At 62.0% G+C, this 97,340-nt stretch carries 96 protein-coding genes, 3 tRNA genes and 3 rRNA genes; 55 read left to right on the forward strand and 47 right to left on the reverse strand.

Going from position 1 to position 97,340, the window contains the following annotated elements; all coding sequences use genetic code 11:
- Window positions 1–207 precede the first annotated feature (207 nt).
- Window positions 208–564 (forward strand): hypothetical protein, encoded by a 357-nt coding sequence (locus KBY99_RS11265; RefSeq protein ID WP_106632617.1) that lies wholly within the window; start codon window positions 208–210, stop codon window positions 562–564.
- Between the two features lie 59 nt (window positions 565–623).
- Window positions 624–1,049 carry a hypothetical protein gene (locus tag KBY99_RS11270; RefSeq protein WP_254999125.1) on the forward strand — a complete coding sequence of 142 codons (426 nt, stop codon included), beginning with the start codon at window positions 624–626 and terminating at the stop codon, window positions 1,047–1,049.
- Here KBY99_RS11270 and KBY99_RS11275 read toward each other — a convergent pair.
- Entirely contained in the window at window positions 1,028–1,996 is a 969-nt protein-coding gene (locus KBY99_RS11275) for an aspartoacylase (RefSeq protein WP_254999126.1), read from the reverse strand. The genes KBY99_RS11270 and KBY99_RS11275 overlap by 22 nt on opposite strands.
- A 71-nt stretch (window positions 1,997–2,067) precedes the next feature.
- Here KBY99_RS11275 and KBY99_RS11280 point away from each other — a divergent pair, with 71 nt between their 5' ends.
- The 4 genes from KBY99_RS11280 (at window position 2,068) to KBY99_RS11295 (ending at window position 5,968) form a co-directional block, all read left to right on the forward strand.
- Window positions 2,068–3,021, forward strand: a complete 954-nt coding sequence (locus tag KBY99_RS11280) for a glutathione S-transferase C-terminal domain-containing protein (RefSeq protein WP_254999127.1) — start codon at window positions 2,068–2,070, stop codon at window positions 3,019–3,021.
- Window positions 3,018–3,659 carry a DUF2301 domain-containing membrane protein gene (locus tag KBY99_RS11285; RefSeq protein ID WP_254999128.1) on the forward strand — a complete coding sequence of 214 codons (642 nt, stop codon included), beginning with the start codon at window positions 3,018–3,020 and terminating at the stop codon, window positions 3,657–3,659. The genes KBY99_RS11280 and KBY99_RS11285 overlap by 4 nt, the downstream gene beginning before the upstream one ends.
- A complete protein-coding gene (locus KBY99_RS11290; RefSeq protein ID WP_254929683.1) occupies window positions 3,656–5,545 on the forward strand; it encodes an ABC-F family ATP-binding cassette domain-containing protein in 1,890 nt (629 codons plus the stop codon). Before KBY99_RS11285 ends, KBY99_RS11290 begins: the two co-directional genes overlap by 4 nt.
- Window positions 5,546–5,749: 204 nt before the next feature.
- Window positions 5,750–5,968: a CP12 domain-containing protein gene (locus tag KBY99_RS11295; protein WP_106632635.1), complete on the forward strand. Its 219-nt coding sequence runs from the start codon at window positions 5,750–5,752 to the stop codon at window positions 5,966–5,968.
- A gap of 5 nt (window positions 5,969–5,973) precedes the next feature.
- Here the strand turns inward: KBY99_RS11295 and obgE are convergent, their stop codons facing one another.
- On the reverse strand, window positions 5,974–6,984 hold the full coding sequence (obgE, locus tag KBY99_RS11300; RefSeq protein ID WP_254999129.1) for a GTPase ObgE: 1,011 nt from the start codon (window positions 6,982–6,984) through the stop codon (window positions 5,974–5,976).
- A 38-nt stretch (window positions 6,985–7,022) separates the two neighbouring features.
- Here obgE and KBY99_RS11305 point away from each other — a divergent pair, with 38 nt between their 5' ends.
- Window positions 7,023–8,249, forward strand: coding sequence for an ABC transporter ATP-binding protein (locus KBY99_RS11305; RefSeq protein WP_254999130.1), 1,227 nt, complete (start codon window positions 7,023–7,025; stop codon window positions 8,247–8,249).
- Here KBY99_RS11305 and KBY99_RS11310 read toward each other — a convergent pair.
- The 5 genes from KBY99_RS11310 to KBY99_RS11330 all read right to left on the reverse strand — a co-directional run bounded on the left by KBY99_RS11310 (window position 8,237) and on the right by KBY99_RS11330 (window position 14,041).
- Complete coding sequence (locus tag KBY99_RS11310) at window positions 8,237–10,678, reverse strand: endonuclease MutS2 (protein ID WP_254999132.1); 2,442 nt, start codon at window positions 10,676–10,678, stop codon at window positions 8,237–8,239. The two genes, KBY99_RS11305 and KBY99_RS11310, sit on opposite strands and share 13 nt — an antisense overlap.
- The gene (locus tag KBY99_RS11315; RefSeq protein ID WP_254999133.1) at window positions 10,675–11,064 is read right to left on the reverse strand and encodes a VOC family protein; all 390 of its coding nucleotides are present in this window, start codon (window positions 11,062–11,064) and stop codon (window positions 10,675–10,677) included. Before KBY99_RS11315 ends, KBY99_RS11310 begins: the two co-directional genes overlap by 4 nt.
- Window positions 11,065–11,084: 20 nt before the next feature.
- The gene (locus KBY99_RS11320; protein ID WP_254999134.1) at window positions 11,085–11,981 is read right to left on the reverse strand and encodes a hypothetical protein; all 897 of its coding nucleotides are present in this window, start codon (window positions 11,979–11,981) and stop codon (window positions 11,085–11,087) included.
- Between the two features lie 64 nt (window positions 11,982–12,045).
- Window positions 12,046–13,047, reverse strand: coding sequence for a porphobilinogen synthase (gene hemB / locus KBY99_RS11325; RefSeq protein WP_254999135.1), 1,002 nt, complete (start codon window positions 13,045–13,047; stop codon window positions 12,046–12,048).
- Window positions 13,048–13,072: 25 nt separating this feature from the next.
- Window positions 13,073–14,041: a DnaJ C-terminal domain-containing protein gene (locus KBY99_RS11330; RefSeq protein ID WP_254999136.1), complete on the reverse strand. Its 969-nt coding sequence runs from the start codon at window positions 14,039–14,041 to the stop codon at window positions 13,073–13,075.
- A 171-nt stretch (window positions 14,042–14,212) separates the two neighbouring features.
- Here KBY99_RS11330 and KBY99_RS11335 point away from each other — a divergent pair, with 171 nt between their 5' ends.
- The 3 genes from KBY99_RS11335 (at window position 14,213) to KBY99_RS11350 (ending at window position 16,891) form a co-directional block, all read left to right on the forward strand.
- Window positions 14,213–14,665: a hypothetical protein gene (locus KBY99_RS11335; protein ID WP_254999139.1), complete on the forward strand. Its 453-nt coding sequence runs from the start codon at window positions 14,213–14,215 to the stop codon at window positions 14,663–14,665.
- A gap of 103 nt (window positions 14,666–14,768) precedes the next feature.
- The gene (locus tag KBY99_RS11340; protein WP_254999141.1) at window positions 14,769–15,053 is read left to right on the forward strand and encodes a hypothetical protein; all 285 of its coding nucleotides are present in this window, start codon (window positions 14,769–14,771) and stop codon (window positions 15,051–15,053) included.
- Window positions 15,054–15,724: 671 nt separating this feature from the next.
- Entirely contained in the window at window positions 15,725–16,891 is a 1,167-nt protein-coding gene (locus KBY99_RS11350; RefSeq protein ID WP_254999142.1) for a class I SAM-dependent RNA methyltransferase, read from the forward strand.
- Here KBY99_RS11350 and KBY99_RS11355 read toward each other — a convergent pair.
- A complete protein-coding gene (locus tag KBY99_RS11355) occupies window positions 16,888–17,274 on the reverse strand; it encodes a phage holin family protein (RefSeq protein ID WP_254999143.1) in 387 nt (128 codons plus the stop codon). The genes KBY99_RS11350 and KBY99_RS11355 overlap by 4 nt on opposite strands.
- On the reverse strand, window positions 17,271–17,693 hold the full coding sequence (locus KBY99_RS11360; RefSeq protein ID WP_254999144.1) for a glycine zipper domain-containing protein: 423 nt from the start codon (window positions 17,691–17,693) through the stop codon (window positions 17,271–17,273). Before KBY99_RS11360 ends, KBY99_RS11355 begins: the two co-directional genes overlap by 4 nt.
- A gap of 117 nt (window positions 17,694–17,810) precedes the next feature.
- On the opposite strand from KBY99_RS11360, the gene smc reads away from it, so the two are divergent.
- On the forward strand, window positions 17,811–21,431 hold the full coding sequence (gene smc / locus KBY99_RS11365) for a chromosome segregation protein SMC (RefSeq protein ID WP_254999146.1): 3,621 nt from the start codon (window positions 17,811–17,813) through the stop codon (window positions 21,429–21,431).
- A 68-nt stretch (window positions 21,432–21,499) separates the two neighbouring features.
- On the forward strand, window positions 21,500–22,579 hold the full coding sequence (locus KBY99_RS11370) for a PRC-barrel domain-containing protein (protein WP_254999148.1): 1,080 nt from the start codon (window positions 21,500–21,502) through the stop codon (window positions 22,577–22,579).
- Window positions 22,580–22,610: 31 nt separating this feature from the next.
- Here KBY99_RS11370 and msrB read toward each other — a convergent pair whose 3' ends face one another.
- From msrB to KBY99_RS11385, 3 genes are all read right to left on the reverse strand, one after another.
- On the reverse strand, window positions 22,611–23,054 hold the full coding sequence (msrB, locus tag KBY99_RS11375) for a peptide-methionine (R)-S-oxide reductase MsrB (RefSeq protein ID WP_254937699.1): 444 nt from the start codon (window positions 23,052–23,054) through the stop codon (window positions 22,611–22,613).
- Window positions 23,055–23,090: 36 nt separating this feature from the next.
- A complete protein-coding gene (locus KBY99_RS11380; protein ID WP_254999221.1) occupies window positions 23,091–24,386 on the reverse strand; it encodes a glycosyl transferase in 1,296 nt (431 codons plus the stop codon).
- Window positions 24,387–24,402: 16 nt separating this feature from the next.
- Window positions 24,403–24,484, reverse strand: a tRNA-Leu gene (locus KBY99_RS11385).
- A 130-nt stretch (window positions 24,485–24,614) separates the two neighbouring features.
- Here KBY99_RS11385 and accC point away from each other — a divergent pair.
- Window positions 24,615–25,973: an acetyl-CoA carboxylase biotin carboxylase subunit gene (gene accC / locus KBY99_RS11390; protein WP_254999149.1), complete on the forward strand. Its 1,359-nt coding sequence runs from the start codon at window positions 24,615–24,617 to the stop codon at window positions 25,971–25,973.
- A gap of 13 nt (window positions 25,974–25,986) precedes the next feature.
- Here the strand turns inward: accC and KBY99_RS11395 are convergent, their stop codons facing one another.
- Entirely contained in the window at window positions 25,987–26,331 is a 345-nt protein-coding gene (locus tag KBY99_RS11395) for a YggT family protein (protein WP_106632599.1), read from the reverse strand.
- Between the two features lie 90 nt (window positions 26,332–26,421).
- Between KBY99_RS11395 and psbX the strand changes: the two genes are divergently transcribed.
- The 4 genes from psbX to KBY99_RS11415 all read left to right on the forward strand — a co-directional run bounded on the left by psbX (window position 26,422) and on the right by KBY99_RS11415 (window position 28,592).
- Complete coding sequence (psbX, locus tag KBY99_RS11400; protein ID WP_106632598.1) at window positions 26,422–26,544, forward strand: photosystem II reaction center X protein; 123 nt, start codon at window positions 26,422–26,424, stop codon at window positions 26,542–26,544.
- Between the two features lie 85 nt (window positions 26,545–26,629).
- Window positions 26,630–27,526, forward strand: coding sequence for a Ycf66 family protein (locus tag KBY99_RS11405; RefSeq protein ID WP_254999151.1), 897 nt, complete (start codon window positions 26,630–26,632; stop codon window positions 27,524–27,526).
- Between the two features lie 35 nt (window positions 27,527–27,561).
- Entirely contained in the window at window positions 27,562–28,107 is a 546-nt protein-coding gene (locus KBY99_RS11410; RefSeq protein WP_254999152.1) for a Tol biopolymer transporter periplasmic protein, read from the forward strand.
- The gene (locus KBY99_RS11415; protein ID WP_254960445.1) at window positions 28,104–28,592 is read left to right on the forward strand and encodes a TolB family protein; all 489 of its coding nucleotides are present in this window, start codon (window positions 28,104–28,106) and stop codon (window positions 28,590–28,592) included. Before KBY99_RS11410 ends, KBY99_RS11415 begins: the two co-directional genes overlap by 4 nt.
- A gap of 12 nt (window positions 28,593–28,604) precedes the next feature.
- On the opposite strand, the gene KBY99_RS11420 is transcribed toward KBY99_RS11415, so the two are convergent.
- The 3 genes from KBY99_RS11420 to KBY99_RS11430 are packed head-to-tail and all read right to left on the reverse strand — an operon-like array spanning window position 28,605 to window position 31,209.
- A complete protein-coding gene (locus KBY99_RS11420) occupies window positions 28,605–28,817 on the reverse strand; it encodes a chlorophyll a/b-binding protein (protein WP_254999153.1) in 213 nt (70 codons plus the stop codon).
- A 16-nt stretch (window positions 28,818–28,833) separates the two neighbouring features.
- Complete coding sequence (locus KBY99_RS11425) at window positions 28,834–30,828, reverse strand: ABC transporter ATP-binding protein/permease (protein ID WP_254999154.1); 1,995 nt, start codon at window positions 30,826–30,828, stop codon at window positions 28,834–28,836.
- Between the two features lie 39 nt (window positions 30,829–30,867).
- On the reverse strand, window positions 30,868–31,209 hold the full coding sequence (locus KBY99_RS11430; protein WP_254999155.1) for a histidine triad nucleotide-binding protein: 342 nt from the start codon (window positions 31,207–31,209) through the stop codon (window positions 30,868–30,870).
- 56 nt (window positions 31,210–31,265) lie between these two features.
- Here KBY99_RS11430 and KBY99_RS11435 point away from each other — a divergent pair, with 56 nt between their 5' ends.
- Window positions 31,266–32,849 (forward strand): YifB family Mg chelatase-like AAA ATPase, encoded by a 1,584-nt coding sequence (locus KBY99_RS11435; protein ID WP_254999156.1) that lies wholly within the window; start codon window positions 31,266–31,268, stop codon window positions 32,847–32,849.
- Between the two features lie 22 nt (window positions 32,850–32,871).
- Here KBY99_RS11435 and rpsU read toward each other — a convergent pair whose 3' ends face one another.
- The 4 genes from rpsU to def all read right to left on the reverse strand — a co-directional run bounded on the left by rpsU (window position 32,872) and on the right by def (window position 34,607).
- Complete coding sequence (gene rpsU, locus KBY99_RS11440; RefSeq protein WP_010304532.1) at window positions 32,872–33,042, reverse strand: 30S ribosomal protein S21; 171 nt, start codon at window positions 33,040–33,042, stop codon at window positions 32,872–32,874.
- A 77-nt stretch (window positions 33,043–33,119) separates the two neighbouring features.
- Window positions 33,120–33,722, reverse strand: a complete 603-nt coding sequence (locus KBY99_RS11445; RefSeq protein WP_254999158.1) for a DUF3747 domain-containing protein — start codon at window positions 33,720–33,722, stop codon at window positions 33,120–33,122.
- A 90-nt stretch (window positions 33,723–33,812) separates the two neighbouring features.
- Window positions 33,813–34,010, reverse strand: coding sequence for a hypothetical protein (locus tag KBY99_RS11450; RefSeq protein WP_254941524.1), 198 nt, complete (start codon window positions 34,008–34,010; stop codon window positions 33,813–33,815).
- Between the two features lie 12 nt (window positions 34,011–34,022).
- Entirely contained in the window at window positions 34,023–34,607 is a 585-nt protein-coding gene (gene def / locus KBY99_RS11455; RefSeq protein ID WP_254999160.1) for a peptide deformylase, read from the reverse strand.
- An 88-nt stretch (window positions 34,608–34,695) separates the two neighbouring features.
- On the opposite strand from def, the gene KBY99_RS11460 reads away from it, so the two are divergent.
- Window positions 34,696–36,654 carry a prolyl oligopeptidase family serine peptidase gene (locus tag KBY99_RS11460; RefSeq protein ID WP_254999162.1) on the forward strand — a complete coding sequence of 653 codons (1,959 nt, stop codon included), beginning with the start codon at window positions 34,696–34,698 and terminating at the stop codon, window positions 36,652–36,654.
- Between the two features lie 8 nt (window positions 36,655–36,662).
- Window positions 36,663–38,021, forward strand: a complete 1,359-nt coding sequence (locus KBY99_RS11465) for a sodium/glutamate symporter (protein WP_254999163.1) — start codon at window positions 36,663–36,665, stop codon at window positions 38,019–38,021.
- Here KBY99_RS11465 and KBY99_RS11470 read toward each other — a convergent pair.
- Genes KBY99_RS11470 through KBY99_RS11490 form a run of 5 tightly spaced genes read right to left on the reverse strand, consistent with a single transcriptional unit; the run spans window position 38,003 to window position 41,117 of the window.
- Window positions 38,003–38,659 (reverse strand): class II aldolase/adducin family protein, encoded by a 657-nt coding sequence (locus KBY99_RS11470; RefSeq protein ID WP_254999164.1) that lies wholly within the window; start codon window positions 38,657–38,659, stop codon window positions 38,003–38,005. The two genes, KBY99_RS11465 and KBY99_RS11470, sit on opposite strands and share 19 nt — an antisense overlap.
- Window positions 38,652–39,752, reverse strand: a complete 1,101-nt coding sequence (mtnA, locus tag KBY99_RS11475) for an S-methyl-5-thioribose-1-phosphate isomerase (protein ID WP_254999165.1) — start codon at window positions 39,750–39,752, stop codon at window positions 38,652–38,654. Before mtnA ends, KBY99_RS11470 begins: the two co-directional genes overlap by 8 nt.
- A 50-nt stretch (window positions 39,753–39,802) precedes the next feature.
- On the reverse strand, window positions 39,803–40,186 hold the full coding sequence (locus KBY99_RS11480) for a HEPN domain-containing protein (RefSeq protein ID WP_254999166.1): 384 nt from the start codon (window positions 40,184–40,186) through the stop codon (window positions 39,803–39,805).
- Window positions 40,179–40,523, reverse strand: a complete 345-nt coding sequence (locus KBY99_RS11485) for a nucleotidyltransferase domain-containing protein (protein ID WP_254999167.1) — start codon at window positions 40,521–40,523, stop codon at window positions 40,179–40,181. Before KBY99_RS11485 ends, KBY99_RS11480 begins: the two co-directional genes overlap by 8 nt.
- Before the next feature lie 48 nt (window positions 40,524–40,571).
- Window positions 40,572–41,117: a DUF1543 domain-containing protein gene (locus KBY99_RS11490; protein WP_254999168.1), complete on the reverse strand. Its 546-nt coding sequence runs from the start codon at window positions 41,115–41,117 to the stop codon at window positions 40,572–40,574.
- Window positions 41,118–41,216: 99 nt separating this feature from the next.
- On the opposite strand from KBY99_RS11490, the gene KBY99_RS11495 reads away from it, so the two are divergent.
- The gene (locus KBY99_RS11495) at window positions 41,217–41,591 is read left to right on the forward strand and encodes a hypothetical protein (RefSeq protein WP_254999169.1); all 375 of its coding nucleotides are present in this window, start codon (window positions 41,217–41,219) and stop codon (window positions 41,589–41,591) included.
- 7 nt (window positions 41,592–41,598) lie between these two features.
- Here the strand turns inward: KBY99_RS11495 and KBY99_RS11500 are convergent, their stop codons facing one another.
- From KBY99_RS11500 to KBY99_RS11520, 5 genes are read right to left on the reverse strand one after another with little or no spacing between them, the layout of a single operon-like run.
- The gene (locus KBY99_RS11500) at window positions 41,599–42,909 is read right to left on the reverse strand and encodes a SufS family cysteine desulfurase (RefSeq protein WP_254999171.1); all 1,311 of its coding nucleotides are present in this window, start codon (window positions 42,907–42,909) and stop codon (window positions 41,599–41,601) included.
- Window positions 42,906–44,018 carry a SufD family Fe-S cluster assembly protein gene (locus KBY99_RS11505; protein WP_254999172.1) on the reverse strand — a complete coding sequence of 371 codons (1,113 nt, stop codon included), beginning with the start codon at window positions 44,016–44,018 and terminating at the stop codon, window positions 42,906–42,908. Before KBY99_RS11505 ends, KBY99_RS11500 begins: the two co-directional genes overlap by 4 nt.
- Window positions 44,018–44,821, reverse strand: coding sequence for a Fe-S cluster assembly ATPase SufC (sufC, locus tag KBY99_RS11510; protein WP_254999174.1), 804 nt, complete (start codon window positions 44,819–44,821; stop codon window positions 44,018–44,020). Before sufC ends, KBY99_RS11505 begins: the two co-directional genes overlap by 1 nt.
- A gap of 57 nt (window positions 44,822–44,878) precedes the next feature.
- Window positions 44,879–46,318, reverse strand: coding sequence for a Fe-S cluster assembly protein SufB (gene sufB / locus KBY99_RS11515; protein ID WP_254999175.1), 1,440 nt, complete (start codon window positions 46,316–46,318; stop codon window positions 44,879–44,881).
- Between the two features lie 14 nt (window positions 46,319–46,332).
- On the reverse strand, window positions 46,333–46,719 hold the full coding sequence (locus KBY99_RS11520) for a ferredoxin-thioredoxin reductase catalytic domain-containing protein (protein ID WP_254937721.1): 387 nt from the start codon (window positions 46,717–46,719) through the stop codon (window positions 46,333–46,335).
- Window positions 46,720–46,929: 210 nt separating this feature from the next.
- Between KBY99_RS11520 and sufR the strand changes: the two genes are divergently transcribed.
- The 15 genes from sufR to KBY99_RS11595 all read left to right on the forward strand — a co-directional run bounded on the left by sufR (window position 46,930) and on the right by KBY99_RS11595 (window position 62,742).
- Window positions 46,930–47,601, forward strand: coding sequence for an iron-sulfur cluster biosynthesis transcriptional regulator SufR (sufR, locus tag KBY99_RS11525; RefSeq protein ID WP_254999176.1), 672 nt, complete (start codon window positions 46,930–46,932; stop codon window positions 47,599–47,601).
- A 394-nt stretch (window positions 47,602–47,995) separates the two neighbouring features.
- The gene (locus KBY99_RS11530) at window positions 47,996–48,613 is read left to right on the forward strand and encodes a phycobiliprotein lyase (RefSeq protein ID WP_409996566.1); all 618 of its coding nucleotides are present in this window, start codon (window positions 47,996–47,998) and stop codon (window positions 48,611–48,613) included.
- A gap of 91 nt (window positions 48,614–48,704) precedes the next feature.
- Window positions 48,705–49,466 (forward strand): phycobilisome rod-core linker polypeptide, encoded by a 762-nt coding sequence (locus tag KBY99_RS11535; protein ID WP_254999177.1) that lies wholly within the window; start codon window positions 48,705–48,707, stop codon window positions 49,464–49,466.
- Between the two features lie 185 nt (window positions 49,467–49,651).
- Window positions 49,652–50,695, forward strand: a complete 1,044-nt coding sequence (locus KBY99_RS11540; RefSeq protein WP_254942734.1) for a DUF4912 domain-containing protein — start codon at window positions 49,652–49,654, stop codon at window positions 50,693–50,695.
- An 8-nt stretch (window positions 50,696–50,703) separates the two neighbouring features.
- Window positions 50,704–50,886: a hypothetical protein gene (locus KBY99_RS11545; RefSeq protein WP_254942744.1), complete on the forward strand. Its 183-nt coding sequence runs from the start codon at window positions 50,704–50,706 to the stop codon at window positions 50,884–50,886.
- Between the two features lie 57 nt (window positions 50,887–50,943).
- A complete protein-coding gene (locus KBY99_RS11550; RefSeq protein WP_254999179.1) occupies window positions 50,944–52,317 on the forward strand; it encodes a phospholipase D-like domain-containing protein in 1,374 nt (457 codons plus the stop codon).
- Between the two features lie 480 nt (window positions 52,318–52,797).
- On the forward strand, window positions 52,798–54,153 hold the full coding sequence (locus KBY99_RS11555; RefSeq protein ID WP_254999181.1) for a glycoside hydrolase family 130 protein: 1,356 nt from the start codon (window positions 52,798–52,800) through the stop codon (window positions 54,151–54,153).
- On the forward strand, window positions 54,150–56,420 hold the full coding sequence (locus tag KBY99_RS11560) for a glycosyltransferase family 4 protein (RefSeq protein ID WP_254942439.1): 2,271 nt from the start codon (window positions 54,150–54,152) through the stop codon (window positions 56,418–56,420). Before KBY99_RS11555 ends, KBY99_RS11560 begins: the two co-directional genes overlap by 4 nt.
- Complete coding sequence (locus KBY99_RS11565; RefSeq protein ID WP_254999183.1) at window positions 56,417–57,529, forward strand: Gfo/Idh/MocA family protein; 1,113 nt, start codon at window positions 56,417–56,419, stop codon at window positions 57,527–57,529. Before KBY99_RS11560 ends, KBY99_RS11565 begins: the two co-directional genes overlap by 4 nt.
- Window positions 57,526–58,620 carry a glycoside hydrolase family 130 protein gene (locus tag KBY99_RS11570; protein WP_254999184.1) on the forward strand — a complete coding sequence of 365 codons (1,095 nt, stop codon included), beginning with the start codon at window positions 57,526–57,528 and terminating at the stop codon, window positions 58,618–58,620. Before KBY99_RS11565 ends, KBY99_RS11570 begins: the two co-directional genes overlap by 4 nt.
- 495 nt (window positions 58,621–59,115) lie before the next feature.
- Window positions 59,116–60,099 (forward strand): GGDEF domain-containing protein, encoded by a 984-nt coding sequence (locus KBY99_RS11575; RefSeq protein ID WP_254999224.1) that lies wholly within the window; start codon window positions 59,116–59,118, stop codon window positions 60,097–60,099.
- A gap of 247 nt (window positions 60,100–60,346) precedes the next feature.
- Entirely contained in the window at window positions 60,347–60,742 is a 396-nt protein-coding gene (locus tag KBY99_RS11580) for a hypothetical protein (RefSeq protein ID WP_254999185.1), read from the forward strand.
- An 86-nt stretch (window positions 60,743–60,828) separates the two neighbouring features.
- Complete coding sequence (locus KBY99_RS11585) at window positions 60,829–61,071, forward strand: hypothetical protein (RefSeq protein ID WP_315857990.1); 243 nt, start codon at window positions 60,829–60,831, stop codon at window positions 61,069–61,071.
- Window positions 61,072–61,079: 8 nt separating this feature from the next.
- Window positions 61,080–62,294: an FAD-dependent monooxygenase gene (locus tag KBY99_RS11590; protein WP_254999187.1), complete on the forward strand. Its 1,215-nt coding sequence runs from the start codon at window positions 61,080–61,082 to the stop codon at window positions 62,292–62,294.
- Between the two features lie 22 nt (window positions 62,295–62,316).
- Window positions 62,317–62,742, forward strand: a complete 426-nt coding sequence (locus KBY99_RS11595; RefSeq protein WP_254999189.1) for a hypothetical protein — start codon at window positions 62,317–62,319, stop codon at window positions 62,740–62,742.
- Here the strand turns inward: KBY99_RS11595 and KBY99_RS11600 are convergent.
- Window positions 62,725–63,054, reverse strand: a complete 330-nt coding sequence (locus tag KBY99_RS11600; protein WP_254999191.1) for a hypothetical protein — start codon at window positions 63,052–63,054, stop codon at window positions 62,725–62,727. The two genes, KBY99_RS11595 and KBY99_RS11600, sit on opposite strands and share 18 nt — an antisense overlap.
- Window positions 63,055–63,237: 183 nt before the next feature.
- Between KBY99_RS11600 and KBY99_RS11605 the strand changes: the two genes are divergently transcribed.
- Window positions 63,238–64,893 (forward strand): alpha-D-glucose phosphate-specific phosphoglucomutase, encoded by a 1,656-nt coding sequence (locus KBY99_RS11605; protein ID WP_254999192.1) that lies wholly within the window; start codon window positions 63,238–63,240, stop codon window positions 64,891–64,893.
- On the opposite strand, the gene KBY99_RS11610 is transcribed toward KBY99_RS11605, so the two are convergent.
- Genes KBY99_RS11610 through KBY99_RS11620 form a run of 3 tightly spaced genes read right to left on the reverse strand, consistent with a single transcriptional unit; the run spans window position 64,890 to window position 70,410 of the window.
- Window positions 64,890–68,159, reverse strand: a complete 3,270-nt coding sequence (locus KBY99_RS11610; protein ID WP_254999193.1) for an efflux RND transporter permease subunit — start codon at window positions 68,157–68,159, stop codon at window positions 64,890–64,892. The two genes, KBY99_RS11605 and KBY99_RS11610, sit on opposite strands and share 4 nt — an antisense overlap.
- 7 nt (window positions 68,160–68,166) lie before the next feature.
- Complete coding sequence (locus KBY99_RS11615; RefSeq protein WP_409996564.1) at window positions 68,167–69,294, reverse strand: efflux RND transporter periplasmic adaptor subunit; 1,128 nt, start codon at window positions 69,292–69,294, stop codon at window positions 68,167–68,169.
- Window positions 69,295–69,318: 24 nt separating this feature from the next.
- Window positions 69,319–70,410: an efflux RND transporter periplasmic adaptor subunit gene (locus KBY99_RS11620; RefSeq protein ID WP_254999194.1), complete on the reverse strand. Its 1,092-nt coding sequence runs from the start codon at window positions 70,408–70,410 to the stop codon at window positions 69,319–69,321.
- Between the two features lie 101 nt (window positions 70,411–70,511).
- Here KBY99_RS11620 and KBY99_RS11625 point away from each other — a divergent pair, with 101 nt between their 5' ends.
- Window positions 70,512–72,806: an AAA family ATPase gene (locus KBY99_RS11625; protein ID WP_254999196.1), complete on the forward strand. Its 2,295-nt coding sequence runs from the start codon at window positions 70,512–70,514 to the stop codon at window positions 72,804–72,806.
- A gap of 88 nt (window positions 72,807–72,894) precedes the next feature.
- On the opposite strand, the gene KBY99_RS11630 is transcribed toward KBY99_RS11625, so the two are convergent.
- A complete protein-coding gene (locus KBY99_RS11630) occupies window positions 72,895–73,569 on the reverse strand; it encodes an alpha/beta hydrolase (protein WP_407653057.1) in 675 nt (224 codons plus the stop codon).
- 140 nt (window positions 73,570–73,709) lie between these two features.
- Entirely contained in the window at window positions 73,710–74,387 is a 678-nt protein-coding gene (locus tag KBY99_RS11635; RefSeq protein WP_254999197.1) for a 4'-phosphopantetheinyl transferase family protein, read from the reverse strand.
- Between the two features lie 41 nt (window positions 74,388–74,428).
- On the opposite strand from KBY99_RS11635, the gene bcp reads away from it, so the two are divergent.
- Entirely contained in the window at window positions 74,429–74,896 is a 468-nt protein-coding gene (bcp, locus tag KBY99_RS11640) for a thioredoxin-dependent thiol peroxidase (RefSeq protein ID WP_254999198.1), read from the forward strand.
- Here the strand turns inward: bcp and KBY99_RS11645 are convergent.
- Window positions 74,874–75,425 carry a type III pantothenate kinase gene (locus tag KBY99_RS11645; RefSeq protein WP_254999199.1) on the reverse strand — a complete coding sequence of 184 codons (552 nt, stop codon included), beginning with the start codon at window positions 75,423–75,425 and terminating at the stop codon, window positions 74,874–74,876. The genes bcp and KBY99_RS11645 overlap by 23 nt on opposite strands.
- A gap of 137 nt (window positions 75,426–75,562) precedes the next feature.
- Window positions 75,563–76,330 carry a phosphoadenylyl-sulfate reductase gene (locus KBY99_RS11650; protein ID WP_409996565.1) on the reverse strand — a complete coding sequence of 256 codons (768 nt, stop codon included), beginning with the start codon at window positions 76,328–76,330 and terminating at the stop codon, window positions 75,563–75,565.
- 111 nt (window positions 76,331–76,441) lie between these two features.
- Between KBY99_RS11650 and KBY99_RS11655 the strand changes: the two genes are divergently transcribed.
- From KBY99_RS11655 to KBY99_RS11670, 4 genes are all read left to right on the forward strand, one after another.
- Entirely contained in the window at window positions 76,442–77,596 is a 1,155-nt protein-coding gene (locus tag KBY99_RS11655) for an NAD(P)/FAD-dependent oxidoreductase (RefSeq protein WP_315857992.1), read from the forward strand.
- Between the two features lie 90 nt (window positions 77,597–77,686).
- Window positions 77,687–79,345: a GTPase HflX gene (gene hflX / locus KBY99_RS11660; RefSeq protein WP_254999203.1), complete on the forward strand. Its 1,659-nt coding sequence runs from the start codon at window positions 77,687–77,689 to the stop codon at window positions 79,343–79,345.
- Between the two features lie 46 nt (window positions 79,346–79,391).
- On the forward strand, window positions 79,392–80,027 hold the full coding sequence (locus KBY99_RS11665; RefSeq protein ID WP_254942166.1) for a peroxiredoxin: 636 nt from the start codon (window positions 79,392–79,394) through the stop codon (window positions 80,025–80,027).
- Window positions 80,028–80,037: 10 nt separating this feature from the next.
- Entirely contained in the window at window positions 80,038–81,222 is a 1,185-nt protein-coding gene (locus KBY99_RS11670) for an anhydro-N-acetylmuramic acid kinase (RefSeq protein WP_254999204.1), read from the forward strand.
- On the opposite strand, the gene KBY99_RS11675 is transcribed toward KBY99_RS11670, so the two are convergent.
- The gene (locus KBY99_RS11675) at window positions 81,156–81,467 is read right to left on the reverse strand and encodes a ribbon-helix-helix domain-containing protein (protein WP_254937746.1); all 312 of its coding nucleotides are present in this window, start codon (window positions 81,465–81,467) and stop codon (window positions 81,156–81,158) included. The genes KBY99_RS11670 and KBY99_RS11675 overlap by 67 nt on opposite strands.
- Window positions 81,468–81,610: 143 nt before the next feature.
- Here KBY99_RS11675 and KBY99_RS11680 point away from each other — a divergent pair, with 143 nt between their 5' ends.
- The 5 genes from KBY99_RS11680 (at window position 81,611) to KBY99_RS11700 (ending at window position 84,888) form a co-directional block, all read left to right on the forward strand.
- Window positions 81,611–81,907 (forward strand): hypothetical protein, encoded by a 297-nt coding sequence (locus tag KBY99_RS11680; protein WP_254999205.1) that lies wholly within the window; start codon window positions 81,611–81,613, stop codon window positions 81,905–81,907.
- A gap of 117 nt (window positions 81,908–82,024) precedes the next feature.
- Complete coding sequence (locus KBY99_RS11685; RefSeq protein WP_409996567.1) at window positions 82,025–82,258, forward strand: hypothetical protein; 234 nt, start codon at window positions 82,025–82,027, stop codon at window positions 82,256–82,258.
- 234 nt (window positions 82,259–82,492) lie between these two features.
- Window positions 82,493–84,214 carry an ATP-binding cassette domain-containing protein gene (locus tag KBY99_RS11690; RefSeq protein ID WP_254999207.1) on the forward strand — a complete coding sequence of 574 codons (1,722 nt, stop codon included), beginning with the start codon at window positions 82,493–82,495 and terminating at the stop codon, window positions 84,212–84,214.
- Between the two features lie 132 nt (window positions 84,215–84,346).
- Window positions 84,347–84,526 carry a hypothetical protein gene (locus tag KBY99_RS11695; protein ID WP_254999209.1) on the forward strand — a complete coding sequence of 60 codons (180 nt, stop codon included), beginning with the start codon at window positions 84,347–84,349 and terminating at the stop codon, window positions 84,524–84,526.
- A gap of 134 nt (window positions 84,527–84,660) precedes the next feature.
- The gene (locus KBY99_RS11700; protein ID WP_254942160.1) at window positions 84,661–84,888 is read left to right on the forward strand and encodes a hypothetical protein; all 228 of its coding nucleotides are present in this window, start codon (window positions 84,661–84,663) and stop codon (window positions 84,886–84,888) included.
- Here KBY99_RS11700 and KBY99_RS11705 read toward each other — a convergent pair.
- On the reverse strand, window positions 84,885–86,021 hold the full coding sequence (locus KBY99_RS11705) for a trypsin-like peptidase domain-containing protein (RefSeq protein WP_254999210.1): 1,137 nt from the start codon (window positions 86,019–86,021) through the stop codon (window positions 84,885–84,887). The two genes, KBY99_RS11700 and KBY99_RS11705, sit on opposite strands and share 4 nt — an antisense overlap.
- 310 nt (window positions 86,022–86,331) lie before the next feature.
- Between KBY99_RS11705 and KBY99_RS11710 the strand changes: the two genes are divergently transcribed.
- From KBY99_RS11710 to KBY99_RS11740, 7 genes are read left to right on the forward strand one after another with little or no spacing between them, the layout of a single operon-like run.
- Window positions 86,332–86,637: a DUF2973 domain-containing protein gene (locus KBY99_RS11710; protein WP_254999213.1), complete on the forward strand. Its 306-nt coding sequence runs from the start codon at window positions 86,332–86,334 to the stop codon at window positions 86,635–86,637.
- A gap of 43 nt (window positions 86,638–86,680) precedes the next feature.
- On the forward strand, window positions 86,681–87,064 hold the full coding sequence (locus KBY99_RS11715) for a hypothetical protein (RefSeq protein WP_106632550.1): 384 nt from the start codon (window positions 86,681–86,683) through the stop codon (window positions 87,062–87,064).
- Window positions 87,065–87,103: 39 nt separating this feature from the next.
- Window positions 87,104–89,671 carry an ATP-dependent helicase HrpB gene (gene hrpB / locus KBY99_RS11720; protein ID WP_315857993.1) on the forward strand — a complete coding sequence of 856 codons (2,568 nt, stop codon included), beginning with the start codon at window positions 87,104–87,106 and terminating at the stop codon, window positions 89,669–89,671.
- Between the two features lie 60 nt (window positions 89,672–89,731).
- Window positions 89,732–89,908, forward strand: coding sequence for a hypothetical protein (locus KBY99_RS11725; RefSeq protein ID WP_254999214.1), 177 nt, complete (start codon window positions 89,732–89,734; stop codon window positions 89,906–89,908).
- On the forward strand, window positions 89,878–91,080 hold the full coding sequence (gene xseA, locus KBY99_RS11730; RefSeq protein ID WP_254999215.1) for an exodeoxyribonuclease VII large subunit: 1,203 nt from the start codon (window positions 89,878–89,880) through the stop codon (window positions 91,078–91,080). The genes KBY99_RS11725 and xseA overlap by 31 nt, the downstream gene beginning before the upstream one ends.
- A 3-nt stretch (window positions 91,081–91,083) precedes the next feature.
- Entirely contained in the window at window positions 91,084–91,359 is a 276-nt protein-coding gene (locus tag KBY99_RS11735; RefSeq protein ID WP_254999216.1) for an exodeoxyribonuclease VII small subunit, read from the forward strand.
- A gap of 14 nt (window positions 91,360–91,373) precedes the next feature.
- On the forward strand, window positions 91,374–91,808 hold the full coding sequence (locus tag KBY99_RS11740) for a DUF2834 domain-containing protein (RefSeq protein WP_254999218.1): 435 nt from the start codon (window positions 91,374–91,376) through the stop codon (window positions 91,806–91,808).
- Between the two features lie 21 nt (window positions 91,809–91,829).
- Here the strand turns inward: KBY99_RS11740 and KBY99_RS11745 are convergent, their stop codons facing one another.
- The 7 genes from KBY99_RS11745 to KBY99_RS11775 all read right to left on the reverse strand — a co-directional run.
- Window positions 91,830–92,099 (reverse strand): hypothetical protein, encoded by a 270-nt coding sequence (locus tag KBY99_RS11745; RefSeq protein WP_254999219.1) that lies wholly within the window; start codon window positions 92,097–92,099, stop codon window positions 91,830–91,832.
- 77 nt (window positions 92,100–92,176) lie between these two features.
- The gene (locus tag KBY99_RS11750; RefSeq protein WP_254999220.1) at window positions 92,177–93,046 is read right to left on the reverse strand and encodes a YihY/virulence factor BrkB family protein; all 870 of its coding nucleotides are present in this window, start codon (window positions 93,044–93,046) and stop codon (window positions 92,177–92,179) included.
- A gap of 252 nt (window positions 93,047–93,298) precedes the next feature.
- Window positions 93,299–93,415: ribosomal RNA gene (rrf, locus tag KBY99_RS11755) — 5S ribosomal RNA — on the reverse strand.
- Between the two features lie 112 nt (window positions 93,416–93,527).
- Window positions 93,528–96,393, reverse strand: a 23S ribosomal RNA gene (locus KBY99_RS11760).
- A 319-nt stretch (window positions 96,394–96,712) separates the two neighbouring features.
- Window positions 96,713–96,785, reverse strand: a tRNA-Ala gene (locus KBY99_RS11765).
- A 22-nt stretch (window positions 96,786–96,807) separates the two neighbouring features.
- Window positions 96,808–96,881 (reverse strand) — tRNA-Ile (locus tag KBY99_RS11770).
- A gap of 214 nt (window positions 96,882–97,095) precedes the next feature.
- Window positions 97,096–97,340: ribosomal RNA gene (locus KBY99_RS11775) — 16S ribosomal RNA — on the reverse strand; the annotation flags it as partial.

Consider the following 97,340-nt stretch of genomic DNA (forward strand, 5'->3'; position numbering starts at 1 on the left):
CAGACGGAATCCCGTCGAGCGCAAGAACATTGCGTAACAGGACTGTAACGGAAGATTGCGGGATTAGTGAGAAGGCTGGCCGGGAGGCGCCAAAGCCCTGCTGATGGATCCTATAAGCGCTGCTTATAGGGGGTGCGGCGACGGCAATCCGTAGCCAGCAGGCCAGCCCACTGCTAAGCAGAGGACAGCTCAGGATGCGTCTCCGGCATGGCCCTGCTCGTTCGATTTAAAGCCCTGCCTCTACGGGCCAGCCTGGCCACAGCAACCGTGGCCGCAGCCTGCCTGTTCTCTGCTGGCTGTCAGCGCCAACCCTCGGCCGAGCTGCAAAAGCTGCAGCAGCGCCAGGAGCAGTTGGAAGTAAAGATTCAGCAGCTAGAGCAAAAGCTCAACGCGGCGCCCGCCGCTAACGGCGCCGACCCAGCTGGCAAGCCCCCGGCTGGAGCGATCAAATCCCTGACGTACCGCAGCGGCACTTCAGACGATCGCCTACGCGTTTATTGGGCTGATGGCAGCAAGAGCGACCTGCCTTGCACCAAGGAGCAGGCCACCTTGGTGTGTGGTTAAGTCGCCTTGACACTGACAGAGCCGCTGCGTTGAGCTGGATCTCTCACGTCGATAAACCCATGGGTTCACCTTTTGCTTCAGCAGCGACGTTGTTAAGTCCGCGACTGCTGGCGGGTGGCTTGTTGGTGGCCAGTTGCCTGGGCGCTGGCAGCCTGTCATTTGTGAATGCGGCGCCGGCCCGGGCCCAAGCGGAGGCACCCGTTCCATTCAGCGCCGTGCGGGCCCTCAACTTGGCTCGCAACACCGCAGTGCAGAGCAACGGGGGCTTGGGGCTCTACCGACCAGACAAGTGCATGTTTGAAACGGCTAACGCCGGCAACAAATGTCTGATCAGCTCAACCAGCGATGGCTATCTCTTTCGCTTCCTAGGCGGCGCGCCTGGCTGGCAGCAACTAAATCTGGCTGCTTCGGTGGAAACCGAAATCCGCATCTCCAGCGACGGGCGCACCGTCCTTGGCATCGATTACAACGGCGCCCCGCGTTGAGCCAACTGGGAGGCAATGTCTGTTAGAGCCAGCAACCAGTCAGGCCCAACCGGCCAACACTCCCTGCGAGTGAGGCTTAGGGCAATGCCCTTTTCGCCGTAGGCGGCCTCATTCACAAAGACGGGCCAAACGAACTCCCCCGCCAAATCCGGCGGCAGGGCCAGGCCAATTTCCTTGCCGCAGGGATCGATAAACACCGGATCTCCCGCACGCAAGGGGCGCCAATCGCGATGCTGCAAGGACGGATGCAGGCAGGCGGCGGGTGAACCATCTGGATGACGCGGCAAATCCAGGCTGCCCAGATGGCAATGCACCACCAGCTCAGCCGGCAGTCTTAGGCGGCCTCGCTGGGCTGCCGCCAACACGGCCAGGGCCGCCTCAACGCCGAGCTGGCTTTGACGGCAGATCTGAGCCTGGATAACCCCCTGGGGCACCGGACCCACCTCGATAACCAGGCCGCAGGGCCAGCGCTCAACCAAAAAGCCCGTTTGGGAAGCATCGGCCTCGTGCAAGTAAATCGGCAGCCCCAGCTCCCCCTGCAAACCCGCCGCCAGAGCGAGATCAGCCGGCCTCCGGCCATAGAGCACCAAGGAGTTACCCATAGCGCTGGTGGTGCTGTGTAGGTCGAGCACCACCAGCGAAGGAGATTCAGCATCAGGGCCATGGCAAGCGAGCAGCTGGCGAGCGCGCTGCAGATCAGCTTCGTTTCTCGAGGAATCCGCCAGCAGCTCGGGAGCAAAGCAGCGATTTAAATCCCGCTCCACATAGCGCTGATTGGCTTTGTGGGCAGCTGGGTTGCCCAGCACCAACACCACATCAAGGCCGTGGCGCTGCAGGGCCTGGGGCTGGCGGCGCCAGTGCTCCAGCAGCCAGGGGGCGTTGCGTTCATTGCCGTGGGTGCCGGCCACGACCAGCACTTGGGCCGGTTTGACGATTTGGCTGATCAAAAAGAAGAAGGCCAGAAATGGATTTCGGCCCCAGCCTGACGCAGATTCAGAGCTCTGCCGCCCCCGCAACCATGCCTCCCCCCGCCCCCTTGGTGCGCACGGCCCGCGCGGTCTGGCACTGGCAATGGGAACAGTTAATGGGTGGCCTGGGACCGGCTGATGCCGAGGGCAACTACCGCCGTCCCAGCGGAGCCTTCACGGCGCTGCCGCCCCTGCCCAGCGAAGCCGGCGCGGCTGATGGGCACGTGTTGATTGTGGGACGCAGCTGCCCCTGGGCCCACCGGGCCTGGCTGGTGTGGAGCCTGCGCCAACTGGGCAGCAGCATCAACCTGGTGGTGGTGGACCCCGATCCAGCCGAGGGGCGCTGGCGCTTTGCCAAGCCCTTCGAAGGCTGCGCCAGCTTGATCGAGCTCTACCAGCAATCAGGCTCTGATCCGGGGCAGCGGGCCACGGTGCCGGCGCTTTATTCCCGCAATGAGCGGCGGATCCTGGTTACGGAGAGCGCCAGGCTGATCGAGCTGCTCAACCGCTGGCCCGCACCAGCAGGGTCCGATCTGGAGCCCCATAACCAGCAGGAAACCACAGAAATGTGGCGTACGCGGCTGCAGGGCGACGTCAACGACGGGGTTTACCGCTGTGGTTTCGCCCGCACCCAGGCTGCCTACGACCGGGCCGAGACGGCCTTGTTTGCAGCGCTCCTGGATGCCAATGGGGCCTTGGAGCAATCTCCCTGGCTAAGTGGGGCCCAACTGAGCCTGGCCGACATAGGGCTTTTCCCGACCCTGATCCGGCTGGAGCTGGTTTATGCGCCCCTATTTGGTTGCAGCCGCCTACCCCTTTGGCAGCTTCCAGCCCTATGGGACTGGCGCCGGCGCCTCTACAGCCTGCCCGGAGTGGCCGAGACCTGCTTCCCGGAGGCCTGGCGCAGCGATTACTTCGGCGCCCTCTTTCCCCTCCATCCCTCGGGAATCATCCCGGCCGGGCCGCCACTCGCCACACTGGTGCAAGGCCGTGCCCATCCATGACTGATCAGATCTTTGAAGGGGTGTACGGCACCTACACGATTGACGCCGCCGACCGGAGGGAGGTGCTCGGCTACCGCCTTGCCCTCACGGCGGTGGCCATTGGCCAAGCGGGCCTGCTTGTGCAGTGGCGGCAGCTGGGAGCCGACCAGCTCTGGCCCTGGATGCTGCTGATGGCTGCGGGGCTGGGACTAGCCCTGCGCTGGATTCACATTTACTTAGTGCCCTTGCACCGGGCCCTGCAGCTGTTCTGGCTACTGGGCTGCCTGGGGGGCCTGGCATTGGCGATCCGCAGCGGCCCCGGCGCCATGCTGCCGGCCCTGGCCAGCCAGCCCCTCTGGATCCTGGCCATTGGCCCCTTTTTCGCGGCCTTGGCGGGGGTTGGCTTCAAGGAATTTTTCTGCTTCAGGCGACCGGAGGCGATCGGCGTGACCCTGCTGCTGCCTATCGCCCTGCTGGGCCACCTCAGCGGCTTGCTGCCAGGAGCAATCACCACGGCCCTGCTGGCCCTGGAGAGCGGGCTTTTGCTGGTGCTTTGCCTGCGCAAGTTTCCCATGCCCGCCGCGGCTGATGTGGGCGACAAGAGCGTGTTTGCTTACCTCAAAGGCCAAGCTGGCACAGCTGAGGAGACTGCACTTTGAGCTTGATAAGCCTGGTGGAAGCCAGCAAGGACTTCGGCATTCGCACCCTGTTTGAGGGCCTCACCCTGCACATCGGCGAGCGGGAGCGGCTCGGGCTGATAGGTCCCAATGGGGCCGGCAAGAGCACCTTGTTGAAGGTGCTTGCGGGCAATGAGCCCCTCGGCAGCGGCCAGCGCCGCTGCGCCCCCCGCACCCGGGTGGTGCTAGTAGACCAAGAGCCCGAGCTAGACCCCGAGCACACCGTGCTGGAGCAGGTGTTTGCCGGTAGCGGCGAGAAGATGGCTTTGCTGCGGCAGCACACGGCCCTGAGTCAGGCAGTGGCTGATGGCCCCGACAACGCCATCGCCCTGGCCCAGCTCAGCGACCTGCATGGCCGCATGGATCAGCTCAATGCCTGGGGGCTAGAGCAGCAGTGCCGCGAGGTGCTGGAGCGGCTAGGCATCGCCGACATCGAACGCAAGGTGGGCGACCTCTCCGGGGGCTATCGCAAGCGGGTCGCCCTGGCTGCAGCACTGGTGGCCGAGCCGGACGTGCTGCTACTGGATGAGCCCACCAACCACCTCGACGCCAACGGGGTGGAATGGCTGCAGAGCTATCTGGAGCGCTTCTCCGGCGCCCTAGTGCTGGTGACCCACGACCGCTACGTGCTCGATCGGGTCACCCGCCGGATCGTGGAGGTAGATCGGGGCCTGGCCCGCAGCTACGACGGCAACTACGCCACCTATCTCACCCATAAAGCTGAAGAGGAGGCATCTGAAGCGGCCTCAGCCGCCAAGTTCAAGGGCACGCTGCGGCGGGAACTGGCCTGGCTAAGGCAGGGTCCCAAAGCCCGCAGCACCAAGCAGAAGGCCCGTATCCAGCGAATTGAGGCGATGCGGGAGGCACCTCTGCGGCAGGGCCGCGGCCAGGTGAGCTTGGCCACCACCAGCCGGCGGCTCGGCAAGCGGGCCATCACCGCCGAGGACCTGGAGGTGAGTGTGGGCGAAGGACCTGAGACCAGGGCCCTGCTGCGCGCCTTCAGCTACGACTTCAGCCCGGAAGACCGGGTCGGCATCATTGGCCCAAACGGGGTGGGCAAGTCGAGCCTGCTTGAGGTGATCGCCGGCCGGCGCCAACCCAGCAGCGGCAGCCTGGAGCTGGGCTCCACCGTGAAGCTCGCCTACTTCGACCAGCACAGCGATGTGCTGCTCAAGCCCGACCAGAAGGTGCTGGAGGTGGTTCAAGCTGCCGCCAGTCGGGTGGCAGTGGACGGCGAGGAGCTGAGCGCCTCCCAGTTGCTGGAGCGCTTCCTGTTTCCACCAGCCCAACAGCACCAACCGGTGGCCAAGCTCTCCGGCGGCGAACGGCGGCGGCTCCATCTCTGCCGGCTGCTGATCGAGGCCCCCAACGTGCTCCTGCTCGACGAGCCCACCAACGACCTGGACGTACAGACCCTGAGCGTGCTCGAAGACTTCCTTGAAGACTTCCGCGGCTGCGTGGTGGTGGTCTCCCACGACCGCTACTTCCTCGATCGCACCGTGGATCGGCTGTTCTGCTTTGAGAATGGCGAGCTGCAGCGCTTTGAGGGCAACTACAGCGCCTACTTAGAAGCGAGCTCTACCCGCCAGGCCGCGCCCAAGAGCCCCAAGAATCCAGCCCCGATAGCGCCCCAAGCCAGCAAGGCCCAGACGCGGCGGCGCAGCTTCAAGGAGAGCCGGGAGCTGGGCGAATTGGAGGTAAACCTGCCGGTCTGGGAGCAGCAGCGCTGTGACCTGGAGCTGGCCCTGGCCAGTTCAGGCAGCGACTACGCCGCCCTTGAGGGACTCACCCAGGAGCTGGCCGCGTTAACGGAGCGCATCCATTGCGGCGAGGAGCGCTGGCTCGAACTCAGTGAGCTGGCGGGGTGAAACGGGGGCCCCAGCCATGGCTGGCAGCAGCGCCGAGAACGCTGGGCGCACATTGTTGTCAATCCAACACATCACCAAAGCTCAGCTCCCGGCGCCATTGGGAGTGTTCAAAGAGTCAGCAGTGCACCCCCGGGGCGTCGATCCAGAACAGGCGCCCGTAAGGTGATCGGCGACGAGCTCCGGTATCCAGTGACCGGTATCCGAATGAAAAGCATCGACGAGCACATCCAGAAAGATCAGAGCGAGATCGAGGCAGCCAAGGCCGCTGGCGACCTAGGCAAGGTTCGCCACTTGGAGGAAGAGCTCCAGGGTCTCAAGGAGTTCAAAGAGCACCATCCCGAGGACAGCCACGACCCAACCCCACTGGAAGTGTTCTGTGACCTGAACCCTTCTGCCCCCGAGTGCCGCGTCTACGACGACTGAATTGCCTAGGGCTGGATTATGCCGAGCTGCTGCCACACCGCGGCCAGCAGCTGCGGCAAATTTTTGGAGGCAGCAGCTGAAACAGCCAGAACGGGCAAGCCGCCACGGGCCTGCACCTGCTGGCTCACCTTCCCTACCAGATCTTCAAGGCTGGCTGGATCGAGCAACTCGATCTTATTGAGCACTACTAGGCGGGGTCTCTGGTCGAGCCCATGGCCGTAGGCCGTGAGCTCCCCCTCAACCACGTTGAGGTCGGCGACCACATCCTCAGCGCTGGAATCGATCAGGTGGATCAGCAGCCGGGTGCGCTCGATGTGGCGTAGGAAGTCGTGCCCTAGCCCTGCCCCCTGGGCCGCTCCAGCGATCAAACCAGGAATATCGGCAAAGACGGTGCCGTCACCACTGGGACGGCGCACCACCCCCAGGTTGGGCACCAGGGTGGTGAAGGGGTAATCGGCGATCTTGGGCCGAGCTGCCGAAAGCACCGAAATCAAGGTGCTCTTGCCGGCATTGGGCAAGCCGATGATGCCAACTTCAGCCAGCAGCTTGAGCTCCAGCTGCAGCAGCCACTCCTCTCCCTCCCGGCCCTCGGTGAACTTCTCTGGGGCCCGGTTGCGGTTGCTGAGGTAGTGGGCATTTCCCAGGCCGCCGCGGCCGCCAAAGGCCACCAGTAGCTCCTCACCCGCATCGGTGAGATCACCTAGCAAAATTGAGGTGCGGGCATCGCGCACCACGGTGCCGCAGGGCACCTTGATCACCAGCTGGTTGCCGCTGGCACCGGTGCAGCGATTGGGACCGCCCCGGCGACCATCGACCGCCAAAAACTGCCGCTTGTACTTGAAATCCAGCAGGGTCTGGAGGTTGGCGTCAGCCACCAGCAGCACGTCGGCACCACGGCCGCCATCGCCGCCGGAAGGGCCGCCGGCTGGCACATATTTCTCGCGGCGAAACGCCACGATTCCGTCGCCGCCTCGGCCGGCCTTGACCGTTACGCGGGCTTGATCGATGAATTGCATTGGAACAAACCTAGGATCGCGCCGTCTGAAGGCCCGTCTTGGCAGAGGTTCGCTTCCAGCAGGTCAGCAAGACCTACCCACCCCGGCGCGGTGGTGATCCGGTGCAGGTACTGCGCCAGCTGGATCTACAGATTCAGGACGGCGAATTTTTGGTGTTGGTTGGGCCCTCAGGCTGCGGCAAAAGCACCCTGCTGCGCCTACTGGCTGGCCTAGAGCAGCCCAGCCAGGGGGAGATCTACGTGGGCAATCGGCCCGTGAGCTCGCTGCGCCCAGCCCAACGAGACGTGGCCATGGTGTTCCAGAGCTATGCGCTCTATCCCCATCTCACGGTGGCCGGCAACATCGGCTTCGGCCTGCGCCGCAGCCGCAACCGCACGGCCCTTGAGCAGCTTCAAGACAGCCTGCATCTGGCCACCAGGCGGCTGCCAGGGCCCTTGCGGCTGCGCTCACGGAGGGAGGAGCGCATCGCCCAGCGCATCGCCGAGGTAGCGGAAACCCTGGAGCTCGACCAGTTACTCGATCGGCTGCCAAAGGAGCTTTCCGGCGGCCAGAAGCAGCGGGTTGCCCTGGGCCGGGCCATCGCCCGGGCGCCGGCAGTGTTTTTGATGGACGAACCGCTCAGCAACCTCGACGCCAAGCTGCGCACCGGCACCCGCACCCAAATCGTTGAGCTGCAGCGACGCCTCGGCACCACCACCCTGTATGTGACCCACGACCAGGTGGAGGCCATGACCATGGGTCACCGGATCGCCGTGCTCAATGCCGGAAGGCTGCAGCAGCTCGGCACACCGATGGAGCTCTATCAGTGGCCCGCCAATTTGTTTGTAGCCCAGTTCATCGGCAGCCCGCCCATGAATCTGCTGCCGGTAACCGCGATAGGTGCGGGCCAGGTGCAGCTGGGCAGCCGCAAGCTGGCGGTTGAGGGGCCCCTGGCCGAGGTTCTGGCATCACGGGCAGGGGAGGCGCTCACTGGCGGACTGCGGCCCGAGCACTTCCAGCTAGCTCCCGCCACCAACCGCAACCTGCGGGCCGAGGTGAGCCATGGCGAAGCCCTGGGCAACGAACAACTGCTCACCTGCCGCCTGGAGGAGGGCGGTCACCTGGTGCAGGTGCGGGTCGGCCCTGAAACAATCCTGCCGCCGGGGGCCAGCCTGAACCTCGAAATTGATCCCCGCGGCTGGCGCCTGTTTGACGCCAGCGGCGAAGCCCTGCCCCTGCCCCCTGAGCCCGCAAGCCTGGAGCCGACCCTGCCCTATTTCACGTAAATCACGCTGCAGCCAGCCCCGCCGTCGCCCTGCTCGGCGTCACTCACCCGCTCCACGTAGGGCACCGTTGCCAACCAGGCCCGCAGGCCGCGCTTGAGTTTGCCAGTGCCGATGCCGTGGATCACCCACACGGGACCATTGGCGGCGCGCAGCCGCTCCTCCAGCTGGGCCTCGGCTTCATGCACCCGCAGGCCGCGCACATCAACGGTGTTGCGCTCGGAGCGCACATCCGGGCCCCGGCCCCCCAGCCCCCGCTGACCCTTCACCTGCACCCGCACCTCAGGGGGTGAGGGTTTTTCGCCATGCAGCCCCTCGATACCGGCCAGCTCCAGGGTCAACCGCATCACCCCACAGCGCACCGTGAGTTCCCGGCCGTCATCGGCGAGGGAAAGGACCTCACCGGCCTTGCCCAGCGATAACAGCCGCACCCGATCACCAACGGCGGGCATCCAGCCCCGGTGCTCGCGCCGCTCCGGGGTGGGGCGGTGCTGCTGCTCTAGCGATTTGAGCCGCTGGCCGGCCTGGCGGGCGGTTTCGCCTAGGGCGGCGCTACTGGCCTCTCCCCCATCGCGCCCCTGGCGCAGCCTCCTGATGATGCGCTTCACCTCGTTCTGTCCCTGACGAATCGAGAGCTCCAACTGCTGGCGCCGCTGTTCCTGTAGCTCGGCGCTCTGCTGGGTCTGCTGTTGCCAGCGCAGCAGCAACTCCTCGTGCAACAGCTCAGTGCGGGCCAGTAGGGCGGCGGCCTCCTCGGCAGCCTCCTGCTGGCGTTGACGCTGATTTTCCAGGCCGGCGATCACCTGGTTCACCTCGCCCTCGCCGAGGGGCTCCAGCTGGGCGGCGGCGAGCTCCAGCACCGGCTCCCCCAGCCCCAGCCGGCGGGCAATCGCCAGGGCGTTGCTGCGGCCCGGGATGCCCCACTGCAGCCGGTAGGTGGGCGAGAGGGTGTCCACGTCAAAGGCCACCGAAGCGTTCTCGAAGCGTGGATCGGCGTATTTGAGCGCCTTGAGCTCACCAAAGTGGGTGGTAGCGATCGTGAGCCGGGCCCGATCGGCCAGGTGCTTGAGCAGGGCCGTGGCCAGGGCCGAACCCTCAAGGGGGTCGGTGCCAGCCCCCACCTCATCGAGCAGCACCAGGTTGGCGCCGCCAGCAGCGCCAGACCCAGGCAGAGCTTCAAGGATGCGGGCGATGCGGCGGATGTGGCCGCTGAAGGTGGAGAGGTTTTGTTGCAGCGATTGCTCATCGCCGATGTCGGCCAGCACCTGGGCGCACCAGGGCAGGCGGGGCGTGCCGCTGCAGGGCAGGAACAGGCCCGCCCGAGCCATAAGAGCCGCCAAGCCGACGCTTTTGAGGGTCACGGTTTTGCCGCCGGTGTTGGGGCCCGTGATCGCCACCACCCGCAACTCCGCTGCCACCAGCAGGCTCACGGGCACCACCGCATGGCCTCCCTGACGCCGCTGCTGCCAAAGCAGCAGGGGGTGGCGCAGCTCACGCAGCTCGAAGGGCGCGCTGGGGTCGTCTGTCAGCTCCGGGCGTACCGCCCCCAACCATTGGCCGTAGCGCGCCCGAGCCACCCCCGCATCCAGGCGCACCAGCACCTGCTGGAGTGCGGCCAGAGCTTCCGCCTCCTCGCCCACCTGTGCGCTCAGGGCCCTCAGCACGGCCCGCTCCAACTCCCGCTCGCGCCCCTCCAGGTCGCGTATGCGATTGCCCAGGGCAATCACGGCCTGGGGTTCGATGAACACCGTTTGTCCCGAAGCCGAGCTGTCGTGCACCAGCCCTGGCAACTGAGAGGCAGCTCCAGCCTTCACAGACAGCACGGGACGGCCGTTGCGCTCCGAGATCACCGTGTCCTGAAGCATGGCGCCGCAGCGCCGCATCAGCTCCTGCAGTCGATCACGCCGATCTGAGCGGGCCCCAAGCAGCTGGCGCCGCAATTCCTCCAGGGGCGGGCTGGCCCGATCCGCCACCCGGCCGCCCTCTTCAAGGCAAAAATGCAGCCGCTGCTCCAGCTCCGGCAGGGTGCGCAGCTCAGCCACCAGGGCCGTACAGACCGGCCGCAGCTGGGGATCGTCGATCTGGCGCCGCAGCCGGCGGGCCGCAGCCAGGGTGGTGGCCAAGGCCAGCAACTCCTCGCCCGGAGCCGTGCCGCCCTTGGCGCAGAGGGTCACCAGCGCCGCGATATCGGCAACTCCCTGAAAACTCAGTCCCCCCTCCAGCAGCCCGTCGAGGCCAAGCAGCTCGGTGGTTTCAGCGAGCAGGGTGCGGCTGGCAGCGAGGCAAGCGGGCAGGGCCAGCTCCAGGCAGGCACCGCGGCCCGGAGCTGTGCTGGCGAAGCTGGCTAGCTGCTCAGCTAGCCGCGGCCACTCGAGCAGCTCCAGGGCCTCCTGCTGAATTGGGGCCAATGGGGGGGCAGTGACGTCGTTCACCCGGGCAGATTGGAGGGGATGCCGCCAGGGGGCTCGTAGAGCATCTCGAGCCAGTTGCCTTCTGGGTCTTGGAGATAGAAGCTGGCAGTTCCGTCACGGTGGTCATGCACTGGGCCGCAGGAGCGGCCGGCAGCCACAAGCTGGGCGTGCACCGCATCCACCTCTGAGCGGTCGCGGAAATGGAAAGCAAAATGGGGCCCGGCAGCTTTGTAACTAGGGCTGAGCAGGGCCAAGCCCGTGCCGGCCCCAGGCCACTGCAAATAGGCCCAATCGGGTGCATCCCAGCAGAGCTGCAGGCCCAGGGAGACATAGAAGGCCTTGGCCCGCTCCATGTCCTGCACCCGCAGTGCCACATGGCCAAGGTGATGAACAGCAGCAGGAGCCATGGCAACTGAACCGGGTGAGTTCATTGTGGGTTACAGAACCGGATCTTGAGGATCTGATCGAGCTTCACCACCAACAGCAGCCAGGCGGTGCCCGCCAAGGTGAGGAGGGGATAGGCGAGCGTGGGTGCAGGAATTACGAAGGGAAGCAGGGCCAAACCGAAAGCCGGAGCACAACGAAGGCGAGCCAACCTGAGCAACAGCGCAGTAACCAAAACAGCCAAAAATGCGGCCAGCGGACTCACCCCCAGAGCCAGCACCAATGCAATTCCAGTAACAGCCGCTCCAGCAGTAACCACCAGGACGGCTAAGGAGCGGCCTTGCCAGGGACACTCATCAGCATGAGCCAACATCTCCCAGGCAATCACCAGCAAAGGGGGATATAAAACCAAGTGGGATCCCAGCAGCTGAACCATTACCAGAGCTCCCAGCAAGAAAACAGCCAAAGGCAGCAGCCAGGGAACCCTTCCAAACCAGGACTTGGAGGCAATCAAAGTTGAAATGTTTGGCGCCAAGTGGGAGACTTCAGCCCGAGCCGGTGGCGGCATCAAGTGAGAGCGAAGCATTACGATTAGGGCCAGCCCACCTGTGCCCACCAGAATCGCCACCGGGTACAAAAAACTCGTAATTCCCAGCACTAAGGGCAATACCCCGGCTGAAATTGCCGGAATAACCGGCGAGCGTAGAAGCCGGATCACAAGCAAGCAGATCGCCAGATCCAATATCAGCGCAGTGGGGCCATAGGGCATGGTGCGGGTTACCAGCACTCCAGGGACAGCAGTTAATACCGGTGTCAGGGCCAGGAGTTTTGGGGAACGGGCCCAGCTGCTGAGCGGATCGGCAAGCACAACAGAAGCGAGCGCCCCCAGCTCTGGAAACAACAGGTAACTGATGCCACTAGCCCTGGCCAGCGCAGTCATCAAAGCGATGTAAGTAGCTGTAGCCAGACAAGGCCAAATCCAAAAATATCGGGTATTAATAAAATTACCCCTGGCGCAGCCACTGCGCAGCATCACAGGCGTGATAAGTGAGGATCAAATTAGCCCCAGCCCGCTTAAAGCACAGCAGGGTTTCCAGCACCACGGCCCGCTCGTCGATCCAGCCCTTTTCAGCGGCGGCCTTCACCATGGCGTATTCACCACTTACGTTGTAAGCAGCAATTGGCAGCTCGGTTTCGCCACGCAGACGGTAGATGATGTCTAGGTAGGCAAGGCCAGGCTTAACCATCAAAATATCAGCACCCTCCTGTTCATCGAGCAGGGCTTCGGTGAGCGCTTCACGTCCATTGGACGGATCCATTTGATAGGTTGATTTATCATTCGGAATTGGCTTGCCCGCGCCAACCCGAGGGGCCGAATCAAGAGCTTCGCGGAAGGGGCCGTAATAAGCGGAAGAATATTTAGCTGTATAGCTAATAATGCCGATATGCTCGAACCCCTCCTCATCGAGGGCTTCGCGGATAGCCCCAACTCGTCCATCCATCATGTCGCTGGGGCCAATCAGATCCGCCCCTGCCCGAGCTTGGGCAACGGCTTGGCGACAGAGGATCGCCACCGTTTCATCGTTGAGCACTATCCCTTCATCGCTAACGATGCCGTCATGGCCGTCACAGGAGTAGGGATCGAGGGCCACGTCCGTCATGATCGCCATCTCGGGGTGCACCTCCTTAAGCCGGCGAATAGCTCGGGGTATCAGGCCACCTTCGTTGAAGCATTCGGCGCCGTCTTCGGTTTTAAGGCCATCGGCCACCTTGGGGAACAGCACAACGCAGCGGATACCCAAGTCCCAAGCGCGGCCCACCTCCTGCACCAAGCCTTCGAGGCTCCAGCGCATAGCTCCTGGCATGGCACCAATTGGCTCGTTGGTGGCGCCTTCGTGCACGAAGAGCGGATAAATAAAGTCGGCAGCATTTAGGTGATGCTCCCGCACCATCGACCGCAAAGCCGGGGTGCGGCGCAATCGGCGGGGACGGTAGGTGAGCTCCATGAAAAAGGCCTGGCTGGCCCGGATCCTAGAGACGGGCCGCCTGAATCCAGCCAGAGCGGGGATCGGCGCTGCGGGCAGCACGCAACTGCTCCAGCAGCTGGCGCTCCTCGGCGCTGAGCTGCTCGGGCAACTTGAGCACCGGCGTAAGCAGCAGGTCGCCGCGGCCGTCCTTGAGGGGCCAGCCCTTGCCCTTGAGCCGCAGGCTGCGGCCCAGGGTCATACCAGGCGGCACCTGCACGGAGGCCTCACCGTCGGGGGTAGCCACCCGCACCTCACCGCCGAGGGCCAATTCATCAAGGCTGAGGGGCAACTCAGCGCGCAGCTGGTCGCCATCGAGCTTCCACACCGGATGCTCCTGCAGTTGCAGGTTGAGGTACAGGTCGCCGCGGCGGCCGGTGCCGGGCTGCAGGTTGCCCTTGCCCTTCAGCCGCAGGCGGCTGCCGTGCTTCACCCCTGGCGGGATGCGCACCTGCACCCGCTCGTCGTTGACGGCCAAGGTGCGCTCGGAGCCGCGGAAAGCATCGGCAAAGGAGAGGCTGATGCTGGCCTCAGCATCAAGATTGATCGGGGCGCTGCGGCCGCCGCCGGGCATGCCGCCAGCAAAGCCACCAGGGAAGCCTGAACTGAAACCAAACCCCCCCGGGGCACCGCCGGGGGAGGGGCCGCCAAAACGACCTAGCAAGTCGTTAATGAAGTCGTCGAAGTTGCCATAGCGGCCAAAATCAACATCAACGCCGCCACTGGCCGAGCCACCGCCCGCCTGGCTCCAGTACTGGCCAAATTGCTCGTAGCGCCGGCGTTTATCAGGATCGGAGAGCACTTCATAGGCCTCGCTCACCTCTTTGAACTTGGCCTCAGCCCCCGCATCGCCGGGATTCACGTCCGGGTGGTACTGACGGGCCAGCTTGCGAAAGGCGCGCTTGATGGCGTCGGCATCGGCGCCACGCTCCACCTCGAGCACGTTGAAGTAATCGCGGTAGCCGTTCGCGCTCATCGACCCCAAAACCACCGCACCTATTTAGTGTCTCAGCCGCTGGGAACTTCCGCTGGGCCAAGGAAGGGCGGAAGGCCGAACGCGGCGGCGCGGCCATTGGCTGTGTTTTGCCCACACACACAGGCAAAAGCAAGCAGCGGAACTAGTTTTGATTGTTGCTTCTGGAAGCTGATGCCCTGGTTTGGCTCCCTGCGCTCCGGCCTGATTATCGCCCTCAGCACGGTGCTGCTTGGCTTTACGGCCACTGCCAGCGCCGGTAGCGGCGCCACAACTTCCGGCAGCTCCACCACTGCCACCTTGGGGGAGGCCCTTTCTGCTTCTACGCCGGAACAAAAAGAGCTAAGTGCCCACCTGCGCGCTAAGGGAGCTGTTTTTTATGGCGCCTGGTGGTGCCCGGCCTGCTTCCAGCAAAAAAACCTTTTTGGCAAGGAAGGGGGCAATTCCCTTCCCTATGTGGAGTGCGACAAAACTGACGATGGCCGCAGCCGCTGCATGGCCGCCCAGATACGGGCTTTCCCCACCTGGGACCTGGCGGGCAAGGAGCGCCGCGAAGGGGTACAAACAATTGAAGAGCTCAAAGTGTGGAGCGGCTTTAGCGGAGCTGCCAAGCCAAGCCAGCCTTGATTCCTAGTCGCCTCTCAATATGTCTTCGAATCTGCTGAAAGCCGCTCTGATTGCGGCCGTCGTTTTGCCAGCCGACAATTCAATAGCCCAAGGATTGGCGCCCATGGTTGGAGCCAGCGCTATTCAAGGCACCCTGCAGGGCTCCTCCATGCCTGCTTACACAGGTGCGGTCGATAAAGCCCGCAACACCGTTAACAGCGCCACCACCCAGCAAGCTGCAGCAGGTTCAGGCTCCAGCCCAGGCCCTTCCTCCGCTCCGCTTAGCCCAACTCAAAAAATGGCTAGCGGTGCGTCCAGCGGCGCTTCGGTAAACGGCCAGGCGATTCCGTTGTGCTCCCATGGCGGCCTATGCCAGGGCGCAGTGATGCGGGCAATCGGGCGACCCTGAAGCAGCCGCCGTGCAAACTCTGCGGTCCCTGGGGTATCTCTGAAGCGCAAGGCTCAGAACAATCCTGGGTTTTTTAGTTGCGAGTTAGGGGCGAGGCGCTCGAGCGGCGCAGTGAATCTGAGCCGCTGCTCGTCCCAGGCTGCCAACAGCGCAGCCAATGCCAGCAGCGCAACCAGGCCAATGCCTAAAGACAGACCTGGGCGCCTCGATCGGGAGCGCCGCTGACGTCGGGGCGCCGGGGCTGCCCCCAGCGGCCTGGCGCAACGACCACACACCAGACGTCCAGCCAGGCTGCGATCCGCCTTAACCGACCAACTGCCGCAGTGGGGACAGGCCATCGCTCGGGCGAGCTGCAATGGGAAGGCCCCTTCCAGGGCCCATGGATCATTTGGGTGATAAGGCTGACCTCACCCCATCTCCCTTACAGGGTCAGGCAGCCACAGGGGCGGTCTGACGGGAGAAAGCAACGATGTTGTTCGCTGTTACGTGTGTGCTCTTACCGAGCAGGCTTCAGTCACCCTCCTTATACCCCGTCGAAACCATTGCAGCCCCGGAAAGGGGGAATGGAGCTGAGCGGAATCGAACCGCTGTCCGAAGCACTGGTGTGAGCCACCTAGTCAGGCCGAAACCTAACTGGTTCATTGTGGCAGCAAGCAAGGGCAGGCGCAGGGGTGGGCATCACCGAACCAAACAGCACATCAATCAGCGGAATAGCGGTTGTGCCACCGGGGCTCGAAGAAGCCGCGGCAGCTGAGCTCACGGCCTTGGGCTGCCAAGCCGCAGCACGCCTACGCCGGGCCGTGCGCTTCCAAACAGACCTGGCTGGCTTCTACCGGCTGCACCTGCAAGCCCGCCTGCCCTTCCGGCTCCTGCTTGAACTGGCTCAATTTCCCTGCCGCAGCAAGGACGAGCTCTACGACGGTGTGCAGCGCGCCGTCGACTGGAGCCGCTGGCTGCCTCCTGGCGCCACCTTCCGCGTCGATGCCACCGGCAGCGCTCCTGGCCTCAACCACAGTCACTACAGCGCCCTGCAGGTCAAAAATGCCCTGGTGGATCTGCAGCGCCAGCAGTGGGGCGCCCGCTCCTCCGTTGACCTAGACGATCCCGACCTCTCCATCCATCTGCACCTTGGCGGCGGCGAAGCAGCCCTGAGCCTCGATGGCAGCGGCGGCAGCATGCACCGCCGCGGCTACCGGGCTGCCATGGGCCTGGCCCCGCTCAAGGAAAACCTCGCCGCCGGCCTGATCGCCCTCACCGGCTGGGATGGCTCGGTGCCCCTGGCCGACCCCCTTTGCGGCTCCGGCACCCTGCTGATTGAGGCGGCCTGCATGGCCCTGGGCCGGGCGCCGGGTCTGGGCCGCCGCTTCGCCCTGGAGCGCTGGCCACAGTTCGACTCCCAGCTCTGGCAACAAGAGCGGCAAGCGGCCAGCTCCCTGGCCCGAGAGACGCTCCCCAGCGGAGAAGCTCTGGCGCCGATCGTTGGCATGGAACAGGAACCCGGCGTGCTTGATCAAGCCCACAGCAACGCTGAGGCTGCCGGCATCGCAAGTGCCCTGGAACTGAGCCTGGGCGACTGCCGCGACTTCGTGCCTCCGCCAGGGCCGGGCATCTTGGTGTGCAACCCGCCCTATGGCGAGCGCATCGGCGAGCGTGATGCTCTCGAGCCTCTCTACGCCGACCTGGGCCGCATGGTGAAAGAGCGTTGCGGCGGCTGGAGCCTGTGGCTGCTGAGCGGCAACCCGGAGCTCACCGGCGCCCTCAAAATGAAGGCCAGCCGCCGCATCCCAATCAGCAACGGAGGCATTGACTGCCGCTGGCTGCACTATGAGGTGCGTTAACGACCCAAGATTGCGCGAGTGGTTTTGCTGAGACCGGCAGTGGTCTGGGGCAGGTAGGGCCCCTTGAGCAGCTGGCCGCCCACCCGCACGAACACCCCGGCCAGCACCAGATCCAGGGCTGCCACCACCAGGGCGGCGTGGATCCAACTGAGCCCCTGGGCGTCGTGCAGCCACAGCAGCAGGGCCAGCTCGGCACCGATCAGCGCCAACAGCAGCAGCGCCAGGCCACCGCTGATCAGCAGGCCACCGCTGATCAGGCGCCGCTTCTCCCGGTCCACCTCCTGCAGGGCGATGCGCACGTGCAGGTCCATCACCGAGGTCATCAAGGCGCCGACCCGGCCGGCCGCCACCCGGGCGGGGCCTGGCGAGTTCGGATCCGTCATGACGAACGCCGGCCTGAGGCGAGCAGCAGGCCGAGCAGCACCCCGACGCCGGTGGCGATGCCGATCGCCATCAGCGGACGCTCCCGCACCGGCTTCTCAATACGAGGCCGCAAGGTGGTGTTGAGCTCATCGAGCAGGTTTTCCAACTGGGCCTCCAAGGGCGCCAGGTTGTCCGCTAGGCGGCTGGTCTGGTCCCCGGCCACCTCGAAGAGGTCGAGCAACTGGTCCTTCACCGCACTAGCGGTGCGGCCGGTCTGGCTGGAAATCACCTCAACCACTTCATCAAAACTGCCCCGGGTGGCCTCCAGGGTCTGGCGGGCAACGGCCGGCCACTCCCGCTGAATCGTGGGGATCAGGGTCTCAAAACGGTCGCGGAAGCCCTCTGGGCTGGCGGCGCGGGGAGGCGTTTCAGCGGTCATGGCAGTTCTGCGGTCATGGGGACAGGAGGCGACTGCGAAGCTCAGCCCTCAAGGTAAGGAGGGGGTTGAGCTTTCGAAACCCTCCGCTACATTTCTGCTGCTCGGCGCACGGGCCTGTTGGTTCACATCAATCAGGTCGAGCTCACCCACTTCAAGTCCTTTGGCGGCTCGATCACGATCCCGCTGCAAGAAGGCTTCACCGTGGTCACGGGCCCCAACGGCTCCGGCAAAAGCAACATCCTTGATGCGGTGTTGTTTTGTCTGGGCCTGGCCAGCAGCCGCGGCATGCGGGCAGATCGTCTGCCCGATCTAATCAACAGCGCCATGCTGCGCGAGGGCAAGGCCGCCGAAACCTCGGTGAGCGTGCGCTTTGACCTCAGTGAGTGGCAACCCGACCAGGCCGAAGCTGGCCTGGAGCCGCCAGAGGAAGGGCCCTGGATCAAGCCAGGCCAACAGGAGTGGACGGTGAGCCGGCGCCTGCGGGTTGCCCCCGGCGGCACCTATGCCAGCAGCTTCAGCGCCGATGGGGTGAGTTGCAATTTGCAACAGCTCCAAAGCCAGCTGCGGCGCCTGCGGGTGGACCCCGAAGGCAGCAATGTGGTCATGCAGGGAGACGTCACCCGCATCGTCTCGATGAGCGCCCGGGACCGGCGCGGCATCATCGACGAGCTGGCTGGTGTAGCCCTATTCGACAGCCGCATCGAACAGAGCCGCGGCAAGCTTGATGAGGTGCAGGAGCGTCAGGAGCGCTGCTCAATCGTGCAGCAGGAGCTGCTCAGCTCCCGCCAGAAACTTGAGCGCGACTGCGCCAAAGCCCGCACCTATCAAGACCTGCGCCAGCGCCACCACAACGGCCGCCTGCAGGAGCAGGTGCTGGCCTTTGAAGCAGCCCAGGCAAACCAGGCTGCCCTGCGGCAACGCAGCGCCAGCCTCGCCAGTCAGCAACAGGCTGAACGCGAGGCGATCAGCGAGGGAGAAACGGGCCTAGCTGCGGCCGCCACCGTGCTCGAGCAACTCCAAGCTGAGGTAAAAGCCCTAGGTGAAGATCAGCTGATCGCCGTGCAGGCCGAGCTGGCAGGCCTTGAGGCCAGTGGCCGCGAACTAACCCGCCAGGCAGGCAAACACCAGCTCGATGCCGAGGCCCTGCAACGCCAGCGCCACGAGCTGGCCCGCACTCAGGGCGAGCTGCGCCAGCAGCAGCAGGCCCTCGAGTCCAGTTCCGACCAAGCCGCTCTCAGCGATGCCGACGCCGGCTGCCGCGATGCCGAAGCCGCCGTGGAGCTATCGCGCCGCCGGCTTGGCGAGGTGGCGGGGCGCTCCGGCAGCTGGTTGGAAGAACAGCAACAGCGCAGCCGCGCCCGCCAGCAGCTGGGCGAGCAGATCAGCCCCCTGGAGGCCGAGCGTCAGCAATTACAGGAGCGGCTGCGGCAGCACCAGGAGCGCCTGGCCGAGCTCGGCGCCGAAGAGCAGCAGGAAGGGGCCAGCCATCGCAGTGCCCAGCAGCAACTGGAGGCCACCGAAAGCAGCTGGCAGCAGGTGCTGGAAGCCACCCGCCTGGAGCAGCAGCAGGTGCAGGAGCTAGCCGAAGCCCTGGCCCTTCAGCAGCGAACCCGCAGCCGCCTCGAGCAGGAGCAAACCCAGCTCGAGCGCGAGATCGCCCGGCTAGACAGCCGCCGCGACACCCTGCAGGAAAGCCGCGGTACCGGCGCCCTGCGGGTACTGCTGGAGGCTGGCATGGACGGCATCCACGGGCCGGTGGCCCAGCTCGGCGAAGTGGAGGAGCGGGTGCGCCTGGCGCTGGAAGTGGCCGCCGGCGGCCGCCTCGGCCAGGTGGTAGTCGACGACGACCGCATCGCCGCCCGGGCGATCGAGCTGCTCAAAAGTCGCCGGGCAGGCCGGCTTACCTTCCTACCGCTCAACAAGATTCGGGGTGGCTCCGTTAGCGGCTCCAGTGGTAGCGGCGGAGCCGCCCTGCAACGCGGGGGAGCAGCAGGTGGCCCTGCAAGCGGTGGGCTGGTGGGCAAGGCGGTGGATCTGGTGGGTTACGAGCCCGTTTACGCCGAGGTGTTCCGCTACGTCTTCGGCGACACCCTGGTGTTCGACAGCCTGGCCAATGCCAGACGCGAACTGGGCCGATGCCGGGCCGTGACCCTCGACGGCGAACTGCTGGAGAAGAGCGGCGCCATGACCGGCGGCAGCCTGCAACAGCGGGGCAGCCAGCTCAGCTTCGGCCGCAGCCAGGACGGCGACGAAGCCGCACCCCTGCGCCAGCGCTTGCTGGAACTGGGCGAGAGCCTGCTGGCCTGCCGGCACAAGGAAGCCGAGCTGGGCCAGCAGCTCGAGGCCCTGCGCCCCCGGCTGCTCTCACACCAGCAGCGCCAAGCGGGCCTGGAGGCCGAGCGCAGCGCCGCCCAGCGGGCCCTAGCCCCCCAGCTGCAACGCCAGCAGCAGCTGGGCAGTCGCCTGGGCCAACTGCAGGAGGCCTTGCAGAGCGATCTGCAGCGCCAGCAGCAACTCGAATCCCTGCTGTTGCCGCTGCAGCAACAACGCCTCGCCTTGGAAGAGGCCGAAGCTGCAGTGCAATCCTCCGGCGATGCAGCCCGCTGGCAGGGGCTGCAGAGCGAGCTGGAGGCGGCCGACTCGGCCCTGGCCGCGGCCCGCAGCCAGCGTGATGGGCTGCTGGCGGCCCGGCGCGAACGGGCCCTGAGCGCCGAGCGCCTCAGCAACCAGCTCGAGGCCCTGAGCGCCGATGAACAGCGGCTGGTGGCCGCTGTGAACACCCTGGTGGAGGAGCGAGCTCGCTGGAAAGAGCAGCACCAAGCGGATCAGGAGCGGCGCAGCACCTTGGCAGCCGAGCAGCAGCAGCTGCAAACCCGCTTTGGCGAAAGCCGCCGCGCCCGCGATGCCGCCGAAGCCCAGCTGGCCGCCCAGCGCCAGGCCCTGCAACAGCGCCAATGGGAACTGCAACGCCTCGGCGAGGAGATCGAATCGCTGGCCGAACAGCAGCGTGGCGACCAGCTGCGCCTGGAACAACTGGAGCGGGAACTGCCTGAGCCAAGGCCGGAGATTCCCGCAGAAGTGCGGGAGGCGGGTCTGGAAGCCCTGCAGGCGGAGCTGCGCAGCCTGCAGGGCCGGATGGAAGCCCTCGAACCGGTGAACATGCTCGCCCTCGAGGAGCTTGAGCAGCTCGAAACCCGCTTGGCGGAATTAGAGGAGCGGCTCGAAGTGCTCAGCAAGGAGCGCGAAGAGCTGCTGCTGCGCATCGAAACCGTGGCCACCCTGCGCCAGGAGGCCTTCCTTGAAGCCTTCACAGCGGTGGATGGCCATTTCCGCACAATCTTTGAAGGGCTATCCGACGGCGAGGGGCACCTGCAGCTGGAAAACCCGGAAGCACCCCTTGAAGGTGGCCTCACCTTGGTGGCCCACCCCAAGGGCAAGGCGGTGCGGCGTCTCAACTCCATGAGTGGCGGCGAGAAATCGCTCACGGCGCTGAGCTTCCTGTTTGCCCTGCAGCGCTTCCGCCCTTCGCCCTTCTATGCATTAGACGAAGTCGACAGCTTTCTCGACGGCGTCAATGTGGAGCGCCTCGCCGCCCTGATTGCCGGCCAGGCAGACCAGGCCCAATTCATGGTGGTGAGCCACCGGCGCCCGATGATCGCCGCCGCAACCCGCACCATTGGTGTCACCCAGGCCCGGGGCGCCCACACCCAGGTGGTCGGGTTACCGCCCGCTGCCTGAGCCGCCCCTTCCCCAGCGGAGCAGGTGAGCCACAATGGGCCGACTGGGCCACGGGTACGACCCTTTCATTGACCTCCTCCATCCCCCCTTCCGCAGATCCCGGGGCAACGGCTGCCGCCCCAAGTGATCGCCTCTGGTTGCGCTCCGAGCTGATGGGCACCCAGGTGATCACCCGCGACACCGGCCGCCGGCTGGGAGTGGTGGGCGAGGTGGTGGTGGATATCGACCGGCGCGAAGTGGTGGCGCTGGGCCTGCGCGACAACCCTCTGACCCGCTTCCTGCCAGGCCTGCCGCGCTGGATGCCCCTCGACCGGATCCGCCAGGTGGGCGATGTGATCCTGGTTGATTCCGCCGATTCGCTGGCGGAGGGCTTCAACCCTGACCGTTACGGCAAGGTGATCAACTGCCAGGTGATCACCGAAGCGGGCGACCAGCTGGGCCGGGTGCTGGGCTTCAGCTTCGACATCGAAACCGGCGAGCTGGCAACCCTGGTGATCGGAGCCCTGGGAGTGCCCCTGCTGGGTGAAGGCGTGCTGAGCACCTGGGAGCTCACGGTTGAGGAAATCGTCAGCAGCGGGCCGGATCGAATCATTGTTTACGAGGGCGCCGAAGACAAGCTCAAGCAGTTGGGCTCCGGGCTGCTCGAGAAGCTTGGTATTGGTGGGCCGAGCTGGGAGCAGGAGGAGCGGGATCGATACCGCACCGGCATGGTGCCCGTGGAAAACCAACTGGCTGCAGGCCAGCCGGCAGTGCAGGAACAGCGCCGCATCCAGCCGGCCACCAGCCAGACCTTCGAGCCCGATGAGGAGTTCGATTACGTCGAACTCGATGAGCAGCGCCAACGGGAACCCCTGCGCCAGCGCCGCTACCTCGATGACGAGGAGGAGAGCCGCTACGAGCAAACCCGCTACGAGGAATCACGCTACGAAGAGCGTCCAGCAGAACCCACTCGCCGCCCCCTGCAGGCCGAACCCCTGCCAAAGCAGGCACGCCCCATCGAGGCTCGATCTCTTGATGCTCGACCACTAGAAACTCGACCACGAGAAACTCGCCCCCTAGAGAGGCGGCCCGCCCCCACCCCCTACCGCGAACCCCTGGATGTGGAGGCTGAAGACCTGGCCAGCAACGACCTAGAAGATCCCTGGTGAAACAGTCCAGGATCGAGGCTCAATAGCCCTCTCAGCTCGCCTTGAAAGCAAGGGACGCCGAATTGACGCAGTGGCGCTGACCGGTTGGGGCCGGGCCGTCGTTGAAAACGTGGCCAAGGTGGGCGTCGCAATTAGCGCAGCGAATTTCGGTGCGCACCATGCCGTGGGCGTTATCGGTGTGGGTGCTGATGGCAGCAGCGCTTACCCCATCCCAGAAGCTGGGCCAGCCGGTACCGGAATCAAACTTGGTGGCGCTGCTGTAAAGCTCGGCATCACAGCAGATGCAGTGGTAGCTGCCATTGCCCTTCTGGTTCCAGTAAGCGCCGCTGAAGGCACGCTCGGTACCGCCCTGGCGGGCAACCCGGAACTGCTCAGGCGTCAGCTGCTGGCGCCACTGCTCCTCGCTGGCCCCGCGGGCCAAGCCACTGTCGAGGCCGCAGGCTGAAGGGTCGGAAGAACTTGCAGCGTCGGCCATCGAACTCAGCGAAAATGAGTCTCAAGCCTAGGCAGCTCAGTCGGGGATATTCAGCTCAAGGGCACTCAGCTCTGGGGGCAGCAGCTCCTGCACCAGAGCCGCCAGGCTGGCCACCGCCCCCGGCTGGCCCCGCAGGCTGCGCAGATCGGCGCGCATCTGCTCCAGTCGCTCCGGTGCCGCCAGCCAGTCGGCGGCTTCGGCGGCGATGGCCTCAGGGGTGATCGCCCCAACCCGCTCCGGCACCACCAAGCGGCCAGCGGCAATGTTGGGAGAGGCCAAAAAGCCCCGGTGGCGCAGCCGCCAGGCCGTAATCAGCACCCCAAACAGCCAGCGCAGCAGGGGCAACCGCCCCAGCATTCCGGCCAGTCCATCCCAGGCCTGCATGACGTGCAAGTGCTGGGTTGGCACCAGCACCAGCATCGGCACCCCCAAAGCAGCCAGTTCGGCGGTGTTGGCGCCCACGGTGGTGAGGGCCAGGGAACACTGGCTCAAGCTGCCGTAAGCCGGATTCTCCCGAACCAGCCGAATCCTGGTGCCAGCTGGCGTCTCAAGTAGATCCGGAGCCAGCAGGCGGGGCTGACCCGATCGGTAGGTACGGGCGATCGGATTGGCGGGGCCAGCCTGATTCAGCAGCTCCTCCACCGCAGTGGTGGGAGCCAGGGGCAACAGAAAGCGACAGCCAGGACGAAGGGCCGCCAGCCGATCGGCCGTCTCCAGCAAAAACGGCATGCCCACACGCAACTTGGCCCGCTTCGAGCCCGGCAGCAGCGCCAACCACTCACCTGCCGGCAAGGGCGCGTCGCTGCGGGCCGACTCAGAGAGGTCTGCCATCAGGTCACCTACCACCGTGCAGCGGGATGCCCATCGCGGTGCCAACTGGTCAGCAGCCAGGGGGCCCATGGCAGCGATGCGGTCGTTCCAGCGGGGCCAGCGGGCCACCCATTCCGCATAGGTGAGATGGCGGTAACCCAGCCGTGCCGAGAGCAGCACAGTCCAAAACTGATCACCCCCTAAAAACACCACCAGTCCCTGGCGGGGCCAGGGACCAAAGCGCTTGGGGCGCAGTAGCAGCGACCAAAATTGACGAGCTGGCACTATGCGCTCAAACAGGCCCCAAGCAGCGGCGGCTCGATGCTCCTGTCCCGTGCCGTTTGGACAGGGCACAAGCAGCAACTTGAGGCTGCAGGCGGCCGTAGGCACCTCAGGCCGCAGCGGCATCTGGCGATGCAGGCGCTGGGCGAGGGGACGAACCCAGGTAGACAGCTCTCCGGGGCCGTTGCTGACAAGCACGATCGCTGCCGAGGGCCGGATCGATTCGGGCAAGGCCTGGATGGCTCGAATTAAGAAATGCGGATGACGAGACTTGAACTCGTAAGGCCGAAGCCACACGCCCCTCAAACGTGCGTGTCTACCAATTCCACCACATCCGCATGTGGTTCGGATCGCTAAGCGTTCCGGTGCGAGCAATATACCCATTGCCGGCACCAGAATCGTCTGAGGGAGCTGTCCAGGCAGCACTGATACAGTCCGCCTCAGCCCATATCAGCTGAGACGCCGCGGATGCCCATCGGCAAGCTGCTGATCGCCAACCGTGGCGAAATAGCCCTACGCATCCTGCGCACCTGCCGGGAGCTCGGCATTCCCACCGTCGCCGTTTACAGCACGGTGGATAAGAACGCCCTGCACGTGCAGCTCGCCGACGAAGCCGTATGCGTTGGAGAGGCGCCCAGCAGCAAGAGCTACCTCCACATCCCCAACATTTTGGCGGCGGCCACCTCCCGGGGTGCTGACGCAATTCACCCCGGCTACGGCTTCCTGGCCGAAAACGATCGCTTCGCCGAGATCTGCGCCGACCACGGCATCACGTTTGTGGGTCCCTCCCCCGAGGCCATCCGCTCGATGGGAGATAAGTCGACCGCTAAGGCCACCATGGAGCGGGTGGGGGTGCCCACCATCCCCGGTAGTGCCGGCTTGCTGGCCAGCCCGGAGGCGGCTGCGCGATTGGCCGAATCGATGGGCTACCCGGTGATGATCAAAGCCACCGCTGGTGGCGGCGGCCGCGGCATGCGCCTGGTGCCTGGGCCCGATCAACTCGAGAGCCTGTTCAAAGCGGCCCAAGGAGAAGCGGAGGCTGCCTTCGGCAACCCTGGCCTGTACATGGAGAAATTCATCGACCGGCCCCGGCACGTGGAAGTGCAGGTGCTGGCCGATCGCCACGGCAACGTGATTCACCTGGGCGAACGCGACTGCTCGATCCAGCGCCGCCACCAAAAGCTGCTGGAAGAGGCCCCCAGCGTGGCCATCAACGCCGACCTGCGCCGCCAGATGGGAGATGCCGCCGTGGCCGCCGCCCGCACCATTGGCTACGAGGGCGCCGGCACCGTGGAATTCCTGGTGGACCGCAGCGGGTCGTTTTATTTCATGGAAATGAATACCCGGATCCAGGTGGAACATCCGGTCACCGAGATGGTCACAGGGGTAGATCTGATCGCCGAACAGTTGCGTATTGCCGGTGGGGAGCCGATCTCGGTCACCCAAGACCAGATCAAGCTCTGCGGGCACGCCATCGAGGCGCGCATTAACGCCGAAGACCCCCGCCAAAACTTCCGGCCCGCCCCCGGCAAAATCACCGGCTGGCTACCTCCTGGCGGCCCCGGCGTGCGGGTCGATAGCCACGTGTACACCGGCTATGAGATCCCGCCCTTCTACGACTCCTTGATCGGCAAGGTGATCGTCTGGGGCACTGATCGCCCCCACGCCCTCAGGCGGCTGCGCCGGGCCCTATCGGAATGCGCGGTGACCGGCATTCCCACCACCATCGACTTTCACCTGCAATTGCTGGATCGCCCCGAATTCCAGGCGGGCGACGTACACACCAAATTTGTCGAACAGGACATGCTTCCGCAGAAGGGCAGCTAATCCGGATCTGAGTTCAGCCGATCCCGACGCTCTGGGCCCGAAACAACACCTGACTGACAAGCCCCTGCTGCCCCACCAAAATTTCTCGCACCAGGCTGAGCAGGCCCACCCACACCACCGGCGTCACATCAACGCCACCGATCGGTTTGATCAGCCGACGGGTGAGGGCAAGCAAGGGCTCGGTAGGGGCTCCGACCAGGCGCATCGCTCCGCGGCTCAGATCAATCTGGGGATACCAGGTGAGCACGATGCGAAACAGAAAAAGCAAGGTCCAAAGCGCCAGGCCCAGGGCCAGGGCCAAGTGCAAGCCGGACAACAAGGGCAGCCAGGACTGGGGTAGGGAGGTGGCTGCCGTCACAAAGCTCTAAGTAGCTGGGCTCCCAGCGTAGGAAGCCGCCACCACTGCCTAGGATCGCTCCACGAATCAAGCCATAGAGCTGTTCCTGCCATGACGCCATCCCTGGCCAATTTCCTGACCAGCCTGCTTGCCGGCGCCGTGATCGTGGTGGTGCCCATCACAATCGGGCTGGTGCTGATCAGCCAAAACGATCAGCTTGATCGTCGCCTTTGAGCTCCTGCACCTGAGTATCTCCAGGTCTCTAGCTGCTCGGGCTCAACTGCCTACACTGACGAGACGGACTGTCGGGTGAAAAACCGTGGTTAATGCCAGCCTGAATTGGGCCAGCATCGTGGGCATAGTGCTTGCGGTGGGCGGTGCACTGCTTTATTTCATGCGGAGCTTCAAGCCCGCACTCGCCCGCGATTACGACGTCTTTTTCGCTGCAATTGGGTTGCTCTGCGGCGGCATCCTGTTTTTTCAGGGTTGGCGCCTCGATCCAATCCTGCAATTTGGTCAGTTTCTGCTCGCCGGCACCACGGTCTTTTTCGCCTACGAAAGTGTGCGCCTGCGGGGGGTAACCACGGAGCAGGCTCGCCGGTCGTCCTACTTCGACGACGACGAACCAATGCCTGAACCAGGCCCCTACAGGCCCAGGATGGGTGGCCGCGCCTGGGGGGAGGCCTCTACAGATCGCTTTGATGAGCCCGAGCCGCTTAGGCGCCGCATCCCCTCCCGCGGCGAAAGCGATGCGCCAGATGAGGAAGATTTTTACCGGGCACCCCGTCCCAGCAGTAGGGCCGCCATCCCTGAAAGGGCCGCCAGCCGCCGCCCTCCCCAAGAGGATTGGGCACCCCAAAGCTCTAGCCGGCCCAGTATCGATTTCGGTGCCCGCAGGCGTGATCGAGATGGCGCAGTAGAGCCACGACGGGGCAGCCGGCCGACAGCCGCTAGTGAGGCCATGCCTCGCTCCAGCCGCAGGCCCGCGCCCGCTGTCCCTGCTTCGGCCTCAGAAGCTCCTAGGGCTTCCCAACCAGCGGGAGTACCCCAAGGCTCACCGATCAGCCCAGCAAACCCTGCCAGCGGCAGAAGCAATCGCCCAGCGGCAAGCGATATCAGTGATGCGGACTTCACGCCAGTGAAACCCTCCAGTCGCCCCGAGCCCAGCCCCCGAGGCATTACCCCCCGGGACAACAGCTCCCGCTTCGACGACTGAAGCTTTTCGCCGTCAACAGATTTGGTCCCCTAGGGGTGTCTGCCCTGCTGCTGATAACCCTGAGCTTGCTTGTCAGCGGCTGTTCAGGTGGAGCGTGGCTGGCCCGTCGCAGTGCTGGCCCGGTTGGGGTGTTCAACGGCAACAGCCGCCAAGAACCCGCCCTCAGCGGCCAGGGTCGATTTCTTGCCTCAGTGGTTGATCGAGGTGGCCGGGCCACCCTGCTTTTACAGGAGCAGCCCAGCGGCCGAATCGTGCCCCTGCGCCATTTCCAAAACCGCCAGCCCCACAGCTCCCCCTCCCTCAGCTGGAACGGTCGCTACGTGGCGGCCCTGGTGCAACAGGGAAACCAAAGACTGGCCCTGATCGAAGACCGAGCCAACGGCAACCTGCACCGGCTTCCCCTACCGGCGGACCGCACTTCAGTGCGCCTCAGCCTGTCCCCGGAGGCACGCCAGCTGGCGGTGCAGGTGGCCCAGGCTGGACAGTGGCGCGTGCAGCTGTTTGATCTGCGCAGCCTGCTTGAGCCAGACCTGCCCGGCGGCCTTGCCGTTCAGGGGGGCGGAGCGCAGCCCTCGCCATGAGGAGCTCACTAGCCAAAAGAGCCATTGCAGCAGCAACCGGCCTGCTGCTGGGTGGCTGCCTTGCCCCCATGCCGCAGCCCATAGTGCCGCTCAACTCCCGGCTGGAAGCCATAGGTGCCAACCGGGATCCAGCCCTTTCAGGGCGCTGGCTGGCCCTAATCAGCGGCAGGGGCGGCCGCGAACAAGTGCTGCTGCTTGATCTGGAGCGCCAGCAGCCCATAGACCTGCCTGGCCTCAACCGGGCCGATGCCCAACCGGTGAGCGTCAGCGTCGACGCAGCAGGAGAGCGAATTGCCCTGGTGCGACAGCTGGAGGGACGCACCGAGCTGGTGCTCTACCGGCGTTCCGTGCAGAGCCTGCAACCCATACCGATGGTCCCCAGCGGCGTTGCCCGCCAGGTGCAGCTGCAGGCCGATGGTCGCCAGCTAGCTGTTCAGGTGAGCAGGGGAGGGATCTGGCAGGTGGATCTGGTGCAAATTCCATAGGGCACCAGACGCTCAGGGCACCAGGCCAGACCAGCGCAGAAACGTATCGCCGCTCAGGGCTTCGATCAGCAGCAGGGCAATGAAGCCCACCATGGCAAAGCGACCATTCACCCGCTCGGCGTAGCCGCTCCAACCAAAGGCCGGCACCTCGCTAGTTGTTGCACTAGTTGTTGCACTGGTTGTAGGGCTGATTTCTGGGGTCTGGTCGGGGCTTGGTTCAGGCATGGGGTCAGGTAGGGGATCAGGCGTGGCGGCCCACGTCATAGCCGGCCGCGGGTAGCAGACGCCAGTTGCCGCTGCCATCGAGCTCCAGCACGGTGTCATGGAAGGCGGTGAGGGTGGGCCTATGTCCGACGCTCACAAAAGCCATCTCCCGCTCAGCCAGCAGGCAATAAAGGTGACGCTCAGTTGCCACATCGAGGGCGCTGGTGGCCTCATCTAGGACAACAAAACTCGGTGAATTGAGCAGCAGACGTGCAAAGGCCAAACGCTGTTGCTCGCCTAGGGAAAGCAAGCGAGGCCAATCCTGAATGATGTCGAGATCGGGGTAGCGCCCAACAAGCTCGGGCAGCCGCACCTGCTCCAAAACATGGCGCAGCTGTTCGTCACTAAAGCGATCAGGCTGGAGCGGATAGCAAAGCTGCTCGCGCAGGCTGCCAAGCAGCATGTAAGGCTTCTGAGGAATGAACAGCAGATCTCCCTCGCTGGGGCGCTCCACCCGACCAGCAGCTGGGGGCCACAGACCACTGACCATGCGCAAGAAAGAGGTTTTGCCGCAGCCAGATGGGCCCACAACCAGCAAACGCTGATGAAGATTCACCTCAACACTGAGGTCGCGGATCAAGATGCGATTGGTGCGGGGCGGCACCAAGTCGACATGGCTAACCAGAATCGAATTCCCACTGCTAACGGCGCTCGTGGCGGCCAACTGGGCTTCAAGCGCTGCAGCTTCAATGCCGATTGAATCAACCTTGCCCTGAAAACCCTCAAGCCGGCTGATCGAAGCTGAGAAGGCGGCGAGGCGATCAATGTTGTTAACGATGTAGCTGACCGAAGAGAACACCATCGAGAAGGCGAAGCCGGCCTGGCCGAAGACACCGAAATCGACCTCCTTGGCAAAATAGATCGGTGCGATCACCAGCCAAGGCAGGAAGCGAGAAAAATAATCATAGGATCGCTGAATGACACTAATGAGCGCCTCCCAGATGATCAGGCGATCATAATTTCTAATCGCCCCTTCCAGCCTCCTGCCTGCCTCACGACCCTCCTGTTGCTCGCCCCGATAGAAAGCAATGGATTCAGCGTTGTCGCGAATATGAACCAGCCCATAGCGAAAATCAGCCTCCAGCTTGAGCTGCTGATAGTTCAGGTTCACCAGCTTCCGGCTGGCAAATACAATTAGAGCAGTGCCACCAACAGAATAAGTAAGAAGCACCAAGGCCAGCTTCTCGCTAATAGTCCACAATACAATTATAAAACTGACGAAAGTAAGCAGGGCAGATATTATCTCAACCGTGACGCTAAGACTAGTGCCGGTAAAACTGGCCGTATCTTGCGAAATGCGCTGATCGGGGTTGTCAATCTCCTCGATTGACTCATCATTCGGATTGAGAACGTAATAAGCCCGATTTGAAAGATATCGGCTCAACAGGCGGCCGCTCAGCCACTCGCGCCACAGCAGGCCAAGCTTGGGTATTAAATAACTCTGAACAGCCCTGATCGGCAGGGCTATAACCAAGCAAAAAGCATAAATAGCAACGATCTTCCAAAACTCCTCAGCCTTGTAGCCAACCAGAGCATTTTCGATGTTGCGAGCTACATAGCTAATCCCCACGTTGATGCCATTGATCACCAGGATCAGCAGGGTGATCACCGCCATCAACAGCCAGGGCAACCAGCGCCCTTGACGCAACTTGCCTCGGAAAGCCACAAAACAGCCCAGCCCTCCGGCCAGCAGCACCATCACCAGCGGCCCGATCGGGCTGTTCCAAATTGCTGCCACCTGCTCGGGCACCCCGGGCAGGAAACGGCTGCGCAATTCGGGGATCAAGGCCCCGGTGAGCGCCAACACCCCAGTGAGCAGCAACAAGGTGCTGCCTATCACTACCGCTAGGAGCGCCGCCACCAGCAGTAGAAACTGCCAGCTCTTGGTGTTGTCGTCTACCGGCAGGAAATAGGGCTGGGCCAGGCGCTGCAACTTCGCCAGTTGACCGCGAAGAGCCTTGAGGGGGTTCATGGGGCAGGTCGGATCAGGTCATTGTTGCGGGCCCCGCGGTCAGCCCGGGGGCCAGGCCAGCGGACGCCCACCTAGGACATGCACATGCAGGTGAAACACGGTCTGGCCCGCATCCGCGCCGCTGTTGATCACTGTGCGAAACGACTCCAGACCCTCCTGGCGGGCCACCTGGGCAGCCACCAGCAACAGGTGCCCCAGCAGGGCCTCGTGACCTGCGGTGGCATCAGCAAGCTGGGCGATCGGCTGGCGTGGAATCACCAGCACATGGACCGGAGCCTGGGGCGTTACATCGCGAAAAGCCAGGCAATGCTCATCGGCATACACCTGATCGCAGGGGATCTCGCCGCGGAGGATGCGCCCAAAGATCGTGTCTTGGCTCACAAAGGCAACGGGGGTGGGACAGGGGTGGCACTAACGATGTAGTAGCCCATGGCGTGATGTTGGCACGGTGCAAGACGGCGGCGCTGCTGGGCCTGGAGGCCAGGCCAGTGCTGGTGGAGGTGGATCTGGCTCCCGGCTTGCCGGGCCTGCAGCTGGTGGGCCTGGCCGATGCGGCTGTGCAAGAAGCCCGGGAGCGGGTGCGCTCGGCCATACGCCACAGCAGCCTGAAGGTGCCGCTGACGCGGGTGGTGGTGAATCTGGCCCCCGCCGACCTGCGCAAGGAGGGGCCGGCTTTTGACCTGCCGATCGCCCTGGGCCTGCTACTGGCCAGTGGCCAGCTGGATGCTGCCAGCAACAACGAGATTTGGAGCGCCGGCGAGCTGGGTCTGGACGGCAGCTTGCGGCCGATCCGGGGGGTGCTGGCGATTGCAATTGCGGCCCGGAACCATGGCGCACGGGCCTTGGTCGTGCCCCAGGCCAACGCCTGGGAGGCCGCATTGGTGGAGGGGCTGCGGGTGTGGGGCGCCGCCGATCTCGGCCAGGCCTTGTGGCGACTGCAGCATCCGCGGGCCCGGCCGGCCGCCCCTGCCCGTGCCACCGCCACCGCTATCGCCCCCGCCTTTAAACAAGCCAACGCGCCGATAACCGCCAGGCCCGCAGCTGAAGATCTTGCCGACGTCAAAGGGCAGCCCCACGGGCGCCGGGCCCTAGAGATCGCAGCAGCCGGAGGCCACCACCTGCTGCTCTGCGGCCCACCCGGCAGCGGCAAAACAATGCTGGCCCAGCGACTGGCGGGGCTGCTACCCCCGCTCGATCCAGCGGAGGCCCTTGAGCTCACCGCCGTCCACTCGGTGGCGGGACTACTGGACAGCAGCCAGGGCTTGCTGCAAACGCGCCCGTTTCGCAGCCCCCACCACAGCTGCTCCGGGCCGGGGCTGATAGGTGGAGGTGGCCAACCCAGACCAGGAGAGCTGGCCCTGGCCCACCACGGAGTGCTGTTTCTCGATGAGCTGGCCGAATTTCGCCGGTCCGTGCTCGACCAATTGCGCCAGCCCCTAGAAGACGGCGAAGTCTGGATTCACCGCGCCCGCCAGAGAACTCGCTTCCCCTGCCGCATCACCCTGGTGGCCGCGGCCAATCCCTGCCCCTGTGGCTGGTTTGGCGACCCAGAGCGCAGCTGCAGCTGCGGGGAGGGCCAGCGGCGGCGCTACTGGGGCCGGTTGTCGGGCCCCCTGCTGGATCGAATTGATTTGCAGGTGGTGATGAGACGGCCATCCAGCGCCGCCCTAACGGCGCCGTTTAGGGACCAGGGCGGCAGCCCGGCCAGCGACGAATCAAGCGCTGAGGTGCGGGCAAGAGTCCGCCGGGCCCGGGCCCAGATGGCTGCCCGCAATCCCGGGGGCTGCTGCAACAGCCGCATCGCCGGAGGTCAGTTGCAGCAAGTGCTGCAACTGGAAAGCGAAGCCTTAGAAGTGTGGGAGGCTGCGATTCAGCACCGGCAGCTCAGTGCCCGGGCTGGCGCCAGGCTGCTGCGGGTTGCCCAAACGATCTCCGACCTGAACGATCAAGCAAGCATTGGCGCAACTGCAATTGCCGAAGCGCTTACCTACCGGTCGTTTGATCAAGGGGTATCTCGCTAAGCGGGAGACCAGATCAAAGCGATCAACGGCGGCGGCGGCGCTGCTGGGCCTTGCGCTTGTACTTCTCAACAGGTGTCTCGTGGTGACGCAGACGCTTTAGGTCAGCGAAGATGCCCGCCTTAGACACCTGGCGCTTGAAGCGACGCAGGGCCGATTCAATCCCTTCGTTTTCGCCGACGGTGACCTGGGTCATGAAGCGCTGCGCTGCTCACAGAGCTTGCCAATGTAGCAACTGCCTTTCCGCTCTGACCACTCCCCCCTGCTTCGAGGTCAGCGCTTGGTGCCAGAGAGGCCTGAAATGGGGCTGGGCGCAACTACCGGCAGCCCAGGCTGGATCGCAGCATCAGGCCAGGTATCGCGGTAGAGATACACGTGGCCCAGATTGCGACCGCCGTAGGCCCGGCGCTTGAGCTGCCAGCCCGGTTCAAACACCAACTGGAGGAAGCCAGCGCCCTGGCCCTTAGTGCGAGCAACTAGCATTTCCGGGCCCGCCCCGGACTTGGTTGGCACGGCCAGAAGCACGTTGTCACCGCTCTGACGCAGAACTGTTAGGCGGTAACTCGTGGCCAGATCTGCACCGCCGACTCGCACCGAGTAGCCGTTGGCATCGATGAAGCGGCTGCAGATGCCGCTGAAATCAAAAGTTGCAAGCAGGGGGCTCACCGGAGCTGGTGACCCTGGGGCCACGGCAAAACAAGGCCGGGTCGGCTTGACCTGCTCATAGATGTTGAGTTGGGCGCGGACGCCATCGCCGATGGGCGCTGCCACCAGAACAAAACGCTCCTGGCTGAGATCCGCAGCTTGAAACAGGGCGCTGGCCATGGCTGGGGTGGCAGCAAATGCCACCCCAGCGGCGAAAGCTCCAGCTGCCATGGGGAGGGAATTGACACCCAGATGGGGCAATCTCATCACGGCATTGGCAAGCGACATGTGCCTAATCGTATGCGCGGTATCCGGCAAGGTCTAGGCCGGCTTGTTGATCCGGATGGCCACCAACAGGGCCGCAACCGTGCCGGGCAGGCTCAGACCCAGGATCCAGAGGGTGGTCTGCTGTCCCAGGTCGGGGTCGCCGTAGGCGAGCTCAAACACCGAGCCCGTGGAGGCGATGCCAAGTATGCAGGCAAGAGCCAGGAACAAGCCGGCCAGGGGTTTCATGGGCATGGAGAAGAACGATCAGCGGATGGAACGGACATCTGCCCGTTGAAAGCCCTTTTCCAGCAGGCCTTCATTGAGGCTGAGTTCATCGGTGACCCGGTCAACGAAAAGCACACCTTCGAGGTGGTCCATCTCGTGCTGGATGCAGCGGGCCAGGAGGCCATCAGCCTTGACCCGTTGGGGGCGGCCCATCTCGTCGCGATAGCTGACCTCAACCGTGGCCGGACGCACCACATTCAGGTAGACGCCAGGAATGCTGAGGCAGCCTTCCTCATAAGTCTCGATTGCAGCACCGAAGCAGGCGATCTCGGGATTGATCAAAACCATCGGCGCCGCGGCGGCATTCTCGGGATCAAGATCGATCACCAGTAGCTGCTTATGCACTCCCACCTGGGGTGCCGCCAAACCGATGCCCTTGGCCGCGTACATGCTGCGCAGCATGTCCCGGGCCAGTTCTCGCACACTCTCATCAAACTTGCTGATGCGCTTGGCAGGGGTGCGCAGCACCCCATCGCCAAGGGTGTGAATCGTGAGGGGGGACTCCTCAAGGGCATCCTTGGGCACTTGAACGCCGCGGCTGGCCTGAACGGCGGAGCGTGCCATCTGGGCAAAGCTGCCGGCTGAACTGCGGGCCAACGCGATACTTGATCGAACGACTTCCACTTTAAGTCGTTATCCCTCGGTGCATGCGGTGGCTGACCCCCCTGGAGCCCTTCCCGCCGCTGTTGTGGTGGGCCAAACCCCCAGCCTGCGGGAGCCCCGGTTACTAGACGGGGTGATCTATTGGCTGGAGCAGCGACCCCATGAAGGGGGGCGCACGACCCTGCTGCGACGCTTGGGGCCAGACCAGCCAGCAGAGGAGCTAACCCCCGGCAGCTGGAATCTGCGCAGCCGGGTGCATGAATACGGTGGCGGCAGTATGGCCCTGGGCCACAGGAGCGATGGCCGGCCAGTAGCGGTGTTCAGCCACGACGGTGACCGCTGCCTCTGGCTGCTGGAGCTCGATGGCAGCGATCGCCAGCCGCGACGGCTCAGCCCACCAGGTGCCTACGGCGGCGGCTTGATCGATGCCGGCCGCGACCGCTGGATCGGCGTACGGGAAAGCGGCAGTGAGGAAGGTACTGGCTGCGACCAGCTGGTGGCTGTTGGGCTGGAAGGTGGCGAGCCCCAGCCGTTGGTGGTGCCAGCCGACTTCTGCGGCTACCCGGCCCTGAGCCCCTCCGGCGCATGGCTGGCCTGGGTGGAGTGGCAGCAGCCCTTCATGCCCTGGGAGCGCAGCCAACTCTGGCTGGGGCACTTCGATGCGGCAGGCCAGCTCAGCGGCCGCCGCCTGGTCGCAGGATCGGGGGTGGGGACAAACCCGGACGTTTCGGTGTTCCAGCCGCTCTGGTGCGGGCCCCACCTGGTGGTGGCAAACGATCGCTCAGGCTTCTGGAACCTCGAACAGCTCGACAACGCCGAGGGATTCGACGCAGTGAGCCTCGACGCAGAAGCCCTGAGCGCAGAGGCCCTCGGCGAAGAAGCGCCGCTTGCCTGGCGGCCGCTGCTGCCCATGCAGGCGGAATTCGGCATGCCCCAGTGGGTGTTCGGCATGGGCACCCAGGCCTGGGATGGCGAGCAGCTGCTGGCCACCGCCTGCCTGCAGGGGCGCTGGCAGCTGGGCCGCGTGGAGCTGCCGAGCCAGAGCGGAGATGCCGGCCAGTGGCAGCCCCTGGCCATCCCCTTTGATGATCTGGCTGGTATTTGCGCCGAACGGGGACGGCTGGCCTGCATCGCCGCTTCAGCAACTGAACCAGCGGGCCTGCTCGAGCTGGACCTGGCCCGCGGCAACTGGTGGCATAGCCCTGCTGCCGCCTGCCCTCTGGCGCCGCAGGCGATCAGCCTGCCGCAGGAGCTGTGGTTTGAGGGCCACGGCGGCGCCCGCAGCCACGCCTGGTTTTACCCCCCAGCCGGGGGAGCCCACCGGGAGGCACCCTTGCTGGTGAAAAGCCACAGCGGCCCCACCGCCATGGCCCGCACGGCCCTGAACCTGGCCATTCAGTTTTGGACAACCCGAGGCTGGGGGGTGGTGGATGTGAACTACGGCGGCTCGACCGGCTTCGGCCGCGCCTATCGGCAGCGGCTCGCTGGCCAGTGGGGCGTGGTGGATGTGGGCGATTGCGCCGCAGCCGCCCAGAGCCTGGTGGCGGCGGGCCGGGCCGATCCCGACCGCATCGCCATCGAAGGCGGCAGTGCCGGCGGCTTCACCACCCTGGCCGCCCTGTGCTTTACGGACGTATTTCGCGCCGGCGCGAGCCGCTATGGCGTAGCCGACCCCAGCGCGTTGGCGTCTGAGAGCCATCGCTTTGAAGCCCGCTATCTCGATGGGCTGATCGGCCCCTGGCCCGAAGCGCGCGCCACCTACGAGGCCCGCTCACCGCTGGCCCACGCCGATCAAATCCGCTGCCCGGTGATCTTTTTTCAGGGCCTCGATGACAAGGTGGTGCCACCGGAGCAGACCGACCGCATGGCAGCAGCGCTCGAAGCCAACGCCATCCCGGTGGAGGTGCACCGCTTCCCGCAGGAGGGCCACGGTTTCCGCGATGGTGCCACCTTGATCCGCGTCCTGGAGGCCACTGAGGCTTTCTTCCGCCGGCACTTCAACCTGTGATCGCAACCTTGGCGAGCGACCTGCTGCCCAGCTTCGGCTGGTTGGCCCTGGCCCTGGCCTGCCTCAGCCTGATCCTGGCGGTGGGGCGAGCCCTTGGTGCCCGCTTGCAGCTGCGGCTCTGGGGCATCCCCGAAGCCCTGCTGGCCGGACTGCTGGGTCTGCTACTGGCCCCGGGCGGCCCCCTGCCGCTGCTGCCTCCTCAGGTGATGCAGCTATGGGCCGATCTGCCGCTGGTGCTGCTCACCCTGGTGTTTGGCTCGCTGCTGCTCGGCAAACCCCTGCCCAAACTGGAGGGGTTGTGGCGGCCGGTGTCGGGGCAGGTGTCGCTGGCGCTGGTGCTGGCCTTCGGCCAATACGTGGTGGGCGGACTGGCGGTGCTGCTGGTGCTGCAGCCCTGGCTGGGGGTGAGCCCAGTGATGGCCTGCCTGATCGAGGTGGCCTACGAGGGCGGCCATGGCTCCGCCGCGGCGATGGGGCCGAGCTATGCGGCCCTGGGCTTTCCCGGCGGCCAGGCTTTGGGATTAGCTATGGCCACGGTGGGGCTGCTGAGCTCCACTTTGGTGGGGGGGCTGGTGGTGGTGCTGGCCCGCAGCCGCGGCTGGCTGCTGGCCGATGCCCCAGGCAGCGCACCCAGCGAACCCACCAGCACGGCCAGCGGCGATTCAGGTGGCGTGGCTGCCAGGGCGGCGGCTTGGGCGGTGAACCTGGCCCTGGCGGGCATGGCCGTGCTCACGGGCGTGGCGCTACTGGCCGGATTGCGCTGGCTCACCTCTGGGCTGGGGGATGGCGTTGCCAGCGTTGTTGATGCGCTGCCGGTGTTTCCGTTAGCGATCGTGGGGTCGCTGCTGGTGCGTTTAGCGCTGGAGCGCAGCGGCAAAGCCCATTGGGCCTCTTCAGCGGTGCAAGGCCAGGTGGGCACCCTTTCAGCAGATTTGCTGATCACCGCCGCCACCGCCGGGCTGGATCTGGCCCTGCTCAAGGCCGACTGGCTGCCGCTCACGGTGCTTGCCCTAGGCGGCCTGCTGTGGAACCTGGCGGTGACCCTGCTGCTAGCACCGCGGCTGCTGCCCGCCGACTGGTTTGAGCGGGCGGTGATTGAGTTTGGCCAGGCCACGGGAGTGGCGGCCAGCGGCCTGCTGCTACTGCGCATGGCCGATCCAGACGACCGCAGCGACGCCCTACCGGCCTTCTCGATCAAGCAGCTGATGCTGCAGCCTTTTTTGGCCGGAGGGGTGGTGACGGTGGTAGCGCCGCTGGCGGTGGCGGGCTGGGGGCTACCGCTTTGGACCGGCTTCTGCTTTGCCCTGGTGCTGCTGTTTGGCGGCACCGGGCTGTGGCTGGCACGGACTCAGGCGCCGGCCCCGTAGTGCAGGGAGCGGAACTGCTGGTGCACCGCAGCCATCTGGGCGGCGCTCAACAGCGGAGGCTCGCCGAGTTGCAGGGCCTGCAGATACATCTGGGCCAGGGTTTCCACCTCAACGGCGATGCGCAGGGCCTGATCGAGGCTGGTGCCTAGCGTTACCTGGCCGTGTTGGGCCAGCAGGCAGGCCAGCCGGCCATCGAGAGCCTGCACAGCAAGGGCCGAAAGCTCAGCGGTGCCAAAGGTGGCGTAGCCGGCGCAGCGGATGTCATCGCCGCCGGCCACGGCGGTCATGTAATGAAAGGGGGGGATGGGGCGGCCATGGCAGGCCAGGGCCGTGGCATGGATCGAGTGGCAATGCAGTACCGCCTGAATCTCAGGCCGGCTGGCAAGGAGATCGGCGTGCAGCCGCCACTCGGAGGAGGGCCGCCGCTGACCAGCTGCCGCCTCGAGGGGCTTGCCGCTGGCAGCAATCGCCACCAGATCCTGCGGCTGCATCTGCTCGAAGGGCAGGGAGCTGGGCGTGATCAGCAGACCACGTGGGATCCGCACCGACAGGTTGCCGGAGGTGCCCTGGTTGAGCCCGCTGGCGTTTAGGCACCGGGCCACCTCCACGAGCTGCTGGCGCAGCGCCTGCTCAGTCATTGCCATAAAGCTCCCGCAACCCAGCCTCGGTGGCCGCTGCCACGCCCCGCTCGGTGATCAGGCCCGTCACCAGCCGCGCCGGCGTTACATCGAAGGCCGGGTTGAAGCCGGCGCTGCCCGTTGGCGTCAGCTGCACGGACGTGATCGCGCCATCGGCGCCGCGCCCCTGGATGTGGGTCACCTCCTCGGCACTGCGGGCCTCGATCGGGATTTCAGCCACGCCATCGCCGATCGTCCAGTCGATCGTGGAGGCGGGCAGGGCCACATAAAAGGGCACGCCGTTGTCGTGGGCGGCCAGGGCCTTGAGATAGGTGCCGATCTTGTTGCACACATCGCCGCGGCGGGTGGTGCGATCAGTACCCACGATCACCGCATCCACCTGGCCGTGCTGCATCAGGTGGCCGCCGGCGTTATCCACGATCACGGTGTGGGGCACGCCCTCCTTAGCCAGCTCGTAGGCCGTGAGCGAGGCGCCCTGGTTGCGGGGGCGAGTCTCATCCACCCACACATGGATAGGAAGCCCGGCGCGGTGGGCCTTGTAAATGGGGGCGAGGGCCGTGCCCCAGTCCACCGTGGCCAGCCAGCCGGCGTTGCAGTGGGTGAGCACATTGAGCCTGGCGCCTGGCCGGGCCGCCGCCAGCTGCTGGAAGATCGCCAGGCCGTGGTTGCCGATGGCCTCGCACATGGCCACGTCCTCATCGGCGATCGCCGCGGCCTCCACCTTGGCCGCCTCGGCCCGCTCAGCCGGCGGCAGCGGCTGCACCTTGGCCCGCACCCGCTCCAGGGCCCAGCGCAGGTTGATCGCCGTGGGCCGGGTGGCATTGAGTTGCTCAAAGGCCGCCGCCAGGGAGGCGTCGCCCGGATCGGCCTGCAGGGCCAGCATCAGCCCATAGGCGCCTGTCACGCCAATAAGAGGCGCCCCGCGCACCACCATCGTGCTGATCGCGTCTGCCGCCTCAGCGCAGCAACGCAGCGTACGCGTCGTGAACTGGTGGGGCAGCAGGGTCTGATCGATAACACCGATCGCGTAGGAGCCCAAGCCGCCGTCCGGCTCTAGCCAGATCGTGCGCCAGGCCTTGCCGTCGATGTTCATGGCTGCATGTGGAGCGAAATCAGACCCTGATCATCCCTGGGGGGGTGAATTCAAGCCCCAGGCCAAGGCGCCTCCACCTGCCTCAACAGGTTTTCGACCAGATCGAAGCAGGCCAGCCAATTGGGGGGCTCAACCTCAAGTTCATCGTCGTAACGCAATTGCACCGCAAAGAAGTTGAGCTCAGTGAGGCTCTCGTATTCAGCAGTGGCTTTGCCCAATTCCTGCAACAGATCCAACAGCGCACCCAGGTCATGGGTGAAAGGAGCCTCTCCTCCAGCCACTTGAATCCAGGCCTTCAGGGCCTTTTCCGCTGCTTGCTGGAGCAAGAAACCAATGCTGCTGCCACGAAAACCAGAGAACTCCCACATGCGCCGAGCCTCAAGAAGATCGGCCCGCGCAATGCGCAGGTAGCGACTGGCGTCGGCATCAGCCATCGAGCACGATCCCCTCACGGCACGCCACCGTGGTCACCGCCTGACGACTGGAGCTACGAGCAGCCACCTCACTCTGGGAGTACAGCAATAGATCAAGAGGCAAACGGTGGCTTGAAAGCTTTCGGCTCAGCCGACCGAGAACCACAAGCCGATTGTGCTGCGCCAGCCAGGCATCCGGGACGATGATCAACAGATCTGCATCGGAATCTGGACGCCCCTGGCCGCGAGCCCGCGATCCAAACAGGCGCACGTCCGACTGAGGGATCTCAGCCCGAATCGCAGCCGCGATCTGAAGAATTCGAGGATCGACACCAGACGTAATGGCGCTTGCGGTCATTGGATCAGTCTGCCTGCTGCTGCGAGCGCTGCAGCGGCCCCAATCACCTCAAAGCAGCCGGTAGCCAAACCAATCCGGCACCTGGCTCTGGCTCAGGCCCTCCGGGTGGGGCTCCAGCTGCACATGCCAGCGCTCGCCGCCCAGCAGCTCCAGCTGCTCGATCGCCAGGCAGTCGTCTACGGCCACCAGATCATCCTTGTGCTGCTGCAGGGCACCGCGCAGCCACTGGCGCTTGGCGGCCGCCTTGGCCGCCTGGGGTGAGCGGGCCACCACCAGGCCGAAGTGGTGCAGCTCCGCTAAGGAGTCTGGGCGGTAGGCGCCCAGGTTCACAAACCACAGCCGCTCGGGCCGGGGCGCGGCCGGCTCGCGCCCGAGGCTCACCGCGAAGCCATCCACCGCTCGCACCGCCAAGTAACTGTCCAGGTGCAGGCCCTCACGCCTCCCGAACCACTGCCGCCGCAGCTCCGGAAGCGCCGATTCGATCGTGGCGCCGGCCACGAAGCGCACGTCGTGGAGCTCGATATGGCCGCCCAGCGCCCGGCCGCCCAGCACCGCCAGAAACAAGTCGGCCCGGCCCGGGCTCTCAGAAATCATCGAAACCCAAACGGCCCTCGCGGCCAAAGCTTGCCAATCTGAGCGCAACGCCCCCAGCCGATCAAGCCATGACTAAAAAGGAGGATGTGCTGATCGTGGGTGCCGGGCTCTCGGGCCTGGTGGCTGCCCGCAGCCCTTAGCGCCCTGCTGCAGCGCTCACCCATGGGAGCAATGATCAACATTCTGCCCATCTATGCCCGGCCCTTCTGGCGCGAGCAGGGCCTCAACGGCCTGGGGAGCGGCGATCTGCCGTTCCTGGAGCTCACCGCCGACAGCGGACCTCCGGAAGGCCAGCCAGCCGTGTTAGCCGGCTTCGTTATCCCTGGCACCTGGACGGGCCCTGCACGGCTAGCCGCTGCCAATCACGGCCGGGTGATCTGGGGGGCAGCGAGGTTTCCCCGAGATGGCCGGGCTATTTCGAGGGAGCAATCGAAACCGGTGAACTGGCGGCCGCCACTGCCCTGGGCGAATTAACAGCCAACTAGCTGTGCTCGCGCAGAAAGGTGATCGTGCCCTCAAGCTCCTCAGCGAAGCGGTCGATCTCTTCAGGGGTGGTTGTGAAGCCCAGGCTGGCTCTGGCTGAGCCGGGGAGGCCGTAGAGGCGGTGCAGGGGCTGGGTGCAGTGATGGCCGCTGCGGATGCAGATGCCGGCTGAATCCAGCAGGGCGGAGATGTCGTTGGCGTGCAGGCCATCCACCGTGAAGGCCGCCAGGGCGCCGCGATCGGGTTGCTGATCGGGGGTGGGACCCAAGATGCGCACCCCCTCGATCGCCTGGAGACGAGCAAACAGCTGGCGGGTTAGCAGCTGCTCCCAGGCGTGAATGCGCTCGAGACCAATGGCACTGAGGTAGTCGAGGGCGGCACCCATGCCGATCGCCTCGCCGATAGCCGGGGTGCCCGCCTCAAATTTGTGCGGCAATTCGGCCCAGCTGCTGTGATCGAGGTAAACGTCCTGGATCATCTCGCCTCCGCCCAGGAAGGGCGGCATCGCCTCCAGCAGAGCCTCGCGGGCCCAAAGAAAGCCCATGCCGGTCGGGCCGCAAAGCTTATGGGAGCTGCCCACCAGGAAATCGCAGCCAAGCTGGGCCACATTCACCACCAAATGGGGGAGGCTCTGACAAGCATCCACCAGCACCAGAGCGCCAGCGGCGTGGGCCAGCTCCACCACTTGCTCAATCGGGTTCAGGCAGCCGAGGGTGTTGCTCACCTGCACCAGGCTCACGAGCTTGGTGCGCTCGCTGATCTGGCCGCGCAGATCCTCCAGATCCAGCTCACCGCTCTCGGTGAGGCCCGCATGGCGCAGCACGCAGCCAGTGCGCGCCGCCAGCAGCTGCCAGGGCACCAGGTTGGAGTGGTGCTCCATCACCGTGAGCAACACCTCATCACCGGGGCCAAGGTTGGCCTCGCCCCAGCTGCGAGCCACCAAGTTGATCGCCTCGCTGGCATTGCGGGTGAACACGATTTCTCGCGCATTGGCCGCACCGATGAAGGTGGCAGTTTTGCTGCGGGCTGCCTCAAAGCCTTCAGTAGCGCGAGCACTGAGCTGGTGGGCGCCGCGGTGCACGTTGGCGTTGTCGTGGTCGTAGTAGTGCTGCAGGGCCGCCAGTACCTGACGGGGCTTCTGGCTGGTGGCGGCGTAATCGAGGTAGATCAGCGGCTGGCCAAGGCAAGCCGTTTGGGCCAGCAGGGGGAAATCAGGCCGGGTGAGGGCAGCAAGATTCGGCGTAACCACCTCAAGGCTGGTGGGAGATGCGGTGGTGGTTACTGCTGCGGTGGAGGTGGTGGTGGTCATGGATGCTCCCGCAGCAGCAGCTTTAGCGGATTCAGGACCGCCGCCGCCGCGGGAAGCTCGCGCAACACCTCCTCGCAATAGCCCCGCAACAGCAACCGTGAGGCTTGTTCAGCGCCGATACCCCGGCTCTGCAGATAAAAAAGCTCGTTTTGCTGCAGCCGACTAATGGTGGCGCCGTGGGCGCACTTGACATCGTCCGCAACGATTTCAAGCTCGGGTTTGGTATCAACTCGAGCCCGATCGGAGAGCAACAGGCTGCGGCTGAGCTGGGCGGCGTTGGTTTGCTGGGCGCTGCGCGGCACCCGCACAGCCCCGTTGAACACGCTGCGTCCGGCCCCATCAGCTACCACCTTGTGGAGCTGGTCGAGCTGGCCATCGGGGCCTTCAAAACGCACTTGGCTGTGAGTGTCGGCCAGCTCCTGGCCATCCACCAGCTGCAGGGCCCGCAGCCGGGTGTGGGCCGCTCCCTCCAGCTGGCTGATGCATGGCTCGAGCCTGCTGAGGGCCCAGCCCCCAACCGCGGTGGTGACTTGCAGGGAGCTGGCGGGGGACTGAGTGATCGACAGGTGGCTGAGCAAGCTGGCGCGGGCATCGCCAGGCGCCAGCAGCCCCAGATTGAGCTGGGCGCCGCGGCCAAGCTGGGCCACCGCTACCAAGCTGGTGGCATTGGGGCCACTAGAGCCTTGCTGAATAAGCAGCTCCAGGCTGGCGCCCTCCTCAAGCAAGAGCACCAGCTGCAGTGCCCGCAGACCCGGCTCCGCGCCAGCGTCAAAATGCAATTGCAACGGATCCGCTGCTCCAGCCACCCGCAAGGCCAGACAGCGGGGCGAAGCGCCTTGATTAAGCCGCACCGACCAAGCATCGGTGCCGCCTGTGGCTTTGAGCACCTGCTGCTGCAACCCCTGCGCCTGATCAGCTCCGATTCGGCTAATGCCAGCGGGCAAGCTGAGTTGGGCAAATGGATCGACACCACTCCAGAGCTCGGGCGCCAAGGTCTCTAGGGCAGCCAGGCCTGTGAATCGCCACTCCTCCTGACTTCGGCCTGGAATGGGAGCGCCAGCAAGTTGGGTGAGCCAATCGGCAGTATTTGGCATAACCGCAGCTGGCATCACAGCACCTCCGCAGGTTCCTGGCCCAGGCTGGCCAGCTCCTGATCCACCCATTCGTAACCAGTGCGCTCAAGCTCCAAGGCCAGCTCCTTGCCACCGGTGCGCAGGATCCGGCCCGCAGCCATCACATGGACGTAATCCGGGGTGATCAGATCCAGCAGGCGCTGGTAGTGGGTGATCAACAAGGTGGCATTTTCCGGGCCAGCGAGTTGATTGACCCCATCAGCCACGATGCGTAGGGCGTCGATATCAAGGCCAGAATCGGTTTCATCGAGGATCGCCACCAAAGGCTCAAGTAGCGCCATCTGCAAGATCTCGTTGCGCTTTTTCTCGCCACCGGAGAAGCCTTCGTTGACACTGCGCTCTAAAAAGGCCGGATCCATCTGCACCACCTTGAGGCGCTCGCGCACGAGGTCTTCGAAGGCAAAGGTGTCCAGCTCCTCCTCACCCCTTTGAGCGCGGCGGGCGTTAGTGGACACCCGTAGGAATTCAAGGTTGCTAACCCCCGGGATCTCCACCGGATATTGAAATCCCAGGAATAAGCCCAAGCGGGAGCGCTGTTCTGGCGCTAGCTCAAGCAGGTCTGAGCCCATATATGAAACCGACCCGCCTGTGACCGTGTAGGCGGGATGGCCGGCCAGCAATTTGGAAAGTGTACTTTTGCCACTGCCATTACGCCCCATCACTGCGTGGATTTCACCAGCTCGGATCGTGAGGTTCACCCCCTTAAGGATTGGCTGCTCCTCAACCCGTGCGTGCAGGTCACGAATTTCGAGCAATACCGGGGCGTCTGGGCGAATCACAGCAGGTAAGGAAGGCGGGAAAGGGGGGAACGAACAGATAGAACAGATCGGTGCGGCTCAGCCCACGGATCCCTCGAGCTTGAGGGCAAGCAGTTTGTCTGCCTCAGCCGCAAATTCCATGGGCAATTGATTAAAAACGTCGCGGCAAAAACCGCTGACCATCATCGAAACCGCCTCTTCAAAACCAATGCCCCGGCTTTGCAGGTAAAAGAGTTGATCTGCGGAGATGCGGCAAGTGCTTGCCTCATGCTCCACTGCGGCATCCGGCTGCTGAGAGCGGATATAGGGATAGGTATTGGCGCCAGCTTGATCGCCAATCAACATCGAATCGCACTGGCTGTAATTCTTAGCCCCTACCGCTTTAGGGCCTATTTGGACAAGGCCGCGATAGCTATTAGAAGAATGACCAGCGCTAATGCCCTTACTGACAATGGTTGAGCGGGTCCCAGGACCGACGTGAATCATCTTGGTACCAGTATCAGCCTGCTGATAATTATTAGTAAGAGCCACTGAATAAAATTCGCCCACCGAATCGGCGCCCTGCAACACACAACTTGGATACTTCCAAGTGATTGCCGACCCAGTCTCCACCTGAGTCCAGCTTATCCGGCTACGGTCGCCTCGGCATTGACCACGCTTGGTCACGAAGTTATAGATGCCGCCTACGCCATGCTCATCGCCAGCATACCAATTCTGAACAGTTGAGTATTTGATAGAAGCATCATCTAGTACCACCAACTCCACAACGGCTGCATGGAGTTGATTGGTATCAAACATCGGGGCCGTGCACCCCTCCAAATAGCTAACAGAAGCACCCTCTTCGGCAATTATTAAAGTGCGCTCAAACTGGCCCGTATCGGCGGAATTGATCCGGAAATATGTTGAAAGCTCCATTGGGCAGGCAACGCCCTTGGGGATAAAAACAAAAGAACCGTCGCTGAAAACTGCCGAATTCAGGGCAGCAAAATAGTTGTCATTACTTGGGACGACTGTGCCAAGATATTTCTCTACTAAACCTGGATACTCCTTTACAGCCTCACTGATGGAGCAGAAAACAACGCCATGCTCGGCAAGCTTTTCTCGATAGGTGGTGGCGATTGAGACACTGTCAAAAACAGCATCAACCGCCACGTTGGAGAGGCGCTTTTGCTCACTTAGGGGAATGCCCAGCTTTTCAAATGTTTCCAGCAGCTTGGGATCAACCTCATCAAGACTGGCTTTTTTCTCCTGCTGCTTAGGAGCTGCGTAGTAGATGATATTTTGATAATCAATCGGCGGATAACCCAGTGCCGCCCAATCTGGTGACTGCATCTGCAGCCATTGGCGGTAGGCCCGCAGCCGAAAAGCCAATAAAAACTCAGGCTCGCTCTTCTTCGAGGAGATCAAACGCACAACGTCTTCACTCAGCCCCTTGGCGATCTTTTCAGTTTCAATATCAGTGACGAAACCGTGCTTATACGGCTGTGAAACTAGATCGCCAACGGTTGCAGTACTCATCGAGGTAAACCGACTCAGCTGGCAGTAAGGGCTTTAACTTCGTCTAAGGAAATTGTCTGCTGGTCACCGCGGAAAGCATTGTCCTCGGTGAGAAACAGCATGCAGTGGCACTCTTTACGCTCCCGCATAGGCACGCAAGGGCAGTTCCAAAAGGCTTGGGAAACCTCTGCCTGCTTGTCCTCGTAATGACGGCAGGGGCATAGGGCACCACCAAGCTCATCCTTGTGCTTGGCCAAGCCAGCAAGCACAACCGCGGTCACACCGGGATCACTACAAAAGTAAGTACCGGTGCGCTGCGCGTAGGTTTCAGCAAACTTTCGGATCACCTCCAAGCTGTCGGAGTGCGCCGGCGAGCTCCCTGCGGGGCTCTCAGCGGTCGAACTGGCCGGAGTGTCGGACATGGCTCGAAAGGGAGGGTGATCAGAAGGCGGTAGTCAAACAGCACCTTGGAATCAGGTGCCATCGGCAGCCAGCAATCGGATTTGCCGGCAGACCATTACGAAACCAACGTGTTTCGTTAGGGATTGAGCCTAAGACACCAAGGCCGCCAGCGGGGCCCAATCCCCAACCTCCCGCCAGTCGTGGCATCGTTGTCTCAACCGGCCTTTGCCGTGAGCGCCATTCCCGAAATCATTCACCAGCACGCCGATCCGGCATCCACCCGGGATACGGTCCTCACCTTGCTGGTTAGGCATGGAGAGGCCACCGCGAGCGCCCTAGCCGCACACCTGGCGATGTCGGTGCAGGTTGTGCGTCGCCATTTGCGGGGCCTAGAAGACGATGGCCTGGTCGAGGCAAGTCCTTCGGCGGAGGGTCCGGGCAGGCCCAGAAATTATTGGCGCCTTACCGCCAAGGGGCAGGGGCAATTTCCTGATGGCAGCGACCATTTCGCCCTCGGCCTGCTGCAATCTCTGGCTGTCAACCTGCCACCTGAAACCCTGCAGAGACTCCTAGAACAACAAGCCATTCAGCAGGCTGACGCCTACCGCCACCGCATCGGCGCTGGCTCGCTTCAAGAGCGGCTGGAGCAACTAGTGGATCTACGCCGGCAAGAGGGGTACCTGGCGGAATGTTCCCAGGATGCCGCCAACCCTCAAGCCTGGATGCTCAGTGAATTTCACTGTTCCGTAATGCGCATTGCCGAGCAATTCCCATGCATCTGCGACCAGGAGCTGCAGCTAATTCGCCACACCTTTCCCGACTGCCAGGTGGATCGGGTGCAATGGCGCTTGGAGAAGGGTCACTCTTGCGGCTTTCGCCTGACGCCCTGCCGTGACGACTGAAGCACCGCCACCCCAGGCCCAAAGTCCGCTTTCAGCAGCAGAACTGGCGGAGCTGGAGGCCACGCTCCTGCCTACCTTGGAGCGGCACCATCTGCGCCTTCTGGCCCACAGCCTGCGCTGCCTGCAGGCGATCGCAACCCACCAGCTCGCGGGGGCACTCCCAGGCCATGACGCGATTTGCGCCTGGGCCAGCCAGCAGCCCGCGCTCGCCGACACCCCTTGCTTCCAGGCAGTTCTGGTGGAGCAGTTAGAGGCGGCGGGCGGGCAGCTGCAGCAACTGGCCGCAACCCTGAACCGGGCGCCATTGACCCTAGAGCTGGGCGACCTAATCGCCGCGGCTTGCGATCATCGCCACAGCCACAGCCCCAGCCACATTCACAGCCACATCACGCCAGTGAGCGAAATCCATTCCGAGTCGATCGCCGACGCCCTCAGCTTTTTCCGCCTTAGCTGCGGTCGCTGGCGCTCCCAGCGCAGCAGCCATCACCTGCTGCACCGGCGAGCTGAGGCGGGAGGCTCCTTCATTGAGGTGGTGGAGATCGCCGCATCCGACCCCCGCCTGATCGCCATCGCCGAGCTCCACGGCGAAGATCCCGCCGGCCTCGTTGGAGGCTGCCGGGTGACCTGGAACGCCTCAATGGCGTGGGATAAAGCCGGAGAAGCCCACGAAGGGGAAAGCGTTTTCGGCCTGATCCCCACCGATGAGCTCGGCCGGTCCGGCCTGCTTTTGCGCGACCGTGGCTACGCCGAAACCGCCCCCGTGGCAGGCCATTTCGCCATGGACGAGCGCGATGGGTTACTGCTCACCACCGGCTACGAAACCATGGCCAGCCTGGAGCGATTCAGCTTTGCCGGCCCCAATGTGCGTCTGCGCACCAGCACGGTGGAGGGCCTCTCCAATACGGCGTCGTTCTGCGTGGAGACACGGCTGCTAGACAGCCCGCAGCCTGGGGCCAAAACCCCAGCCCAAGAGCCCGTTTCCGAGCAGCCCCTGTCTCCCCTGGGATGGTGACGAACGTTACGGACTGTGAGCCCTGTCTCGGCCAGCCGAAGCCGGCCGCGGCTGCACTTCTACGATCAGCAACGACGGATGATGAAGTTGTGTGGCCCTGCCCCTCCTGAAATACGCGCCCACTACCCAAAACTCGCGGGTTGACCCGCTACGGGTGGGCTCGGATGAGGACCCCAAAGCCATGTCCATGGACATGGCAATGGATCCCAAAGACCTAAATCTGGTCATTGAGTCGTGTTATCGACAGATTTTCTTTTATGCCTTCAAGGTCGACCGCAACTTGACACTGGAGAGCCAGCTGCGAGATGGCCAAATGAGTGTGCGGGATTTCATTCGCTCCCTGTGTCTCTCAGACACCTTCACCCGCAGCTTCTACAACCTGAACAGCAACTACCGAGTGGTGCGCCACTTGGTGGAAAAGCTTCTGGGTCGCCCCACCCACGGCCGGTCTGAGGAGATCGCCTGGGCGGCCGTGCTGATGACCCGCGGGGTCAAGGGCATGGTTGACGACATCCTCAACGGCCAGGAATACCTGGATGCCTTCGGTTACGACACCGTTCCCTTCCACCGCAACCGTGTGGTGGGCTCCCGGGATCTGGGCGAAACCCCCTTCAACATCACCACTCCGCGATACGAGGCCTATTACCGCGGCATCTTGGGCTTCCCCCAAGTTGTGTACACCGGCACCGCCAAAACGATCCCAGCTCGCTCCCGTCAGCGCCGTGGCGGCTTCCCCGAGGACTACCTCCCCTGGGTACGCAATCTGCCTGCCATGCGCAGCCAAGGCGGTGCATCGGGCAGCGTCAGCATGGACTATCTGTCCAAGGTTCCTTACCGCAGCATCGGCCGCTGAAGCCAGTCCCCAACTAAATCCCCGGGCGGTCAAAAGGCCGCCCTTTTTTATGGGCCATCAGCACCCAGGCCGTCAGCATCTACTGACGGCTCTAGATCGAGCTACCCGAGCCAGGAGAAACTCGTCCACACTGATCCCAAAAGAAATCTGTTGCTGTGACTCAGGCATTCACCGCATTGGCACGCATGACCCTGCGTCAGCTTCGCCAGGTCGCTAGCGACCTTGGGGTGGGCTTGTACAGCCGTAAGTCCAAGGATGAACTCCTAGCCGCCATCAATGATCGCCAGGAGGAGGAGGACACGCCTATCAGTCTCAAGGCAATCGAAGCAGAGCTACCCCCAGCTCCCCGCCCCAGCGCAGCAAATACCAGCGTCGTATTTCTGCCCCGCGATCCCCAGTGGGCCTACGTGTTCTGGGATATCTCCCAAAGCGATCGGGCCTCAGCCCTGGCAACTGGTGCCTCCCAGCTTTGCCTGCGCGTCGCCGACGTAACTGGCCTGCCGGGCGGTTCAGCCCACCCCCACACCCTGCAGGAAGTGGTGGTCGACAGCCATGCCACCGAGTGGTATCTACCCGTACCCCTGTGCGATCGGGATTACCGGGTGGAACTCGGCTACCGCAAAGGCGGCGGCGGCTGGATATCTCTGGCCTTCTCTTCAGTGGCACGGGTACCGGCCCAGCACCCCAGCGAGCAAATACTCGATCAGTTCGTGCCCTTTTCGTTGGAAACGGCTCCAGCCATCCTGCCGACGCCGGTGGAGCCAGCCGATGCAGGACTGCACGAACGCCTTTATCAAACGGCCACAGCCCGCTGGCGCAGTCTTGGCAGGGGTTCTGAGGCTTTCCATGAGCTACAGGCAGCCGGCCTAGACACCAGTGAACTCAACACATCTGGTGCCGGCATCTGGGCCAGTGGCCGCAACGCCTCCGGCATCGGCGGGGTCGCTTCCCGTCAACGCTCGTTCTGGCTTGTGGCTGATGCTGAGCTGATTGTGTATGGGGCAACCGATCCCTCTGCCCGCCTCACCATTGGCGGTGAGGAGGTGCCCCTTTCCGCCGATGGCACCTTCCGAGTGCAAGTGCCCTTCCGCGATGGTCAGCAGCTTTATCCGATCGAAGCGGTCGCCGCCGATGGCGAGCAGAAGCGCAACATCACCCTTGAATTCAGCCGCTCTACCCCTGAAGACAACAGCAACCCAGCCGAAAAGGCCGTAAGCGAATGGTTCTAAATCGAGTCTTGGCACTGAAGCGCTCTGCCGTAGCCCTCACGCCGATGGCAGGAGCACTGGCATTTCCGCTGATTGTGCCGGTTGTGTTGATGCGCTTCGGCCTACCAGCCGCCATGCTCAGCGCCGTATTGATTGGTACTGCTTGGTTTGTGGTGATGCTGCGCACCGCCGAGATGCCCGGCCACCACTAGGTAAAGCCTCAGCTTGATTCGATGTGGGAACCCTGGATTCAACCGCCCAGGGCTGCCATGGCCAACCTTTCGCCGCGCCAACCCTTTGCCTGGGCAAGCCTTATGGCCTTGGCTTTGGCTGGTTGCAGCGCTGACGCCCAGCTACTGGGCCAGTCAGCCCGGCCCAAGCCCGTGCCCAAGGGGATCGAGCTGGCCTTCAACCACGCCGAAACCAGCCGCTACCGCAGCCCGATCAACGGTCAATGGCGTCAGGGCGACGATCTCGAGGCTTTCGTGCTGGCCAGTATTCAGTCGGCGCGGCAGGAAATCCTGGTAGCGGTTCAGGAGCTGTCGCTGCCGAAGCTGGCCGAAGCGCTGGCGGCTAAGCACCGCGAGGGGCTGACGGTGAAGGTGGTGCTGGAAAACACCTACAGCAGCCCCTGGAGCGAAGAACATCCGGCCGATCTGGCCCCACACCAGCGCACCCGCCATGAGCAGCTCAAGGCCCTCGGTTGGGGAGACGCTGTGGCGATCCTGCAGCGGGCCGGCGTGCCCCTGATCGACGACACCGCCGATGGCAGCGCCGGCAGTGGCCTCATGCACCACAAATTCATGGTGGTGGACAGGGCGGTGGTGGTCACAGGCTCAGCCAATTTCACCCCCTCCTGCATCCACGGCGATCCGGGGGCAGACCGCAGCCGCGGCAACGTCAATCACCTACTGCGTCTGCGCAGCCGTGAACTCGCCAACTCCTTTGTGGCCGAGTTTGAGCGGATGTGGGGCGACGGCCCCGGCGGCCAGCCCGACAGCCGCTTTGGGCTAGGCAAGGGCGGCGGAGCTCCCCAAAAGCTGCTGGTGGGGGCAACGCCGGTGACGGTGCTGTTCGCCCCCCATCGTCGCAGCGATCCCCACCAGGGGCTACGGCTGCTGGAGGAGCTGCTCTCGGGCAGCCGCAAACACCTGGACATGGCCCTGTTCGTACTGTCGGAGCAGCGGCTGGCCGATGCCATGGCCCGCCTGCCGGGGCAGGGGGTGCGGATCCGGCTGCTGGCCGATCCCGGCTTCGCGAACCGGGCCTTCAGTGAGGTGCTCGACCTACTCGGCACCCAGCTGCCCGATCACCGCTGCGGCGTGGAGGCAGCGAACCGCCCCTGGCAGCGCCCCCTCGAGAGTGTCGGCACACCACGCCTGGCCAGCGGCGACAAACTGCACCACAAGCTGGCTGTGATCGACAACCGCACCGTGATCACCGGCTCCTTCAACTGGAGCCCATCAGCCGCCCACCAGAACGACGAAACCCTGCTGGTGTTCGACTCCCCCATGCTCGCAGGGCACTTCACCTCTGAAATCAATCGGCTCTGGAAAGGCGCTGAGCTCGGCATCACCGAGCGGCTGCAACGCAAGCAGGAACGGCAACGCAACCGCTGCGGCAGCGGGGTGCAGAGGGGATAAGCGGGAAGAAGTGGGAACAACAACAAGCTCGCTTGGCAGCAGCTCCTGACCAGCGCCTGGATGACCCTGCGGAGGGGTTACTCGTTCTGCAGCCGCTGAACCGGAATCAACGTACGGACGGCCACTGGAGACGAGAGCGAGTCCGCTACTGAAATCGCAGCATCAAGGGACCTTATCGCAAGTATTTTTTACCTGAAATGCAACCAGAATTGAAACCAGCATCTAGGGTGAAGGAAGGCAAATATTCGCAGCGCTAATCCAGGCCTGAACGGGCACCAAACACAAAGGCAACAATATTCATACCTTTTTTAACCCGACCTTTTTATTTCTAGCTTTTTTGATCCCTAAGGCAGGCTATAAACTATGTCACTTCAGGTCAACAGAACAAATATTCAAATTCGACCGGACCCTTCGCGGGTTTTTTTAAGGGCCTTCGAAACGAGTGGCAGGGAACGCATTCAACGAATTGTTGCTCGGGTCATGGCCCTAAGCCGCTCCGAGGCGGAGCGCGAAGCCTCCATCATGCTGGAGAGCTTTGAAGGCCGCCATGAAAAGTTGCAGGCCTTTCTGCTCACTCGTTTCGGCCATGTGAGCGAGCATCTGATCACCGATCGGCCTCTTAACCGCTGCGAAAGGCTGCTGATCGGTGCCTATTTCACGCTGGAATATTCCCTTGAAGCGGCGGCTCTCTTCAATCCGTCAATCGTGCGGCATCCGGATCAGTCGGGAATCGATGAAGGCAGCATGCGCTTTCTCCTAAGCCTACGGGCGACGGGCGAAGGCCATATCTCCTCAATTGTTTTTCGCACTGGCGTAATCGACCGACAGGGAGGCATCGCCCTCGATCAGCCGAGCCCCTTTGTGGCAGCTGCTGATGTGCATCCAAACCCAAGCTATGACAAGCATCTTTTCGAGCGAAAGCTTGTTGAAATGGGCTTGCTTTCGCATCTTGCTCAGCGGCTGATGGATCAGCTACCTGATTCTTTCAGCTTTGAGAAACTCAAGCAGCTAACCAACCAGGTCCTACGCAGTGATCGTCTCGCCAATACAGACAGCGCGCAGATAGTGGAAAGCGTACTATCGCTGGCACGCGCAAACTACGAGCTCAGCTTCGACCCAGGTGACGACTGCTCAGAGCGGGCTATCTTCCCCACCTCTCCTACCGAAAGTCGAGGCATTGAAGATGCACGATTTGTTGCCTTCAAGGAAGACGGTCAAACTACCTATTATGCGACCTATAGCGCCTATGACGGTCAGCTTGTCTTCCCTCAGTTGCTGGAAACCAAAGATTTCACCCAGTTCAAAATAAGCACCTTAAACGGCCCTGAAGTGGCAAATAAGGGCATGGCCCTATTCCCAAGGAAACTGGGAGGCTCTTACGCCATGCTTTCCAGGCAGGATGGAGAGAATATCTATCTGATGTATTCAGACCAGCTGCACTTCTGGTACGAAAAGCGTATTTTGATGCGGCCCACCTACCCCTGGGAGTTCGTTCAGATTGGCAACTGTGGCTCCCCAATCGAAACCGAAGCTGGCTGGCTGGTACTGACCCATGGTGTTGGGCCGATGCGTAGATACACCATAGGTGCGATTCTGCTCGACATTAACGATCCCGGCCAGGTGATCGGCCGCCTCAAGGAGCCCCTGCTAGAGCCAACTCAGCAGGAGAGAGAGGGATATGTTCCGAATGTTGTCTATAGCTGCGGATCACTAATCCATGCCGATAAGCTGATCATACCTTACGCCATGAGCGATCAGTCAGCCACTTTTGCCACCGTATCCGTTAAGGAGTTATTGCGAGAATTGAAGGCCAACCCACTGGAGAAATATCCTTGAAGCCAAGATCTACTCGAAAAATTGCAATCATTGGCGACTATCTGCCAAGAAAATGTGGGATCGCTACCTTCTCACACTCGGTTTATCGAGCTCTCTCCGACGACGCAGCCGACAACGAATGCTTCATCGTTGCGGTAAACGACGTTCCCGAAGGCTACGCCTATCCACCGGAAGTTCGTTTTGAGATTGCAGAACAGGATTTGAGCAGCTATCGCCGCGCTGCCGATTTTCTGAATCTCACCGACACCGATGTCATCTGCCTCCAGCACGAGTTTGGCATCTATGGCGGGCCGGCTGGCAACCATATCCTTACTCTTTTGCGCCATGTCCATATCCCTGTGGTTACCCAACTCCATACGATTCTGGAGGAGCCCAGCGCCGAACATCTGCATGTAATGAAAGAGCTCGTGGCACTTTCATCACGGATCATTGTGATGAGTGAAAGGGGACGCCGAATTCTTGAGGAAATCTACGGGTTGCAAGCAGATCATCTTGATGTGATCCCCCATGGCGTGCCAGACATGCCGTTTGTAGATCCCAACTATTACAAAGATCAGTTTGGTGTTGAGGGCAAAAAAGTTCTTCTTACCTTTGGGCTGATCTCGCCAGCCAAGGGGATAGAAAACGTTATCCGGGCCTTACCTGAGGTGGTCAAGGTGTTCCCCGAGGTCGTCTATATCGTATTGGGTGCCACCCATCCCCACCTGCTACGCGAGCAGGGCGAAACCTATCGCTTAAGTCTTGAGAGGCTTGCCCTTGAGCTTGGGGTGAGAAAGCAGGTGATCTTTTACAACCGGTTTGTGAGCGCTGAAGAGCTTAAAGATTTTCTTGGTGTTGCGGATATTTATATCACTCCCTATCTCAACCGTGATCAGATCACCTCCGGCACCCTCTCCTATGCCTTCGGTTGCGGCAAGGCGGTGATCTCCACCCCCTACTGGCACGCAGAAGAGCTGCTTGCTGAAGACCGGGGCGTGTTAGTGCCCTTTCACAACAGTGATGCAATTGCCGATGCACTGATCGGTTTGTTGATCGATGAAGTGCGTAGACATGCCATGCGCAAGCAGGCCTACCTACTGGGTAGGGGCATGATCTGGAGTCAGGTGGCTGAACTTTATGCCAGCTCATTTGAGCGCGCCAGACTAGAGCGTGGCAACGGAGTGGTGCTGCACTCCCCAATCAAGCCCCTGGAGCAGGAACCGCGCGAGCTTCCAGCCCTGAGGATTGAGCACCTGAAGAGAATCTCGGATTCAACAGGTATTTATCAGCACGCCAAATTCACGTTCCCCAATTTCAAGGAAGGATATTGTACGGATGACAATGTTCGCGCACTGCAATTACTTGTAATGCTGGAAGAATCGGGCGACGCCACGCCCGATGTACAAGCACTGGCCACTTGTTATGCATCGTTCATTAACTATGCCTACATCCCTGGAACGTGCCGATTTCATAACTTCATGAGCTTCGAGCGCACCTGGCTCGATGAAGACGGCTCCGATGATTGCCTGGGCCGCACCTTGCTAGCCCTGGCTGCCTGTGTGGGGAGATCCCGCCGCAATGATTTGCGTCACTGGGCAGTGGATCTGTTTCAGATGGCGTTGCCCTCGGTCACCAAAACAACAAGCCCACGGGCTTGGGCCCTTGGACTCAAGGCTATCCACGAGTATCTGCGCAAGCTGAGTGGCGATCGAACCGTCGATCTGATGCGCGATACCCTCACCGATCAGTTGCTGATGGCCTTCAATCAGAACTCCGCTGATGAATGGCCCTGGTTTGAGCAGGTGCTCAGTTACGACAATGCTTCACTGCCGCACGCCCTGATCCTCAGCGGCCGCTGGTCAAATCGAAGCGAAGCCCTTGATGTGGGTCTGCGCAGTCTGCGCTGGTTGATGGCAGAGCAAACCGCTGAAGCTGGCCATTTCAGGCCAATTGGTTCCAATGGCTTCTACCGCCGGGGCCAGCAGCGGGCCACCTTCGACCAGCAACCACTGGAGGCCTGCGCTTCAGTTTCGGCCTGCGTTGAGGCCTGGTCAGCTACGGGCGATAGCTTCTGGCTCCGCGAGGCCTGGCGAGCCTTTGCCTGGTTCATAGGCGACAACGACCTGCACCTGCCGCTCTATGACGCACGCACTGGCGGCTGCTTTGACGGTCTTCAAGACGACAGCGTCAACATGAACCAGGGTGCCGAATCAACCCTGGCCTTCCTCCTGGCTCTGCAGGAAATGCGACTACTCGAACTCGCTCGCCATTCAATCCCCAAGCCATGAATAAGATCCGCATCGGCGCCATAGGAGCGGGAGGGTTTGGCCTGTTTGCCCTCCAGCAGTTTCTACAAGTTGAGGGGGCCGAGCTGGTAGCCATGGCTGGCACCCATCGAGAGGCGGCCCTCGCCATGGCCCGCCGTTTCGGAGTTACTGAAACCCTGGAGGTGGAAAGCCTGCTCCAACTTGATCAGGTTGACCTTGTTTACATCGCCACGCCGCCCTTCCTCCATTACGCCCAGGTGCGTGCAGCACTGGAGGCAGGCAAGCATGTGATCTGCGAGAAGCCGCTGGCGCTAAGCCTGGCCCAAGCTGATGAGCTATTGCAGCTGGCCCGCTCCCGCGATCGCCTCTGCATCGCCAACCTGATGCAGCGCTACAACCCGCTATTTGAGGCCGTGCGCCAACTGATCGATTCCAAGGTGATCGGCGAGTGCCTGCATGGCTGGTTTGATAATGCCGCCGGCGATGAGGGGCTTTCAGCCGAGCACTGGTTCTGGGATCGCAGCAAAAGTGGCGGCATCTTCATTGAACATGGCGTGCATTTCTTCGATCTGTTCGAAGGTTGGCTGGGGAAGGGAAAGGTTGTCTCCTCCCAGCGGACTCTGCGCCCAGGCTCCGGCATTGAGGAGCAGGTGCAGTGCGTGGTGCGCTACGGCAATGGTGCCCTAATCAACTTCTATCACGGCTTCACCCAGCCGGCGCGGCTGGAGCGCCAGGAATTCAGGCTGCTATTTGAACACGGTGAATTGACCCTGGAGGAATGGGTACCTACTCGGGTCCGGCTGCGGGCCGTGGTGGATGAAGAGCAATTGCGCAGGTTGATGCAGATTTTCCCTGACGCCAGGCTTGATGTTCTCGAAAGCTATAGCGGCTCTAAGCGCCTGGCCCGTGGACGCCACAAAGACTTTGACACCTATCAGAAGATCGATCTTCATGCTGGATTGGAGGCCGAGAAGATGCGCCGTTATTGCGAGCTGCTGCGGGCACTGTTCGCCGACCAGATCGCCTGGATTGCCGATCGTTCCCATCAACGGCTGATCACTGAGGAAAATGGCCGCAACTCCCTCGCCATGGCCTGCGCGGCAACGCAGCTAGCTGAGCCTGGCGGATGAGACCCCGTTTATTTAGCAGCTGCCTGCTGACCCCTGAGCAGCTTGCCCCTTCTCAGCAAGACATGCGAGTTGTTGGCGCCTTCAATCCAGGCGCCGTCACAACGGAGCAGGGAGTTGTGCTACTTATCAGGGTTGCAGAGGCCCCTAGGCAGATCCGGCCGGGTTTCGTGGGTTTGCCGCGCTGGGATCTGGAGGCAGGAAAAATAGTTATCGACTGGCTGGCTGAGCAGGAACTAATTGTTGAAGATGCCAGGGTGGTGAAGATCAGGGAAACGGGCCTACTGCGGCTCACTTCCACCTCCCATCTGCGCGTGGTTCGCAGCGCCGACGGTCGCCAGATCGAGCCCAGTGAGCAGCAAATCCTCCGGCCCAGCCTTGGCTGTGACAGCTATGGCATCGAGGATCCCCGCATCACGCCAATTGATGGTCATTTTTATATCACCTATGTAGCCGTATCCCCCCACGGTGCGGCAACAGCTTTGGCCTCTACACTTGATTTCAGCTCCTTCAAGTTCCACGGGCCGATCTTCTGCCCGGAAAACAAGGATGTGGTGCTGTTCCCGGAGCTTATCGGCGGCCAGTATTTCGCGCTGCATCGGCCCACCACTGCCCATGATTTTTCCCGTCCGGAGATTTGGCTGGCCTCATCACCCGATCTACTGCATTGGGGCAAGCACCAGCCCCTGCTGGGCTCTAGTGCAGGCTGGGATTGCGGCCGCATCGGCGCGGGCACACCACCGATCCGCACAAAGGAGGGATGGTTGGTGATCTATCACGGCAACAATAAGGGCGAAGGTGAAAGCGGCATCGGCAGCTATGGGGCTGGAAAGCTGCTTTTGGATCTCGATCAGCCCTCGAAGATTCTTAGCGCAGGAGAGCAGATATTGGCACCAGAGATGGAGTATGAATGTCTGGGATTTGTGCCAAATGTGGTGTTCCCCACTGGGATCATCCAACAGGAGGATTCACTGCTGATCTACGCCGGAGCAGCTGACACCGCCACCTGCGTAGTGGAACTTGGGCTTGCTGATCTGCTGATCAGCGACAGCAGCCAGAATTGGAGGTATCGGCAGTCACCCATCGGCGCATGAACATTGAACCTGAATTCATTGCCCATACATTGAAGGAATGGCGCACAAGCAATTGCTCGGGGCAGCAGTGTTCAGAGGGGTTCAAGCCAAACTCACACCACCTCAGTTCTAAATATTGGCTCAGGGGAGAACTGGGATCGCTGAGATGTACCAATAACACTGGAAGCCAGGTCTCTATGCAAGCTATGCATAGAACACTTAAGAGCCTTAACCCATGCCTGGCCATAAGATTTGATACGCATTACACCAAGGCGATGCATAATGGCATAAAATCACTAAAAATGCAGAGCATTTAAATTTTAATTGCACGCCTCCGGGGCCCCAGCGGATACCTATTCCCTAGCACTTGCAAAACGATTAATACATGACTGACGCCGATACCTCACCCGAGAATTCTCGGAATAACTATTTAGCAAGCACGGCCTGCCCCCGCCCCAAAATAGCCATAATTATCTTCCCAAATTTGCGTCAAATCTTAATTTCCCACAAGAGCTGATAGAGAGCCATCCAGATCTATTCTGGGAGGTCGACATTGAAGGGAAATGGTCATACCTTAACTCTGCGTGCAATGCCATTTACGGCATCGCCCCCGAAGGCCTGCTAGGTCATTTCTTTACCGAAAGAGTTGACTCTGATCAATTGCCTTACGACCTGCAGATATTTCAGAGATTACTAGCTGGTGACTCAGTAAACAACCACATCACTAAGCACTTACGTATTGACGGGCAGCCTGTTATTTTGGCCTACACCGCCCGATCCCGTCGCAATCAGAATGGAGAGGTGATCGGCACCTATGGCACAGCCATAGAGGTGACAGGCATGGTTGCCCAGCTCTCAGGCCAAGCCCAACGGGATGCCCTCAGTGAGGAAGCCGCATCTAGCAACCTCAATTCGGCCAACGCCCATCCATGGGAAAGACGTCAGCTCGAGCGTCAGCTTGAGATCCTGAAACAGGCAAACAGTCGTTTGCACGCCAGCGCCAACATCGATGAGCTCACCGGATGCCTGCGAAGAAACGCATTCATTGAGCAGCTCGATAAATTGCGACTAAAGGCTCAGGCACAGGAGCCTATTAGCCTGATCATGATTGACATTGACAACTTCAAGTTGATCAATGACAACTACGGACACGCAAGAGGAGACGAGGCTCTGAAGCGGGTTGGAGCTGCATTATCAGCGCAATTAGGAGATCAGGCATTTGCTGCAAGATTTGGCGGCGACGAATTTGTAATCGCCATTCCCTCGCAGTTGCCCGATGAAACCATAAGTTGGCTCAGCGCCATTCAAGATGATCTCCGAAGCCAAGCCAAACGAGTCTCTGATTTTTCCGAAGGCATCTTAATGAGTGCAGGCATACTTTATTGCGCCTCTGGCGTTAAAGTTATTTTTGAAGACGTGATTCAAGAGCTTGACAAGTTGCTCTATGAAGCAAAAGCGAGGGGTCGCAATTGCTTCGTCAGCAAAGAAATCTCGGAATAAACGTCCTACCTCCTTGATCCGAGTCGGACAGGCAAGGTCGCTCGTCTCCCGAGAACAGAGCCCCTTCAGCAGACCGGGCCAGCAATCGCAACAGATCAACCCTTGATGGAGCTGGGTTCAGCGCAGCCGAGTCGGGAAAGAGTGGGATGGGCGCTCCACCCACCATATGTGGGCCTCTGGCAACCCCAAACACCACATCTAGTGATTTGCTCCTAAAGTTCAATAGTTCGGATGGCCTACGACGCCGATGAAGACCTGGGCGAAGACCGGCAGCTTGGCGAAGACCGGCAGCCTGATGAAGTCGTTGGCGAGCTCCCTGGTGTTGCCAGGTGAGGACACCACCCCCGCTGCGCCAGTGGTCTACACCACTGCCATCCGCTGCGACGGCAGTCTGGCCCAGTCCCTCGCCGGCATCAGCCTGCTGGCCAACCAGCTCGGCTTCACCCATGCCCCTGAAACCCTCTACGCCGTTGACGGCCAGAGCGCCGCTTTCCATGCCGACCATGGCGCCAGGGCAGTGAGCCTGGCAGTGGAATGCAACCCCCGCCAGCAGACCGTCTCCCTGGCAGTGAGCGGGCTGGATCACCAAGACACCTTTGAAACATTCCATCAGGTGTCCAGCACCCTGTTTGGCGACTGCTGATCGGGAGCCGTGATCCAGGCGGCCCCCCTCCTACGCTTGGCCTTCCCCTCAATGCTGTGGCCATGGTCAGTGGAACGGAGCGTGCCTTGAATGCCCCGCCGGCCTCCCGCAACACGTCGGCCACCCTGGATGCCATCCAGCTGATGCTGCGCGACCTGCACACCCGGCACGATGAAATACGCCACCGAGCCGCATTCCGCGGCTGCACCAATGAACTGTTGGCCGTTCAGCAGGAGCTGGTGGAATATTTGCTCAGCAAAAAAAGCCAGTTGATGGGCCATGTCGACCCGGTGAGCGGCGGCACTCGCAACTACAACTCCTTCGTTTGAGTGGCCCCTTGAGCCACCGCCCCAAGGTGGTGGTGGTGGGTGCCGGACCGGCGGGGGCCAGCTTGGCCCTACTGCTGTCCCGTGGCGGTGTGGCCGTAACCCTGGTGGAGGCCGGCACCAACCTGGAGCGTCAATTCCGCGGCGAAGCGCTGATGCCCTCAGGGCTAGAGGGCCTGGCGGCCATGGGGCTGCTCGAGCTGATTCCAGGCCTGCCCCACCGGCCCCTGGTGGAATGGCGCTTCGTGGTGAATGGCCAGGAGCTATTCACCGCCACCGAGCCCCTCGGCGGCGATCCGAGCCGGCCCTGCACCCTGGTGAGCCAGCCGGCCCTGCTGGAGGCCCTGCTGAAACGGGGCAGCACCTACCCCTCCTTTGCGATTGAGCGGGGCCAACCGGTGGTTGACCTGCTGTGGCAGCAGGAGCGGGTGGCGGGGGTGCAACTGCGCGATGGCAGTCAGCTACCTGCCGACCTTGTCATCGGCTGCGATGGCCGGGGCTCCCTGGTGCGCCAGAAGGCAGGGCTAGCGCTGCAGAGCAGCCCCAGCCCGATCGACTTGCTCTGGTTTCAACTGGCCAGTCCCGCGGCCTCGCCCTTAGCTGGCTCCTTCACCACCCTGGTGGGGCCCCAGGGGGTTTTCAGCGCTTTCGAAAGCGCCAGCGGCGGCGTGCAGCTGGGCTGGGTTGTGGGCAAGTCTCAAGCCACACCCGAGCTCAGCAGAGAAGGCTGGATCGAGCGGATGGCAGCCTTGAGTCCGCCTCAGCTAGCGGCCTGGCTACGGCAGTGGCGCGACGGATTGGGGTCGCCCAGCCGGCTGACGGTGCAGGTGGGACTAGCGGAGCGCTGGTGCCAACCGGGCCTGCTACTGCTTGGCGATGCGGCCCACCCGATGGGACCGGTGCGAGCCCAGGGCATCAACATGGCCCTGCGTGATGCCTGGGTAGCCGCCATGCGGTTGTTGCCTCTGCTCAGCAGTGGCTGCAGCGGCGCTGCCCTTGATGGGGTGGCCGTCCAAATTGAGGCGGAGCGGCGGCCCGAAATCATCAGCATGCAAACCCTGCAGGCTGCTGAAGCAGCCCGGGGAGAGCAGTTGCGGCAGCAGGGTTGGTTGCGGGGGGCTCTGGCGATCGCCGCACCCCTTGTGGGCCCCGCGATCGCTGCCCACTGGAGCCAGCAGCAACAGCCGCTGCGCCAGGGACTAGCCCAGCTGCCAGGAGCGCCATGATGGGAGCAACCCCGGTGGAACCATGGCCGCGCCTCGGATTGATCCCGCACTTGCCCTTGGCCTGATCGCCCTGCTGGCTGCACCCCTACAGGCAGCACCCAAGGACCCGCCGTACCCATCCATGGACCTGTTGCGCGAGCTCCAGCTCCAAACCTTCGCCTGCGGAAGAGACAACACAATTGAAGCCTGCGGCAAGGCAAGCACCATGGCCGATCCGCTGATGGATCACCCCCGCCTTGGCGCCACCTGCAAGGACGCCATCTGGACGATCCGCGAACGGGCAAAGCCAGCTACCACAAACACTTTTGAAAGGCGCGAAGCTCTCAACCGAGCCGGCCAGGACGTGATCCCCTTCTGCAAACAGCAGACCCGCTCGGTCGCCCCGAGCAAAACCGACACCAAACCCAAGGAGAAAAAAGGTGTGTTCAACCTAATTCCGGGGTCCTGATCCTGGTCCCGGCTGGCTCTCGATCAGGTTCAGCACCTGCTGGGCAGTGCTGTCCATAAAAGCCAGCGACCAGCCGACCTGCACCACCGCCTGATCGGCCAAGGCACAGAGACCATCCTTCTGAGCAGCAACTTCACAGCTGGCTGACAGGCCCAGTAAGGCATTGGTGAGCTTGCCGCGCAGGCAGGTTTCCTTGCCGCGTCGCTGGATCACTGCTTCAGCTGCCAACCGACTGCGCTGCACCGCCTCCGCCAAAGGAAGGGCGCGGGCTCCCCCCATCACTGCCGCCCGGCCGGCTTCTGTGGCCGCCAAGGAGCTGGCTGTTAGCGCCAAGCCAGCTAAGCAAGCCAATCTCCAAATGTGCCCACTGGCAAACCTGTTTTCGGCCAACACCCCTGTCCCCAATCAACTGCCTTCCCTTGGAAGCTAGTCAGTTCTGAAAAGGTGACAAGCCAAGGCTAATTTGGTGCCCCAGTGCCCCTGTGGATTCGGCCGATGACCAGCAGTAATCCCGTGAGCATTCGGCAGATTTCCCTGGCCCAGCCTTTCAGCGACCAGAAGCCCGGCACCTCCGGTCTGCGCAAGAGCAGTCGCCAGTTCCAGACCCCCCACTACCTGGAGAGCTTCATCGAAGCGAGCCTGCAGGTGCTGCCAGGCGTGGCCGGCGGCACCTTGGTAGTGGGAGGTGACGGTCGCTACGGCAACCTCGCAGCCATCAACGTGATCGCCCGCATGGCCGCCGCCCATGGCGTGGCCCGGCTGATTACCACCACCGGAGGCATCCTCTCCACCCCAGCCGCCTCCCACCTGATACGTCAACACGGCGCCGTGGGCGGGGTGATTCTCTCGGCCAGCCATAACCCCGGCGGCCCCGATGGCGATTTCGGCGTCAAGATCAACGGCGCCAACGGCGGCCCCACGCCGGAATCGATCACCGACGCGATTTACGCCGCCACCTTGGAACTAGGCGGCTATCGGATCTGCGAAGGCTGCATCGATCCCGACCTCTCAACGCCAGGGCTCAGCAGCATTGGCGACCTGCAGGTTGAGGTTATCGATGGCGTAGACGACTACGTAGCGCTGATGCAGCGCCTGTTCGACTTCGACCAGATCGGCGATCTATTGCGGGGCGACTTTCCGATGGCCTTCGATGCCATGCACGCGGTGACCGGCCCATACGCCAGCCGGATCTTCGAAGAATTGCTTGGCGCTCCCGCGGGCACGGTGCGCAACGGCATCCCCCTAGAAGATTTTGGCGGCGGCCACCCCGATCCCAACCTCACCTACGCCCATGACCTAGCCGAGCTGCTGATGGGCAGCGATGCCTACAAATTCGGTGCCGCCTGCGATGGCGACGGCGACCGCAACATGGTGTTGGGGGCGCGCTGCTTCGTGAACCCAAGCGACAGCCTGGCGGTACTCACCGCCAACGCCACCTTGGCCCCGGGCTATGCCGATGGCCTAGCCGGTGTGGCTCGCTCGATGCCCACCAGCGCCGCCACCGATGTGGTGGCAAAGGAGCTTGGTCTGGCCTGCTTCGAAACGCCAACGGGCTGGAAATTCTTCGGCAACCTGCTCGATGCGGGGCGCATCACCCTTTGCGGTGAGGAAAGCTTCGGCACGGGCAGCAACCACATCCGCGAAAAAGATGGCCTCTGGGCGGTGCTTTTCTGGCTGCAGATCCTGGCCAGGAAGCAGGCACCGGTGAGCAGGATCATGGCCGAGCACTGGAGCCGTTTCGGCCGGCACTACTACTCTCGCCACGACTACGAAGCCATCGCCAGCGAGGCCGCCCACGGCCTCTACAACCGCATCAAGGAGATGCAGCCCGCGCTGGTGGGCCAAAGCTTCGCCGGCCGCAGCGTCGCTACCGCCGACGACTTCGCCTACACCGATCCAGTGGACGGCTCCCTCACAACCGGCCAGGGGCTGCGACTGCTGCTCGATGACGGCAGCCGGGTGGTGTTGCGCCTTTCAGGCACTGGCACCCAGGGGGCAACCCTACGGGTGTATCTCGAGAGCTATGTGCAGCCCAGCGGCAACCTCAGCCAGGATCCCCAAATCGCCCTCGGCGAGCTGATCACGGCAATCGATGGACTGGCCGAAATCAAAACCCGCACGGGGATGGATCGCCCCACCGTGATCACCTAAGCGGTTGTCTCGGGTGTGGATTCAGGCAACCAGCGAGCCTCAAAGTTTTTAATCACCACATAGAAAGGAGGCACAACGCCAAGCGAAAGCACTGTGGCAACTAGTAGCCCCCCAAATATCACCGTGCCTAGAGATTGCTGACTATTTGCTCCAGCGGTGGTTGCCACCACAAGGGGCAGAAATCCAGCCAGCGAGGCGATCGCGGTCATCAGAATTGGACGCATGCGTGACTCAGCAGCAGAAATAGCCGCTTCCGCAAAGCTCATGCCATTGGCAACATGCTGCTCAGCAACCTCAACAATCAAGATGCCGTTCTTGGCAGCCAAGCCAATTAAGGTAACCAGACCCACCTGGGCATAAATATTTAGATCAATGGAGCGGAGGGCCAAGAACACCAGTGCTCCAAGCATGGCCAAGGGGACTGTCATCAAAATAATGACTGGGGTGACATAGCTCTCGTACTGGGCCGAAAGCACTAGATAAACAATCAAAATACCCAGACCAAACACGAGCACACTGGCGTTACCGGCAGAAAGCTGCAAGGAAGCCAGACCAGTGAATGCATAGCCAATATTATTGAAATCAAGCCGCTTAAAGATCTGCTGAATAGCCGTCAAGGCCTGGCCAGAACTCTTACCAACCGCCTCCGCACCCTGAATCAAAATTGTTCGATAAAGGTTGTAGTGACTAATAACCGGAGGGGCACTGGTGAGTTCTGACGAAGCAAACTCACTGACCTGCACTAGTTTGTTGTCGCGATTGCGCACGTAGTAACTGAGCACATCCTCAAGGGTGCTGCGGCCGGAAGCCTCTGACTGCACATAGATATTGCGCACCTGGCCATTTTCATAGGTCAAGCCTGAGTAGTTGCCACCTGCGAGCACGGCAATCGTCTGCATCGCCTGCTGGAAATCGATGTTCAGAGCGCCCATAATCGAGCGATCAATTTTCAGACCAAATGCAGGGGCGCTGGGGATAAACTGGGTGTAAAGGCTTGAAAACTGATCGGATGCCGTACCAGCTGCCACAAGCTTTTGAGCTAGGGCGTCGAGTTGGTTAAAGCTGTATGCGCCATTGCTTAAGTCGTTGAACTGAAAGTAAAAGCCACCCTGGGCCGAGAAACCAGGAATCGCGGGCGGTTGGGCTGCAACAACTAGACCACTGCTAATTTTAGAAAGCTTGGCATTGAGTCGCTCCACAATTGCCGGTGCTTTCTGATCAGCACCACTACGCTCCTCAAGGGGCTTAAGGCCGAAGAAGAACACACCCTGGTCTGGGCTGGAGCCGTTGAAGCCGTAGCCGCTAACCACCGAAGCCGCCGTGATGTCAGGCTCCTCCTTGAGCACCTTGGCAATCTCCAGGCCAGTTTGCTGGGTGAGACTGAGGGAGGCACCGTTCTGCAACTGGAAAATTCCCACCCCATATCCCTGGTCTTCCTCAGGGATGAAAGCCGAGGGCAGGGCCGAGAAAGCAAGCGCGGTGAGCACAATGCCGCCAGCGAGGCCAGCAACAACATATTTTCGGCGGCGGATCAGCACCTCAAGTAAGCGGGCATAACTGCTCTGCAACCAAGCAAAAAACCGATTGAATTGCTCAAAAATTGAGGCAAGCCGGCTACCAGCCAACCCGAACACGACAACTCCAAAGACGTAGGCACCGACGCCAAAGGATGCGGCGCTGAAGCGGCCGAAGGCCAAGCCCACTACCACACCACCGATGGTCCAACCCCAACCCTTGGGCTTCGGAGGCTGCTCCGACTTGAGAATCAGGGCCGACATCATTGGCGAGAAGGTCAGGGCATTGAAGGTAGAGATGGCGATCGAAAAGGCGATCGTGAGGGCGAATTGCTTGTAGATGATGCCAATACCACCCGGGTAAAAAGCTACTGGCACAAATACCGCCATCAACACAAGCGATGTAGCGATCAGAGCACCAGTTAGCTCACCCATACAGGCCATAGCCGCCTTGCGTGGACTCATGCCACTCTCAAGATTTTTAGAAACCGCCTCGATTACCACGATTGCGTCATCCACCACCAAGCCAGTAGCAAGCACCAAGCCCAGCAAGGTGAGCTGGTTTATGGAAAATCCAAAAGCATTGATGAAGGCGAAAGTACCAATGAGTGAGATCGGGATCGCCAGACTGGGCACCACCGTGGCTCGCCAGTTCTGCAGAAAGAGAAACAGAATCACTAGCACCAGCACAATTGCTAGGCCAAGGGCATCAGTTACCCCTTCAACCGCAGACTCAATAAACTGACCGATATTATAAATTTCTTTAACCGCGATCCCAGGCGGAGCTGACTGGGTGAATTGATTCATCACGGCCACCACAGCCTCGGATACATCTAGAGCATTGCTCTCTGGAGTTTGGAATACCGCAACGGTGATAGACGGGAACCCGTCGTAACTCACCGCCTGCTGAGCAAAGGTATTAAACCCGTAGGTAGCCTGGCCCACATCGCGCAGCCGTAGCAAATTGCCCTGTGGTGACTTACCAACTATTAGGTCATTGAGCTGATCTACTGACATCAAGTTGCCGTTGTCAGCCACCAGGATCGGGTAGGCGAACAGCTGATCTCCTCCGGCTGGCGGACCACCAATCAGGCCACCAATAGCGATGCTGTTTTGACTCTTGACCGCACTGACGATTTGGTCGGCAGTCAGCTGGTTGGCACTGAGCTTGCTTGGATCAACAAACAGCCAGAAGGCAGGGTTACTACCTCCCAGCAGATTGACTTGAGCGACTCCGGGGACCCGCTCAAGCTGGTAGTAGAGCTGCTCATAAATCAAGCCGTTGATATAGGAAGCATCAAATTGACCCTGGCTAGACGTGACCTGATAGGCCAGCAGAATCGATGGGGTGCTCTGCATCACCGACACCCCAGTTGCCGAGACCTGCTGGGGCAACTGAGGCATGGCCAGGGAAACGCGATTTTGAACGTTTACCTGATCGATGTTGATATCCGTGTCTTCCTCAAAATAAACCTGAATAATGCTCTGACCAGTATTTGAGCTGGTCGATGAGATATAGGCCGCGCCCGGCACACCGTTGATCTGCTGCTCGAGCGGATTGGTAACGGCCTGTTCCGTCACTATGGAATTAGCACCGCCGTAATTAGAGGTCACCTGAATGAGTGGTGGCGCAATATTCGGCAGGTTTTCAATTGGCAGGCCGGGGATCGCAATGATTCCCAGCAGCACGATCAGGATGCTGCAAACGGTAGTAAGGACAGGCCGCTTGATGAAATTATCGGAGAGTGACATACCTTTCTCAGTTGCTTCCGCTCGAGAGTTTCACTGGCATGCCGGTACGCAACAGCGCCGTATTTGAGACGACCACCCTTTCTCCTTTCTGCAGGCCGGAGACCAGCGGGTAGCGATTGCCCTCCAGCTCCCCAAGCTGCACTGGGGTCTGCACCACGATCGGAGTATTGGGCGGCAGGGCCTCAAGCTTCTGCTTCTGCGCCTCAGGAATTTGGGTGGAGGCGCGGATCTTGGCGAGCACCTGGCTGAGTTGCAGCACTCGATAAACAAAAGGCTGTTGGGCCTGCATCATCACTGCCTGCACCGGCACGGAAAGCTGGCGGGTGTTGCCGGTGACAATCAGATTGCGCACGTACTGACCTGTTTTGAGCTGGCCAGTTGCGTTGGGGAAGGAGGCCTTGACCAGCACCGTGTTTGGCGAAGAACTACTACCGCTCACTCCGTAGTAAGGGGAAATAAACACCACCTTCCCCGTCGCAGATAGAGGCGGGTTGCCCTGGGTCACCAGCTGCACGGTCTGGCCAAGCGCCACCCGCGATGAGCGGGTGGCGGGCACATCCATCAGGGTCCAAAGACTTGAGTTGTCGACAATGCCGGTGATCGCCTGTCCCTGGCGCACGTAATCACCCAACTTCACCGTATCGAGATCGCCGATCTCGCCGCTGATCGGTGCCGTCACGAATTTGTAGCCCAAAGTGGCCGCATTGGCGCGCACTTGGTCGCGGCTTTGAATCGCCTGGGTCACGTAGAAGTCGCGATCCTTGGTGGATACCGCTCCCTGCTCGTTCAAAAAGATGTAGCGTTCCGCGTTAACCAGATTCTTACGGGCCTCGGCCTTGCTGGCATCCAGGTTTGCCGATTGCTGCACGTTGTCGAGCACCAAGATCGGCTGGCCCGCCTTCACCCGCTGGCCCTGGGTCGCCAGGATCTTCACCACCCGCCCATCAACCTCGGGGCGCAGTGCCACATCACTGGTGGAGCTGAGCTGGCTGATCACCTCAATCGAGGGGCTGAAATCAGCCTCGCCGATGATTTCGGACTGCACTACTAGCGGTGGCCGGGAGGCCTGTTTGGTCGCACACCCCCCTGCGCACAGCAGCCCTAGAAGAGAGGAGACCGCAACCGCTCTGTTCACATCCACTGAGCATCCAAGGGCAAGTTACCGGATGCCTGCCTTTTTGGCCTGCCTCGCAAGTTGCACCGGGGCACCATGGCGCAGGTTGAGCAGGCCAGCGGTAATCAGCCGATCGCCTTCCTGTGCAACACCCTGCCCCCCCCGCTGCAGTGGATAGAGGGTTCCTTGCAGATCTCCTATCTGCACCGGAGTTTGCAAGGCAAACAGGGTGCCTCTTGGCAAGCGGCGCAGCTCGGCGATGGGAGCCTTGCCTGGCCGCTGCTCCAGCTCAGCCAAGCTGCCCACTAAAAATATAAATGGCTGTCCTGCCAACCTGGTCACCGCGGTGAAGGGAACTGCCAACTCCTGGCGCCCATCCAGCACCAGCCGCGTGCGACTGCGCTGGCCATTACGCAGGCTGCCCCGCGGGTTAGCAAACGACGCCTTCACCAGCAGCGTCTGAGTTGGGGCGCTCACCCCCGGATCCACCGAGATCACCGGGCCCTCCGCCAGGGGCTGGGAGCTGGAGGCGGCCAGCAGCAGCACCCTCTGGCCCGGCCGAACACGATCGGCATAGGTGGCAGGTACATCGATGCGAGCCAGGAGATTGTCGTTGCGGATCAAGCGGGTAATCGGCACGCCAGCGGCAATCACATCGCCCTGCTTGACGCGCAAATCGGCCACCATGCCGCTGATCGGCGCCCGCAGATCCTTGAAGGCGAGATCGGCCTCCTTCGCCACCAGGGCTTCGCGGGCAGCGATGTAGGCCTGGCGAAATTCATCCCGCTGCAGGGCACTGGCCGCACCTTGACGGGCCAGGTCTTGATATCGCTGGTAATTGAGGCGGTTGGTCTGCATCTGAGCGCGCAGGCTGGCCACCTCGGCCCTGAGCTGGGCCTGGTCGAGCACCAGCAGCAGCTGACCCTGGCTCACCCGATCTCCTTGACGCACCAACAATCGCTGAATGCGGCCCCCCGCCTGGGCCGCCAGATCCACTTCCTCCTCGGCCTCCAGGGTGCTCACGGTGTCAAAACTGGCCTGAAATTCGGCAGTTTCCAGGCGCTGGCTCTGCACCACAGGCAGCCGCGGGGCTGGCTCGCGGCCCTGCTGACACCCCACAACCAGGGCAGAGGCCATCGCCGTGAAAATCAATAGCGGGGAAACAACTGGGCGGAGCATGGGTGTGATGGTGGATCGGGCGCGCCGCATGGCCGGAGCGTATCGCCGGCAGGCCGATGATGGACTCAGAACGGCGCTGCGGCGACCTCGTGAGCGACCTGTTCAGCCATCAACGCGACATCACCCTGGCCCGGGTCGCGCCCCTGGCCGACCGGCTGCGGCCCCGCAGCCTTGATGACTTCGTCGGTCAGGAGTCGATCCTCGGTGTGGGACGCCTGCTAAGACGCGCCATCGCTGCAGATCGAGTCGGCAACCTGATCCTGCACGGCCCGCCGGGGGTGGGCAAAACCACCCTGGCCCGGATCATTGCTGGCAGCACCAGGGCCCACTTCAGCAGCCTCAATGCCGTACTTGCCGGCGTCAAGGATCTGCGGGCCGAGGTGGACGCGGCCCAGCAGCGCCTGGCGCACCATGGCCTGCGCACCACCCTGTTCATCGACGAGGTGCACCGTTTCAACAGTGCACAACAAGACGCCCTGCTGCCCTGGGTAGAAAACGGCACGGTGAATCTGATCGGAGCCACCACCGAAAACCCCTTTTTCGAGGTGAACAAAGCCCTGGTAAGCCGTTCGCGGTTGTTTCGCCTGCAACCGCTTGAGCCAGCACACCTGCGCCAGCTGCTGGAACGGGCCCTGCGGGATCCGGCAGTGGGCTACGGCGAACGCTCGATTGACCTAGCCGCAGCAGCGGCCGACCACCTGGTTGATGTGGCCGGCGGCGATGCCCGCAGCTTGCTGAATGCCCTGGAGCTGGCGGTGGAGACCACTCCTCCCGGTGCTGATGGCTCCATCAGGATCGATCTGACCATCGCCGAGGAGTCGATTCAGCAGCGCGCGGTGCTCTACGACAAGCAGGGGGATGCCCACTTCGACACAATCAGCGCCTTCATCAAATCGTTGCGCGGTTCCGATCCAGATGCGGCCCTTTTCTGGTTGGCCCGCATGGTGGAGGCGGGCGAAAACCCGCGCTTTATCTTCCGGCGCATGTTGATCGCTGCCGGGGAAGACATCGGCTTAGCCGATCCCCAGGCCGTGGTGGTGGTGGAAGCCTGCGCGGCCAGCTTCGAGCGAGTGGGATTGCCAGAGGGGCTTTACCCGCTGGCCCAGGCAGCTCTCTATTTGGCGGGAGCGGAGAAGAGCAACAGCTTGCTCGGTTTCTTCGATGCCCTAAAAAGCGTGCGCAGCGCCAACCGCCAACAGGTGCCCGCCCACCTGCGCGATGCCAACCGTGATGGCCAGGCTTTTGGCGATGGAGTGGGCTACCGCTACCCCCATGCCTACGCCGAGCACTGGGTAGCCCAGCAGTATTTGCCTGGCGCACTTCAAGGTGAGATTTTCTGGCAACCGGGCAGCCTGGGCTGGGAGGGCCAGAGGCGCGAGCGCCTGCAACAGCGACGGGCCGCCCAGCTGGCGGCTGCCGCTGAGATGGCGGCGGATCAGGGCGACGTGCTTAGCAGCAGTCCGGAAGATCCCCAGCTGGAGCGCTGGCTGCAGCGGCAAGCCGCCGCCGAGGGAGAACGACTCGACACCCTGAGACATCGCTTCTGGGCAGGCGTGATCTGGCAACGCCAAGCGCGGGTGCTGGTGCTGGAAGCGAGGTCGTTGCTATGGGCCCTTGATCCCCTGGCCGCTACGCCCGAGGGCGGGGTAGTGATCACCGTGGCCCAGGCCTCCGACCGGGAGCGGCTGCAAGCCCAGCTGAAGGTGCTCGACAGCCTGCGCCAACCCCAGCTGCTGCTGGTGCCTCCCCAAACCCCCGCCGCCCTTAACTCCCAGCTCGAACCGCAACTCGCCCTTGACTCCGATGCCCGCTTCGACTGGGTGATAGCGCGGCAACCCTGGCAGGGCCTCAGCGCCGAACAAATCGAGGCCTGGATCGGCCAAGCTGGCGCGCTGCTGGGCCAAACCGGCCAATGGCGCCTGCTGTTCAGCACTCCCCAACTCGGTCCAGCAGCAGGCCTGCGGTCCCTGCTCGGCACGGCAGAACCCCCCCTGCAAACCTTGCTGGAGGAGCTAACTCACCTGGAGGGGCAGCGACTGATCCAGGCCCAGAGCACCGGCCTAATCAGCCAACGCAGCTTGATCGCCGCGGGATGGCAAGTGCAACAGGAGCAGTGGCAGGAATCACTCCAACTCGAGCTGACTGCCGAGCTGATCGAACGCTGGCTGGCCCCGGCCAGCTCCTATCTCGAAGCGATGGCCGCACTCCGCGGCAAGCCCCTAGCCAGTGATGCCGTGCAAAGCCTGCGAGAAGCATTTAGCCGTGTGCTGGGCCAGCCCCTGCCCCAGGCCCTTGAGCACACCTTGGTAAGGGCAAGGCGTGCAGACGCACTGCAAACGCCCCTAAACACATGAAAAAGCCCCGGCGCAAGCCGGGGCAGCTGAGGTGGCGACTCGCCTAGCGAGAGCCGAACACCAAGGACATGCTCACCAAAGGCCAGGCTCACCAGAGGCCGCGGATAGCCTCAGGTTGGACCTGCTGAACCGGGGCTGGGGCCATTGTGCGTACTTCAGCCACGGGATCAGCCATCTGGTTGGCCTGGATGCAGGCCGGCAGGAACACGTACCAGGAGAGCAGGGAGGTGCACTGGGCGTCACCTTGGCAGCGACCTTCGGCACAGACATTCTGGGCACCGGTGTAGGTGTTGCAGAAGTCGGCCAGGCGCATGTCGGTAGGCAGGGCATTCATGATGCCGGCCGAGGAGATCTGGCCGTCACGGGCATCAGCCACGATCGCCGAGCGCAGAGCCTGCACCGCGAAGGTGTTCATGCTCCAGTAAGGGAAGTAGCTGGTGGTTTGGTTCTTGAGGAACTTCACACCGGCATCCGAGTAGAGGAAGCGGGAGACGCCAACGAAGTCCACGTTGTAGGACTTATTCATGCCTTCACGCACCTCGGCAGCAGTCCAGCCGGAGCGGTTCAGGCCCCCTTCCAGGCCCCGATCGGTGACTTCGCCAGACTGCAGAAATGTATTAAAGGCATCCTGGTTGGTAGACCACACGGCGCCGCCGGTGTTCCAACGAACGGGGAGATTGTTGTCGACTGCGGCGGACGCTGGCATAGCCACCGCCGAGAGGGCCGTACCCACAAAAAGGCCGGCCAGCAAACGCTTGATCACGAGAGTAATGGAATCAGTTCATTCCGAACGTAGCCACGCAGTGCCGCATGTCACCAAAGATGCAAGTCAGCGTGGCGCATCGACACAAAACCGAAAGATTTGCATTGTATTTCAGTAGTAAATCTGCGTTTTTAGAACAATCAAGCGCCCTGCTGTCCCATCAATTCTTCAGGCTGTCCTGGCGACTGCAACATCAAACCTGCACAACCCTCACCAACCGCCGCCCAACGCCAATCCTGCTGCAGAGCGCTGCTGTGATCAGGCTTGGCCCCATCACTGAGATTTAGTAAGCCACCGCTGGTGTGGTCGTAACACCACTGAGCCAGTTCTGCTGCAAGGGTGCGATGGCGCCACTTGATAGCCGCTTCCTTCAGCACCCAGCTGTTAAGCACCGCTCGCCGTAGCTCCTCCCCAGTCAAATCCCGCAACTGCGCCTGTTCAGGCTCTGGATAAAACCGCCGCATCAATCCAGCTGGCTCAATAGGTCGAGCAGTGGATTCGAGGTCTACTCCGATGGGAGAGCCGGAGTAGCCAATCAGCAAGCCAGCGCCGCTATGGCTGAGACTGACCCATCCCAGACCAGCCCGTAAGAGTGGTGGTTGGCCGGGCGGACTATGGAGAGGCACCGCGGCACCAGCGCAGCCCAATACCTCAGCCAGCTGCTGCCGGAGCAGCGCCCGGCTCTGGAAGTAGCGACTTCGCTGCAGCTCAGGCAGGCCCAAGCCCCAACTCCATTCATCAGTAGATAAACAACCGAGGTCGCCCCCCTCCAGACAGCGCAGCCATAGCTGGGGGGCTGGGCGCTGCGGCAGATCCAAGCTGCTGCCTAGGCTCACTCGTGAGTTCAGTTGGACGTTCAATGACCTTGCAGATCGGCGATCCCGCCCCCGATTTCACCTTGCCAGACCAGAGCGGAACGGAGGTGAAACTTTCCCAGTTCAAGGGCCAACGGGTGGTGATCTACTTCTATCCCAAGGACGACACCCCTGGCTGCACCAAAGAAGCCTGCAATTTCCGCGACCAGTGGGGCGCATTCGAAAAGCAAGCCATCACCGTGCTCGGCATCAGCAAAGACGGCGCCAGCAGCCACGCCAAATTTATCGCCAAATATGACCTTCCCTTCACCTTGCTAAGCGACGCCGAGCCCTGCGCAGTGGCCGCGGCCTATGGGAGCTATGGGCTGAAGAAATTCATGGGCAAGGAATACATGGGCATGATGCGCCACACCTTTGTGGTGGATGCAGAAGGAAAGATCGAAAAGATCTACACAAAGGTGAAGTCCGAAACCATGGCTGACGACATCCTCAGCGATCTGGGCCTGGCCTGAGTGCAGCCAAGGCCTCAAGGGCCAGGTCTGGAGCCAGCTGCAGCGGCATGGCACTGACTAGCAGCTGCTGCAGCAATGGTTTCAGCAGGGGGCCATCTCCTCCCGTGAGCCAAAAACTGCAGCCCGGGCAGCTGGTTTGGGCATCACGCCCAGCGGCGGCCATGGCGGCCGCCAGACCCCGCAAAACCCCAGCGGCCATAGCTTCTGGTGTGGAGTGAGGCCAAAGTTCCGGGGGCAAATCTAAGGGCGGGTCCAAGGCAGGCAGTCCTGCAGTTTCAGCAGCCAGGGCCCGCAACTGCAAGGCAGCTCCGGCTAGCAACCGTCCTCCCCCAAATCGGCCATCGCTGGTGACCAGGGTGAGGCTCAAGGCGGTGCCGCCGTCCGCCACCAATACGGGACCAGAGGCAAGGCACCAGGCCCGCCAACCCACTAGGGCACGATCCACCCCCAGCCAGCCAGGCTGCTCCAACAAGGGCACATCTTTCAAATGCAGACGCCGCTCCAGCGGCAGTGGAGCAGAGGCAGGCACCGGGCCCACCGCAGCCCAAGCAACCAGCCCCTCAAACTCGCCCACACCGGCTGGAGCACTCCACGTACGCAGGCAGCCCAGCTCACCTTCTGCCCAGTGCCATCGGCTATTGCCGATCAGCAGCCAACGGCCCTCGTTCAGATGCCCTCGCCCATCAATCCCGGCAGATGGATGCCACATTCCTGTTGGAGACCACCGAAACGGGTCGCCCGGCCGCTGACATCTCCTAGGTCAGGAGCACTGGAGTGCCAGTCGCCCACCGTGGAATAACCCTGCTCAAACAGCGGGTGCTGGGGCAATTTGTGCTCTTCCATGTAGTAGTAAACATCGCGTTTACTCCAGGAGAGAAGGGGCCGCAGCGACCAGCGCTGACGCACCGCATCCAGCGGTTCCATGGCCTTGCGGTGATCGGTCTGGCTGCCGCGCACACCACTGGCCCAACAGGTCACCGCCAGATCAGTGAGGGCCCGGTCGAGGGGTTCCACCTTGCGGATGCGGTGATAAAGCGCCAGATCTCCGCCCTGGTCGGTTTCCCAAAGGCGGCCGTGCAGAGCTTCCATCCGGGCCGGGCTCATGGCTGACTGGGCTACCACTAACTGAAGCTGGAGCTGCTCTACCAGGCGCTCGGCGTATTGATAGGTCTCCGGCGGCAGATAGCCTGTATCAACCCAGATCACGGTTACGGGCCGGCCGATATTGGCGGTCAGCTCACTGGCCATGTGCAGCAAAACTGCCGACTGGATGCCAAAACTGGTTGTTAAAGCAAATCCTGCCCCGAAGGTGTTCTGAGCCCAGCTCAGGCGCTCTTGGGCCGACAAGGGTGCAAGCAGTGCCCTGGCAGCGTCCAGATCGATCGGCCGTCCGGCGCCATCGGGTGAAAGGGCTGGCACTTGGTCCATCTGCATCAAACCATCATCGCCCTTTGAGTGAGTCGCTGGTTAGGGTTCAAAAGCAGGTGCCGGCGAAAGACCACCAAAGCAATGCTGAATCCTGAGGCGGCGCGATCGCAGGCTGCGGTGACCCCGCCAACCGCACCGGTGGTGATCGTGGGCGGGGGCTTTGGTGGGCTTTACACCGCCCTCGCCCTGGCAGAGCGCCGCCACCATCCACCAATCCTGCTGATCGAACCCAACGATCGCTTCCTATTTCTGCCCCTGCTTTACGAACTGCTGAGCGGCGAACTGCGCAGCTGGGAGATCGCACCTCGCTACGACAGTTTGCTGGCCGGCAAAGGGGTGGCCTGGCTGCAGGACCGGGTTGTGCGCATCGACGCCCAGTCTTCACAGGTGCATACCGCCAGCGGCCGGTGCCTGGCCTTCAGCCGCCTGGTGCTGGCCACGGGTGCCCAGGCCAATGACTTCGGCATCCCCGGCGTAGCTGAATACAGCCTCGGTTTTCGCACCTTGGCAGACGTGGAACGGCTGCAGCGGCTAATCCAGACCTTGAAGGAGCGGTCCCTGCCCCTGCAGCGTTTGGCCGTGGTGGGAGCTGGTGCCAGCGGGGTGGAATTGGCCTGCAAGCTGGCCGACCAATTGCAGGGGAGCACGATTGTGGACCTGATTGAGCAGGGCCCCGGACTGCTCCCCCAGGCCAAGGCCTTCAACCGAGAACAGGCTGAACAGGCCCTGCAACGCCGGGATGTGAGGCTGCGAACCCACACCCGCGTCGAGGCGGTACAACCAGGTGGACTGACGCTGCTGGGGCCAGCGGGCTCGGAACAGCTGAAGGTTGATGCGGTTATCTGGACTGCAGGCCTGCGCTTTCAATCGCTTGAATGCCAGCCGCCAATTCCCGTCGACCGACTTGGACGACTGAGCTGCGAGCCCAGCCTGCAGCTGGTCGATCAGCCCCACCTATTTGCCTTGGGCGACATTGCCCAGCAGGAGTTACCCCTGCCAGCCACGGCCCAAGTGGCCTTCCAACAAGCTGAGTGCCTGGCCGCCAACCTGATGCATTCCCTTGCTGGCGAACCCCTCGATCCCTTCAACTACAACGACCTCGGCGAAATGATGAGCCTGGGCCGAGGTGAAGCAAGCCTCGTTGGCGGCGGATTCACCCTGGCGGGAGCGGCGGCATTTCAGATCCGCAAACTGGCCTACCTGGCCCGCTTACCTGGCAAATCTCATCAGTTCAAAGTGGTCGCCGGCTGGCTAGCGGACTGGCCCCGGTGACCCTGCCGGGAGCCCAAGTTTGTGGTGAGCAAGGCCCGCCCATGATCAAATCCGTAATCGCTGTCTATCTGTGGTGAAACAAGGCCTGTGGTGAAACAAGGCGGCCTGGCGGGGCGCACGGCCGGCTTGCGACCCGCCCAAAAAAGACGCCTGGAACGCCTCTGTCACCGCCGCCATCCGGACGACCAGATAGCTGAATTGCTCTGCTTGCAGCGGCTTGCCAGCGAAAGCCGTGAGCTGGAGCTGCCGCTCACCTTGGTAGTGGATAGCCGGGGCCTGTGCCGGCTGCTCTGGGTGGGGCCGCTGGAGCAATCGGGCCGGCTGCTGGAGCGCCTGCCCGGCTCGGAGCGCCGCCAGGGTTCCGAGCTGCGGCTGATCACCTGCTGCGGCCGAACCAAACAACTCGAAGCCGGCCGCCAGGAGGGAATCGTGGGGCTGGATATAGCGCCCCTCGTTTGGCTGCGCTTCGGCGACAGGGCGGGGGCGGGGGGCCAATGGCCCGCCCAACTGTTGGTGGCCCACCCCAACGCCGCCGAACCCTGGGCAAGCGAAGCGACTGAAGATCTAGCCGAGCTGTGCGGCCGAGATCCCCTCAGCCTCACCCCACCAAATGCAGCCAGCGCTGGCTCCTTTGGCGCCAGCCAAGACGGCCCTGAACGGGTGCTGCTGCTAGCCCTCACCCCGGGCGACCGCGGCCGGGCCCAGCGCCTGATCGCCGAACTGGAGGGACTCGTAGGCAGCGCCGGTGCCCTGTCGGTGGGAGTGGTGGAGCAGCGCCGCAGCCAGGTTGCCCCCCAGACCCTCTGGGGTGAGGGGAAAGTGGGTGAAGCGGCCCTGGAGGCCCGGCGGCTCGGCGCCACCCTGGTAGTGACAGACCGGGAGCTCACACCGGTGCAAGCCCGCAATCTGGAGCGGCTCCTCGATCTGCCGGTGAGCGACCGCAGTGAACTGATTCTCGACATCTTTGCCCAACGGGCCGCCAGCGCCGCCGGGCGCCTCCAGGTGGAGCTGGCCCAACTGCGTTACAGGCTGCCCCGACTCACCGGCCGCGGCCGCAGCCTGTCGCGGCAGGGGGGAGGCATCGGCACCCGGGGACCGGGCGAAACCCAACTGGAAAAAGATCGTCGCGCCATCGCCCGCCGGATTGAGCGATTGCAGCGGGAGGTGAGCCAACTGGGCGAGCACCGGGCCCGGTTGCGCCGCAGCCGCCAGGGACTGCGGCGACTGGCCCTAGTGGGTTACACCAACGCCGGCAAAAGCTCCCTGCTCAACGCCTTAACCAAGGCCAGCGAAGCCCGCGCCGTGCTGGCCGAAAACAAGCTGTTCGCCACCCTTGATCCCACCACCCGACGACTTGAATTGCCGGAACCAGTGCTGCTCACTGACACGGTGGGCTTCATCCGCGATTTGCCCCCGCCCCTGCTGGAAGCCTTCCGCTCAACCCTGGAGGAAACCCTTGAAGCCGAGGGCCTGTTGATCGTGGTTGATCTGGCCGACCCGGCCTGGCCCGAGCAGTGGCGCACCGTCAACACCATCCTCGATTCCCTTGGAGCAACCGCCCCCAGGCGCCTGATCGCTAATCAAATCGACCGCTGCCCAGCCGGGGAGGTGGAGCGAGCCCGGGCGCTAGCCCCAACGGCCCTGTTCATTTCCGCCACCGCCTGCCTGGGCCTGCAGCACCTGCGCCAGGAGTTGCGCAGCTGGCCCGAGTCAGCGCCTGAGGACGAAAACACCACATCTGCGCGCTGACTTGTGGCACGATCAGCACTTGCTTTCTTCCTCCCTTTCAGCCTCTATGGCCCTCCAACTCGGCGATACCGTTCCCGATTTCACCCAGGATTCCCAGCTCGGGCAGATCAATCTCTACGACTTCGGCGCTGACAGCTGGGTTGTGCTGTTCTCCCACCCGGCCGACTACACCCCTGTTTGCACCACAGAATTGGGAGAGGTATCCCGGCTGCGCCCTGAATGGGAAAAGCGCAACGTCAAAACCATCGCCCTGAGCGTGGATTCCGCCGAAAGCCACAACGGCTGGATCTGCGATATCAACGAAACCCAGAACACAACAGTTGATTATCCGATCCTGGCGGATGCCGACAAAAAGGTGAGCGACCTTTACGGGATGATTCACCCCAACTCCCTTAACAATCTGACCGTGCGTTCGGTGTTCATCATCGATCCCAACAAGAAACTGCGCCTGCAAATCACCTACCCCGCCAGCACTGGCCGCAACTTCCACGAAATCCTGCGGGTGATTGATTCCCTGCAGCTCACCGACAACCACTCCGTGGCCACCCCGGTGAATTGGAAAGACGGCGACGATTGCGTAGTGGTGCCATCGATCTCCACCGAAGATGCCCGCGCCAAGTTTGCCAAGGGCGTCACTGAGATCAAGCCCTACCTGCGCATGACCCCCCAGCCCAACAAGTGAGCTTGGGCTGATGCGGGTGTTGGGGTTGATGAGCGGCACAAGCGCCGATGGCGTGGATGCCGTCCTGGCCAGCTTCAGCGGGCCGCCCCAACGTCCGCGCTGGAAGCTGGAAAAGCACCACTTCAACCCTTACCCCGCCGAGCTCCAACGCCAGCTAATTGGCGTTGGCCAAGGCCAATCGTTCAGTAGTTCAACGCTGCTCGAATTGGCTGAAGCCGTGACCGAGCAGCAAGCTCTCGCCGCCAGAGCATGCGATCCCCAGGGGAGGGCCAAATTAGTTGGCTGCCACGGCCAGACCCTCTGGCATCGCCCGCCCCAGGCTGGTCATCGGGGTGCCAGCTGGCAACTACTTCAAGGGCCGCTGCTGGCGGAACTGCTGGCTACGCCGGTGGTATTCGATTTCCGCAGTGCCGATCTGGCCCTTGGCGGTCAGGGAGCGCCACTTGTCCCACCTGCAGACCAGGCCCTACTGGGTCGTTGCGGCGGCTGGCGGGCGGTACTGAATCTGGGGGGCATCGCCAACCTCACCCTGATCCCTCCAGCCCAGGGGCCCGAAAGTTGCCTGCCAGTGCGGGGCTGGGACTGTGGTCCTGCAAATACCCTGCTGGATCTGGCAACCATGCACTTCAGTGGCGGCCAGCAGAGATATGACGCTGATGGGGCCTGGGCCCGCCAGGGACAGATGGATGAAGCCCTGATTCAACGCTGGTTAGCTGAGCCCTATTTCCAGAGCCCACCGCCGAAGTCCACCGGTCGAGAACTATTCGGCCAGGCAGACCTGGAGCGACGGCTGGCAGAAGTCAAGGGGAGAGACGCGGCGGATGCCCTAGCCACCCTGACCGGCTTCAGTGCCGCGGTTGTAGCCCAGGAGTTGGGCCATGGGCCCCAAGCGATCGAGCTGCTGGTAGCTGGCGGTGGCTGCCGCAACAGCCTGCTAGTAGAACAACTGCAACGCCGCTGCCGCGGCTTGATCGTGCGGCCGCTGGCGGAATTTGGCATCGGCGAGGCAGAGAGAGAGGCCTTGGCCTTCGCCCTGCTGGCCTGGTGGCACGCCCTGGGGCATGAGGGGAATCTGCCCTCAGTCACCGGCGCCAGCGGCGGCGCCGTGCTGGGGCTGTGCGCCCGTCCTCAGTCCGGTCGGTGCAAGCGAACCCTGCGGGGAGCTCCGCGCAGGCGCTGGGGTTTCTGGGCCTGACTGGCCTCCAGTCCCTGACGAAAAAGCTCAGCCTGGAAACCCGCTTGAACCGGGGAAGCCTGGCTGGCTTGGGCCTGCTGCAGCCGCTCCACACCTTGCTGGATCAGCACCTTGGCCATGTTGCTCACCGTGCGGGACTCGGCATCCGCGAATTCAGCCAACTGTTGGCAGAGCTGCTCGGGCAACACCACCTGAATGCGAGGTGATTTGGACTTGCCACTCGAGGAGGTCTGCCGGGTGGCCACGGAGTTGCAAAGCAAGCGCGGAGCAGAGCTGGGGCTTGCAATCCCCAGCCCATACCCCTCAGATACCAATCAGTGTACAGAGATGCACAAGGGTAGTATCCAAGACTATGCTGAAGGCAACCATCCCATCGGAGGTGCACACCGTGCCCCGTTCCTCCACCCCAAGCACCTCAACCCCTGCCTCCGCTGCCCAGGGCCGCAAGCGCCGGACAGCCGAACGCAGCGATGTGCTCGTCTCCGCAGTAATCAGCACCTACCTGCTCACCCACCTGCATCACGTTCTGCAGCGGGCCGAATACAGCGCCCAGCAGGAGGGAAGAGGCGCACTTGCAGCCAACTACGCCGAGCTGCGCAAAGTGCTTTGCCTAGATGCCCGCAGCATGGAAGATGCCTCAGCCTGTGGCACACCTGAGCAAGGCGAAAACCAGCTAGCCGCCTGAACCGATTCGATTTAAAATTCAACCAATTTGCTGCCAGCAATGACCGCCAGCAACGACGAAGCCCTACAAGACGAAGCCCTACGAGTCGAAGCCCTACAAGACGAAGCCGAACGACCTCTGCATGCCAGCAATGCTGCTGAGCTCTACGCCCAAATCAGTGCCGACCACGACCTAACCCAAGCGCTGTTCCGCCAGGCCCTACAGGATCCTTCCGGGGCCATTAGCCGAATCATTGAGCTGGGCCAGCAGTTCGGCTTGCCGGTCACCTCCCAAGAGATCCGCACCTACATCTCCAGCCTGGATGACAGCGTCAGCAAGCAGTGGCTGGTGAAGGCTCGCGGGGGGCTCTGAGTTGGTGCGGCGCTGTTGTCGCTGATCACGCTCCCCACCTGCCCAGCTGAAAAAGAGCCAGTAACTCACAAGCGCCAGACCAGCTGCGACAACCAGAGCCGCCACCTGCTCAAGGCGCTTGATCATGGCAATCACACAGTCAGGTGAGACGAGTCTGCACCAGATGATTGCCTAGCCGCTCTCCCGGCAGACGGGTCGCCAGGGATGATGGACTTGGTCCTTAGACCCTTATCCGTGCTCCGCCTCGAACGCCTCGGCAAGATTTATCCCACTGGCGAGGTGCTGCGGGATGTCACCTGGGAGGTGAGGCCTGGAGACCGCATTGGCTTGGTGGGCGTCAACGGAGCTGGCAAGTCCACCCAGATGAAGATCATTGCCGGGCTGGAAGAGCCCAGTAGTGGCCTGGTGGTGAAGCAAGGCGAACCCCGCATTGCCTACCTGCAACAGGAATTCGACGTCGATCCAGCCCGCACGGTGCGAGAGGAGCTGTTCCAAGCATTCGGCGAAGCAGCTGAAGTGCTGATTCGCCAGCACCAGCTGGAGCACGAGATGGCCAGCGAGAAGGCCGCCAGCGACCCCGACCATCTCGACGAGCTAATCCACGAGCTAGGCCGGCTGCACAGCCGTTTCGAGGCGTTGCACGGCTACGAGCTCGACGCCCGCATCGACAAACTGCTCCCCACCATTGGCTTCAGCCCCGAGGGGGCCGAACAGCTGGTGGGGGATTATTCCGGCGGCTGGCAGATGCGCATCGCCCTCGGCAAAATCCTCCTCCAGGAACCGGATCTGCTTCTGCTCGACGAGCCCACCAACCATCTGGACGTTGAAACGATCCAGTGGCTCGAGGGCTATCTGGTCGAACAGACCGCGGCCCTAGTTGTGATCAGCCACGACCGCACCTTCCTGGATCGGGTCTGCAACCAGATAGTGGAGACCGAACGGGGGGTATCGCGCACCTACCTGGGCAACTACAGCCAGCACCTAGAGCAGAAAGTCCTGGAGCGCGAAGCAACCCAGGCCGCATTTGATCGCCAACAAAAGGAGCTGGGAGCCCAGCAGGCCTACATCGATCGCTTTCGGGCCAGTGCCACCCGCTCCACCCAGGCCAAAAGCCGGGAGAAACTGCTGGAGAAGGTTGAGCGGGTCGAAGCTCCGCTCGAAGGTGTCGGCGGGCCGCGATTCCGCTTTCCCGAAGCACCACGCTCTGGGCGCGTGGTGGCAGACATCAAAAACCTGACCCACAGCTATGGCGAGCAGATTCTGTTTTTGGGTGCTGAGCTGGAGGTGGAACGGGGTGACCGCATCGCCTTTGTCGGGCCCAACGGCGCCGGTAAATCAACCCTGCTGCGCCTAATCATGGGCAGCGAACAGCCAGAGGACGGCTGCGCCAGCCTCGGGGAGCACAACGTGATAGCGAACTACTTCGAGCAGAACCAGGCCGAAGCCCTAGACCTCTCCAAAACCGTGATCAACACGATCTTCGAGGTAGTGCCCGACTGGACTCAGACCCAGGTGCGCTCACTGCTAGGCAGTTTCTGCTTCAGCAACGAAAGCGTATTCAAGGAGGCCGGCAAACTCTCTGGAGGAGAGAAGGCCAGGCTGGCGTTGGCATTGATGCTGCTCAGCCCCTGCAACCTCCTAGTTCTGGATGAGCCCACCAATCACCTTGATATTCCAGCCAAGCAGATGCTGGAAGACGCGCTGATCGACTATGAGGGGGCGGCCTTGCTGGTGAGCCACGACCGCTATTTCATCTCCAGGGTGGCCAACCGGATCGTGGAGATCCGGGATGGCCAACTGGTGCTCTACCGCGGCGACTATTCCTATTACCTCACCAAGAAAGAGGAGGAAGCTGACCTGGCCCGGCAGGCCGAAGAAGCAGAACGCAAAACGGCAAAACAGGCCGCCAACAAGGCCAAGCAGGCGTCTCGAAAATCCCAGTCAAAATCCAGCTGAGCAGCCCAGCCCGCAGCACCTGCCTCAGCAAGTACACAGAACTTCACCGTCGCCTAGGCAGGAAGACTCATTTCACTAGCCCCCTTGGTTTGGTGTGCATAGGCTGACAAGGAGTCGCCACCGCAGGAGATCATGGGTAATGCACACATGGGCCCCAACGCCCAGGGCACCAGCTATCAAGTCGCCGGCCATCAAGAGAATGGCGGCAAAGGCGACGCTTTGGAGGTGTATTTCGAATGCATCACCACCTGCTCCCTGGATGACGGCGCCTGCGTGACGCGCTGCGTTGAAGAGCTACGCGAACAGCCCTGAGCTCAGACGTCGGCCAGCGCATCACCGCGCAACAGCAAATCAGCACAGGCAAAGCGCCCTGTCGCAACCGCTACGCAAGCTAATGAAACAGTTTGTAGCGTTACAGGGTCAAACAGATACCTGTGGTGCGTGCCATGTCTGAACCACTCGCCCTCAGCCTCGGCCAGCAGTTTGAGCTGGAGCGCATGAACCGGGCTATTGAAGCCACCGCCGATCCCCAGGCCCTGCAAGGCATTGCCAAGCAGCTACTCCAGGCCTGGCATAGCCAAAAGGCGGCAACCCAGTGGGTGATGCGTCAGCAACTGGGTGCACCTACCCAAGTTTCGCCAAGCCTGGGCAGCCCGTGGGGTCAGGAGGCTTAGGGGGCTGGAGCTAATTGGGCTGGAACAACCGTTAATTGCATCAAATTTCCGGCCCTACTCACCCGAAGCGCTAAGGCTCCCCCCACCCCTGCCCGTTCCACCGCTGTCACCAGCTGGGAGGGGCTAGCGATGGGCTGATCACCCACTGCAACGATTACATCGCCCTTTTGCAGGCCTGCCCGGGCCGCTGGTCCGGAAGCCTGCACCGCCATGACCCGCACCCCTTGATTCAGCCCAGTGCCATCACCGGCACGAACCCCGTCGAGACTTACTCCGATAACTGGGTGGCTGACACGACCAGTAGCAAGCAGTTGACGGGCAATATCGCGGGCCCGGTTAATTGGAATGGCAAATCCCAAACCCGCACCAGGCCCGGTGCGCACCAAGGTATTTATACCGATCACCTCGCCATCCGCATTCAGCAGCGGCCCACCTGAATTGCCCGGGTTAATCGCTGCATCGGTCTGAATCAGATCCAAGCGCTTGTCCGTGATGCCCAGCTTGCTGGCGTTGCGGTTGAGATTGCTGATGATCCCCATGGTCACGGTGTTGTCCAACCCGTATGGGTTGCCTACGGCAATTGCCCACTCGCCCACTTGCAGGCTGTCGGAGTTGCCTAGGGGCGCTACTGGCCAGGGGCCATTGCCCGCCAACCTCACAACCGCCAGATCCGTGAGGCGATCAAGACCGACCACCGTGCCCTCAACCCGACGCCCACCCTGCAGTCCCACGGTCACCCGGTCTGATTTCTCCACCACGTGGGCATTGGTCAAGATCAGACCCTCAGCCTGAAAGATGAAGCCACTTCCCTGCCCCCGCTCTGTGCGCTGCGAGGGCTGCTGTTGCAGCTGGGGCATGCCAAAAAATTGGCGAAACAGTGGGTCGTTGAGCAGTCCCCTTGGCAAGCCTCCCGAAGCACCACCTGAGGCAGTCACGGTCCGTTCCGTGTCAATGGTCACCACCGCGGGGCCAGCGCGGCGAACAGCAGCAGCCACAAATGACTGGCGGTTCAAGCTGGCTGAAGTTGCACTCTGGGCAAGGGCGGCAGCGCCTGTCCAGGGGGCCGGGGGTGCTAACAGAGCCATCGCCATCAGCCCTGAACCCAGCCAGGGCAAGGCCCGCAAATCAGCCATCACCACAACATTCAACTAGTCAAAACCGTAAGCAACTAGCTAGCAGACGCCTAGGGCGGGATTGCCCTCCTAGCGCAGCCGCCACAAGCAATCCAAATCAACCCTATTGTTGATAAACAAATCTTTCAATCCATGGACACCGGGCGACTGCTAATTGCTTTTCTCGCCTTCGGTGCCGCTTGCAGCACCCTGTGGGCCTGGATGGTTGCCAATACTGGAGAGGTTGCAGTAGTTGATCCCCAAACGGCTCGCTCCAGGCAATGATGGAATTGCGACACGCAACCACCCATCTGAGTCAAGCTTTAAGGCCATGAACACTGTGCTCTCCCAGCTTTTACCCCTGCTCTATGGGGCCTGCTTTGTGGCCCTGCTATGGCAAGCCTTCAGGGTGATGGGCCAAGGATTCGGCGCCATTCCCCGTCCCGGTGATCGAGATGCCATGGGTACGCCAGCAGCACAAGCACCCGAAATCAGGTCCAATCACGACCGCACCGGCAGACTCACCATCCATCCGGAGCTGCTTGATTCAGATGGTCAGATCACCCAGGAAGACCTGTTAACCGTCCGCTTCAGCGGCGACAACGAGCAAGCTGCTTACCCAGGTGACCTCAGCTGAATAGGCTCTCCGTTGAGCAAGCGTTTTTCAGCGGAGACAGAAGGTGGATCAACGGACCCGAATAGTGGCTGCAGTGCTGACCAGTCTCAAACTGCCACCTCGTTTTCGCCTCAAGCTGATCAAGGAAGATCCGATTCGGCTGGAGTTGAGCATCACCCCTGCCTACGGCAGGGATCCAATTTTGGTAGGCCTGGTTGAATCTCAGGATCTCGTGGCCCGTCGCGACCGAGAGGGGCGCATCCCCAGGGACCTGCAAGGCACCTGGGACTGGACTGTTCGCCACGGCAAGGTGAGCACCGGGGGCTGGAATCCTTACCTCAAGGAGGCCTTGCAAACCATGTTTGAAACCGGCCTACCGGCGATCGTCTACGAGGAGCTCACAGGCGAGGCCTACCACCCGGTAGATGGCATTCGCCACGTGCGCTGATTCCACAAGGACAGCCCCCTGCCAACGCCCCCGCTACCGATTGACGGCCTGCTGGCGCCGCTGCTCGAAGCCTGCAAGCCCGGTGCCACCGTGCTGCTCCAGGCACCCCCTGGAGCAGGTAAAACGACTCGGGTGCCCCTGGCTCTGCTAGCAGGACTCAACCTGGAGTCGGGCAAGCCGGGTGCCGCATCTGGCCGCATCTGGATGCTGGAACCCCGTCGCCTGGCAGCCAAAGCGGCAGCCCAAAGGCTGGCGGCCGAGCTCGGTGAGCCCCTCGGCCAGCAAGTTGGCTACAGCGTGCGGCTCGAATCCTGCATCTCAGCCGACACCCGACTGGAGGTGCTCACAGACGGCCTGTTTCTGCGGCGCTTGCAGGCAAATCCTGGCCTTGATCGGGTGGACTGCCTGATTTTTGACGAATTCCACGAGCGCGGCGCCGACACCGACCTATCCCTTGCCCTGGTGCGTCAGGCCAGGGAGCTGCTGAGGCCAGAGCTGCGGCTGGTGCTGATGTCTGCCACCCTCAACCTGGCCCCGCTGGCGGAGCAGTTGCCTGGGGCCACCGTGCTGACCAGCGAAGGGCGTTGCTATCCGGTGACAATCAGCCACCAGCCACCACGACCAGGCGAAAGGCTGGCGCAACAGATGGTGCGCGCCCTTGAGCAGCACTGGCTAGAGCCGCGCGGCAACGGCGAAACCGTGCTGGTTTTCCTCCCCGGGCAGAGAGAGATCCAGGACTGCAGCAGGGCGATCGCCGCCACCGACTGGGGAAAGCCCAGCCATCAGGGCGTGGAGTGCGTTCCCCTGCACGGCAACCTGCCCCTGGAGGCCCAGGGCCGCGCTATCGGCCCGGCCAGCAGCGCCGCGGGCAAGGTGGTGCTCGCCACTTCCATCGCTGAGAGTTCCCTCACCTTGGCCGGGGTAACGCTGGTGATCGACAGTGGTCTGAGCCGCCGCAACCGCTTCGATCCCGGAAGTGGACTTGATGGGCTGGTCACCGTACCCGCAAGCCAAGCCAGCGCTGATCAACGGGCCGGCCGGGCCGGGCGCCTGGGGCCAGGTCGCTGCCTGCGCCTCTGGTCGCCCGCTGAACAGCAGCGTCGTCCCGCTTTCGATCCACCGGAGTTGCTCGAGGTAGATCCCCTGCCCCTGGCCCTGCAACTGGCCCAGTGGGGCGATCCCCTTGGCAGGGACCTGCATTGGATAGACCCACCAGCACCTGCCCCCCTGAAGGAGGCCCGTCTGCGGCTTGACCAGCTTGGTGCTCTGGCAGCCACCGGGCGGCTGAACAGCCACGGGCAGCGCCTGGCCCAGCTGGGGGTGCATCCGCGCCTCGCCCAGCTGCTACTGCTGGGCGAGCAACTAGGCCAATTGGAGCTGGCCTGCGGCCTGGCTGTGCTGCTGAGCGAGCGCGATCCCCTCAACCGTCAGGAGGCCGGCAGTGACCTGCTGCGGCGGCTTGATTGGCTAGGTGAAAACCGCCCTGGCGATAGCTCCCAGCGCCGGCTGCGTCAGCTGCAAAGCCAGCTGGAGCGCCAGGTCAGGCAGCTAGGTGGAGAGAGTTCAAACCCTACAGCTGCAATGCCGGTTGGCCGATCCGTAACCCTGTCGGAAGCGGCGGCCGCGCTAATTGCCGCCGCCTATCCCGAGCGGCTCGCCCTAGCCAGAGCAGGAAAGCCTGGCCGCTACCTGCTCAGTGGCGGCCGCGGCGCCGTGCTCCATGCAGACGATCCCCTAGTGGCCTGCTCTGCTCTGGCCGTTGCCCAGCTTGACGGCCAGGGCCAGGACGCTCGCATCCAGCTAGCGATCCCCATTGATATCGGGCAACTGCGGCAACTAGCGGAGCATCCCGGCGGGCAAGGAAATATCGCTGTGGAGGCGCGCTGGGATGGAGAAGGTCAACGGGTGCGCTGCGAACGCTCCCTGCGACTAGGGGCGCTGGTGCTTGAGCGCCGCAGCTGGAGCGAAGCCGAACCGGCCTTGATTCGCAGCGCCCTACTGGAGGGCCTGCGGCAGCTGGGACTGGAAGCTCTGCCATGGGATCCCGTTAGCCGCCAACTCCAGCAACGCCTCAGCCTGGCCCACCAGCACCTAGGAGCCCCATGGCCCGACTGCAGCCCCCAGCAGCTACTGGAGCAGCTAGATGAATGGCTGGGCCCCCACCTCAACGGCCTCCGCAGCCGCGACGACCTGCAGGGAATACCCCTAGGCGAAGCCCTCTGGGGTGACGCCCCCTGGAGCCTGCGTCCCCAACTCGATCAGCTGCTGCCAGTGGCCCTGAGCGTGCCCTCTGGCCGCCAAGTCAAGCTCGATTACAGCAGCGGCCAGCCCGTGCTGGCGGTAAAGCTGCAGGAGCTCTTCGGCGCTCGCACAAACCCGATGGTGCTCTCAGGTCAGCTAGCAGTGACCGTGCACCTGCTCACACCGGCCGGCCGGCCGGCGGCGATCACCCAGGATCTGGCGGGCTTCTGGGAGCGCAGCTATCCGGAGGTACGCAAGGAGCTGCGCGGGCGCTACCCCCGTCACCCCTGGCCAGAAGACCCTTGCCAAGCCCAGGCGACGGCCCTTACCAAAGCAAGGCTGCAACAGGGGAGTCATCGAGCCTGAGGGGCAGGGGGCAATAAGGCACCTGCCTGCCCCAAACTGGAACTTTCCGGCAAGGCTGCCTTGGCCCGCTTTTACGTCAACAACCGTCGTGATGGCTCGCGCCTGCTTAGCAGCGCCCTAGTGATCTGCGTCGCAGGGCTGATCCGCTTTGACCATCCGATTGGGCGATCTATAGCGCTGATAGCAGGCCTGGTGAGCCTCTACTGGTGGATCTGCTACAGGCAAATCCAGCCGTGACTGCGGCCGGTGAATTTTCAGGCATACCGCGCTACGGCGTCACAGAGCTGAATGGCGCGGTCGCATCGCTGCTAGAGCGAGGTTTTGCACCTCGATTTCTGCTTGACGCAACCGTGAGCAGACCCCAGCTCAAAAAGGGACATCTCTGGATGACCCTGGTCGACGAGCAGGCATCAATTTCGGCAGTGGTTTGGGCTTCCCAGCTGGCGAAGCTCAGCTTCGTTCCCGAAGACGGAGATGGGGTCGTAGTGGTGGGCAAACTCAACTTTTGGAGCAGCCGGGCAAGCCTCTGCGTTCAGGCACTCGACATCAGGCCGAGCCTGAGTTCGGTCCTGCGTCAGTTCGAACAGGTGCGGGAGCGGCTAGCCCTCGATGGGTTGCTGGATCAAGCCCGCAAGCGCCCCCTACCCGCTTTCCCAAGGCGCATTGCCCTACTCACGAGCTGTCCGAGCTCCGCGTTGGCCGACATGCTGCGCACCAGCGCCGAGCGCTGGCCGGCAACAGCTGTGGTCGTGGTACCAATACCGGTACAAGGACCCGTACACGAAGCCATCTGCCGAACCCTGGAAAAACTGAACTCCCAAGTGGAGCGGTTGGGAATCGAGGCGATCGTGATTGGCCGAGGCGGCGGCAGCCGCGAAGATCTAGCCGTGTTTGATAACGAAGTGGTGGCGCGATGCTTAGCCGCCTGCCCAGTGCCCGTAGTCAGCGGCATTGGCCACGAAGATGACACCACCGTTGCAGACCTGGTAGCCGACTACAGGGCCGCCACCCCCACCGCTGCCCTGGTGGCCCTATTGCCAGATCACCGCGTAGCGGTGCAGACATTGCAGCAGCAGGGGAGACATCTGCAGCAACTCATCCAACTGAGGCTGCAGGGAGAACGTCAGCGACTCAGTCGGGATCGAGAACGACTAGCGGGGGTAAATCCCCTCGCCCTTTTGACCAGTCGTCGCCAGGCCCTGGGACATGCCCAGCAGCTGCTGCAAGCACTTTCGCCTGCACACCAGCTCAAGAGAGGATTCTGCTTGCTGAGCGATGGCAAAGGGGTTGTGGTGCGCTCCGTGCAGCAACTTAAAAAAGGCGGCGAAGTCATCGCCCAACTCACAGATGGGCAGGCAAGCGCCGTGGTGCGCGAGATTCTGCATCAAGCTCCGGAGGAGAAGCCCTGAACGATGCCTAAAGCAAAAGCCACAAGCAAAACACAAGAAAATGAAAGCTGCGAAAACGTTGGCACCGATCTCTCATACAACGAAGCCCACACCGCCTTACAAGTGGCCTTATCAGCCCTGCAAGCCACGGACCTGGATGTCGAAGCAATGACAGGCCTATACCGCCAAGCCCGCGCCTATCTGAATCGGTGTGAAGCGGTACTCGCCCATGTGGAGCAGGAAGTGATGTTGTGGCAGGAAGGAGATAACGCTGTAGTCCCCTTTAAAGATCTCACCTAGAACCAACTCAAATCATGGCGGCCAATTCCGAAAACAGCTCTAGCAACACCACCAACGCCATTCAGGGCAATTCAACCTTGAAATGGCTGTATCTGGCCTTAGCGATCAGCGGTGCAATACTGCCCTGGCTGGCAAACGTTGACTTCATCAGGGAATACGGATCAAGCTTCGACTTGGGCATGTTTGTCCGTCTTGCAAATGCAAATCCAGCCGCCAGTTCCCTATCAAGAGACCTAGCAATAGGCGCAACGGCAGTGGTGATTTGGATTGTGCAGGAGAGCAAGCGGCTACAGATGCGAGGACTGCCTTGGGTACTCCTCAGCTGCGTAACATTAGCCTTCGCATGTGGAGCCCCACTGTTCTTGTATTTACGAGAGCGCCGCCTGGAGGAAATAGCGCGCGTCCAAGAGCCTAAGCCTACCGGCCAGGAAATAGCGGCAAGTAATTAGCGGAAACCAATTAGTAAAAGCTCAAGAAGATGGGTCGTCTTCACTGACGACCTGTACATCAATGGTGACATTACTAACATCAAACTGTTCATTGGGCTCTGCACCCGCCGCAGGAGCAGCAAAAGCACTTCCACAGGCTGGACAAAATTCCTTCTCCATGGAGGCAAAGCCACACGATTCACAGGTACGCAATCTTCTTTGAATCACCTGCCAAGCCACAAAGCCAGCCGCTCCCAGCAATAGGGGCAACAGCACCAGGAGCAAGGTTATGCCTCCGAGCAGATCGAGCACGAACCGCCCTGCCGGACCGGGAGCAAGGAGCAGCAACAGCGCTAAGAGCAACCAGAGCCAGGTACGTGATCGCTCCATCAGCTGATCTCAATTGGGGCAGATGCATCCATCCTGACGTGCTGGCGCCGTTCCAGGACGACACACAAACACTGACCGTAGTAAAGGATGACACCAACCAACCAAACCCAAAGACTCAACAACAAAACACCGCCCACCAATCCATAGGCCTGGAAGCGCACCCCTACTGCCAACAGAATGCGCCCAAGTACCAAGTTAAGGATGGTGAGAGTTGAACCTATTAAAAGCGCTCCTGGGAACAGAGGCTGCCAAGCGACACGACGCGATGGCAATACCCACAACAACAACATGGCTAAGGCAATAGCAATCAGCAACGAAATAAGCAAATCGAGAATTGATGACACGGGACGCTGCAAATCGCGAGCCATGGGCAAAATCTCTAGGGCACGGGCCCACAGGCTTGCCGAACCCAGCAGTCGCATGCTGGTGAAAGCCTGATCCACCACAATAAAGAGAGCGAATAATGAAACAAGACCAAAAGCCTTGATACGTAAACGCAGATAACGGACTACCAAACGCTTCCATGGCAAATCTTCAAGCCCAGCCGGGCGATTCCACCAAAGACGATCAGCGCCACGCTGCAAGGTGAGATAGGCGTTGCTAGCCGTTAGAATCAACACAACGGCACCAAGGATTCCAGCCCCAAATCCTTGCCTTAAAAAAGCTGACAACGTGGAAGAGAAAATCGGCATCGCCGAGCTAGGTAAAATTTCCGAAACGACTACCAACAATCTTTCAACCAAACCCTCATCCCCGCCTAGCAACCTTGCCGCAATGGAAAGTGCTATCAGAAGTACAGGGAACAAAGACTGAAGACTGTGATATGCGAAAGCAGCACTGAGGTCAACACAGTCGAGCTTCAGCCACAACTTATAAGCCAACCAAAAGGGCAGTAAACCTTGCTTCTGAGCACCATCCCATGTACGCAGGTCCCGGAGAGCTCGTGAACGCACTACCTAGCCACCGCCTGGAACTAGATGGACACTAGACGCAGACGCTGAAGTTACCAAGCCCCACCAAGAAGCTTAACCAACAAAAAAGCCACCCCTTCGGGTGGCTTTTGAGTAAACTGCTCTATCCTCTATCAAGAAGATGGAACAATTTTTTAGGATGAATGTTTTACCTGGCATCGAGCTATTTTCTCAGGGGGCTGCCCCCCAAATATCGTTGCCGCTGCAGCGTTTCACAGCCGAGTTCGAGATGGATCGGAGTGGTTCCACTGCGCCATGGACACCAGGATAGTATTCATCCTCAGGTTGAACCCTGAGAACTACATAGGTAAGTCAACCACTTAACCCTAAGGCTTAATGATTAAAAACTGGAAACAAGCTTTTGTATAGAGCCTGAGTTTTGGTCAAGCCCTCGGTCTATTAGTACTCCTCTGCTTCACGCATTACTGCGCTTCCACATAGAGCCTATCAACGGGTGTTCTTCCCGTGACCTTACTGGCTAACGCCATGGGAATACTCATCTTGAGGTGGGCTTCCCACTTAGATGCTTTCAGCGGTTATCCACTCCGCACATGGCTACCCAGCGTTTACCGTTGGCACGATAACTGGTACACCAGAGGTGCGTTCCTCCCGGTCCTCTCGTACTAGGGAGAACTCCTCTCAATGTTCTTGCGCGTGCACCGGATATGGACCGAACTGTCTCACGACGTTCTGAACCCAGCTCGCGTACCGCTTTAATGGGCGAACAGCCCAACCCTTGGGACCGACTTCAGCCCCAGGTTGCGATGAGCCGACATCGAGGTGCCAAACCTCCCCGTCGATGTGAACTCTTGGGGGAGATCAGCCTGTTATCCCTAGAGTAACTTTTATCCGTTGAGCGACGGCCCTTCCACGCAGAACCGTCGGATCACTAAAGCCGAGTTTCCTCCCTGTTCGACTTGTAGGTCTCACAGTCAAGCTTGCTTCTGCTTTTACACTCGTCGGCTGATTTCCAACCAGCCTGAGCAAACCTTTGCGCGCCTCCGTTACCTTTTAGGAGGCGACCGCCCCAGTCAAACTGCCCACCAGATACTGTCCAGTCCCCGGATAACGGGTGACTGTTAGAACCCTAGCTCTGAAAGAGTGGTATCTCACCGTTGGCTCACAACAACCCGCAAGCCGTTGATCAAAGCCTCCCACCTATCCTGCGCATTCAGAGCCCGGGCACAATACCAAGCTACAGTAAAGCTTCATAGGGTCTTTCTGTCCGGGTGCACGTAGTCCGCATCTTCACAGACAATTCTATTTCGCCGAGCCTCTCTCCGAGACAGCGCCCAGATCGTTACGCCTTTCGTGCGGGTCGGAACTTACCCGACAAGGAATTTCGCTACCTTAGGACCGTTATAGTTACGGCCGCCGTTCACCGGGGCTTCAGTCGCTAGCTTCACTTACGTTGACCAGCTTCCTTAACCTTCCGGCACTGGGCAGGCGTCAGCCCCCATACATCGTCTTACGACTTAGCGGAGACCTGTGTTTTTGGTAAACAGTCGCCTGGGCCTCTTCACTGCGACCACCTTGCGGTGGCACCCCTTATCCCGAAGTTACGGGGCCATTTTGCCGAGTTCCTTAGAGAGAGTTACCTCGCGCCCCTCGGTATTCTCTACCACCCTACCTGTGTCGGTTTCGGGTACAGGCAACCATGCCTTAACGGGTATAGGGCTTTTCTTGGAAGCATGACGTCATTCACTTCGCTCCCGTGGGAGCTCGTACTCACGCCTTAGCTCAGAGTGTTTTCACCACTCCTCAACGCCTCGAACGCTTGAACCGGTAACCAACATCCGGCTGAACTAGCCTTCTCCGTCCCCCTTCCCAAAACATGATCGGTACAGGAATGTTGACCTGTTGTCCATCGACTACGCCTTTCGGCCTCGCCTTAGGTCCTGACTAACCCTCCGAGGACGAGCCTACCGGAGGAACCCTTAGGGTTTCGGGGCATGGGATTCTCACCCATGTTTTCGCTACTCAAGCCGACATTCTCACTTCTATGCAGTCCACGCCCGCTCACGCTAACGCTTCGCCCCACATAGAACGCTCCCCTACCATAAATCCACAGCTTCGGTATACCGCTTAGCCCCGTTCATTTTCGGCGCAGGATCGCTCGACCAGTGAGCTATTACGCACTCCTTTGAGGATGGCTGCTTCTAGGCAAACCTCCTGGTTGTCTGGGCAACCCCACCTCCTTTATCACTCAGCGGTAATTTTGGGACCTTAGCTGGTGGTCTGGGCTGTTTCCCTCTCGACCATGGAGCTTATCCCCCACAGTCTGACTGCCTGGCTACACACAGGGTATTCAGAGTTCGTATCGATTTGGTACCGCTCTCGCAGCCCGCACCGAAACGGTGGCTTTACCCCCCTGCTGGAGCACCAGACGCTACGCCTCAACGTATTTCGGGGAGAACCAGCTAGCTCCGGGTTCGATTGGCATTTCACCCCTAACCACAGCTCATCCGCTGACTTTTCAACGTCAGTCGGTTCGGACCTCCACTTGGTATCACCCAAGCTTCATCCTGGCCATGGTTAGATCACCCGGGTTCGGGTCTATAAACACTGACTATCGCCCTATTCAGACTCGCTTTCGCTATGGCTCCACCATTCCCGGTTTAACCTGCCAGTGCCTATAAGTCGCCGGCTCATTCTTCAACAGGCACACGGTCATCCGATTAGTCGGACTCCCATTGCTTGTAAGCTCACGGTTTCATGTTCTATTTCACTCCCCTCCCGGGGTTCTTTTCACCTTTCCCTCGCGGTACTGTTGCGCTATCGGTCACACAGTAGTACTTAGCCTTACGAGGTGGTCCTCGCGGATTCACACGGAATTTCACGTGCTCCGTGCTACTCGGGATACAGCTAGGCCTAATCCATTTTCGGATACGGGGCTTTCACCCTCTATGGCGCGCCATTCAAGCGCTTCTCCTAACTTCATAGGTCCACGTTGCTGTCCCACAACCCCGATGTTCGAGAACATCGGTTTAGGCTTATCCCCGTTCGCTCGCCGCTACTTAGGGAGTCGTTTTTACTTTCCTTTCCTCCAGCTACTAAGATGTTTCAGTTCGCTGGGTTGGCTCGAGCTACCCTATGTATTCAGATAGCCGTTCTAGGGGTTGCCCCATTCGGAAATTCCCGGATCAAAGCGTGTTTCCAGCTCCCCGAGACTTATCGCAGGTAACCACGTCCTTCATCGCCTCTGTGTGCCAAGGTATCCACCGTGAGCCCTTTGTAACTTGACCATTTTATTATCTAACTAAATTAGTTTCACTCCCCTCGTGAAAGAAGAGTTTCCCCAATAAAGCTAGATCTCGGCTTTCTACAGAATTGTTTGATCCATTAGAAAATAAAGCAAACTTTCGTTTACAAAACTTTCTTCTGGGTCATCTGTTAGATGCTTATTTCCAGATTCACCTATGCAGTTGTCAAGGTTCTTTGCTGAACCCATTGCTGAGCCCAGCATCGTTTGAACTTCTCAAATAAAGCCAAAACATGGACTTAATGATTGAAGAATCAAACGAGGCTGGTTTCACCATTACCTTCTAGATCACAAATGTTCGATGGAGGTTAGCGGACTCGAACCGCTGACATCCTGCTTGCAAAGCAGGCGCTCTACCAACTGAGCTAAACCCCCAATCATCCCTGGGGATGTTGAATGGGCCATCCTGGACTTGAACCAGGGACCTCACCCTTATCAGGGGTGCGCTCTAACCACCTGAGCTAATGGCCCAGGAACCCTTTCGGGCCCATCTCCATAGCTTAGCAGCTATGGGGTGTGACCTAGACAAGCTTAAGGACCGAGATAACCACATTAATAATTAAGTGAACTAAATAAATAGATTACTTAAAATTGAAGGGTTATTGAGGTACCGATCGACCTAGAGATGAACAGTTAAATGGACCATACAAAATTGATGATCATCATTCAATGTTTAATATCCCTGTTAGGAGGTGATCCAGCCGCACCTTCCGGTACGGCTACCTTGTTACGACTTCACCCCAGTCATCAGCCCCACCTTCGGCATCCTCCTCCCTTGCGGGTTGAAGTAACGACTTCGGGCATGGCCAACTTCCATGGTGTGACGGGCGGTGTGTACAAGGCCCGGGAACGTATTCACCGCAGTATGCTGACCTGCGATTACTAGCGATTCCTCCTTCACGTAGGCGAGTTGCAGCCTACGATCTGAAC

It is taken from the genome of Cyanobium sp. Maggiore-St4-Cus, from assembly GCF_024345615.1.
Lineage (GTDB): Bacteria > Cyanobacteriota > Cyanobacteriia > PCC-6307 > Cyanobiaceae > Cyanobium_A > Cyanobium_A usitatum.

Coding starts and splice junctions, on each gene's coding strand:
- KBY99_RS11695 (WP_254999209.1), top strand. CDS start 84,347: ATGGGTAATGCACACATGGGCCCCAACGCCCAGGGCACCAGCTATCAA.
- def (WP_254999160.1), bottom strand. CDS start 34,607: ATGGCACGCTCCGCCGTTCAGGCCAGCCGCGGCGTTCAAGTGCCCAAG.
- KBY99_RS11665 (WP_254942166.1), top strand. CDS start 79,392: ATGGCCCTCCAACTCGGCGATACCGTTCCCGATTTCACCCAGGATTCC.
- psbX (WP_106632598.1), top strand. CDS start 26,422: ATGACGCCATCCCTGGCCAATTTCCTGACCAGCCTGCTTGCCGGCGCC.
- msrB (WP_254937699.1), bottom strand. CDS start 23,054: ATGGCCGACGCTGCAAGTTCTTCCGACCCTTCAGCCTGCGGCCTCGAC.
- KBY99_RS11425 (WP_254999154.1), bottom strand. CDS start 30,828: ATGAACCCCCTCAAGGCTCTTCGCGGTCAACTGGCGAAGTTGCAGCGC.
- KBY99_RS11740 (WP_254999218.1), top strand. CDS start 91,374: ATGGCGGCCAATTCCGAAAACAGCTCTAGCAACACCACCAACGCCATT.
- accC (WP_254999149.1), top strand. CDS start 24,615: ATGCCCATCGGCAAGCTGCTGATCGCCAACCGTGGCGAAATAGCCCTA.
- KBY99_RS11500 (WP_254999171.1), bottom strand. CDS start 42,909: ATGACCACCACCACCTCCACCGCAGCAGTAACCACCACCGCATCTCCC.
- KBY99_RS11285 (WP_254999128.1), top strand. CDS start 3,018: ATGACTGATCAGATCTTTGAAGGGGTGTACGGCACCTACACGATTGAC.
- KBY99_RS11605 (WP_254999192.1), top strand. CDS start 63,238: ATGACCAGCAGTAATCCCGTGAGCATTCGGCAGATTTCCCTGGCCCAG.
- KBY99_RS11320 (WP_254999134.1), bottom strand. CDS start 11,981: ATGACTGCGCTGGCCAGGGCTAGTGGCATCAGTTACCTGTTGTTTCCA.
- KBY99_RS11710 (WP_254999213.1), top strand. CDS start 86,332: ATGAACACTGTGCTCTCCCAGCTTTTACCCCTGCTCTATGGGGCCTGC.
- KBY99_RS11565 (WP_254999183.1), top strand. CDS start 56,417: ATGAATAAGATCCGCATCGGCGCCATAGGAGCGGGAGGGTTTGGCCTG.
- KBY99_RS11360 (WP_254999144.1), bottom strand. CDS start 17,693: ATGACCGCTGAAACGCCTCCCCGCGCCGCCAGCCCAGAGGGCTTCCGC.
- KBY99_RS11700 (WP_254942160.1), top strand. CDS start 84,661: ATGTCTGAACCACTCGCCCTCAGCCTCGGCCAGCAGTTTGAGCTGGAG.
- KBY99_RS11480 (WP_254999166.1), bottom strand. CDS start 40,186: ATGGCTGATGCCGACGCCAGTCGCTACCTGCGCATTGCGCGGGCCGAT.
- KBY99_RS11415 (WP_254960445.1), top strand. CDS start 28,104: ATGAGGAGCTCACTAGCCAAAAGAGCCATTGCAGCAGCAACCGGCCTG.
- KBY99_RS11355 (WP_254999143.1), bottom strand. CDS start 17,274: ATGACGGATCCGAACTCGCCAGGCCCCGCCCGGGTGGCGGCCGGCCGG.
- KBY99_RS11340 (WP_254999141.1), top strand. CDS start 14,769: ATGGTTGGAGCCAGCGCTATTCAAGGCACCCTGCAGGGCTCCTCCATG.
- KBY99_RS11625 (WP_254999196.1), top strand. CDS start 70,512: ATGGACTCAGAACGGCGCTGCGGCGACCTCGTGAGCGACCTGTTCAGC.
- KBY99_RS11265 (WP_106632617.1), top strand. CDS start 208: ATGGCCCTGCTCGTTCGATTTAAAGCCCTGCCTCTACGGGCCAGCCTG.
- KBY99_RS11330 (WP_254999136.1), bottom strand. CDS start 14,041: ATGAGCGCGAACGGCTACCGCGATTACTTCAACGTGCTCGAGGTGGAG.
- KBY99_RS11620 (WP_254999194.1), bottom strand. CDS start 70,410: ATGGCCTCTGCCCTGGTTGTGGGGTGTCAGCAGGGCCGCGAGCCAGCC.
- KBY99_RS11490 (WP_254999168.1), bottom strand. CDS start 41,117: ATGATTTCTGAGAGCCCGGGCCGGGCCGACTTGTTTCTGGCGGTGCTG.
- KBY99_RS11420 (WP_254999153.1), bottom strand. CDS start 28,817: ATGCCTGAACCAAGCCCCGACCAGACCCCAGAAATCAGCCCTACAACC.
- KBY99_RS11445 (WP_254999158.1), bottom strand. CDS start 33,722: ATGGCAGCTGGAGCTTTCGCCGCTGGGGTGGCATTTGCTGCCACCCCA.
- KBY99_RS11610 (WP_254999193.1), bottom strand. CDS start 68,159: ATGTCACTCTCCGATAATTTCATCAAGCGGCCTGTCCTTACTACCGTT.
- obgE (WP_254999129.1), bottom strand. CDS start 6,984: ATGCAATTCATCGATCAAGCCCGCGTAACGGTCAAGGCCGGCCGAGGC.
- KBY99_RS11580 (WP_254999185.1), top strand. CDS start 60,347: ATGAAGACCTGGGCGAAGACCGGCAGCTTGGCGAAGACCGGCAGCCTG.
- rpsU (WP_010304532.1), bottom strand. CDS start 33,042: ATGACCCAGGTCACCGTCGGCGAAAACGAAGGGATTGAATCGGCCCTG.
- KBY99_RS11295 (WP_106632635.1), top strand. CDS start 5,750: ATGAAAAGCATCGACGAGCACATCCAGAAAGATCAGAGCGAGATCGAG.
- KBY99_RS11435 (WP_254999156.1), top strand. CDS start 31,266: ATGTTGGCACGGTGCAAGACGGCGGCGCTGCTGGGCCTGGAGGCCAGG.
- KBY99_RS11485 (WP_254999167.1), bottom strand. CDS start 40,523: ATGACCGCAAGCGCCATTACGTCTGGTGTCGATCCTCGAATTCTTCAG.
- KBY99_RS11335 (WP_254999139.1), top strand. CDS start 14,213: ATGCCCTGGTTTGGCTCCCTGCGCTCCGGCCTGATTATCGCCCTCAGC.
- KBY99_RS11280 (WP_254999127.1), top strand. CDS start 2,068: ATGCCTCCCCCCGCCCCCTTGGTGCGCACGGCCCGCGCGGTCTGGCAC.
- KBY99_RS11550 (WP_254999179.1), top strand. CDS start 50,944: ATGGCCAACCTTTCGCCGCGCCAACCCTTTGCCTGGGCAAGCCTTATG.
- KBY99_RS11470 (WP_254999164.1), bottom strand. CDS start 38,659: ATGACTGAGCAGGCGCTGCGCCAGCAGCTCGTGGAGGTGGCCCGGTGC.
- KBY99_RS11270 (WP_254999125.1), top strand. CDS start 624: ATGGGTTCACCTTTTGCTTCAGCAGCGACGTTGTTAAGTCCGCGACTG.
- KBY99_RS11650 (WP_409996565.1), bottom strand. CDS start 76,330: ATGCAGATGGACCAAGTGCCAGCCCTTTCACCCGATGGCGCCGGACGG.
- hemB (WP_254999135.1), bottom strand. CDS start 13,047: ATGGAGCTCACCTACCGTCCCCGCCGATTGCGCCGCACCCCGGCTTTG.
- KBY99_RS11505 (WP_254999172.1), bottom strand. CDS start 44,018: ATGCCAGCTGCGGTTATGCCAAATACTGCCGATTGGCTCACCCAACTT.
- KBY99_RS11735 (WP_254999216.1), top strand. CDS start 91,084: ATGCCTAAAGCAAAAGCCACAAGCAAAACACAAGAAAATGAAAGCTGC.
- sufB (WP_254999175.1), bottom strand. CDS start 46,318: ATGAGTACTGCAACCGTTGGCGATCTAGTTTCACAGCCGTATAAGCAC.
- KBY99_RS11595 (WP_254999189.1), top strand. CDS start 62,317: ATGGCCGCGCCTCGGATTGATCCCGCACTTGCCCTTGGCCTGATCGCC.
- mtnA (WP_254999165.1), bottom strand. CDS start 39,752: ATGAACATCGACGGCAAGGCCTGGCGCACGATCTGGCTAGAGCCGGAC.
- KBY99_RS11450 (WP_254941524.1), bottom strand. CDS start 34,010: ATGCCCATGAAACCCCTGGCCGGCTTGTTCCTGGCTCTTGCCTGCATA.
- bcp (WP_254999198.1), top strand. CDS start 74,429: ATGACCTTGCAGATCGGCGATCCCGCCCCCGATTTCACCTTGCCAGAC.
- KBY99_RS11315 (WP_254999133.1), bottom strand. CDS start 11,064: ATGGCTCCTGCTGCTGTTCATCACCTTGGCCATGTGGCACTGCGGGTG.
- KBY99_RS11570 (WP_254999184.1), top strand. CDS start 57,526: ATGAGACCCCGTTTATTTAGCAGCTGCCTGCTGACCCCTGAGCAGCTT.
- KBY99_RS11670 (WP_254999204.1), top strand. CDS start 80,038: ATGCGGGTGTTGGGGTTGATGAGCGGCACAAGCGCCGATGGCGTGGAT.
- KBY99_RS11540 (WP_254942734.1), top strand. CDS start 49,652: ATGACCCTGCGTCAGCTTCGCCAGGTCGCTAGCGACCTTGGGGTGGGC.
- KBY99_RS11705 (WP_254999210.1), bottom strand. CDS start 86,021: ATGGCTGATTTGCGGGCCTTGCCCTGGCTGGGTTCAGGGCTGATGGCG.
- KBY99_RS11520 (WP_254937721.1), bottom strand. CDS start 46,719: ATGTCCGACACTCCGGCCAGTTCGACCGCTGAGAGCCCCGCAGGGAGC.
- KBY99_RS11555 (WP_254999181.1), top strand. CDS start 52,798: ATGGCCCTAAGCCGCTCCGAGGCGGAGCGCGAAGCCTCCATCATGCTG.